The sequence below is a fragment of the Deltaproteobacteria bacterium genome (assembly GCA_016875395.1).
GTDB lineage: Bacteria > Myxococcota_A > UBA9160 > UBA9160 > UBA6930 > VGRF01.
In genome coordinates this window covers 55,058-163,270 of sequence record VGRF01000007.1, presented here as the reverse complement: position 1 = coordinate 163,270, position 108,213 = coordinate 55,058, and the positions used below count along the sequence as shown (strand labels likewise).

The following is a 108,213-nucleotide window of genomic DNA, read 5'->3' as shown; positions in this document are numbered from 1 at the left end:
TCCGCCTCGCGCAGAATCTTCACCATCTGCTCTTCCGTAAACCGACTCTTCTTCATGGGGGCTTCCTTTCCGTCGGAAGCCATTCTCTCTCAAGAATCAGTCGGTCCGAGAATCGGCCAGCAGGTCACGGTGTGCTCACCCGAAGCTCGAGCCGACGCCGAGTCCCTGCAGCACGCGTTCGACAGGCATCCCAGCATTTACATGAACATCGGGCCGGCTCTCTCGACCACCACAGACCGCACGGGCAAGAAGGCGATCCCAGATCGGGCGCTACTCAAGAAGTTAGGCCTACTCGGGGGTTGCATGCGGATCTATGTGTCGGTCCACGGACAGCCGTCGCACGCCGCCCAACAAGGCAATGACGCTGACCGGCCTCCGCTCACAGGTGCGCATCGAGCGGGGCCGTCGGCCTGCCGGTCCGGGGTCGCCGCGCGGCCGGCCTCCGGAGCACGCGTGGTAGGTTCACGGGCGGCCGGCAGCTTATTGCCGATCCGTTAGGCGGCCGCAGTAGAACGCCGCGCCCGGAGGTGTTCTCACTTGAGAAGGCTTTCGCGTGCAATCGCCGCCTTGGTCTTCTCGGGATGCCATCTGGGTGCAGCACCGGAGGCCGCGACCGTGAGCAATGAGGAGGCAGAGGCGACGCTCTCCGACTGGTTGGCTCATCCTATGGAGTTTGGGGTGAAGCCGAAGAGCGTCAGGTTCATCGAGACGATCCCCGCGACCATCGCAGGCGAGGCCGCGCCGATTCCAGTTCATGTCGTCGAGTACGAGATGCCCGACGGTTCGCGAGGCAAGGGCTTCGTGAATCCGATCACCTGGTCGTTCGCGGGCGACCTTCCATACGACAAGCTGACAAACCAGGACCTCGTGCTCGCGTACTCGGGGTTTGCGTTTCTCTTCAGTGCTCTTCACAACGGAACTGTGGAGAAAGATTTCGAGCCCGTTTCAGTCGGCGAGTTCCGCGCGTCGCTTGCAGAGAGGGGCCTTGGCTCAATCGAGATCTCCGAGCAGTATCGCGTCGGCGACTCGGAGTTCTTTTCTTTATCCGGACAGGACGCAAGCGGTGGCGTCGTCGGAGCAGGGTCTGTTGAGTCCTCGCTCGTTCTGAAGAAATCTGATCCGAAGGCAAGCTTGCCCGCGATCTACACATTCCTTGGCATGGTGATGCGCGACGAGTTGTAGGGCCCATGCTCTTGTCGGGCGCCGCGGCCTCGGGTTTTGTGATGGTGGGAGCATTGGTTCGGGCACCATGGAAGTGTGCTGCTACGTCGTCGACTTCGATGTCGCCAAGCGCGTGATCGAAGATGATCTCCAGGACAGCCAGTTCGCTGACTATTCGAGGATCTACGATGAAGGTGCGGCCTAACAAGGCGCTGCAGCTGAACGTCAAGGGCCGCGCTCCGATCCACCTCGGTAGAGTCTGGCGGCGCGCTCGGCGAGAGGGCGGCAGCCGACTTGATTCGGCTAGCGCAGCGGAGAAACCTGCACCGTCAACCCGACCGCCCGTGTCTCAGCAGCTTCCCCGGCGTCGCGCCCGTGCATACGCCGTCTTCGAACGTGATCTCGCCGTTCACGATCACGAAGCGGTAGCCGTCGGCTTTGCACGCGATGCGCCAGTCGCCGGCGGGGAAGTCGTGGAGGCGCCCGGTCGGCAGGATGCGTAGGCGCTCGAGGTCGTACACGAGCACGTCCGCAGGCGCGCCTTCGCGCAGGAAGCCGCGGTCCCGAATGCCGGCGGCGAGCGCGGGATATGCGGAGAGGCGCCAGTGCGCCTGCTCCAGATCCATGAGGCCGTTGTCGCGCACGAGCAGGCTCAGGAACTCGGTCGGGTAGCGGCCGAGCGTGAGGAACTTCATGTGCGCGCCGCCGTCGGACACGCCGGGGAGCGCGAAGCTCGAGTTCACGACTTCGCGCATCGCGGTCATGTCGATCTTCTGCGGCGGCGTCGCGAAGCGCGTGCGCAGGTCGTCTGCGAGCGCGAGGTCGAGCATCGCGTCGACCGGGTGCGCGCCGAGCTTCGCCGCGATCTCGCCGACCGAGAAGCCGACGTACTCGTCGAGCTCGCGCTTGCCGACCTCGCTCACGACGAGATCCGGAATCGCCGTGACGGTTGCGCCCACGAGCGTCTGCTTCGGGTCGAAGCTCGCGCGCAGCGCGTCGCGATGCGCGGCGTCGCGCATCTTCGCCGCGCGCTCGGCAGGCGTGCCCATCGTCACGGCGCGCCACGCGGGAATCGAGTCGAACAGGTTCCACTCGTCGAGGCTGAACTCGTAATTGTTCTGGCAGGTGAGCGCCTGCGCGAAGACGCGCAGCCCGCGCGCGTTGGCGTCGTCGATCCAGCGGATCACGTCGCGGTACTGGCCGTACGTGATGCCGTGCTGGTCCGCCGCGAGCACGAGCGCGTTCCATACGACGGGGCGCCCGCTCGCCTCGCACAATCTCTCGGTGAGCTTCGCGTCCGCGCCGATGACTTGGATGAAGCCGCGCCCCTTCTCGCGCAGCACGCCTGCGAAGAACACGAGGTCGTCGTGCGACATCGTGTCGGTGATCATGGGCGTGCCGTCGAAGTCGCGCTGCACCGAGTTCGGCCCTAACAGCTGCGCGGAGAAGCCGCAGCCGCCCGCGTCGAGCGCTTCGCCGAGCAGGCGCGCCATCTCGGCGCGCTCGCTCGCCGTCGCGCCGCGGCTCTTCGCGGCGTCGAGGCCCATCACGTAGGTCATCAGCGGGTTCAGCCCGACGTAGCTGAGCAGGTTCAGCCCCTTCGGCGTGCGATCGAGGCTGTCGAGAAACTCCGGGTACGTCTCCCAGTCCCACGGCATGCCCGCCGCCATCGTCGTCGCGCGCACCGCCTCGTTGCGCTCCATCGTGAGCATCGAGCGCGTGCGATCCGCGGGCTTCACGGGCGCGAAGCCGAAGCCGCAGTTTCCGATCACGACGGACGTGACGCCGTGCCAGCCCGAGATCGTGCAGTACGGATCCCAGAACACCTGCGAGTCGTAGTGGGTGTGCAGGTCGACGAAGCCGGGGCACACGATCTGCCCGCGCGCATCGATCACGCGCGCTGCGTCCGAGCGCGCGACCGAGCCGATCGCGGCGATGCGGCCGTCGCGGATCGCGACGTCCGCGGTGAAGCGCGGCGTGCGCAGCCCGTCGATCACGGTGCCGCCGGCGATGACGAGGTCGTAGCTGGGCATGCGCGCCTCCGAGCGAGCTCAGAGCCTACGCCGCGCTCAGCTCCCGCAACAACGCCGAGCGGAGCATCACAGGCCGGCAACTACACGGCGCGACAGCGGCCCCTCGCCTACGAAGACCTCGCGGCGGTTTGACGCCCTATGGGACGCACTCCATACTGTGTCGTGCTGTGGCGACTGTCATCGATGGCGACTTCGAGTGGGACGACAAGAAGGCCGAGTCGAATCTCGCGAAGCACGGCGTTTCCTTCCCCGAGGCGGCCACAGTCTTCGCAGGTCCAGCCGCTGTGTACCTCGACGACGGATCCAGCACGGATCGAGTCGTGATCCTCGGCCGATCGATCCGAGAGCGGTTGCTGTACGTCGTTCATGTCGAGCGTGGTGCGCGAGATCGAATCATCAGCGCGCGGCCAGCAACGCGCGCCGAGCGAGACGTCTATCAGACGGGAGGCAATCCATGAGTCAAGCAGCGAAGCGCCGGTCAGCGTCTGGAACCGAGCCTGTGCGCGTTCTCGGCCGTGGCCTTGGCGCTGCGCGCGGCGTCCATCTATCCCTGAAGACTTTGCGAGAGGCTGCCGGCAAGACGCAGGTGGATGTCGCCGAGCAATCCCTCATCGATCAAGCAGACATCTCGCGCCTGGAGGCGCGCTCGGATTTCGATGACTGCCTCGTCACGACGCTGCGGCGCTACGTCGAAGCGCTCGGCGGCACACTGGAGCTCGTCGCCCAGTTCGGGGACAAGCGCCTCGCCATCGCCGGTGCACAGAAGCCCGCGAACAAGGTGATGCGAGCGGCGGGCCGCAAGGCGAGCCGGCGCTGAGCGGCGAGCCGTGAATGGAGGAGACGCATGTCGACCCTCCACCTGATGGTTGGACTTCCATGCTCAGGGACTGCTCGGAAGAGCGCGAGGACCATCGCTCGGGGGCCCGGCAGCTCGGAGCGAGCAGCGAGATTCACTTCCAGGGCGTCGACCCCGAAGAGCTGATGCGGAGGTTGGCGCGAAGGAATGCGCAACTTTCGCCCGCAGCCTTCTACATCCCCGAACAGATGATGAAGGCTTGGGTTGCGTTCTTCCAAAGAACGACAGCTGACGAACTAGAACGCAGAGAGTGAATGCCGCGGCAGCTACGCCGCGCTCAGCTCCCGCAACAACGCATCCCGCAGCACCGCCAGCTCCCCATCGCGCTCCTGCGCGGCGTCGCCTTCGAGCATGCGCAGCGACGCGAGGCCCGCGAGCGCGGCGACGGTGAACTGCTGCAGCGCGATTGCGCGGCGGCGCGGCAGCTTCTCGCTCGCGAATACCTCGCGCCAAATGCGCGACCACGCCACTTCCATGCGCGCGCGCCAGTTCGAGCTGCGCGGCAGCGCGTCCGCGGCGTGAATGAGGATCTCGAACGTCGAGCGGTAGTGCGGGCTCGAGAAGTGCTCCCACGCGCGGTCCACGAACTGCGCGACGCGCTCCTCGAGCGGCGCCGAGTCGGGCACCTCGGCGAGCTTCGCGGCGAAACGCTCGAACGAGTCTTCGAGCACCGCGATCAGGATCCCGTCCTTGTCACCGAAGTGGTGCTGGGCCGCGCCCCACGTCACGCCAGCGCGCTTCGCGATCTGCGCCGCCGTCGTGCGCGCGAAGCCGAGATCGGAGATGCACGCATGCACCGCCGTGAGGATGCGCGCGCGCGTCTCGTTCGTGCGCTCGCTCTGGCTCCTGCGCTTGCGCTTCGCGCGGCTGCGGCTTGCACCACGTTTGCGCGCGTGCGAGCGCCGAGTTGTTACGGAGACGCCAGCCGCCACGCGCTACCTCTTCCCCGCGTCCTCGACGGCGTACACGCGCGCCATCAGCTGCGAAGCGAGCGCGGTGCCCGGCAGCGCAACGCCGCTATCGCGCGCGAGCTTCAGCGCCCAGGCGAGGTCCTTCTCCGCATTGAAGAGCTGCGTGCGCAGGAACTTCTTCATGCCGTCGCTGTTTCGCGCGGCCTCGGGCCCTTTGTGCAGCGCCATGAACTGGATCATCAGCTCGGTGATCTGGCCGTTGCCGCGCCCCGCGTCTTCGAGCACTTGTTGGGAGAGGCCGGCGGCTTTCGCGAGCGTGAGCGCCTCGAACGCGGCGATCCACTGCAAGTACGTGATCAGGTTGATGCACAGCTTCAGCTTCGCGCCGCTGCCGATCGCGCCGGCGTGCACGACGCGCTCGGCGCACACGTCGGAGTAGGGCTTCATGCGCGCGACGGCGTCCGCGTCGCCGCCCGCGAGGAGTACGAGCTTGCCCTGCACCGCGCGCGCGGCGCCGCCGGTCACGCACGCGTCGAGCAGGTCCACGCCCGCGGCGCTCGCCTCGCGCGCGAGTTCTTCAGCGGTCGCGGGCAGGATCGTGCTGTGCACCGCGATCACCGCGCCGCGCTTCGCGCCCGCGAGCACGCCGTTCGCGCCGCGCAGCACGGCGCGCACGTGATCGTCCTCGGGCACGCACACTCCGATCACGTCGCAGCCCGCTGCCGCAGCTGCGGGTGATGCCGCCGGCTTCGCGCCCTTCGCGACGCACGCCTCGAGCGCAGCGGGCGCGATGTCGTACACGGTAGTGTCGACGCCCTGCGCGGTGAGGCGCTGCATCATCGATGCGCCCATGTCTCCCAGTCCGATGTAGGCAACGCGCATCGCGCCCTCCTTCGCGCGGCACCGTATCACGGGGCGAGAGAAACATTGCACGCGAAATGTTTTGTCTGATAGCGTCGCTCGATCCCAGGAGCCCCCATGGCGCGAGCGATCCCCGAGCTCTCGGGCGGCGGAAGCCGCCTCGGCCATCTGCAGCAGCTTCGCCACGATCCGATCGGTTTGTTTCGCCGCCTGCGTGGCGAGTGCGGGGAGATCGGGAAGTTCCGTCTGCTGGATCGCGACGTGGTGTTCTTCACGGGCCCCGAAGCGCAGGAGGCGTTCTTCCGGCAGCCCGACGAGGTGCTCGATCCGCAGCCGACCTCGAACGAGCTGATGCGGCCGATCTTCGGCGAGGGCGTCGTCTACGACGCGCCGCCCGAGAAGCGGCGCGAGATGATTCGCTCGCCCGCGCTGCGCGACGCGAACCTGCGCGCCTCCGCCGAGGTGATCGCCGCCGAGACCGAGCGCATGTGCGACAAGCTCGGTGACGCGGGCGAGATCGATCTGCTCGATTTCGCCGCCGAGCTCACGATCTACACCTCGAGTTCGTGCCTGATCGGGAAGCCCTTCCGCGAGCAGCTCACGCCCGAGTTCGGTCGCCGCTACTTCGAGCTCGAGCTCGGGACCGACGGCATCGGCTACCTCAACTCGCGCGTCGACATCGAGAACTTTCGCAGCCGCGATCGCGCGAAGCGCCGCCTCGACGAGGTGATCGCTGGCATCATCGAGCAGCGCCTCGCGCAAGCGGACCCGCCGAAGGACCTGTTAGGGATCCTGCTCTCGCTGAAGCGCGACGACGGCTCGCTCAAGTACCCGCCCAAGATCATCAGCGGGATCTTGATCTCGACGCTCTTTGCCGGGCACCACACCAGCGCTGGCACGATGGCGTGGACGCTGGTCGAGCTGCTGCGCAAGCCCGACTACCTCGCGCGCGTGCAGCGCGAAGTCGAGCACATCTACGCCGACGGCCGCGACGTCTCGTATCAGGCGCTGCGCGAGATTCCACTCCTCGAGAACGCGGTGAAGGAAGCCTTGCGCCTGCATCCACCGCTGATTTGGCTCCCGCGCACCGCGCTCGTGGACTTCGCTTACAAAGACTGGGTCGTGCCGAAGGGCTCGATCGTCGCGATGTCGATCGCGCTCTCGAACCAAGACCCGACGTGCTTCGCCGACGCACTGCGCTTCGACCCGGACCGCTTCGCGCCGCCGCGCGAGGAAGACGTGAAGCATCCGTGGGCGTACGTGCCGTTCGGCGGCGGCCGCCACCGCTGCCTCGGCGCGAACTTCGCGACGATGCAGCAGAAGGCGATTTTCTCGGTGCTGCTGCGGCGCTTCGAGTTCGAGCTCAGCGCCGCACCCGGCAGCTACGTCGACAACTACTCGGCGATGGTCGTGCGCCCGCAGCAGCCGTTCTGCGTGCGCTACCGAAGCCGCAAGCTCGCTGCGGCGGCGTGAAGGAGATCGCGATGGAGCTTCCGGGACTGAGCGGCAAGGTCGCAGTTGTTACGGGCGCCGGTGGCGGCATCGGCGAGGCGTACGCGCGCGGGCTCGCGGCGCAGGGCACGCGCGTCGTGATCGCGGACATCAACAAGGACGGCGCCGAGCGCGTGGCGCGCGAGATCGGGGCGAACGCGCTCGCGATCGAGGTAGACGTCGCGTCGCCCGAGAGCACGCGCGCGATGGCGGAGCGCGCGGCCGCGCACTTCGGCGGCATCGACTTCCTCGTGAACAACGCCGCGCTCTTCGGCGGCATGAAAGTCGCGGCCTACATGGACGTCGACTGGGACTACTACACGCGCTTCATGAACATCAACGTCCACGGCGCGCTGCTCTGCGCGCGCGCGTGTGTGCCGCACATCAAAAAACGTGGCGGCGGCGCGATCGTGAACCAGAGCTCTACTGCGGCATGGATGGGCGCGGGCATGTACAGCCTCGCGAAGCTCGGCATCAACGGGCTCACGCAAGGCCTCGCGCGCGAGCTCGGGCCGCAGAAGATTCGCGTGAACGCGATCGCACCGGGGCCGACCGAGACGAGCGCGCTGCACTCGGTCGTGCCCGACGCGTTCATCAAGCCGATGGTCGCGGGCCTGCCGATCGCGCGGGTGGGCACGCCGCAGGATCACGTGCCGACGCTCTTGTTCCTGCTCTCGGACGCGGCGTCGTGGATCACCGGCCAAGTCGTCAACGTGGACGGCGGCCAGATCAGCCGCCCCTAACAATCGAGGTCATCTCGTGGCGCTCGCACCGCTCGCTCCCGGAACGCAAAATCTGATCGATGGCCGCCTCGTCGGCGCCAGCAACGGCGCGACGTTCGAGAACGTGAACCCCGCCACGGAAGAAGTGCTCGGCGTGACGGCGGACGGCACGAAGGAGGACATGGAGCGCGCGATCGCGGCGGCGCGGCGCGCGTTCGACGAGACCGCGTGGTCGCGCGACCCCGCCTTCCGCGCGAAGTGCGTTGGGCAGCTCTACGACGCGCTGAAGGCAGACAAGGAGCAGCTGCGCGCGATCGTCGTCGCGGAGGCCGGCGCGTGCGTGACGCTCACGGGCTTCATGCACGTCGACGAGCCGATCGAGATGATGAAGTACTGGGCGACGAAGGCGTCGTCCTACGAGTACGAGCGCACGATGAGCGACATCTCGTTCCTCGGTGCGCCGCAGCGCCGCTTGTTACGGCGCGAGGCAGCGGGCGTGGTGGGTGCGATCACGCCGTGGAACGTGCCGCTCTATCTCAACATCGCGAAGATCGGCCCCGCGCTCGCCGCGGGCTGCACGATCGTGCTGAAGCCCGCGCCCGACACGCCGTGGAGCGCGACGCACGTCGCGAAGCTCGCGGCGGAGCGCACCGACATTCCGCCGGGCGTGCTGAACATCGTCGCCTCATCGGACCATTTGTTAGGCGAGATGCTCTCGACCGATCCGCGTGTCGACGTCGTCACGTTCACCGGCTCCACCGCGACCGGCCGGCGCGTGATGGAGCGCGCCTCGGCGACGGTGAAGAAGGTGTTCCTCGAGCTGGGCGGCAAGAGCGCGAACGTGGTGCTCGACGACGCGAAGCTCGCGGCGGTGCTGCCCGGCGCGGCGATGACGTGCGTGCACGGCGGGCAGGGCTGCGCGATCACGACGCGCCTCCTGCTCCCGCGCTCGCGCTACGACGAAGGCGTCGCGCTCGTGAAGGCCGCGTTCGAGAGCTGGAAGTACGGCGACCCGACCAACCCCGCGCACCTGCAGGGCCCGCAGATCAGCAAGAAGCAGCAGGAGCGCGTACTCGCGTACATCGAGAAGGGCAAGCGCGAGGGCGCGAAGTGCCTGGTCGGCGGCGGAGTGCCGAAGCACTTGCCGAAGGGCTTCTACGTCGAGCCCACTTTGTTCGTAGACGTCGACCCGAAGATGACGATCGCGCAGGAAGAGATCTTCGGGCCGGTGCTCGCGGTGATTCCGTTCGCGGACGACGCGGACGCAGTGCGCATCGCGAACGACTCGATCTACGGCCTCTCGGGCGCCGTGCACAGCGCGAGCGAAGAGCGCGCGCTCGCGGTCGCGCGCGGGATTCGCACGGGCACGCTCAGCGTGAACGGCGGCGGTTGGTTCCATCCCGACACGCCGTTCGGCGGCTATCGCCAGAGCGGCCTCGGCCGCGAGAACGGCGAGCTCGGTTTCGAGGAGTACCTCGAGACGAAGGTGATCGGGCTGCCGGGGAAGAAAGCCTGATGCGCGTTCGCGTCGACGCGGACCTCTGCCAAGGCCACGGCGCCTGTAAGAGCGAGGCGCCCGAAGTGTTCGACGTGAACGAGCGGGACGGAGTCGTGATCGTGCTGCAAGTGAATCCGTCCGAAGCGCTGCGCGCGAAGGTGCAGGCCGCGGTGAGGTACTGCCCGACGCGCGCGCTCGCGCTCGAAGAGTGAAGCGACTCCCATAACAACTGGAGCCTCCATGCCCGCGTTCCCCCGTGCCGAGCTCGAAGACATGATCCGCCGCTTCGTCGCCGCGAACGACGAAGCGGGTCGCACGGGCGACTGGGCGCCGCTCGCGCAGTTCTACGCGCCGGATGCGGTCTACACCTGGAACAACGGCGCGAGCTGGGAGTTCGTAGCGCGCGGACGGCAGCAGATTCTCGACTGGGTGTTCGGCACCGAGATGGAGGGGCTCGAGAAGTGGACGTACCCGTACGTCCGCACGCTGATCGACGACCAGAAGGGCGAGGTGATCGGAATCTGGCGGCAGGTCGCGCCCGTCTCAGGTGACGACGGCAAGCCCTACGAGATCGGCGGCACCGGGGGCTCGTGGTTCCGCTACGGCGGGAATTCTCAATGGACCTGGCAGCGCGACTTCTTCGATCACACGAACGCGGGCAAGGTCTTCGCGCAGATGGCGAAGAACCAGCAGCTCACGCCGAAGATGATCGAGCGCCTGCAGAAGCGAACCAACATGCCCGGCTGGGTGCGCCGCGACACGTTCGACTGGTACGCCACGATCGAGGACCGCGAGGCGTAGCCCATGCAGCTCGTCGTGACGTACGACATGCGCGCTCCGAGCTTCGGCGCTCCGGCGCGCGAGCTCTATGCCGCTGCGCTCGATCAGGCGGCGTGGGCGGACGCGCTCGGCTTCGACGTGATCGGCCTCGGTGAGCACCACGCTTCGCCCGACGGCTACAACCCCTCGCCGCTCGTGCTCGCGGCGGCGATGGGCGCGCGCACGAAGCGCATCTTGCTCCGCACCTCGGTCGCGCTCGCGCCGCTCTACGACCCGGTGAAGCTCGTCGAGGACGCGGCCGTCACGCAGCTCGCGACGGGCGGTCGCTTGTTGTTGGGAATCGGCGGCGGCTACCGGCCCGCCGAGTTCGAGATGTTCGGGCGCAAGCTCGAAGATCGCTGGCGCGCGATCGGCGAGCTCATCGATCTGGCGCGCCTCGCGTGGCGCGGCGAGCCCTTCACGTGGCAGGGCCGGCGCATGCACATCACCCCAGTGCCCGATCCGCCGCCGCCGATCTTGTTAGGGGGCGAGTCGCCCGCCGCGGCGCGGCGCGCGGCGCGCATCGCGGACGGCTGGTTTCCGCCACTCGATCCGCGCCTGTGGAAGCCCTATCGCGAAGAGTGCTGCGCGCTCGGCAAGCCTGATCCCGGCGAGTACCCGAAGCAGGGCCCGATCTTCTTGTGGCTGTCGAAGGAGCCCGCGAAGGACTGGGAGCGCCTGCTGCCACACGCGCTGCACCAGCTACGGAGCTACAGCGACTGGACGATCGAGGCGCACGGCAAACCGAGCGGCCCCTATGCGAGCGGCATCACGCCGGACACGGTGAAGCAGAGCGGCGCTTATCAGGTGCTGACGCCCGACGAGACGCTCGCGCTCGCGGAGAAGCTCGGCGCGAACAGCGTGCTCTACCTGAGCCCGCTGCTCGCCGGCATCGCGCCGCACCTCGCGAACGAGATGCTCGCGCTCTGGGAGCGCGAGGTGCATCCGCACCTGAAGCGTGGGTGAGACCTGTCATGACGCACGTTCAGTTCGACCCCTTCGCCTACGACTTCCACGAAGACCCGTATCCCACCTACGCGGCGCTCCGCGCGCACGCGCCCGTGTATCGCCACCCCGAGTTCGGCTTCCTCGCCCTCTCGCGCCACGCCGACGTCGTCGCCGGCTTCAAGGATCACGAGCGGCTCGTGAACAGCGGCGGCATCTCGCTCGAGATGGGCGACTTCGGCACGGACATGTCGGCGACGCTCTCGTTCCTCGGCATGGATCCACCGAAGCACACGCGCATGCGCGGGCTCGTCTCGCGCGGCTTCACACCGCGCCGCGTCGCGGAGATCGAGCCTCGCATTCGCGCGATCGCAACCCGCTACATCGATCGCTTCATCGCCGCGGGCCGCTGTGACTTCGTCGCGGACTTCGCGGGCCGGCTGCCCATGGACGTCGTGAGCGAGATGCTCGGCGTGCCCGAGAGCGATCGCGACGAGCTGCGCGCGTGGTCCGACACCGTGCTGCATCGAGAAGAGGGCGTTCGCGGCGTTCCGCCCGAGGGCATCGCTGCGTCGATGAAGCTGCTGCAGTACTTCGTGCAGCTCGTCGCCGAGCGGAAGAAGAAGCCGGGCGCCGACCTCGCGAGCGCGCTCCTGCAAGTCGAGATCGACGGCGATCGCCTCGACGAGCGCGACATCATCGGCTTCTGCTTCTTGATGATCATCGCCGGCAACGAGACCACGACGAAGCTGCTCGCGAACGCGCTCTACTGGCTGGAGAAGAACCCTGCGGCGCGCGCGGAAGTGGCCGCGAACGCCGCGCTGACCTCAGACTGGATCGAGGAGACGCTTCGCTACGACAACTCGACGCAGCTGATGGCGCGCACCGCGAGCTGCGACCTCGAGCTGCACGGCGAGAAGGTCCGGCGCGGCGAGAAGGTGTTGTTACTGATCGGCTCCGCGAACCGAGACGAGCGCGTGTTCGCGAACCCCGAAGTGTTCGACCTGCACCGCGACACGAGCGAGAGCCTCGCGTTCGGGAAGGGCATCCACTTCTGCCTCGGCGCTGCGCTCGCGCGCCTCGAAGCGCGCGTGTCGCTCGAGGAGGTGATGCGCCGCTTGCCCGACTATCGCGTCGACGCGAGCGGCATCGTGCGCGTGCACAGCACGAACGTGCGCGGCTTCGCGGCGCTGCCGATCTCGTTCACCCCAGGCGTTTCGGGAGAGAGAAGCTGATGTTCGCGCTGCGTTTCGACATGCGGCTTCGCGATGGCGATGCGAGCGCCCCCGCGCTGTATCGCGCGGCGATCGAGATGGCCGAGTGGGGCGAGAAGAATGGCGCCGCGATCGCGATGGTGAGCGAGCACCACGCGTCGAGCGACGGCTACATCCCCGCGCCGCTCGTGCTCGCGAGCGCGCTGGCGGCGCGCACGACCAAGCTGCCGATCCAAATCGCGGCGCTGCTCGTGCCGCTGCACGACCCGATCGAGCTCGCCGAGCAGATGGCGGTGCTCGACATCGTCTCGAACGGGCGCGTCTCCTACGTGTGCGCGCTCGGCTATCGCCCCGAGGAGTACGCGATGTTCGGGCGCGACCTCCGCACGCGCGGGAAGCGCATGGAGGCGTGCCTCGCCGCGATGAAACGTGCGTGGGCGGGGGAGCCCTTCGAGTACGAAGGGCGCCGCGTGCACGTCACGCCGCGACCCCTGACACCCGGCGGCCCGCCGCTCTTCATGGGCGGCAACGCGCCCGAGGCGGTGCGTCGCGCCGCGCGCCTGGGCATGGGCATGATGACGATGGGCGGCAACCCGGGGCTCGACGCGATTTATCAGGCCGCTTGCAGGGAGTACGGCACGCAGCCGCAGCTGTTCGTGAATCCCGTCGGCGACTCGCCGAACACGTGCTTCATCGCGCGCGACGTCGACGCGGCGTGGCGCGAGATCGGTCCGTACATGCTGCACGACGCGGCGATGTACGCGAGCTGGTTCCAGCAGATGGACACGATCACGAAGTCGACGGCGCTCTCGGTCGTCTCGCTGCGCGCGGAGAACGGCAACTACCGCATCTTCACGCCGGACGAAGCCGCCGAGCGCATTCGCAAGCACGGCATGCTGATGCTCCAGCCACTGTGCGGCGGCCTCCCGCCGAAGCTCGCGTGGCAGAGCCTAGAGCTGCTCGCGAGCGAGGTGCTGCCGAGGGTGCGCCGATGACGGACCTCGACTTCGAGTACGACCAGTTCTCCTACGAACAGGACGAGGATCCGTATCCGGTCTACGCGCGCATGCGCGACGAGGCGCCCACTTACTACAACGCGCGTCAGAACTTCTTCGCGCTGACGCGCTTCGACGACGTGCTCGCGGCGCTCGTCGACAGCGAGACGTACAGCTCGCTGAACGGCACCAGCCTCGAGTTCATGGACACGCCCAAGCCCGACTCGGGGCTGATCATCTTCATGGATCCGCCGCGCCACTCGCGGTACCGCAACCTCGTCAGCAAGGCGTTCACGCCGCGCAGCATGGCCGAGATCGAGCCGGAGGTGCGCCGCATCGCGTGTGCGCACCTCGACGCGCTCGCGGGGCGAAGCGAGCTCGATCTCGTGGGCGACTTCACGTCGCGCCTGCCGATGGACGTGATCAGCGCGTTGTTAGGGATTCCCGAGAGCGATCGGCGCGAGGTGCAGCGCAAGTCGAACCTGATGCTGCACCGCGAACCGGGGAATCCGCTGCCGACGCAGGAGGCGATCGCCGCGTCGGGCGAGCTGCTCGCGTACATCTCGAAGCTGATCGCCGAGCGGCGCGCGCGCCCGCAGGACGACCTGCTCACGCGGCTCACGCAGGTCGAGGTCGCGGACGAGCGCGGCGAGCTCTCGCGGCTCGACGACTCGGACGTGCGCATGTTCTTCGTGCTGCTCGCGACCGCCGGCAACGAGACCGTGATGAAGCTGCTCGCGACTATGCTGCACGAGCTGTGGCGCCGCCCCGATCAGCGCGACGTGCTCGTGCGCGAGCCGCGCTGGATCGCGAACGCGGTGGAGGAAGCGCTGCGCTTCGATCCGCCGTCGCAGTACCAGGGCCGCGTCACGACACGTGACGTAGCGCTGCACGGCGTCACGATCCCGAAGGGCGCGAAGGTGGCGCTCGTGAACGGCGCGAGTGGCCGCGACCCGCGCAAGTACGCGGACCCCGACGCCTTCGACGTGCGCCGCGAGATCGATCTCCACCTCGGCTTCGGCTACGGCCGCCACGTCTGCCTCGGCGCGCACCTCGCGCGCATGGAGTCCCGCATCGGGATCGAGGAGTTCTTGCGCAGATTCCCGCGCTACGAGGTGACGAGCACCGCGCGTATGCATTCGAGTAACGTGCGCGGATTCAAGAGCGTGGGCGTGCGGGTGGGGTGAGCCGCTTCAGGCCGTTTCGAAGTATGTGCGCCCGGGCGCGCTCCAATACACGCCTTGGAAACCCTGGCTCCGAGCCTCGAGGCGCTCGCTCTCTGAGACGCGAAGCTCGGCTCGTTCGTCGAGCAGCCGCGCGACGAACGGGAGCGCCTCCTTCGCACTCGGTGCGACGGCGTGGAACCTCGCGAAGTAGCCCTCGGCGTGAGTGGCCTCAGGATGACCGGGGAGGAGCCGCGCTTGAACGAGCAAGTAGAAGTAGCCGCAGTGTTCGTTCGCCTCGACGCCGTCGAGCTCACGGAATGCCGCGAGCAGGTGCGCGCTGTCGATGTCGGGGGACCAATGACGACGAAGGAACGTGCGGATCTCTAAGCGGTTGTCTCCGAGCACCAAGCGCAGATGGACGACTCTCGACACGAGCATCCGCACGTCGTCGGGACTGATCCCGGCATCTGGGCGAGTCGCATCGACTCCGATCGCGAGCGCCTCGCGCGTCTTGCCCGACAGCTCGAGCGCGCGCATTCGAACCGAGATCGTCCGTGCCGCAAGGTCAGGGTGTCTGACCTCGCTCGCGAGCCGAAGCGCCCGCTCGGGATCGGCCTGACGCGTAGCGAGGATCGCGCGATTCAGAGTGATCGCGTCCTGGTCGGCGCCTGGGCAGCTGAGCGCCCGTGTGTAGGCGACCTCCGCACCGATGAAGTCACCGCGATCGGAGCGGTAGCTCCCGAGCAGCTGCCAGTTCGCCCACGCGTCCGGCGCGACTTCGACTCCGCTTTCGAGACACGCGGTCGCACGAGCGAGGTCTCCGAGCCCTGCGTGCGCACGAGCCTCGATCTCGAATCCGCCCGACCAGCGGAGCTCCTTAAGCTGCGTTGCGACGGTGAGGGCTTTCTTGAACTCGCCTTCTTCGAGCAGGGCGAAACCGCGGTCGGCGAGCGTTTCGACCTGCTGCTGGCGCGCCGCGCCCGGATCCTTCTTCTTCAACCTCGCCATCGCTCCACCAACTCCGCGCTCGTCGTGAAGTGCGCGAGCCGCGACAGCGTGTTCGCGAGCACCGCCTCGCCGTACTCGCGCGGGTAGCCCACCACGCAGTCGCGCGGGATCACGACGTGGTAGCCGTGGTTCACGGCCTCGATCGTGAGGCCGATGATGCCCACGTTCAGCGAGACGCCCGTCGCGATCACGGTCGTCGTGCTTTTGGCGCGCAGGAACGCGTCGAGCTCGGTCGCGGTGAAGGGCGACATGCCGTGGAAGCGCTGCGACACGAGGTCGCGCGGGTCGGGCCCGAGCTCCGGCACGCTCTCGACCGTCGGCTCACCCACCACCATGTGATCGGGGTTCCGTAACAACCCGTTTACGAGCGGCACGTTGCGCGGCGTGCCCGCGCGATCTCGGCGGAACGCGGCGTGGCAGTGGATCACGCGCACGCCGGCGGCGCGCGCAGCGTGGAGCACGCGCGCGGTTGCCGAGATCACGCCCGCTTCCTGCACGGTCTTCGCGAGAGCGGGCATCGAGGCGAGGTCGCCGACGACGCCGCGCTGCAGCTCCATCACGAGCACGGCGCAGCGGCCGGGCGCCGAGAGATCCTTCAGTGCGTCGTTCATCGCGTCCTCGCCTTGATCTCGCCGATGCGGTGCACCGCGCCGATCACCTCGTCGAGGTAGCCCGGCCCCTTCGCGGTGGGCACGAACCAGCCCGTCGGGCACATCGTGAGAATCTCGACGAGCGAGAAGCCCTCGCCCGCGAGCTGCGCCTCGAACGCGCGGCGCAGCATGTTCTTCGTGCGCACGATGTTCGGCGCGTCGTGCACCGAGCCGCGCGCGACGTAAGCAGCGCCGCCGAGCGGCGCAAGCATCTCGGCGAGCGAGATCGGGTGGCCGTGGCGCGCGGCGTCGCGGCCCTCGAGCGTGTTCTTCGTGCGCTGGCCCAGCACGCTGGTCGCGGTCATGTGGCCCCCCGTCTCGCCGAACACGCCGTTGTTCAGCAGCACGCACGTCACGTTCTCGCCACGCGCGGCGGTGTGAATCACCTCCTGGAGCCCCTCGTTCACCATGTCGCCGTCGCCTTGCAGCGTGAAGAGCAAGGTCGCGGGGCGCATGCGCTTCGCGCCGGTCGCGAGGCTCGGCGCGCGGCCGTGCAGCGCCTGGATCATGTCGACGCCGATCGACGAGCCGAGCGCCGTATAACACCCGATCCCGACCACGCAGATGGCGTTATGCGCATGGCCGAGCTCTTCGATCAGCTCGAGCACGAGGCGCAGCGCGAGCGGCTCGCCGCAGCCAGGGCAGAGGTCGTGGTCGACGCTCAGCTGCAGTGAAGGTGCGAACTCGCCCGTCTTCGTGGCTGCGACTCCGGGCGCTCGGTCGGTCGCGATGCGCGTGCTCATGCCACGTGCCTCTCAGGCAGCGCGCCCTCGATGCGCGCGCGCACCTGCTCGGGATCGAAGAAGCGCCCGATGCCGAAGCCGTGCGCGTCGGTGGAGATGCCGCCGATCGCGACGACCGGCGCGCGCCCGAGCACGGCGAGGCGCACGTCGTCGATCATCTGCCCCGCGTTCTGTTCGAGCACCGCGACGCGCTTCACGCCGCCCGCTGCGCGCGCGAGGGCTTCGCTCGGAAACGGCCACAGCGTGACGGGACGGAAGTAGCCCGCGCGCACGCCTTCGCGGCGCAGCTCGCGCACGGCGTGGCGGGCGAAGCGCGCGAGCGAGCCGAATGCGACGACGAGCAGCTCCGCATCGTCGCAGTGCTCCGCCTCGAAGCGCGCCTCGCTCGCGGCGATCTGCTCGTGCTTCGCGGCGAGGCGCTTCCAAAACACTTCCGCGTCGATGCCCTTAGCGCCCGGCTGCATGCCGATCGACGACACGTGCCGCGGCCCGCCGCGCGCGCGGCCGGTGCCGTCCGCGCGCCACTCGTTCGCGTGCGTCGTCAGGTCGAGCGCGCGCACGTCGACTGCCTCCGCGGTGTGCGCGAGCAGGTAGTCGCCGTAGATCAGCACGGGGTTGCGCCAGCGCTCGGCGATCTCGAAGGCGCGCTGCGTGAGATCGACTGCCTCGGCGACGTCGATCGGTGCGAGCACGACGAGGCGGTAGTCGCCGTGGCCGCCGCCGCGCGTGGCCTGGAAGTAGTCGAACTGGCCGCGCGCCATGTTGAACACGACGAGCGGCAGCTCCGCGCGCACCAGCTCCGAGAGCGACTCCTGCATCAGCGCGAGGCCTTGCCCCGTGGAGCCCGTCGCCGCGCGCGCGCCGGTCGCCGCGGCGCCCCACGCCATGCCGATCGCTTCGAGCTCGCTCTCGGCGTTCACGCACGCGCCGCCCGCGGTCGGCAGCTTCGCCGCGAAGTGCTCGAGCAGCTCCGTGAACGGCGTCATCGGGTAGCCCGCGAAGAACTTGCAGCCCGCGGCGATCGCGGCTTCGGCAATCGCTTCGCTGCCCTCCATCAAGCGCCGCTTCATCGCGCGTCTCCGTGCACGACGGCTTCGTCGTACTGGTAGACCTCGAAGCAGAAGTCGGGGCACACCAGCAGGCACGCGCCGCAGCCGGTGCAGCCAGGCATTAGGTCCGGAACTCGCGCGCCGATCGCGTTGCGGCGCTCGCTCATCGCGAGCACGCGCGGCGGGCAGGCGGGCACGCACAGCTCGCAGCCCTTGCAGCGCTCCTCGGCGATCACCACGGTGCCGCGCGTCACGACGCTCATGCCGCGCTCCACGCCCGCGCGAAGTCCCGCGGCGCCGAGTCGAAGCCCGCGCGCAGCGCCGCCGCGTTCTTCGCCGCGTGCTCGCGGCGATACGGCGGCAGCGCCTCCTCCATCGCTGCGATGAGAGAGTCGAGGCCCACGAGCGCCGTCGCGCCCGCGAGCGCGCCGACGAGCACGAGCGCTGCGCCCTGCGCTGCGCCGGCCTCGGTGGCGAGCGCGGTCGCGCGCACGGGAAGCGCGCGCGCTGCGCCGGCATCTGCGCTCGCCTCGAAGAGGTCTGCGTTCCACACCGCGACCCCGCCGGCGCGCAGCTTCGCGCGCACTGCCTCCCAGTAGCGCGGGTGCGCGCCGATCCCCGCCCAGCTCTTCGCGACGATCGGCGGCGACGAGATCGGCGCGGCGCCGAGAATCAGCGTCGAGTCGGTGTTGCCGCCGCGCATCGTGCCGCCGTAGGTGCCGAGCGACATCACGTGGCGCTCTTCGAGAACCGCGGCGCGCGCGATCACCTGCGCGGCGAGCTGCACGCCCTGGCCGCCAATGCCCGTGAGCAGAATCTCCCGCTCCACCCTCAAGAGCTCCGCTCGGCGATGCCTCGCTGCGCGCGCCCGGCAGCACTGCGTGCTGCTCGGTCGCTTGCAGGGCTTGGGTGCGGGCTCGCTCGCAGGCCCGCCATCGCGAACGCTTCGAGCCGCTTCGCCTGCATCTTCTCCGCCGGGTCGTCTTCGAGCAGCCGCGTCTCGAGCCAGCCCATCGCGAGGTGATAGAGCGCCTCGCTGTCGGCCTCGGGATCAGCGTGCGGCAACTCGCCCGAGCGCTTCGCGTCGGCGATCGCTTCGCGAACGAGAGCTGTTAGGCGCTGCTCGGAAGCCGCGACCTCCTCGGGGTAGTGCCGCGCAAGCTGGCTGCGCGCGAGCGCGAACGGGCGCGTCGCCTCGGCGCCGCGTGAGTTGAGCGCCTGCTCGAGCATGCCGCGCAGCCACGCGCGGATGCGCTCCGCCGCGTTCGGGGCCGCGGCCATGCGCTCGCGCAGGTACTCCTCGAGCAGCGCGATGCCGTGGTCGAGCACCGCCACGAGCAGCTCGTGCTTGCTGCGGAAGTGCCGGTAGAAGGCCTGATTCGAGAGCTTCGCGCGGCGCACGATGGCGGCGACGGGCGGCTCCAGATCGCCGCGCTCGCGGATCAGCGCGAGTGCGGCCTGCACGAGCTTCTCGGTCTCCGCCGCGTAAGTCGCGCGCTGCCGCTCGAGCGCACGGTCCACGGCGCGCGTCGCCGCGAGAGGGACGCCGAGAATGCGTTTCCGGGAATCGAGAATGGCATTCCGCATATCAGGAACACTATTCTGCGCCCGCGATGACGGCAACCACGAACCCGCCGAGGCCGCTGCTGATCGGAGACGTGTTCCGCAGCAACGCGTCCGTCGTGCCAGGGCGCGTCGCCGCCGCGCTCGGCGAGCGCACGCTCACGCACCGCGAGCTCGACCGCGCCGCCAACCGCACGGCGCGCGCGCTGCGAGCGCTCGGCGTGGCGCACGGCGACCGCGTCGTCACCTGGGCGGACACCTCGCTCGACCTCGTTCCGCTGTTCGCCGCGTGCGCGAAGCTCGGCGCCGTGTTCGCGCCGGTGAACGCGCGGCTCGGAGCGCGCGAGGCCGCCGAGGTCGCGCGCATCGCGAGGCCGCGCGTCGTGGTCGTCGATGCGGAGCGCGCGCAGGACTCGGCGCGGCTCGCGGACGGATGCGGCGCGAAGCTCGCGCAGCTTGGTCCGGGCCTGGGAGCGGACGTCTCGCACGCCGCGCTTCCCGAAGACGACAGCGACGTGAGCGAGCCCGCGCTCCGCGAAGACGAAGCGCACGTGATCTTCTTCACGAGCGGCAGTACGGGCCGGCCCAAGGGCGTCGTGCTCTCGCATCGCGTGAGCTGGCTGCGCAGCTTCCAGGGCGTGTTCCGCGACGAGCCGCGCCGCACGGTCTGCATGTTTCCCATGTTCCACATGGCACCTTGGACGCTCGCGCTCGCGGCGTGGCAGACGCGCGGCGAGATCGCGTTCGTCGCGTCGCCGACGCCGGACGCCCTGCTCGGCGCGATCGAGCGCCGCCGCGCGAATCACTTCTACGGCATCCCGCTGATCTGGACGCGCATCCTCGAGCGCGACCTCTCGCGCTTCGATCTCAGCTCGCTGCGCGAGCTCGACACCGGCACGAGCGCGGTGCCGATCGAGCTGGTGCGCGCGCTGCGCGCGCGCTTCCCCGCGTGCACGCTGCGCATTTATTACGGCGCCACCGAGACCGGCACCGCGAGCGCGCTCTCGCACGCGGACGTGCTGCGCAAGCCGGGCAGCGTCGGCGCCGCGCCGCCTGGCGGGGAGCTGCGCATCGCGGAGGACGGCGAGCTGCTCGTGCGCAGCGCGTTTCTGCTGAGCGAGTACTTCGAGGACGCCGAGGCGACGCGCGCGGCGCTGCGCGACGGCTGGTTCCACACCGGCGACCTCTGCGCGCTCGACACGGAGGGCTACTTGTCGATCGTCGGGCGCAAGAAGGACGTGATTCGCAGCGGCGGCGAGAGCGTGTCGCCCGCCGAGGTCGAGGCCGCACTGCGCGATGCGCCCGGCATCGAGGAGCTTGCGGTGGTGGGCATCCCCGACGCGCAGTGGGGCGAGGTGGTGTGCGCGGTGGTCGTGCCGAAGCCCGGCGCCGCACTCACGCTCGATGCACTGCGCGCGCATTGCGCGGGCACGCTCGCGGGCTACAAGCGCCCGCGGCGCCTCGAGCTCGTGCGGGAGCTGCCGCGCACCGAGGCGACGCGGCAAGTTCAGCGCGCGCTACTCGTGGAGCGCATCGCGAACGGAGTGCGCTCGTGACGCAGCCGACGGCGGTCCTCACACACGTGCCGATCACCTTGTTGGGCGAAGTGCTGAAGCGCTTCCCTGACGTGTCGGTGGTGCAAATCCCCGAGGAGGGGCCAATCGCAGCCGGGGTGCGCGGCGACGTGCTGCTCACGCAGGCTTGGGGAAGCCCGAACTTCGCGGACGCGATGGCGCGCGGCGTGCGCTGGGTGCACGCCTACGGAACCGGCGTGAATCGATTCCCGTTCGCGCACCTCGGCGATGCGCCGCTCACGTGCTCGCGCGGCGGCAGCGGCATCCCGATCGCGGAGTTCGTGCTCGCTGCGATGCTCGCCTTCGAGAAGCACATCCCCGACGTGTTCATTCGCGACGCGGAGAGCTGGAAGTACCGCGAGCTCGGCGGGCTTCACGGCCGCACGCTGGCGCTGGTCGGCTTCGGCGGCATCGGGCGCGAGGTCGCGAAGCGCGCGCTCGCGTTCGGCATGCGCGTGCGCGCGATGCGGCGCAGCGAAGGCGGCGCGATGGAGGGGGTCGAGGTCGTGCGCGACCTCGGCGAGTTGTTACGAGACGCAGACCACGCCGTGATCGCGGCACCCGCAACGGCGGAGACGCGGCACCTGATCGGTCGAGATGCGCTCGCGCGGGTCAAGCGCGGTGTGCACATCGTGAACATCGCGCGCGGCGCACTGATCGATCAGGACGCGCTCCGCGAGGCGCTCGACGACGGACGCGTCGCGTGCGCGTCGCTCGACGTGACGGAGCCCGAGCCGCCGCCGGCGGGACACTGGCTCTACGCGCATCCGCGCGTGCGACTCAGTCCGCACATCTCATGGAACATGCCGGGCGCGCTCGACCTCTTGCTCGAGCCGTTCCTCGACAATCTCGCGCGCTGGACCGCCGGCAAACCGCTGCTCGCGCGCGATCTCGTCGACCGCGAGCGTGGGTATTAGGGAGAACGCGATGGAACGGAAGCTCGGTGCAATCGCGACGCGCGTGCTGTTCGAGAACGAGCGCGTGCGCGTGTGGGAGATGCGGATGCCGCCGGGCGAGACGGGCCCGGTGCATCGGCACGAGCTCGATCATCTGCTGATTCAGATCTCGGGGGACCGCATGGCGGTGGTGCCTGAGGCGGACTCGGCGGGGCCGTATCGGGAGTACCTGGAGGCGGATGTGGCGCCGGGGCAGGTTTTCTATGTGGGGCGCGGCGGGGTGGAGGCGGCGCGGAATGTCGGGCGGAGCGAGTACCACGAGATTTTGATCGAGCTGAAAGACTGAGGTCGTGCGTGGAGCTCTCGCGCGGGCAGCGCAGCCGGCGCGGGCCTCCGCGGGGGTTCGCCTTCGCTCGACCGCGCGGGCGCGTCAAGCGAATCCGTGCGGCGATCGTGGGGTCTCGCGATGCGCCCGAGTGTGAGCGCGCCTCGCGCCTGGGCACTCGCTGCGGCGACCCCCGCTGCGGCCCCCGCCGGCTGCTGTTGCTGGATTCGCTCGGTCGTGCGCTTCTTTGGACGCGGGCGCGGATCGGCGCGGCTTTGAGCCGCGCCTCCCGCGGCGCTGTCGCGCGTTGTGTGAGGCTTCCGTGTGCGGTGTGTTGTGCCTTCGGCGTTGCGGCGTAACTAGACTGCGAGGCTTTCGCGCTTCGGAGAGTGTGGTGTGAACAAGCTCGAGCTTTCGGATTCGGCGGATCGGTTGTTGGGGCGCTGTCTGCGTCGGCAGGCGGAGAAGGTTCCTAATGACTTGTTCGTGCGCTGGGGTGATGAGCGGTGGTCGTATGGGCGCGTGAACGAGCTCGCGAATGCGTCGGCGCGGGGGTTCGTGGAGCTTGGCGTTGCGCGCGGGGACACGGTCGCGTTTCTGATGGACACGTGTCCGGATTGGATCTGGACGACGCTCGGGCTGAACAAGCTCGGCGCGATTTGGGTGCCGACGAACACGGACTACAAAGGCGCGTGGCTGCGGGAGTCGCTCGAAGATGCGCGGGCGCGCGTGCTCGTGGCGGATGGCGCGCTGCTCGCGCGGGCGCTCGAGGCGTGCGGCGGGAAGCTGCCGTTCGAGCGCGTGATCGTGCGCGGTGCGGTGCCGAGCGAGATACAGGCGCGCGCTTCGATCGTGCCGCTCGAGCAGCTGACGCAGGCGCCGGGCGCTGAGCCGGACGACGCGCAGCTCTATTACGGAGACACGGCCGCGATTCTCTGGACGTCGGGCACGACCGGGAAGTCGAAGGGCGTGATGCAGAGCCACAACGTGTGGATCCGCGCGGCGCTCGACGGCGCGGTGAACGCGGGCCTGCGCGAAGGCGAGGTCATCTACAGCTGCCTCCCGATGTATCAGTCGGCGGCGTGGGTGGCGAACGTGTACCGCGCGCTCGTGTGCGGCGTGCCCGTCGCGATGGACGCGCGCTTCTCGGTCACGGAGTTCTGGGATCGCACGCGTCATTACGGTGCGACGATGGTGTTCACGCTCGGGGCGATGCACATCTTCCTGTGGCAGCAGCCGCCGCGCGCCGACGATCGCGACAACCCGGTGCGCGTCGCCGGGATGGTGCCGATGCCGGACAAGCTGATCGGCCCGTTCAAGGAGCGCTTCGGCATCGAGGAGATTCATCAGGGCATGGGGCAGAGCGAGGTGATGGGCCTGCTCTCGCGCCGGCCCGGAGTCGCGTATCCGGAGAACGCCCTCGGCGATCCGGCGGAGGGCATCGACGTGAAGCTGTTCGACGAGCACGACCGCGAGGTCGCCGCGGGCGAGCCGGGCGAGATCTGCGTGCGCCCCACCGCGCCGTTTCAGATCTTCAATGGCTACTTCAACAACGCCGAGGCGACGGTCAGCGCGTGGCGTAACCTCTGGTACCACACGGGCGATCTCGCGCGGCGCGACGCGAACGGAAGTTATTACTTCGTCGACCGCAAGAAGGACTTCATCCGCTTCAAGGGCCGCAACATCTCCTCCTTCCAGGTAGAGGCCGCGTTCGCGGCGCATCCCGCCGTGCAGCAGTGCGCGGCGCACGCGGTCGTGAGCGAGCAGCTCGCGGCGGAGGCGGAGATGAAGCTGTGCGTCGTGCTGAAGGCCGGTGCGAGCGCGACGCCCGACGAGCTGTGCCGCTTCGTGAACGACACGGCGCCGTACTTCTTCGTGCCGCGCTATGTCGAGCTGATGAGCGAGCTGCCGCAGACGCCGACGGGGCGCGTGCAGAAGTACAAGCTGCGCGAGCGCGGCGTCACGCCCGAGACGTGGGATGCGCGCAAGGCGGGATTCGAGGTGAGGCGGTGACGGCAAGCGAACCTGGCGACGTGCTCGGTATCGATCACGTCTACTTCGCCGTGCGCGACCTCGCGCGCATCGAGCGCTTCTACGACGCATTGCTAGTGACCGCGCTCGGGCACGTGAAGGTGCATGCGCCGATCGGCGGCGAGCCGCACGTGCACTACGTGAATCGCCACTTCAGCGTCGCGCTGCGCCCCGCTCGCACGACGATGGCGCACGATGCCTACGCCGCGGGGCTGCACCACTTCTGCTTTCGCGTCGAGAACGCGGCTGCAGTGGATCGCGTCGCCACGTCCCTGACAGCTGCCGGCATCGCGGTCTCCGAGCCGCGCCTTTACCACGAGTACGCGACCGACTACTACGCCGCGTTCGTGAGCGACCCCGACGGCCTGCGCCTCGAAGTGACGAACTTCCGGGCGGAGCGCCGCGAGCGTGCCGCGAACTGGGACGCATGGGCGGCATCGCGACGATGAGCGCGCACGCACAGAGCTGGCTCGCGCTCGCGACGTCGCCGGGCGTCGTGCGCCGCGCGCTGCTCATGGCGGTGGTCGTCGGCGCGCTGCTCATCACGATCAACCACGGCGACGCGCTCGTGCGCGGTGAGGTCGACGCGACGCGCTTGTTCAAGATGGCGCTCACGCTGCTCGTGCCGTACTGCGTCTCGACCTACTCGAGCGTCGGCGCGCTGCGCAGCTTGCAGCATGGGGAGAAGTCGAAGTGAAGCGCATCTCACTGCTCTTGCTCGCGGCGCTCTGTTCGTGCGACATCGGACCCAACAAGCTGCCCGACATGGCGCTCTATGCGGACGGCCTCGACAGCGAGCGCAGCGTCGCGCCGCAGCGGGGCCTCACGTTCGATCCCGCGGTGTCGGTCGATGGGCGCGGCTCCTTCCGCATCGAGGCGAGTGGTGAGCGCACCGTGATTCATCTCGCCGACGTGCCGATCGAGGCGCCGAAGCTCCCCCGCGTCTCGTATCGAGCGAAGCTGCGCGGCGAGAACGTCGCGGGCCGCGCGTACCTCGAGATGTGGGTCACGGTGAAGAACCACGGAGAGTTCTTTTCGCGCGCGCTCCACTCGCAGATCTCGGGCACCAGCGACTGGAGCACGCACGAGGCGCCGTTCTTCCTCGAGGCAGATCAGGAGCCCACGCGCGCGAAGCTGAACGTCGTGGTGGAAGGCACGGGCACGGTGTGGGTCGACGGGATCCGGCTCAGTGCCGGGCGGGACTGAGCCGCTCGAACTCGCGCGCGCACTGCTCGGGCGCGGTGCATTCGCAGCTCTCGAGCGCCGCGAGGACGCGAAGCGTCCGATCCAGTTGAGCAGCGCGCTCCAGCATCGACACCTGCTTCCGGGCGACTGCTCGCTTCCAGAAGTCCCCGGCCCCGCGACGTCGCTTACTGCGCGACCGCAACAACTCCGCGATCTCCGCAAGCGTGAAGCCCGCGTGCTGCGCGAGCCGAATCAGGGCGAGGCGCTCGAGCACGGTCGTCGCGAAGACGCGCTTTCCGCCGACGCGATCGCTGGCCGCGATCAGCCCGAGGCTCTCGTAGTACCGCAGTGCCGCGGGGCTCAGCTTCGCGCGCCGCGAAACTTCTCCGATCAAGAGTGCGCGCATCGCCTTGACCTCCAGTGAGCTTCAAGTCGTACCGTTTCGCGCACGCGCTCGGAGGATGCGATGACCGATCTCGCGGCGAAAGCCAAGCCTCACGGACTCGTGCGCTTCGCGATCTGGCTGACCTTCTTCAACACCTGGGTGCTGTTCGAAGAGACGATCGTCGACCGCTACGGCCTCTGGCAGTACATGCCCTACTACCGCGTCGCGAAGCTGTGCGCGTGGGACATCGGCGCGATGGCGCTGATCGCTTACGGCGTGTGGTGGGCCTTTCGCGGGCGCCGCCGCGTCAGCTCCCCAGCTTGAGCACGCGCATCGCGTTCTCGCGTAGGAACTTCGGCCACACGTTGTCCTTGAACGCGACGCTCGGCATCTCGGTCATGATGCGTTCCAGCGAGAGGCCCATCGGGTGGTAGCCGGCGTACATGATCTTGTCGGCGCCGCGCGTGTTCGCGTACTTGATGATCGCCTGCGGGTAGTGCTTGGGCGCGAACGCGCTCGTGCAGTAGTGAAGCCCGGGCCACTTCAGCATCAGCTTCACGGCGAGATCTTCCCACGGCTCGCACCCGTGCATGGTGATGAGCCGCAGCTCGGGGAAGAACCAGCATACTTCGTCTAACAACTCGACGTGCTGGCACATCATCGGCACGCGCGGGCCGGGCACGCCGGCGTTCACGAAGTACGCGATGTCGAGCTCGCAGGCCGTCGCGTAGAGCGGGTAGAACTTCTTGTCGTTGATGGGCACCTGCGGCTGCAGGCCCGCCGGGAACGTCGAGAGCGCCTTGATGCCGAACTCGGCGTGGGCCTTCTTTGCGAGCCGCACGCCTTCCATGCCCGTGTTCGGATCGACCTGGCACGTTCCGAAGAAGCGATCGGGGTGCTTCGTCAGCGCCTTGCGTCCCGTCTCGTTCAGCACGCTCGCGGGCGCCCACTGGATGCCCCACTTGTCCATCTCTTCGATCGTCACTTCGATCGGATCGCGGCCCTTGCCCCAGTCGTACGGCACGCCCTTGAACATGTACTCGACGGGGAACGTGCTCTCCTTCGACCACGAGTCCTTCGCCTGCTGGCGCAGGAAGTCGTACATCTTCTCGTGGTCCGTGATCGGAAAGCCGAGCATCAGATCGACGATTCCGATCCCCTTCGGCATGGGCATGGCGCAGCTCCTTCGAGGGACGCGATGTTGCTGCGCGCGCGCGGGATATGCACGCCGTGAAGACCGAGCCGATCACGCTGGAAGGAACGCACGTTCGCCTCGAGACGATGCGCGCGGATCACGCGGACGCGCTCGTCGCGGCCGGCTGCGGATTCGGGCTGTTTCGCTGGTACCCGATGTCGATGGAGGCGCCCGACGAGATGCGCGCCTACGTCGCGCACAGCCTCGCGCGCATGCGCGAAGGCACGCTGCACGCCTGGGTGACGATCGAGAGCACGACCGGGCGAGTCGTCGGCTCGACTTGTTATTTGGCGATCGAGCCCGCGCACAGGCGCCTCGAGATCGGCGCGACGTGGATCACGCCCTCGCATCAGCGCAGCGCGGTGAACACCGAGGCGAAGCTGCTGCAGCTCACGCACTGCTTCGAGGTGCTTGGCTGCAACCGCGTCGAGTTCAAGACCGACGAGCGCAACGAGAAGTCGCGCGCGGCGCTCGCGCGCATCGGCGCGAAGGAAGAGGGCCGCTTCCGCGCGCACATGGTGATGCCGGACGGCTCGCTGCGGACTTCGGTGTGGTTCAGCGTGATCGCGAGCGAGTGGCCCGAGGTGAAGCGCGGCCTCGAGGCGAAGCTGCGCGCTTAGGCGCAGGCGCGAGCAGCGCGAACGCGAAGCCGCGGTCTGTTAGGGACGCGAGCGCGCGCCAGAGCGGCCGCAGAGTCGTCGCGAGTGCGCGCGGCCTGCGTGCGCTCGCGCCGGGGCGCAGCACGAACGCGCGCATGGGCTTTGCTCTCGCTGCGAGCCACACGCGCACGTCGCCGTTCGCCGCGAGGTTGCGCACCCAGAGCGAGCGCTCGCCGCGCACGGTGCCGATCAGCAGGTGCGAGCCGATGCGCAGCGCCGCGAGCGGAACGCGGCGCAGCTTCCCCGACTTTGCGCCGGTCATCTCGACCACTACGAAGCCCGCCGGCGAGAGAAGCGGCGCACCGAGCCCCGCGCGAATCGCCGGCTCGAGCACCGCGTTCACCGCGCGGTAGAGCTGCGCCTCGCTCGTCATCGGCCCGCGCCTTTCTGGGTGCTGCGCGAGCAGCTCCGAGATGGCTTGCTCCGGTAATCGGCGCGCGTGCGCACGGTCGCTTCGCGGCGGGCGGCGAGCTCTTTCATTCGAGTGAGTCTCTCGTGATTTCCTGCGAGCTCGCCGGCAGCGTGAAGAGCATGCCGTCGTCGGCGAGTACCCACTCGCCCTAGCGTGCGTCCTCGACGCCGCGCACGAACATGCGCTCCAGGAGCGCGTTCGGCGGCGGCGGCGTGAGATGGCTCAGCACGAGCAGCTTCGCGTTCGCCTCGTTCGCAACCTCCGCCGCCTCGACGGGGCTCGTGTGGTAGTCGGGGATGTCGCTCATGATCTTCGCCGCGCGCGGCCGGCTCTCTGTCGCAACTTCTTGCAGCAACTTCACGATGTGATTCGCCTGCGCCTCGTGCACGAGCACATCCACGTCCGTCGCCGCAGTGATGAGGTTCGAGCTCATGACGGTATCACCGCTCACGACGACGGAGCGCCCGAGGTAGTCGAAGCGGTAGCCGACCGCCGGTGCGATCGGCGCGTGATCGACGAGGAAGGCGGTGATGCGAAGCCCGTCGGCGTCGTGCACGACTTCGCTCGTCGCGCTCTCCGCGAACGCGATGGGCTGCGCGCTCATCACGCCGACTCCCGGAGGCATGAAGTCCGCGCCGTGATGCGCGGCGCGGTAGACGACATCGAGCGCGTACGCCTCGTTGAAGCCCGCGACGACGCGCTGCACGCCTTCAGGGCCGATCACGGTGAGCGGCGCCTCGCGTCCGTTCACCCAGCTCTGCAGGTTCCATTCACCGAGCTCGCCGATGTGGTCGCTGTGGAAGTGCGTGAGCAGCACGGCGCCGAGCTTCGGCGGCACTCGCCAACCGCCCATGCGATTCCAAGAGCCGGGGCCCACGTCCACGACCCACAGCCTGCCCGCCGCGAACACCGCCGTGCACGGGCGCGCGCGCGTCGGATGCGGCAGCGGCGAGGCGCTGCCGCAGATGAGAACGCGCAGCGCGTCGGTCGCGAACAGCGAGTCGTCCTGCGCAGCAGCGCGTGAGGCGACGCGGCGCACGAGCGCATCCTGCGCGCCTTCGCACGCAGCGAGAAGTGCGGTCATGGCGAGCAGCGCGCACGCGACGAAGGGGCGGTGAAAGCGCATCGAGGTCTCCGGGCGAGCGCCGAGATTGTGGCAGATCTGGTGCCACAAGAACGCGCGCGGTCGGCGTATCGTGCGCGATCCACAGGAGGCGATCGTGAAGCTCTACACCTACCCCGGCGCGCCCAACCCGCGCCGCGTGCACATCTACCTCGCGGAGAAAGGCATCTCGGTGCCGTTCGAGAAGGTGGACATCATGACGCGCGCGAACCGCACGCCGGAGTTCCTCGCGAACGTGAATCCGCTCGGCGGCCTGCCCGTGCTCGCCCTCGACGACGGCACGCACATCGCCGAGAGCGTCGCGATCTGCCGCTACTTCGAGGCGCTCCACCCCGAGCCGAGCCTGTTCGGCCGCACGCCCGAAGAGATCGGCCGGATCGACATGTGGAACCGCCGCGTCGAGATGACGTTCATGCAGGCCGTGGGGATGGTGTGGGTGCACGGCTCGCCCCTGACCAAGGCCGTCGTGAAGAACCAGATCGCCGAGATGGCCGATCAGGCGCGCGTGCTCGTGCGCAACGCGTTCGCGTTCTTCGACGCGCAGCTCGCGAGCCGCGCGTTCGTCGCCGGCGATCGCTACTCGATGGCCGACATCCTCGCGCTCACCACCTACGACTTCGCAGCCCAGCTCAATCAGCTGCACCCCGAGCCGTCGCAAAAGAACCTGCTGCGCTGGCACGCGGAGGTGAGCGCGCGGCCGAGCGCGAAGGCGTGAGGTGTTAGGGCGCCGCGGCTCCGGTGGGTGCGGATTGGTGTTGGAACTGAGAGTCGCTGCGGATCGGCTCGCCCTCGACGGTCTCGACGATCAGCTGGCAGATCGCCGAGCCGGGCCGGAGAACCAACGCGAACTCGCCGAGGTTGATGATCTCGAGCGCGATGGAGCCGGTGAAACCAGCGTGGATCGTCGGCGCAGTGAAGTGCACGAGCAGTCCTGCGCGCGCGAACGAGCTGCGGCCCTCGATGCGAGCGGCGAGGCCATTCCCGGAGAGGGGTAGATCGACGACCTCGATCGTTCTCCCAAGCAGAAAGCGCCCAGGTTCGAGGACCCAGCCCTCGTCAGCGATCTCGCGCCGTTCGTAGAGCGCGTCCAGCGTGGGCGTGAGCGCGCCGCGGATGTCGAGCGTGACCTGAAGACCCCTGCGCGGGATGAAGATCGTTCGCCCGAGGTGGAGGTCGACCGAGCAAGACCCGAACGGTGAGCCCCGAACCTCGGGCGTCGGCGCCGGCCGCGGATCAATTCGCAGGCGCCCCGCATCCATCGCCTCGATCAGGGCGCGATTGCTGAGCACCGTCATCGCTCACCTCGCGACCGGATCGAGCACGTCGTCCTGAGCCGCCAGTAACGAAGTGGGCACGCCGATGTTCATGCCGAACTCGACGCTCTGAACGGGCAGCGTGCAGGTCGCCTCCTCGCCGTCCTCCCGCGCGTACACGCGCACGTGCCCGATCACGGGCCTTCCGCGCTCGGGCTGCTCGCTCACGCGCACCAGGCTCTTGTCGACGAAGATCGCCGTGAGCTCGCCCTTGCCCGGCACCTCGATCCCCACCATGAACTCGCTGTCGAACATGCCCGGCCGCACCGTGCACTGAAGCCATCGCACCGCCATCGCGTTCCCCCCTCTTATGCCTCGCAGCGTAAGCTGCGCGTGTGACGGGTCCGGTCGCAGCGGGCACGATCCTACGCGACGCAGCGGTGCGATCGGTGCGCCAAAGATCGTCAAAGCGAGGTCCACGATGACGCGACGCACTTCCGCCGACGCCGCCCTTCGCGCACGCGCCGCCGCCGTGATTCCCGGCGGCATGTACGGCCACGAGTCGACCGCGCTGCTTCCCGCCGAGTTCCCACAGTTCTTCTCGCGCGCGAAGGGCGCGCGGCTGTGGGACGCCGACGGCAACGCGTACATCGACCTCATGTGCGCGTACGGCCCGAACTTGTTGGGGTACTGCGATCCCGAGATCGACGCCGCGTTCACGACGCAGCTCGCGCACGGCGATGCGATGACGGGGCCCTCGCCGCTGATCGTCGAGCTCGCAGAGGAGCTCACACAGCAAGTCGCGCACGCGCAGTGGGCGCTCTTCTGCAAGAACGGCACGGACGCGACCTCGATGGCGGTGACGGTCGCGCGCGCTCACACGAAGCGGCGCAAGATTCTCGTCGCGAAGGGCGCGTATCACGGCGCAGCCGCGTGGTGCACGCCGAACCCGATCGGCACGTTGCCCGACGACCGCGCGCACCTGATCCCGTTTGCGTACAACGACGTCGCGAGCCTCGAGCGCGCCGCGCGCGAAGCGGAGGGCGACCTCGCGGGCGTGCTCGTCTCGCCGTTCAAGCACGACGGCTTCGTCGATCAAGAGCTGCCGGCGCGCGCGTTCGCGCACGCGGTGCGCAGCGTGTGCGACCGCGCCAAGGCGCTGCTGATCATGGACGAAGTGCGCGGTGGCTTCCGTCTCTCGCGCAGCGGCTCGTGGACGCACCTCGGCGTCGAGCCCGACCTCAGCGCCTGGGGCAAGTGCCTCGCGAACGGGCATCCGCTCTCGGCGTTGTTAGGGAGCGAAGTCGCGCGCGCCGCGGCCTCGCGCATCTACACCACCGGCAGCTTCTGGTTCGCCGCCGCCCCGATGGCCGCCGCCCTCGCCACGCTGCGCCGCATCCGCGAGACGGACTACCTGGAGCGCATGCAGCGACTAGGCGCGCAACTCCGCGAAGGCCTCGCCAAAGCCGCCGCCGCGTCCGGCTACACGCTGCGCCAAACCGGCCCGCCGCAGATGCCGCAGATCTTGTTCGCGGACGACCCCGACTTCCGGCGCGGCTTCGCGTTCACTGGCGAGCTCGTGCAGCGCGGCGTGTACCTCCACCCGTGGCACAACAACTTCGTGTGCGCGGCGCTGAGCGAAGACGATGTGCGCGAGGTGTTAGGCGCAGCTGAGGAAGCCTTCGCGGTGGTGCGGCGAAGGGAGGGAACGCTGGTGCCGCATGCGCGGGTGAAGGCGATGGTTGGGGTATGAGTGTGAAATCGCTCGTGTTTATCGACACGAACATTTGGCTCGACTTTTATCGAGTGCGGACACGCGAGCGTGCGTTGTCGATCCTCGAGCACATAAATGCCGTCACCCATCATGGATTCATCTCAACGGCGCAGGTCGAGATGGAGTTCAAGAAAAACAGGCAAGCGGTGATTCTTAGTTCTTACGCGCTTGTCAAGTCACCTTCCTTTGAAGGGCTAAGCGAGTTGCCGGCGTTTCTCGCGGACTCAAAACAATCCTCGGGAGTCCGAACAACCGAGAAGAAGATTCGTCAGATGACGGCGACGATGAAGCAGAGAATCACCCGCGTGCTGCGTCAGCCCACGACACACGATGTCGTCTACCGAACGGCACAGCGACTCTTCCGCGCCGACAGCCCTTGGAATCTGAAGCGCGACAAGAAGGTGCGATTCGAGATTCGCCGACTTGCTCGGAAGCGCTTCATGCTTGGGTACCCGCCACGCAAGAGAGACGACACATCGATCGGAGATGCGGTCAACTGGGAGTGGATCGTTCGATCCGCGAGTGAGTCAGGTGATGATGTGGTCATAGTCTAGCGGGACAACGACTTCGGGGTGCAACTCGACGGAGGCATGATCATTAACGACTGGCTGCTTCAGGAGTTTCGCGAGCGAGTGAGCCGAAAGCGGAGACTGACGATGACGGATCGGCTCGCTGAGGGGTTGAGAGCGGCCGGCATCAAGGTCTCAAAGGACGAAGAGGCGGAGGAGCAACAGTTCTTGGATAACAGCAGGTCGATTGGTTCCCCCATCGGCGGCCCTTCCGTGAGGCCGGCTCAGCTGCCCTTGGGGTCGCTTGATCGAGGTGGTCTACCGGCCGGGGCACTTTGGGGCGACACACTCCGCGGGATCCAGCGCCAGATTTCTGATCCGCTCTGGCAGCAGATCTTGGAGTCTGTTCGCACTCCCACCGAGCGTGTACAAGAAGAATTGCGCCGAGCGGACATGTCGGGGCAGCTAAGGCAGATTCAAGAGACACTTAATCTCATCTCCCGTGGAGGAGTCCTCCGCGATCCGAGTGCGGCGCGCCCGCCCGCACCTACGCCCTCAGCTACCGGCGATCCAAGCGCTGCTCCTGAGTCGAGCGAAGATAGAGGGAGCGATGACAAGTAGATCCTTCCTCACTTCCCCTCGAACTTCGCCTTCTCCTTCCCCGCCATCGCCTTGTACCCAAGCTGCATGTCGTCGCTGACGAAGTTCACGCTTGCGCTCGCGGCCTCGAACTTCAGCGCTTCGGCGAGCCCACGCTCCGCCCAGTTGTTGATGGTGCGCTTGATCGTCTGCACCGCGAGCGGCGCGTTCTCGGCGATCTCGCCCGCGAGCGCGCGCACGTGGGCGAGCAGCTGATCGCGCGGCACCACTTCCTGCACGATGCCGATGCGCAGCGCGGTCTGCGCGTCGATGCGACGGCCGGTGAAGGCGAGCAGGCGCGTCCAGCCGGCGCCGAGCTCCGTAACGAGTCGCATGTCGCCGCCCGCGTCGATGCCCACGCCGACGCGCGGCTCCGGCAGTGCGAACTGCGCGTCGTCGGCGGCGATGCGGATGTCGCCCATCATCGTGAGCTCGAGGCCGGCGCCGAGGCAGTAGCCGTGCACGGCCATGATCACGGGCTGCGGCAGGTTCGCGAGCACGTGGAAGCGCTCGTGCACCCAGCGGAACTTCTCGTAGTAGTTACGGACCTTCTCCGCCGGCGAGCGGCCGGTGATGCGGTCCTCGGGCATGCCGAGGTCTACGCCGGCACAGAACGCGCGGCCCTCGGCGCGCACGATCACGACGCGCACCTCGTTGTCGAAGCGCAGCTCGTCGGCGCGCGCCGCGATCTGCCGCGCGCTCTCCCAGCTCCACGCGTTCAGCTTCTCGGCGCGATCGAGCACGAGCGTCGCGATCGGGCCCTCGCGCTCGAGTCGGATGTACGTCTCAGGCATTTGCGACTCTCCGTTCGCCTTCGGCTCACTGCGCGCGGCCTGCGCTGGCTTCGCCAGCACTGGGCCGCTTGCGCTTCCCGAGCCGCGATCTGTCGTTACATCTCTCGTGTGCTCTCGTTCCGCGCGAGTACCTAATCACTTCAGCTCGAACGCGCCTTTGCCCATCTGCGTGCGGATCGGCACGAAGTCCGGCTGGCGCATCGCGCGTCGCTGCCAGTTCGCGCCGTCGACGACCAGCGTGTGGCCGCTGATGTAGCTCGCGTACGGCGAGCCGAGGAACGTCGCGGCCCAGCCGAGCTCGCGCAGGCGGCCCGTGCGCAGCGCGGGGCAGCTCGCTTCCTCGCTCGCGCGGTCGCCGCGCCCGGGCGTCGCCTTGATCGCGGCGACTTCGTCTTCGTGCGGGAACAGGCCCGGCACGAGGCCGTTCACGCGAATGCCGTACGGGCCCCACTCGACCGCGAGCGTCTCGGTCATGTTCTTCACGCCTGCCTTCGCCGCGGCGGAGTGCGCGAAGCCGGGCCCACCGGTCCACGCATACGACGCGCCGACATTGATGATTGCGCCGCTCGTCCCCGCGGCGATGTGGCGGCGACCGAACTCGCGCGAGCAGAAGAAGGTGCCGTTCAGCACGATGTCGACGACGGTGCGCCAGCCGTTCGGCGAGAGATCTTCCGCCGGCACCGGGAAGTTCCCCGCCGCGTTGTTCACGAGCACGGCGGGGTGCGAGAACGCGAGCGCGATCTGGTCGAACGCGGTGGCGACCTGATCGGGCTGGCGGATGTCGCACGCGACGGCGATCGCCTTGCCGCCGATGCTCTCGATCGCGGCGACGCCCGCCGCGCGGTGCTCTTCGCCGCGCGAGAGGATCGCGACGTTCGCGCCGAGCCGCGCGAACTCGAGCGCGATCGCTTTGCCAAGTCCGGTGCCGCCACCTGTTATGGCGACGGTCTGCCCGGCGTAGGCGCCGGCCGGAAGTGCGTGCGCGCCGAGCGGCGGCGGTTCGGGAAGGCCCATGCGTGCTCCACTTGCGAGGGAAGGCGCAGTATCTCGCAGCGCGCGTAGACTGCGCCGCTCGCGAGGAGAAGTCGTGAGCGACACGCGCGCCATCGAGACCGGAACGCCCGAGGTCCTCTGCCGCATCGAGGCGCGCGTCGGCGTGATCACGCTCAATCGCCCCGACGCGAAGAACGCGCTCACGATGGAGATGAAGCGCGCGCTGCATCGCCTCGTTCCCGAGCTCGGCGCGAACCCCGACGTGGGCTGCGTGCTGCTCACGGGCGCGGGCGGCGCGTTCTGTGCGGGCGGCGACACGAAGCGCATGGCGAGCGAGGGCCGACCGCCGTCGCCCGAGGATCGCAAGCGCCAGCTGCGCTGGGAGCACGAGACGCCGCGCGCGCTGCATCGCCTCGCGAAGCCCACGATCGCAGCGCTGCCGGGCCCGGCAGCAGGCGCGGGCTTTGCGCTCGCGCTCGCGTGCGATCTGCGCGTGATGGCGGCGAGCGCGTTCGCGACCACGGCCTACGCGCGGCTCGGCCTCTCCGGCGATTACGGCGCGAGCTGGTTCCTGACGCGCTTGTTAGGTCCCGCGCGCGCGCGCGAAGTGATGTTCCTCGGCGAGCGCCTCTCCGCCGCCGACTGCGATCGCCTCGGCCTTGCGAACCGCGTGCTCGCCGACGCCGGCTTCGCCGAGGCCGCGCTCGACTACGCAAAGCGCATTGCCGCCGGCCCGCCGATCGCGCTGCGGTACATGAAGGACAACCTGAACCGCGCCCTAACAGACTCCCTGGAGTCGGTGCTCGACATCGAGGCGGAGCGCATGGTGCAGGGCGCTGGAACCGAGGACTACGAGGAAGCCGTGAAGGCGTTCGCGGAGAAGCGCGCGCCGGTGTTCAAGGGGCGGTAGCGATCGGCGCGCGGGAGCTTCGTCCCGCTGCGCGCCAGAAAGTCTCGAGGCGCTTGGCCGGGATAACCTGCGCAGTCTTCAGGAGTCTCCATGCCCGACGGCGCAGATGCAGTTCGCCTCTCCTACGACGGCCCGATCGCCGTCATCTCCTATGACCGCGCGGAGAAGCACAACGCGGCGAACGACGCGATGGATGCGCGGCTGTTCGCGATCCTCGGCGCGCTGCACGCGAAGCCCGGTTTGCGCGCAGTGATCTGGCGCGGCGAGGGCGCGTCGTTCTCTTCGGGGCGCGACACGACGCAGCTCGGCGTGCGCACGGAGGACATCAGCGACTTCGCGTTCATCGAGCGCGGGCACGCGGGCACACAGGCGTTCTTCACGCTGCCGGTGCCGATCATCGCGGCGCTGAAGGGCCACGTGATCGGCGGCAGCTTCGAGCGCGCGCTGCTCTGCGACCTGCGCATCGCGGGCGAGAGCGCGCGCATGCGGCTGCCAGAGATCATGCACGGCGTCGTGCCGGACTCGGGCGGAACGGCGCGGCTGTTCCAGATCGCGGGCCCCGGGCTCGTCGCCGATCTCGCCCTTACGGGCCGCGTGCTCGATGCGCAGGAGGCGCTGCGGCACGGCATCGTCTCGCGCGTCGTGCCCGATGCGGAGCTCGACGGCGCGGCCCTCGAGATGGCGCGCGCGATCGCGCGCGCGCCCGAGTTCACCGTGGCGATGTTCCTGCGCACGCTGCGCCGCATCGCGAACCCGCTGGTGCGCGAGTCGATGCAGGAAGAGTCGGTCGCGCAGGCGATGGTGTTCGCGTCGCAGGACTACGCGGAGTTCAAGCGCGCGCGCGCCGAGAAGCGCGAGCCGAAGTACCGCGGGCGCTGAGCGATGCGGGTCGCCGAGCGACTGGAACGCGCCGAGACCCTCGATCCCGCGTGTTACACGGACCCCGCGCACTACGCGCGCGATGTCGAGCGCGTCTTCCGGCGCGGCTGGATCTGCTTCGGGCGCGAGGATTGGCTGCCCGACGCGGGGGACTACTTCGCGTTCGAGCGTTTCGGCGAGCCGCTGGTCGCGGTGCGCGACGACGAGCGCCGCGTTCGCGTGCTCTCGAACGTCTGCCGCCACCGCTGGCACCGCGTCGCCGAGGGCCGCGGCAACGCGCGCGCGCTTCAGTGCAAGTACCACCTCTGGACGTTCGCGCTCGACGGCCGCTTGTTAGGGGCGCCGCAGATGGACCGCGCGGAGGGCTTCGATCGCGCGAGCTGCCGCCTCCCCGAGCTGCGCGTCGAGAGCTGGCTCGGCTGGCTCTACCTGAGCTTCGACGCGAGCGCGGCGCCGCTCGCGCCTCAGCTGTCGGGGATGGAGAAGCTCGTGGCGCCTTATCAGCCCGGGCGCATGCGCTCGCTACCGCCGCTCGAGCTCGACTCGCCGTGGAACTGGAAGTTGATGATCGAGAATTTCATGGAGAGCTATCACGTCACGAGCATCCACCCCGAGACGCTCGAGCCTGGTTTTCCGGGGGCGGTGACGTGGGGCGAGGAGAACGGCGGCGGCCCGTGGGCCGTGCTGCACAACCCGACGCGCACGGGCGAGCCGGGCGCCGCGTTCCTCCCGGTGACTCCCGGACTGAGCCACGCGCAGCTCGCCGACTTCCTCGTGTGCTGCGCGTTCCCGCTGCAGCTCTTCGCGGTAACGCCGGACTCGGCGGTTTGGTACGAGCTCCTTCCTCACAGCGCCGACCGCTTCACGCTGCGCATTCACCCGCTCGCGCCGCCGGAGGCGACGGAGGAGCAGCGCATGGGTCTCCGCAGCGCGCTCGAGGCGATTCATCGCGAAGACGTCCGCGCCTGCGAGAGCGTGCAGCAGGGGCTGCGCAGCACGCTCGCGACGCGCGGGCGTCTCTCGCACCTCGAGCGCTGCAACTGGCAGTTCCACCGCTGGCTCGAAGCTCGGATTACCTAACAATTCTGGGGGGCGCGATGCAGAAGCGAACCGCCGCGACGCTCGTGATGCATGGGCTCGTCGTGATCTTTCTCGGGCTGCTCGTCGGTTTCCCCTACGCGAGCGCGATCAACGAGAGCTGGGGCGCCGAGGCCGAGCGCGCGTGGCGCACGGCGCACCTCGAGGGCCTGTTGAACGGCATGCTCGTCGTGCTGCTCGGCGCCGCGACGCCGCTGCTGCGCTTCGCTGGCAGCGAGGAGCGCTGGTTCCGTCTCGGCGCGCTCGCGACGGGCTACGGGAACATCCTCGCCGCGACTCTCGCGGCGGCGGCGCAGGTGCGCGGTCTCGCGCCCGGCGGACCCGCGGCGAACTGGCTCGTCTACGCGCTCTTCACCATCGCGGTGGTCGGCGTGCTCGCGGCCGTGATCTTCGGCGCGCGAGCGGCGAGGCGAGCGCTCACTGCGAGTGATTAGGGCGCGGCGAAAGATGGCGCAGCATGAAAACCATGGCATGGCCGCGCGGGTAGTCGTTCACGCGGAACAGCTCGCTGAAGCCGAGCCGCGCATAGAAGGACGGTGCTTGGAAGGAGTGCGTCGAGAGCAGCAGCTGCGTGCACGCGTGCGCCTCGCCTTCGTCGATCACGCGCAGCACGAGCGCGCGGCCGAGGCCGCGGTGGCGCAGCGCTTGCTCCACCCACAGCGTCTTCAGCTCGCACATGCCGCCCCAAGTGTGGCCGAGCGCACAGCCGAGTAGACGACCTTCCTCGCCTCTTACCGTGAACGCGAACATTCCGCCGTCGGTGATGCCCGTCGCGGCCACGTTGAATTCGTAGATCAAGTCCTCGCCGCGTAGCGCGAGCTCCGGCGTCCAGGTTTCCACGCGGATCTCGTCGGCCATGCGCGCCTCCTCGCGGACCCGGCGCACGCTATCACCCGCGCCGCGATGGCTGACGAGACTTCGTACACGCTGAGGCTCATGCGCGCGGACGAGCTCGAGCTCGTGGTGGCGATGTGGACGCGCGGCAAGAAGCGCGCGCTCTGGTGGATCGCGGTCGAGCAGGCGCACACGCCCGAGGAAGACCTCGCGTTCTTCCGCGACGTGCTGTGCGCGCGCGGTGAGATCTGGCTGGCCGAGCGCGCGGGCAGAGTCGTCGGGCTCATGGCGCTTCAGGGCGATCACGTGGACCAGCTGTTCATCGACCCGGATGCGCAAGGCCGCGGCGCGGGCTCCGCGCTGCTCGATCACGCGAAGCGTCTTCACGCCGGCGGCGTTTGGCTCTTTACGCACCAACGCAACGAGCGCGCCCGCGCGTTCTACGAGGCGCGTGGCTTCCGCGCCGTCGCGTTCGGCGTGAGCCCGCCGCCCGAGAGCGAGCCCGACGTGCGCTACGAGTGGAGCCCGGGCTGAGCCTCGCTGGTTCCCCTGACAAGGCGCGTCGCGGCGACCGCGAGCGCGGCGCCGAGCAGCGGCGCGGCGACGTACAGCCAGAGGCTCGCGAGCGTTCCCGACACGAGCGCCGGCGCGAGCGAACGCGCGGGGTTCATCGACGCACCGCAGATCGGTCCCGCGAAGAGCGCGCACAGCCACACCGCGGCGCCGATCGCAACGCCCGCGAGCGGGTTCTCGCGCGGGCCCGCGGTGACTCCGAGGATCACGAACATCAGGACGAACGTGATCACCACTTCGAGCGCGAAGCTCTGCAGCTCGCTGCCCGCCGGCAACGTCGCGCCGAGCGTCTCGTGCGACGCGAACAGGAGGCGCAGCGCGAAGCTCGCGGTGAACGCGCCCACCAGCTGGCTCGCGACGTACGGCGCGACCTCGCGCGCGGGCAGCCTTCGCGCGAGCCAGAAGCCGAACGTCACGGCGGGGTTGAAGTGCGCGCCCGAGACGTCGCCGACGGCGTAGATCATGGCTGCGACCACGAGCCCGAACACGGCGGCGACACCGGGATGTGTCACCGCGCCGGTCACGTCATCGATCACGATCGCGCCGGTCCCCGCGAACACCAACGCGAAGGTGCCGACCGCTTCGGCCACGTACTTCTGCATCCCGCCTCCGCGCGTGCGATGCGGAAGCTTCCACGGCTTGCGGCGCGTCGCCGGTGAAGTTTGCGCGTCAGCGCTTCGGGACGAGCTCGATCGGAATCGCGTCGCTGCGCAGCAGCACGCCGTACCACCAATCGATCGCGCCGTTCTGCTCGCGGAACGCGTGGTCGACGGCCGCCCGTGTCGCGTCGTCGCGGTGCGGCACCGCGCGGAACGACGCGCGCACGCGGCTTCGCTCGAGGTCGACCTCGGGGTTCGCCTCGATGTGCTCGAACCAGCTGCGCCCGGGGCGGGCGGCGCGCACCCAGAGCGAGCCGCGGTGCTGTACGACCCAAAGCTCCGTCGCGTGCAGCTCGCCGGTGGCGTCGCGCGTGTAGAGCGTGCCGAGCGGGACGATCTCGCCGAGCACGTACGTCGCGAGCACGAGCGCCGGAAGAGCGAGCGCGAGGATCAGCAGCAAGCGGTGCAGACCCTTCATGCGCGCTACGCCACCGCGCACGAGGCGGGCCGGTGCTTCGCGTATTGCTGCTGCACCCACTGCACCGCGGCGTGCTTCTCGAAGCGAGCGAGGAGCTCCGCGACGCGCGCGGGGATCGGCTGCGGCTGCTTCATGTCGGGATGCTCGAGGCGCACGATCGGCGCGAGCAGCGCGGCGGTTGTTAGGTCCGCCACGCTGAACGCGTCGCCCACGATCTGCCCGCTCGGGCCCACGAGCCGCGCTACGTCGTCGAGCGCTCGCTGCGTGCGCTCGAATGCGCGCGGCACGTTCTCTGCCGTCACGCCGTTGGCTCTCGCGATCACGGGGCTCACGAGGGGAAGAAGTGCGCGGTAGACGCCGCGTTTCCAGCGCGGTTGCCCCTTGGTGAACATCGCGCACAAGTAGTCGAGCTCGGGGACGAGCGCCGAGAAGACGACCGTGCGCACCGCGGGGCCGACTTCCTCGTCGAGCTCGCGCTGCAGCTCGAGCGCGCGCTCGCGCTGCACGGGATCCGCGGGGTAGAGCGCGCGCTGCGGGAACTCGCGCTCGAGCGCATCGATGATCGCGGCAGAGCCGGGAATCACGCGCGCGCCCATCTGGAGCACCGGTGTCGCCTGCTGGCGCGAGAGTCGCTGAATCTGCGGCGCGTGCGGGCCGGGCAGGTACGGAATGCGCGTGTGCGCGAGCCCCTTCCAATCGAGCGCCCAGCGCGCCTTCTCGTTGTAGTGCGACGACGGAAACATGTGCAGAACGAGCGCGGGGGCGTTCGTCATCGAGACCTCGGCGGGCGCAAGCGGACGCATCATGCCACGAGCGGACGCGAGCGAACGCAAACGGCGGCCCCGAAACCGTCGCGATGGCACAAAGGGGTCAGACCCCAAGTGGCCGATCGCGGTGCAACGAAATGGGGTCAGACCCCGCGCGCGTCAGCGCGGGCTGGTTCCGAGCACGCCTGCGCTCACCGGCTGCGGCTCGCTCGCGAATCGGCCTTCGCGCAGGAACGCGATCACCTGCGCGTGCACATCGGGTTTGCGGCGGATCGAGGAATGGGTGGCGTCGAGCGCGATGAAGTCGGCCATGCCCGGCAGCTGCGTGCTCGCCACGGACACGGCGCCGTCGCTCTCGCCAGCCACGAGGCTCACGTCGAGCGGGTTGACGCTACGCGTGCCCGCGATCACGCCCACCTCGTAGTGCGGCGGCGGCAGGGTGCGTGCGAAGCCCTCGGGGTCGGTGCCGAGCGCCGCGATCGCAGGCACGAGCTCGGCGGCGCTCGCGCTCGCTTCGCGCGCGAGGTCGCCGTACTCGCTGCCGTTGTTGGGCGGCGCGAGCATCACCACGCGCCCGAGGTTCGGCAGCGCGCGCTCCGCGAGCAGCGCGCGCACGAGCAGGCCGCCGAGCGAGTGCGTCACGAAGTGCAGCTTCTCGGCGCGCGCGCAGCAGGCGTCCACCTGCGCCGCGATGTCCGTAACAAGCTCGGCCGGCGCCTTCGCGAGCGACGGGTACGCGAGGTTGTGCACGCGGTAGCCCGCGCCCGTGAGCGCGTCTTCGAGCGGACGCATCGCGCGATCCGTGCGGCCGAGGCCGTGCAGCAGCACCACGTCCTCGACGCCGCGCGCGCCCGGCGGCGGGGGCGCGGGAGGTTCCCTGAGGAGCGCGAGCAGACCGATGAGCGCTGCGAACGAGATGAACGCGGCGCCGAGCGTCTGCCTCACGGGCGATATCCGCAGTGCCCGCAGTGATCGGCCGCCGGCTCGACGCCCTGGCCGCACTGCGGACACGCGACCTGCAGCTCCGGGAACTCGAGCCCGCACGAGGCGCACGCCGCTGCGCCGACCGCGACCGGCTCGCTGCAGCCCGGACACGCCTCGATGATGCCGACCTCGCCGGCGCTGCCGGAGTCGGGAACCACGTCGGCGATCCACGCTTGATGCACCCGGACCGCAGCCTGCGCGTCGTTCGCATCGACGTAGAGCGCGAGGCGCGCGGGCGCGCCCACCGCGGCGCGTCGCGACGTCGCAGCGCCCAGGTTCTGGCCCGGCGGATCCGTGTCGATCGCGCACTCGATGCCCGCAGTCGTCAGGCGCTCGGCGAGCTCGCGCAGCTCGCTCACGTCGCCAGCGCGGAGCATCACGGCTTCGCGCAGCTCACCTGCGGGCGCAGCGCTCGCGGCCGGCGTGCTCTCGCCCGGCGCGCGCAGCGGCACGCGGCAATCGGGGCACAGCTCGACGTGCGGAACGAACTCGTCTCCGCAGCTCGGGCAGGTCTTGAACATCGCGGCTCCTTCCCGCGCAACCTAACGGGTCGCGCAGAGCCGCGCGCCGCTCAGGAGCCGCGCGTGCGCGACCAGCCGAGCGCGAAGAATCCGAGGTGCGCGAGGTTGGGAGCGGCCGGCAGCAGGAGCCACTTCCCGAGCTCAGTCGCACTGCCGAGCGCAGCGAGCGCGAGGCTCAGCGCGAGTGGCGTGGCGAGCGCCCACTTGTTATGGCCTCTGGCCGCGCAGAGCGTGATCGCTCCGCACGCCGCGAGGGCGCACAGGCCTGCCGCGCTCCAGAGCGCGACGAGCTCGGGCGAGAGCGCGACTGCATCGAGCGGCGCCATCGCGGGCGCTGCGCCCGGGCCGGCTTCGAGCTGCGCCTGGATCGCGAGCGCCGTGAGTCCGTGGATCACGGCGCCGAGCAGCGATGCCGCGATCCCAGCGATGCGCGTCACACGCGCTGCGATCGGCGCGCCCGCAAACACGCTGCGCGCCGCGGCGGCGTAGCCGAGCGTATGGAGCGGCAAGCAAATCACCCCGAGCGCGCCTCCGAGCCAGACGAGCGCCTCGGGCGCCTCCACGCTGCGGGCGAAGTGGCCAGCCGTCGAGACGAGCAGCATCGCGAAATCGCCGAGGGTCGCGGCGAGGCTCGCGGCGCACGCGATCGCGAAGCCGCGGCGTGCGCTCACTCCGCGGCTTTCACCGCGTGCGACGACCAGTGGATCGCGCGAATCCGCCAGCGCCCCTCGGTGTGCGACAGAACGATCAGCTCCGCACCCTCGCTCTTCACCGGCTTGCCGCGGAATTCGCCCTCGGCGCGCGAGGTCGAGCTCACCCACGCCACGTCACCTTCGCGGACGACGCGCACGTTGCTGCGCCGCTGCGCGATCGCGCGCGAGAACTCGATGTCGGCGGCGAGGTGGTGCGAGAGGTACTCGCTGCGCGTCTCCGCGTAGCCGCTCTCGAGCACGATCGCGTCGGGTGCGAGCAGCGCTTCCGCGGCGGCCGCGTCGCCGGCAGCGAGCGCGGCGTGATAGGCCTCGACGACGGCGCCAGGCGAGTCGCTCGACTCGGCGGCTGCGGCGAGCGTGATCAGCAGAGACAACGCGGCGGGGAGGAGGATGCGCATGCGCGCATCCTACGCCGCGGGGGCGCAGACGCGCAGCGCTACTTCCCGAGCGGCGCGCTCACTCCGGACCGCCGAAGAAACGCACCGCGACGAAGATGCCGATCATCACGCTGACCAGCGCAATTTTCGCAGCGCCGCCGAGCACGAGGCCGAGCGTGGCGCCGAAGCCCGCGCGCTGCGCCGTTTCCCAGTCGCGGTGCAGGCTGTACTCGGCGGCGAGCGCACCGGCGAACGGGCCTAACAAGAGGCCGCGGGGGGCGAAGAAGAGCCCTGCGAAGCCGCCGAGCACCGCGCCGACGACTGCGCGTGGCGAGGCGCCGAATTTTTTCGCGCCGAGCGCGCTGGCCGCGAAGTCGACGGCGTACGTGAGTGCCGCAAGCGCTGCGAGCAGCGCGAGCCACCAGAAGCCGACGTACGCGAAACCCTCCGCCCAAGCGGCGACGACGAGGCCCGCGAATACCAGCGGCGCACCGGGCAGTCCCGGCAGCAACAACCCCGCGACCCCGAGCGCGACGAGCAGCGCCGCGACCACGAACAGCGCGAGATCGGCGCTCAAAGCTTCTTCTCGAGAAACAGCGTGCGCGTGCGCTCGCCGCCAGGCGAGTAGTCGACGAAGCCGGTGTGCTCGTAGAGCCGCCGCGCGCGCGCATTGTCCTCGCGCACCTCGAGCGTGACCTTGCCGCAGCCGCGCGCGCGGGCCTGCGCGTCGACGGCGGTGAGCAGTGCCTGCCCCACACCGGCGCCGCGCGCTGCCGGCACGACCGCGAGATCGTGGAGATTCAGGAGCGGGCGCGCGGCGAAGGTCGAGTAGCCGGCGAAGCACACCGCCACGCCCACGGGCGCGCTTTCGCGGCGAGCGATCAGCACGACCGCGGCGCCGCGCGCGATGCGCTCGCGCAGGTCGGGCACGAGGCGTGCCTTCACTTCGTCGGGTAGCGGCTTCTCGCCGCCCATCGGGTCGCGCGCGTAGGCATCGAGCAGCATGAGCAGCGCCGCGACGTCGGAGCTGCTCGTCAGGTCGACCGCGGTGATCTCGAGCTTCATCGTGCGGCGGATCTCACCTCGCTCTTCGTGAGCCCGAGCGCTGCGAACCAGCGCTCGTCGTTTGCTCGCGGGAGACGCGCGGGGAACAAGGCGGGTTCGCCGGACAGGCCCTGCGGCAGCGGCGCGCTCGCGATCAGGCGCTCGCTCGCGACGTCGAGCGCGACGAGGCGCTCGCACGCGCCCGCGGACGCGACCAGCGCGTCGAGCTCCGCACTCGCGCGCGAGACCTGGCAGCTGCCGCGCGCGAGGTTGCGCAGGTAGAGCGCGACGTCGGCCTCGCGCAGCGCGGCCAGCGAGTAGACGCGCGCGGTGTACGCGGGCGGCGCCCAGTCGAGCATGCGCAGCAGCGCGTGGGCGCCGCACTCCGGGCAGCGCACGACCGCGTCGATCGCGCCGCTCTGGAACAAGAACGCGTGCGCGATCTCCGGCATCCCCGCGCCGGGCGCGAGCGACGCGAGGTGAGCGCACAGCGCGGCGTCAGCCATCGCGCGCTTCCTCGCGCTGACGTGCGGGCAGTAACAACAGCGCCGCACCCAGCATGATCGCGACGTCGGCGACGTTGAAGATGCCCGTGCGCAGCGCACCGACGCCGAGGCTGACGAAGTCCGTGACCGTGCCGGCGTGGATCAGCCGATCGGCCCAGTTCGCAAGCCCGCCGCCGGCGACGAGCGCGAGGCCCGCGAGCGCGAGGCGACTCGCGAGCGCCGCGCGGTACGACACCGCGAGGAAGAGCGCGATCAGCGCGGGCGCGCCGAACACGAAGATCGCGTGGCGCAGCTCGGGGTCGAGGCGCGCGCCGAGGCTGAGGAAGCCACCCGGGTTGTGCGCGAGCTGGAAGCGTGCGACGCCGCCGAGGAACTCGTGCACGGCGCCGTCACCGAGCGCCTCGCGCGCGATGTGCTTCGCCGCCTGATCGCAGCCCGCCGTGACGAGCGCCAACGCAAGGAACACGAGCGCGGCGGCGCGTCGGGAGCGGTCGTGCGTGGGCGTCGTCATCGCGCGAGCGTCGCGGCGCGCGCGTCAACGCGCCAGCGCGCGAGCGATCTCCGCGGGATGCGCGACGAGCGCGTGCGCGCCGGCGCCTTCGAGCTCCGTCCGCGAGCCGTAGCCCCAGAGCGCCCCGAGTGCGCGCACGCCGTTCTTGCGCGCACCGAGCACGTCGTGGGCGCGGTCGCCGATCATCGTCGCGCGCTCGGCTGCGATGCCTTCGCTGCGCAGCACGTGCGCCACCAGCACACCCTTGTCGTGGAGGACTCCGTCTTCGCTCGGCCCGTACACCGCTTCGAAGAACCCGCCGAGCGCGAAGTGCCGCACGATCTCCTTCGCGAAGCGCTCGGGCTTCGCGGTCACGACGAACAGCCGCAGCCCCTCGTCTCGCAGCGCCGCGAGGCATTCGGGAATGCCGTCGTACACCGCGTTCTCGTACATGCCGTGCGCGACGAAGCGCTCGCGATAGAGCGCGATCGCGCGCGCGATCTCCGCGTCGCCGAGCTCGGGCAGCAGCCGCCGAAACGTGTGATCGAGCGGCGGCCCGATGCAGCGGCGCAGCTCGGAGTCATCAGGGACGTGCGCACCCAGCTCCGCGAACGCATGCGCGAGGCAGCGCGTGATGCCCGGCGCGGAGTCGGTGAGCGTGCCGTCGAGGTCGAAGAAGAGCGCGCGCATCGCGGCGTTCTAGCGAGGCGAGGCAGCGCGCTCCATCAGAAAGTGCGTTTCGATCTCGCCAACGACCACGAAGCCGAGGCGCTCGCAGTCGAGGCAGCCGATGCGTTCGCCGGCGTGCTCGATGATCTGGTGATGCTCGAGCTTCAGCGTGGAGAAGAACCTCTGGCGCTGCGCCCCCTCGTCCCACGGACCGAACGTGGCGACCAGGTACGGCCCGAGTGCCGCCTTCATCAGCGCGAACAGAAACTTTGCGTCGCTCGCGAGCGCGGGGCGTAGCGAGACGCCGGTCACGGCGCGTGCGTTCGCGTGTTGCGCACGAAGTAGCCAGCGACGCGCCACGCGCCTTTCTCGAACATCAGCGTCACGCGCTCGCCGCAGGTCGCCTTCGGGAAGCGCGACTCGAACTCGACCACGAAGTACTTGCCCGGCGGCGCACCTTCGAGCGTCTCGGTGAAGAGCGCGCTCGCGAGGTCGCGCGTGCCGGCGTCGCCGAGCGGCGCGCGCATCGAGGCGATCTGCGCGGGCCACTGCGCCTCGGGCACGCTCGCGCGCAGCGGCGAGGCGAGCGCGCGCCACGTAGTCGCGGGCTCCGCGTCGAGCGCGCGCAAGAACTCGGTCGCGACGTCGGTCGCGGCATCGACGTCGCCCGCATCGCCGCTCGGCGCGCACGCGAGCGCAAGGGTGCAGAGCGCGAGGAGGAGCGTGCGCCGCGTCATCGCTGGCGCGACGCCAGCGCGAGCGTGTTTCCGTCGGGATCGCGAAAGAACGCCATCCACTCCGTCTCGCCCGCAGGCCCGAACGTGCCCGCGTCGTCAGGGAAGATCGCGTGCGGCGGCTGATCGAAGGCGACGCCGCGCGCCGCGAGCTCTGCGTGCGTTGCCGCGATGTTCGCGACGCGGAAGTACAGCACGCCGCCGCCAGGCTTTGCCTCGTCCGAGCGATCGAGCAGGAGCCGCACATCGCCGAGCGCGAAGAATGCGAGCCCGGGCGGGTCGTACTGCGCGATGAAGCGCAGACCCAACGAGTCTCGATAGAACGCGACCGCGCGAGCGAGGTCGGTGCAGGGCAGGGCGACTTGTTGGAGCGGGCCGAGCCCGAGCAGCGCCGTCATTGAGCGTCCCCGCGCGGTACGAGAAAGCCCACGAGTGCGACGAGAATCCCAACGAGTACGACGCCGACGATGTTGATCGTCGTCCAGCCCACGGTCGGTGCGGCATTCGGGGCGACTGCGAGGTTCACGCGCGCCGCGAGCGCGTTGGACGGGAGATGGGCAGCGCCCATGCCCATGATGAAAAGGATCGGCCAGAGGGTCCCAAATGGGGACTGTCCCACGGCGACGCTCATGACGAGGGAAGCGATCGCGAAGAGCTCGTGCGGGACGCGGGTGTGAGTCCCCTTGCTCGTGGCCCAGCGTTGAGTGCGCGAAAAGAGCGAGAAGTTCGTGAAGCCCGAGAAGATCGCGCGTGGGATCGGCATGAGTCGCTCGCCGTCTCGCCCGTCGAATGCGCGCCAGTTCTTGTACGACCACCACGTCGTGTAGAGGCCGAAGGTGAACAACGACAACAGGAGGAGCTTCGCCGCACTGACGGCGAACAGCGGCGGCGCCTCGGCCTGCGGTTCGTCGAGCGATGCGGTGGGCGGCGCGTACGGATTGGGCGCACTAGAGCCCATCTCGAGATTTCTCCCGTCGCCGGGCCGGGCTCGGTCCGGAATTCTTAGATGGGTTCTCGTCATCACGCGTGATTAGCGCGCGCACGCGATCGCTTGCCGCTCGGGCCTTCGCGCGAGGGAGCGAGCTACCTCTCTTGCCGATGAGCACGGCCTTCCCGCCCGGCTTCTTCGATCGCCTCGACGAGACGCCCGACGCGCAGTTCTACGCGTTTCCGCGCTTCGTCACGCACATCGACGACGCCACCATCGCGGCGCTCACGAGTCATTACGGCGAGATCCTGCGCCCCGGCGCGGACGTGCTCGATCTGATGTCGAGCTGGGTCTCGCACCTGCCGCCCGCGAGCGCGCTCCCGCTCGGGCGCGTCGTCGGAATCGGCATGAACGCCGACGAGCTCGCAAAGAACCCGCGGCTCTCGCAGTGTCACGTGCGCGACCTCAACGACGATCCGCGCCTTCCGCTCGAAGACGCCAGCTTCGACTTCGCGCTGTGCGCTGTCTCGATCCAGTACCTGACGCGCCCCATCGAAGTCTTCGCCGAGCTCGCCCGCGTGCTGCGCCCCGGCGGCCGCGCCGTGATCGCCACCTCGCATCGCTGCTTCCCGACCAAGGCGATCCGCGCCTGGCACGTCCTCGCACCGCGGCAGCGCCTCGACGCGATCGCTCGATACTTCGCCGAAGCCGGCGGCTTCGCTCCCGCGGAACAGCTCGATCGCTCGCCGGAAGGCGCCGACCCGCTCTGGATCGTGACGGCGGCGCGGCAGTAACAACTCGACCGCAGCGATCTCGGCAATTCAGGAGAGCGCGGCTCGGGCCGCTCGATGCGGCCCGAGCCGCGCCAACTCCTCCCAAACCGGCGCGAGCCGCGACGAATCCAGCACGAGAGCGCGCGCGGGCGCCGGGGGGCGGACGGGCGTCGCAGCGAAGGCCCGGTCCTTCGCAACCATGTCGGCGCGCCTCGCGTCATCTGCCAGCGGCGTGGGCGCTAAAGCGCGCCCAGGAGCAGCGCGTTCGCGACACCCAAAGGCGCACACCAACCAAGCGAAGGGCCGGAGTCGCGACCCTCCGCCCCCGGCGCCCGCGCGCGCTCGGAGTCACGAACGAGAACGAACCAAGGCCTCACGCCAAGTTCTTCGTCCAAGCCTCGTCGTTGAACCCGACGAGCACCGTCTTCCCCGATCGCACCACCGGCGCCCGCAGATTCCCAGTCGGCCCGAGCATCGCGTCGACGACCGCCTTCGCGGCGCGTCCGGCGGTCTCGAACTCCTCGACCTTCTTGCCATTCGCCACCACCACGCGGCTCGCGCTCTTTGCGATCTCCTCCGCGTCCTTGCGCGAGAGCTTCTTCGACGCGCTCACCGTCTCGGCGGGCTCGACCTTCTTGGCGTCCATGAACTTGGACGCTCGCGTGCAGCTCGTTCAACCGATGCGGTGGTAGTACCACTCGACCTTCTTCGGCATCGCGGTCTCCTCGACTTGTTAGGCGCGTTTGCGCGCGCGATTCACGGTAACGCGTGCGCGCCGCTTCACCGCAGCCCACGCGCAGATCGGGCACGCGCTCGCATCGTGGCGCAGCGCGGGGCAGTGCTCGCGGCCGAAGTAGATGATCTGGAGATGCACGCGGCCCCAGCTCTCTTCCGCGAACAGCCTCTTCAGGTCGCGCTCGGTCTCCGCCACGTTGCGCCCGCTCGTCAATCCCCAGCGCGTGGCGAGCCGGTGGATGTGCGTGTCGACCGCGAAGGCAGGAATCCCGAAGCCCTGGGAGAGCACGACGCTCGCGGTCTTGTGCCCGACGCCGGGCAGCGCCTCGAGCTCCGCGAACGTCTTCGGCACCGCGCCGCCGTGCTCGGCGACGAGTCGCTGCGCGAGCGCCTTCAGATTGCGCGCCTTCGTCGGCGCGAGGCCGCAGGTGCGAATCAGGCGCAGGATGCGCGGAGCCGGGAGCTGCGCGAGCGCCGGAGCATTCGGCGCCTCGGCGAAGAGCGCGGGCGTCACGAGGTTGACGCGCGCGTCGGTGCACTGCGCCGAGAGCACGACCGCGACGAGCAGCTGAAACGGATCCTCGTGCTCGAGCGGAATCGGCGCCGCGGGGTAGAGCGCATCGAGCACGTGCTGGATGCGGGCAGCTTTCTCGCGAAGCGCGGCGCGCGGCATGGCGCGCAAGTTCGCGCGCTCAGCTCGGATCAACCACCGATTGCGATCTCGGGCACCGTGAACTCGCCGCGCATCGCCTCGGCTTTGGCGTGCACCTTCTTCAGGTACGGGCCGTGGCGCAGCGGGCGCTTGTCGAGCAGCCGGCGCAGCGCGTTCGGGCCGATGTTGTAGGCGGCCATCGCGTGGTCGGTGCTGCCGAACTTCGCGCGCAGCTCTGCGAGGTAGGCGAGGCCGAGCCGCACGTTCTGCACGGGATCGTGGAGCGTGCGTTCGCTCTGCCAAGCGAGGCCGTGTTTGCGGGCGACCTCGCGCGCAGTCAGCGGCTGAAGCTGCATCAGCCCAATCGAGCCCGTCGGGCCCTTCGCGCGCGGATCGAAGCGGCTCTCTTGCTCGATCAGCGCGAGCGAGAACAGCACGGAGATCCCGTGCTCGGCCTCGGCCACGACCAGCTCGCGCGCCACGCCCTCGCGCTCCACGGCGCTCAGCTTCGCCGCCCTGCGATCGAGCACGTCGCGCGCGAAAAGGAGGCTCGGGCTCTCGGGCACCGCGCGGCCCAGCAGCGAAGCGGGGTCGGTGTTCTCCACCTCGTCGATCGCAACCGGCGGGTGCGCGCTGGGCGCTTCGGCCGCGCGCGGTACCGGCGCGAAAGGCGCGGGCTCGATTGGCGCTGTCGTCGCGCACGAGACGCTGAACCAAAGCACGAACGCGGTCAGCAGGCCGAGCAGCGGCGTCCGGCGACTCGTAGAGTGCGTGCGATGAGCACCGAGACGGGACTGCAGGGCTTCCAGCGCCGCCATCTGCGCGCGCTCGCCAATCCCCTGAACGCGCTGGTGCAGGTCGGCGACAGCGGCGCGACCGAAGCCGTGATTCGCGCCATCGACGCCGCGCTGCGCGACCACGAGCTGATCAAGGTGCGAATGCACCAGCCCGAGGACAAGCATGGGCTGGCCGAGGCTCTCGCCGAGCGCTCCGGGGCCGAGCTGTGTGGGGTCGTGGGCCATACCGTGATCCTGTTTCGTCGAAACCCGGAGCGGCCTCGCATCCGAATCCCTGAGCGATAGGGACGCTATCGAGCGCAGCCGGACGCTCGTGTGTCGGCCATCACGAACTCCGAGTGACGCCCAGTTTTCGGCGAACGCCGGGAAAACCTTTGCGATTCCGCGGAGTTCTCCGCTCGTTGCGTCTCGCTTGCCGACGCAGCGAGCGCGCTCCTCGCGCGTCTCCGACGTGTCCGGTGGCGTCTCGTGCATGTCCGGCGCATCGGGCCGTCCTTCCGAGCGCTTGGTGACGCGCGTCGCGCGGAGACTCGGCCGCGGCCGAGCGCGCTGCTGAAGTATCCTGCGCGGCCCTAACAGCCGACGCGCACGCGACGCGCACGCGACGCACAGGAGACACGCAGATGGCAGGACCGCTCTCAGGCATCAAGGTCGTCGAGATCACCGGCATCGGGCCGGGCCCGTTCTGCGCGATGATGCTCGCCGACCTCGGCGCCGACGTACTGCGCATCGACCGCTCCGTGACCGTGCGCTCGCCGCTCCCCGAGAAGCCCTCGAACGACGTGCTCGCGCGCGGCCGGCGCAGCGTCGGCGTCGATCTGAAGAATCCCGAGGGCGTCGAGCTAGTGCTGAAGCTGATCGATAAGGCCGACGTGCTCACCGAAGGCTTCCGGCCCGGCGTGATGGAGCGGCTTGGCCTCGGGCCCGAAGTCTGCTTGAAGCGCAATCCGAAGCTCGTGTACGGGCGCATGACGGGCTTCGGCCAAGAGGGCCCGATGGCTCAGGCCGCGGGCCACGACATCAACTACATCGCGCTCGCCGGCGCGCTCGCCCACATCGGCCGCGAGGGCGACAAGCCTCTGCCGCCGCTCAACCTCGTCGGCGACTTCGGCGGCGGCGGCATGCTGCTCGCCCTCGGCATCTGCGCGGCGCTGGTCGAGCGCGGCCGCTCGGGGAAGGGGCAGGTCGTCGACGCCGCGATGGTCGACGGCGCCGCCACGCTGATGGCGTTCATCCACGGCTTCTACGCCGCCGGCGGTTGGGGCGAGCGCGGCACGAACCTGCTCGATACCGGCGCCCACTTCTACGACACGTACGAGACGAAGGACGGGAAGTACGTCTCGCTCGGCTCGATCGAGCCGCAGTTCTATGCGGAGCTGCTCGAGAAGACGGGGCTCGACAAGGAGACGCTGCCGAATCAGATGGACCGCACGCAGTGGCGCGCGATGAAGCAGCGCCTGACCGCGCTCTTCAAGACCAAGACGCGCGACGAGTGGTGCGCGCTGATGGAAGGCAGCGACGTGTGCTTCGCGCCGGTGCTGACGATCCCCGAGGCGTACAAGCACCCGCACAACATCGCGCGCAAGACGTTCGTTGAGGTGGGCGGCGTGACGCAGCCCGGCCCCTCGCCGCGCTTCAGCCGCACGCCGGGCGAGATCAAGCGCCCGCCGCCGCACCCCGGGCAGCTCGGCGACGAAGCGCTGCGCGAGTGGGGCATCGCGAACGAGGACGTCGCGAAGCTGCGCAACGCGAAGGCGCTGGCGTAGGCGGACGGGAGCGGATGCAGCCGGAATCGGGGACGTTCCGCAAGTAAGTAAAGAAAGTCGTCCTTTACTTACTTGCGGAACGTCCCCGGTCTTCGCGTCCCCGGTCTTCGGGCAACGTGCACGCCGCGCCCGTCTCCCGCGCATCGTCGAGGTGCGCGACGCAGTCGATCAGCGTCGCGCGCCACCCGCTCGGCACGCGCTCCAGCACGCTGACCGAGGTGTTGCGGGGGAGCCGGCCGGCTGCGCGAGGCCGGGGGCGGGTGGCGCGTGGAAGGCGATCACGCCGCGGCGTACGAGGCCGCGCGGGGATTCTGGGACGTTCCGCAAGTAAGTAAAGAAAGTCGTCCTTTACCTACTTGCGGAACGTCCCCGGTTTTCGCGTCCCCCGGTCTTCGGGCAACCCGCTACGCCGCGCCCGTCTCCCGCGCATCGTCGAGGTGCGCGACGCAGTCGATCAGCGTCGCGCGCCATTCGCTCGGCGCGCGCTCCAGCACGCTGACCGAGGTGTTTCGGAAGCCGGCCGGCTGCGCGAGGCCGGGGGCGGGCGGCGCGTGGAAGGCGATCACGCCGCGGCACACGAGGCCGTGCGTGACGACCACGAGCGGCCCGTCGGTGCGCGCCGCGACGGAGAGCACGTTTCGCCACGCGCGCACGACGCGCTCGTGAAACACCTCCCAGGTCTCGCCGTTCGGCGGACTCATGCCCGGAGCGAACGGGTCGAAGCCGAGCTGTTCGTAGGGCGTGCCGCGCCAGTCGCCGAAGTTGCGCTCGTGCAGCTCCGCGTCGAGCTCGAGCGGCGCACCCGTCGTCTTGCGCACCGCCTCCGCCGTCATCGCCGCGCGCGCGAGATCACTCGCGAGAATGCGCGCGATGCCGAGCGGCGCCATGCGCGCTCCGAGTCGCTCCGCCTGCGCGAGGCCGCGTTCGGAGAGCGGCGTCGCGGGGGGCTGAAGCGTGCGGTTCGCGTTGAGCGCGGTTTCGCCGTGGCGGATGAGGTAGATCGGTGACACGAGCTTCTTTCGGGGATGGGGAGGCGCGCGCTTTCTCCACGTTTACTTCGCATCGGGCTCGAGGACTCGCCCGCTGCTGCGCGCTTCGCTTGCGGCCTCGGACGACACGCAGTGAGTAGCGTTCGTCAGCGAGGTCGTTCCAGCGCGCAGGCTGCGCGTCAGTCATCGAGCCGCGGCGCGCACGTGGGCTGGCGCGCGGCTGCGGGGATCCTCTGCCGCGGGGCTCGGCCGGATCAGAGCTCGTAGCAGTCGTCGATCCCGGCCAGCGCGAGGTTCACGGGCACCTCGCGGACTGCTTCGGTGCCGCGCAGTGGGCGGCGGCCGTTGTAGCAGTGCGGGCAGAGGCCCGACTCGTAGCGCACGAACATCTGCTCACCGCAGTTCGTGCACGCGAAGCGCCGACCTTGCGCGGTCAACGCACGCACGACGAACGAGCTGGGAATCAGGCTGCGACGCTTCGGGAGGATGTGGCTCATGATTCCGGTAGTACCTCGCAGCACGGAGCAGGTGTCGCTCCAAGCGCCTCGCGCGGCGGCAACCCACGCGCAGCTCTCGCCGCGAAGCGTCGGCATTGTCGTCGAATCCGAAATCGTGAAAGCCGTGGCCGCGTTGCTCATGGGGTGGCCCCCTTTCATCATGCGCGTGTGACGAGCGGTCTCGCGCATCTGTTCGCTGCCGGCCCTGAGCCCGAGCGCAGTGCTGCGCGTGCCGAGCGCGTGATCGAGTCGGCGCAGCGCGCGGATGCAGCGCGACTTGCGCGCCAACGCGCCGAGCGGCCCGAGGGGCTCGCGCGCGTTCTGCGCGCGCTCTGCGCGACCGCGCCGTTTTTCGCGGCGACGCTCGTGCGTGAGCCCGAGTTGTTATTCGCGCTGGCCGAGGGCGACCTCGCGCAGCCGCGCACGTTCGACGAGATGTGCGCTGCGCTCGACGCCGCGCTCGCGGGCGCAGCAAGCGCAGAGGTCGGCGCGATTCTGCGCCGCTTCAAGTACGCGGAGCTCGCGCGGATCACGGTGCGCGACGCCGAGCCCGCGCTCGTGCCCGAAGCGCGCGTGGAGGAGCCGCTGCGCGAGCTGTCGGCGCTCGCGGAGTCGGTGCTGTCGCGCGCGTTCGCGCGCGTCGCCGCAGACTTCGCGGCCGAGCTGGGCGCGCCGCGTTGGCGCACCGCTCAGGGCGGCGAGATCGCGCCGCGCTTCGTGGTGTTGGGGCTCGGCAAGCTCGGCGGCGAAGAGCTCAACTACTCGTCCGACGTGGATTTGATCTACGTGTACGAGAGCCCGCCTCCCGAGGCGGAGCCGCTCTCGGGCGGCCCGCGCGAGCTCGCTCCCGCCGACTACTACGCGCAGCTCGCGCGCCGCTTCGGGAAGCTGATGGCCGAGCGCGGACCCGAGGGCTTCCTCTATCGCGTCGACCTCGATCTGCGGCCCGAAGGCACGATGAGTCCGCTCGTGCCGTCCTCCGGTCGCCTGCTGCTCTACTACGACGGCTACGCGGCGACCTGGGAGCGCGCGGCGTTCATGAAGGCGCGGCCCGTCGCGGGGGATCTCGCGTTCGGCTGGAGCCTCGCCCGGCAGATCGATCCCATGATCTACCAGTCGAAGATCGACTTCGCGGGCGTCGACTCGATCCGCGAGATGAAGACGCGCATCGAGCGCGAGCACGCGAACGCCGAGGCCGACATCAAGCTCGGCGCGGGCGGCATTCGCGACGTCGAGTTCGTCGCGCAGGCGCTACAGCTGCTGCACGGCGCGCGCGCGCCGCAAGTTCGCGGCCGCTCCGCGCCGCGCGCGCTCGTCTCGCTCGCCGAGGCGAAGTGCATTCCGGAGGCGATGCGCGACGAGTTGCTCGACGCGTATCGCTTCCTGCGTCGCGTCGAGAATCGGCTGCAGATGGAGGACGAGCGCCAGACCCACACGCTGCCAGCGGGGAGCGCGGCGCGCGAGCGCCTCGCGCGCACGCTGTACAGCGGCGACGCGGCGCTCGCGCAGTTCGACGCGCGCCTCGACGCCGTGCGCAGCGCCGTGCGCGCGCGCTTCGAGGCGCTCGTGCAGCGGCCGGGCGGCGGCGCGCACCTGCTGGGTCACCTGCGCGAGAAGGCGCCGCGCTTGTTTGCCGCACCGCGCATGGCGGATCAGCTGAGCGCACTCGCCGATCGCGTTGCCGCGGAGATCGCGGCGTCGCCAGATCCTCCCCGCGCCACGAACAACTGGATGCGCTTCGTCGAAGGCATCGGCGGGCGCAGCTTCTACTTCGGGCTCTTGCTCGATCGGCCCGAGCTCGTGGCGCGGCTCGTCTCGATGTTCGCGATGTCGCGCTTCCTCTCCGACGTGATCGCGCGCGTGCCCGGCCTGATCGAGCCGATCTTCAGCGATCCGACGCGTTTCCTCTCGACGCGCGAGCAGCTCGCGGTCGAGCTCGCCGAGCTGCGCGAGCAGCAGTCGCGCGGAGATGCTGCGAACGAGGAAGCCGCGCTCGCGGCGATGCGCCTCTTCCAGCAGCGCCAGCTCGTGAACATCGGCTTGCTCGACTTATCAGGGAAAATCCCGCAGGCCGAAGTCGAGCGCGCCCTCACGGACGTCGCCGAGGTGTGCATCGGCGCCGCGCTCGAGGTGGCGCGCGCGCAGCTCGCGCGGGTGGCCCGCGCGCACGCCCAGATCGAACGCGGCGAGTTTCTCGTCGTGGGCATGGGCAAGCTCGGCAGCCGCGAGCTCGGCTACGGCAGCGATCTCGACGTGATCTTCCTGTTCGACTTGCCCGGCGCCCCCGACGACGAGGCGGTGCTCGCACAGGAAGCGTTCGTGCGCCTCGCGCAAAAGTTCAGCTGGGCGCTGCAGAAGCGCACCGGCGAGGGCATCTGTTACGAGGTCGACGCGCAGCTGCGCCCGTCCGGAAACCAAGGCGTGCTCGTCACCTCGCTCGCCGGCTTCGCGCGCCACCACGAGACGCAGGCGCAGCTGTGGGAGCGCCAGGCGCTGTTGCGCGCGCGGCCCGTCGGCGGCAGCACCGCGCTCGCCGCGCGCTTCGAGGCGCTGCGTGCGCGCCTGCTCGCGCGCGAGCTCCCCGCGAACGCGGCGAGCGAGATCGACCGCGTGCGCCGCCGCGTCGAGAGCGAGCTCGCGAACGAGAACGCACAGAAGCGCAACCTGAAGCTCGGCCGCGGCTCGATCTTCGACGTCGAGACGATCGTGCAGCTGCTCGCATTGCAGCACGGCGGCGACCTCCACGAAGTCGCGACCACCGCGGCAGTCATCGAGCGCTGCGCCGCGCGCAGCTTGCTCACCGCCGAGCAGGCGAAGTCGTTGCGGGACGGCTGGTCCTTCCTCGCGCGCCTCGCGAGCCGCCTGCGCATCGTCGAGAACCGCTCGATCGCCGACCTCGGCGCCGACCGCGCCGACCTCGACAGCGTCGCGCGCTCGCTCGGCTACGCGCCGAGCGCTCGAACCGGCACGTCGCGCGTGCCGCTACTCGACGACTACGCGCGGCACACGGAAGCGATTCGGCGCGTGTACGACGAGGTGGTGCGGGGCGCGTGAAGGCCGCCCCACGCGCGCGGGCGCGGCCAGCGGGACGAGGGCGAAGCAGGCTCTAGAACGACGCTCCGACGAACATCGACAGCGCGGCTACCGGCAGCAGCAGCACTTGAAGCACCGTTGCGGCGCGAACTCGGCGTGCGAGCGCATCGAGCTCCGAGTCGCCGAGCGCCGCCGCGCGTTCGGACCACAGGAAGCCCTGAAGCGCGACGACATTCTGCGGGCTGTTGTTCCAAAAGAGAGACGGCCTTCCAAGCTCGCTCCAGACGGGTTCATAGCGCTCTCGCAAGATCGCGAGCGCTTTCGAGATCCAGTGGAGGCTTGCGATGGTGTTGAGTGCGAGCAGACCGAACACGATCCAGAACGCCAGCATCGCCTCTCCTTTCTCAGCCTGGCCCGAGGACGTACCTGTCACGTCTCCCGCGGCCCCCAACCCGCCTCCGCCCAGAACGCGCGCGCTTTCTTCCAGCGCTCCTGCGCGCGCTCGTCGCGAGTGCCTAACACGTAGGGTGCGGTCGCGGCTGTGTGTGGGAGCCACTCGGGGTCGTCGGGCGAGCCGCCGTGCGCGAACGCGATCCAGTTGCGTTGCATCTCGCGCGAGAGCGCGCCGGCCGTGGCGTAGAGCAGGCGCATCGGCGGCTGGCGGTAGGTGCCGAACACGAGCGGGATCTCGATCGCGTGACAGGATCCGACCGCGGCAGGCGTCAGGGGCGGCGACCAGGTGAAGAGATACGCGTACGTCTCGGGGTTGTGCGCGGAGGCGACCGAGGCGAGGCGCTCGGCGGGCGCGCGGAAGACGCGGTGCGTCTGCAGGAGGCTCCAGCGCTCGATCGGGAGCGCGCGCGGCAGCAGCTCGCGGTAGAGCGCGTCGGCGTCGGCGGCGCGCGCGGAGCCGAGCACGCGCGCGATCACGCTGCGCAGTCGCACCTCGTCCATCGCGCGAACGGCGCCGCCCAACAGAAACAAGTTGTACTCGTCGCGGTTGGTGCCCAGCAGCAGCGAGATGTCGCGCGCGCTCCCGGCCGCGATCGCGTCGAGCGGCATGCGCGGCAGGACGTCGTCGTCCTGGCACGGCTGCCACGGGAGCAGACCCCACGGCGCGGGCAGGCTCGCCGTGGCGCGCAGCTGCGCGTCGACGAGCGCGCCGAGCGGCACGTCGCACAGCTTCTCGGCGTTCGCGCTCGTTAGGCCCAGCGCGCCGAGCAGCGCGTGCGCCATGCGCGCGGCGCCGTCGCGCGACGAGACGTGATGCGCAGCGCCGCTCTGACAGATCGCGCGCTGGAACAGCCCGCGCGCGAGGGGGCTTCCGAGCAGCGCGCCGATGCTCATCGCGCCGGCGCTCTCGCCGAACACCGTGACGTTCGCGGGGTCGCCGCCGAAAGCGGCGGCGTGCTCCTTCACCCACGCGAGCGCGGCGAGCTGATCGCGCAGGCCCACGTTCGAGGCGAAGGGGCCGCCGCGCGCGACGCTGTCGAGGTGCGCGAAGCCGAGCGCGCCGAGCCGGTAGTTCAGCGTGATCACCACGACGTCGTGCTCGCGCGCGAGCGCACTGCCGTCGTAGACGGGCGCGCTGCCCGAGCCGAACACGAAGCCGCCGCCGTGGATCCACACCAGCACGGGCCGCTTCGCGCCGTCGCACGCGGGCGTGAAGACGTGCACGCGCAGGCAGTCCTCGCCCGTGCCGCGCGGGTTCCCGGCGAGCCCCTGCAGCCACGTCGGAAGCGCGCTGCGCTGGGGCGCCCCTTGGCCGGCCTCGAAGCAGTCGCGCACGCCCGGCCACGCCTCGGGCAATTGCGGCGCGAGAAAGCGCAGCCGCCCCGCGGCCGCGCGCGCATACGGAACGCCGAGGAAGGCGAGCACGCCGCGGCGCGCGCGCCCGCGCACGCGACCGCTTCGAGTTTCGACGACTGCATCCATGTTTCGCGTCCGCTAAAGAGCCCGATCTTGTGCGAGCCGGGTTCGGCGTGCCCGGCCCAACTTAGAGAGGCTGCCGTGCCGAGCGAGCGCATCTTCAATTTTTCTGCGGGTCCTGCGGTGATGCCCCTCGAGGTGCTCGAGGAGGCGAAGGGCGCGCTCACCAACTTCGCGAACACGGGCATCGGCATCGCCGAGCACAGCCACCGCGGCGGTCCCTTCGAGCGCGTGATCCAACAGGCCGAGGCCGACTGTCGCGCGCTCGCGGGCATCCCCGACGACTACGCCGTGCTCTTCCTGCAGGGCGGCGCCTCGACGCAGTTCTTCCAGCTGCCGGCGAACTTGTTAGGCGCGGAGCAGACCGCGGACTACCTCCTCACCGGCGCGTGGAGCGAGAAGGCGCTGAAAGAGGCGAAGCTCTACGGCAAGACGCACGTCGCGGCGACGACGGCCGAGGGCAACTACCGCCGCATCCCGCGCGCGGAGGAAATTCGTTACAGCGCGTCGCCCGTCTACGCGCACTTCACTTCGAACAACACGATCTTCGGCACGCAGTGGGCGAGCGAGCCGCCGGCTCCACCCGCGGGAGCGTTCCTCGTTTGCGATGCGTCGAGCGACATCTTCTCGCGCCCGCTCGACGTGAAGCGCTACGGCGTGATCTACGCCGGCGCACAGAAGAACCTCGGGCCTTCGGGCGTGACGCTCGTTGCGATGCGCCGCGATCTCGTGGAGCGCCGCGCGCGCGAGCTGCCGACGATGCTGCGTTACGACACGCACGCGAAGGAGGGCTCGCTCTACAACACGCCGCCGACCTTCGCGATCTACCTGATGGGCCTCGTGTTGAAGTGGATCCAGCGCCAGGGCGGGCTCGCGGCGATGGAGAAGCACAATCGGCGCAAGGCCGAGGTGATCTATCAGGCGCTCGAAGCCGCGGGCGGTTTCTACGAGTGCCACGCCGGCGAGGGCTCGCGCTCGCTGATGAACATCACGTTCCGCACGCCGTCGCCGGAGCTGGACGCGAAGTTCGTGAAGGAGTCGGAAGCGGCGGCGATGTCCGGGCTCAAGGGCCACCGCTCCGTCGGGGGCATGCGCGCGAGCATCTACAACGCGTTCCCGCTGGCTGGTTGCGAGGCTCTCGCTGCGTTCCTTCGAGATTTCGCGAAGAAGAACGGGTGACGCGGGCGTAACAGCTTCGTCGTTGCGCCGCGTTCGGGCGGGGTGGGGGCCGCGGCGCCTCGTGCCTCGTCGGGGCCTTTGGTGGGGATCACCGTTCGGGCGGATGCGCGCATCTTCTGAAGGCGCGCATTCTCTGCGGCCCCGCCTGCGGTTTACCTCGGCGGCGCGGTCCCCACCCCGCCCGGCCGCTCCTCGCCGCGCTCGAGAGGAGCCGGGAGGCGGCACTGAGTGGGCGCTTCGAGGACTCGCGCCGCGGGATTTGGGAGTTGGCTGCGGATCGCGCGGGGTTGACCCGCGCTCTCCGCACTCTTCGGAGCGGCGCATCGCTTCGCTCGCGCCTCTTGCAGCGGGCTTCGAGGTCGTTTGCGCCTAAGGTGCGGTCGTGGTGGATGAAGCTCGCAGCGGGAATTCGCGCCTGATCGATCGCGTGCCGCTCGGCGCATCGATCACGGACGCGGGCGCGATCCTCGATCGCTTCGTGCGCTGGGTCGCGGACACGGGCCTAACACCTTATGCGCACCAGGAGGAGGCGCTGCTCGAGCTCGCGGCGGGTCGGCACGTGGTGCTCGCGACGCCGACGGGGTCGGGGAAGTCGCTCGTCGCGCTCGGCCTTCACTTCAAGGCGCTGTGCGAGGGCAAGCGCTCGTTCTACACCGCGCCGATCAAGGCGCTCGTGAACGAGAAGTTCTTCGCGCTGTGCGAGACGCTCGGGCGCGAGAACGTGGGGATGATGACGGGCGACGCGTCGATCAACTGGGCGGCGCCGGTGATCTGCTGCACGCAGGAAGTGCTCGCGAACATGGCGCTGCGGCAGGGCGAGCGGCTCGACGCGCCCTACGTCGTGGTGGACGAGTTCCACTTCTACGGCGACCGCGACCGCGGTTGGGCGTGGCAACTGCCCCTAATCACTCTGAAGAACAGCACGTTCCTCTTGATGTCGGCGACGCTCGGCAACACCGCGCCGATCGAGGAGCGGCTCGAGGCGTTCACCGGCCGCAAGGTCTCGCACGTGTGGAGCGAGGACCGGCCCGTGCCGCTCGACTTCGCTTATCACGAGACTCCGCTGCACGAGACGGTGGAGGACCTGCTCGACGAGAAGCGCGCGCCGATCTACGTCGTGAACTTCACGCAACGCGAAGCGGTGGAGGTCGCCTCGGCGCTCACCAGCGCGAAGATCGCGACGCGCGAGATGCGACAGCGCATCGCGGAGCTGACGAGCCTCGTGCGCTTCGACACGCCGTTCGGGAAGGAGATGAAGCGCATCGTCTCGCACGGCATCGGGCTGCACCATGCGGGCCTCCTGCCGAAGTACAGGCTGCTCGTGGAGCAGCTCGCGCAGGAGGGGTTGTTACGGGTGATCTCGGGGACCGATACGCTCGGCGTGGGCGTGAACATCCCCATCCGCACCGTGCTGTTCACGAAGCTCAGCAAGTACGACGGCGAGAAGGTGCGCATCCTCAGCGCGCGCGACTTCAAGCAGATCGCGGGGCGCGCGGGCCGGCGCGGCTTCGATACTCGGGGCAGCGTGGTGTGCCAGGCGCCGGAGCACTTGATCCTCGCGAAGCGCGCACAAAAGCACGGCAGGCGCGAGAAGTCGGCGCCGCACAAGCGCCGGCCCCCGCCGGGCTTCGTGAGCTGGACGAAGGACACGTTCGATCAGCTCGTGAAGCGGCAGCCGGAAGCGCTGAGCTCGGAGTTCCGCGTCTCGCACGGCATGATGGTCTCGCTGCTGCAGCGCACGCGCGCCGAGACCGGGAGGCGCGGCGGCTACGGCGCACTGATCGAGCTGATCGCGCGCTCGCACGAGGGCGCGTCGCGCCGGCGCCGCCTCACCCGCGATGCCGCGGTGCTGTTCCGCGCGCTGCGCCGTGCCGGCATCGTGCAGATCGCGAATCACGAAGCGCGCGTCGATCCGAACCTGCAGGCCGACTTCTCGCTGCACCAGTCGCTCTCGCTCTACTTCGTCGATGCGATCACGGCGCTCGATCGCGAGGCCGCGGATTACCACCTGCAGGTGATCGGCGTCGCCGAGGCGGTGATCGAGAACCCGAACGCGATCCTCCAGCAGCAGCTCAAGGTGGTGAGGAACGAGCTGATGGATCAGCTCAAGGCGGACCGCGTTCCGTTCGAGGAGCGCATCGCGAAGCTCGACGAGGTGACGCTGCCAGCGCCCGAGGCCGACTTCATCTACGCCACGTTCCGCGTGTTCGCGGAGCATCACCCGTGGGTCGCAGAGGAGGGCGTGCACCCGAAGTCGATCGCGCGCGAGATCGTGGAGCACGACGCGACGTTCGACGGGGTCGTCAGGCGCTACGGGCTCCAGCGCAGCGAGGGCGTCTTGCTGCGCTACCTCTCGCAAGTGCACGCGACGCTCGATCAGTCCGTGCCGGACGCCGCCAAGACCGAGGCGCTCGAAGACGCGATCGCGTATCTGCGCGAGATCGTGCGCGGCACCGACTCGAGCCTGCTCGCCGCGTGGGAGGGCCTCGGAACGCCGACGGCGGCGAGCGCGCCAGCGGCGCCCGCGCCTGCCAGCGCGGCCGCGCCCGGGCGCGAGCGCAGGAGGCCGCGGCGCGATCTCGCGCACGATGCCAAGGCGCTGCGCGCGCGGGTGCACGCCGAGCTGCGCGCGTTCGTACGCGCGCTCGCGGAGGGCGATTACGACGAGGCGGCGAAGCACATCCGCCAGGACGAGGCGGACCCTTGGGACGGAGTCCGCCTCGCTGCGGAGCTGCGCCCATACCTCGAGGCGCACGGCGAGCTGCGCTTCGACCCGGCGGCCGGACGCGGCCATCACACGAGCGTGAAGCAGTTCGCGCCCCGCCTGTATCGCGCCCAGCACACCCTGCTCGGCGAGCACGGGGTGGCGCAGGGCTGGATCGATGGGGAGGTCGACCTGCGCGAGGGCGCCATTCCCGAGGGGCCGTTGGTTCGCGTCGTCGCGATTCAGCCCTGATCAGCGTCTCAGTCTGCAAGGCGTCCTGCCGATGCAACTCGCGTGCGGAATGAGCGCAGCCAGATTCTGCTGTTCGGATTCGGACGGGCACACGACGAGCTCGCGGGCCGGGTCGTCGTGCTCGGCTACCGCACGCTGCGCGCGGCCGAGGTCGAGGACGCGCTCGAGCTGATCGGTCGCCAACTGCAGCCGGTGCGCGTGCTGATGTTCGCCACGAACGCTCCGTTCAAGAGCCGCGCGCAGGATCTGCGCACGATGTCGGAGCGCGCAGGCGCGCTCGGACTGCGCGCGATCGTGTCGGGCGCGCAGCCCGAGCCCGCAGAGATCGCCGCACTGAAGCGCGACGGCGTGAAGTACTGCTTGTGGAAGGGCTTCAACGACGCGGAGCTGGGCTTCGTGCTCAACGCCGCGCTGTATGACGAGACGCGCGGCCAGCACCGCCCTGCGACGCGCGTGCCCGCAAACGTGGTGGTGCGCGTGAAGTCGGGCGCCGGCGAGAAGGCCGGGATGATCTCCAACCTCTCCGCGACCGGCGCGTTCATCGAGACACAGCGCGCGGGCATGCCCGGCGGGCGCATCACGCTCTCGATCGAGTTCGTCGACGGAGCGATCGCGATTCCGGCGAGCGTCGTGTTCGCAAACGTACCGGGCAACCTACAGCGCCCGAATGCGCCGCTCGGCATGGGCGTGAAGTTCGCGCCGGGCGCACCCGAGGCCGCAGCGCGCATCGCCAAGTTCGTGCGCGAGCGAAGTCGCGCCTATGAGCTGTAGCCCCGGCGCGCTTCACGCGCGGCGAGTTGTTACTGCGGCTCGGGCTGCCACTCGCGCGGGCCGATCCTCGCGGGCGGTCGCTCCGCGTCCGAGCCGGCCGGGCGCCAGAACTCGCCGTGCAGCTCGCGCTCGCGGCGCCCGCTCGGCAGCGCGATCGCCTGCGCGTCGCTCTCGCCGGCAGCGAGCGAGCTCACGCCGTCCGCGCCGATCGCGACGCTCGCGCCGTGCAGCGCTCCGAGCGCGCCGAGCAGCACGAACGCGATCGCCCACACGATGCGGCGAAGGATTCGCTTCGCGCGCTCGCTGAGCCGGAAGCGCTCAGGCGGCGCCGGCAGCGGGGCTCCGCTCGCGGGCGCGAGCCCGAGCCAGCTTCGGAGTCCGAGGACGAGCTGCATGACGCATCTCCTTCCCGCGTACCCCTAAGTGCTCGGTCGAACGCGCAAGGAACTTTCGCGGCGATGTGATCGCGCGGCCTAAGTGCTCGCCGGAGAAGAGATTTCTTCGCAGTCGGCGGATAGCCTCGGAGCGTGGCGAACGGCTGGCTGCGCAGGCCCGACATCTCCGCGTTCTCGCTCGCGAGCTACCGCCGCGAGCTCGGCGCGGAGGCGCTGCTGCCCGCTTGTTATGCGCTGCTCGAAGGCGGCTTCGTCGGCGTCGTCGCGGACAAGGTCTTTCACCTCGGCCCGTTCGGCATCGCGCTGATCAGCGCGTCGCAGCTGTTCGGGAATCTCGCGAGCGCGGGCTGGGCGTGGCTCGGCGAGCGCACGCGCAAAGTGCCGCTCATCAACGCGCTCCAGTTCGCCGTGGCGGCGCTGTGCGCGGCGATCGCGCTGATTCCGGCGACGAGCGCCGGCGGGCAGCTGTTCATCGCGGCGCTGATCGCCACGCACATCGTGCGCGGCGGCATCGTCACGCTGCGCAGCGTGATTTGGACGCAGAACTACGACGGTGGCGTGCGCGCGCGCGTCACCGCACGGCTCACCTTCCTCGGGCAAGGCGTGCTCGCGCTCGCGGCGCTCGCCGCCGGCGAGTGGCTCGACCGCAGCGGGCTCTCGTTCCGCGAGCCGTACTTGTTGGGCGCGCTGCTCGGCGGCGCCGGCGCGCTCGCGTTCTCCGGCATCGCGATGCGCGGCGAGGAAGTGCGCAGCGCGCCGCCGCTCGGCTCGCATCGCGAGCGCGGCCCGCGCGGCTCCGTGTTCGCGGTGCTGCGCGAGGACCCGCACTACGCGCGCTACCTCGTGTGGCAGTCGATCCTCGGCGCTTCGAACATGATGATCGAGCCTGCGGTCGTGGTGCTCGTCTCGCGCGAGCTCGCCGCGAGCACCGCCACGAGCGTCGCGCTGGTCACCGCGATTCCCGTCGGCCTCGGGGTGTTGTTACTGCCGCTTTGGGCCGCGCTCGTGGACCGCATGCACGTCGCGGAGTTCCGTGCGAAGCACAGCTGGCTGTGGGGGGCCTCGCAGGCCGCGACGGGCATCGGCGCGCTGCTCGGCTCGCTCGCGTGGGTCGCCGTGGGTCGCATCATCCTCGGCATCGCGCGGGGCGGCGGCACGCTCGCGTGGAACATCGGCCACAACGACTTCGCGAAGCCGGAGCGCGCCGGCGCGTACATGGGCCTCCACGCCACGCTCACCGGCCTGCGCGGGGCGATCGCGCCGTTCGTCGGCATCGCGCTCTACGCGGGCGTGAGCGCGAGCGAGCTGCCTGGCGGCATCTCGCTGCCCGCGCTGCCGGCGATCGGCGGCTGGATGATGATCCTCGCCGCAGCGCTCAGCGCGACCGCGACGCTCGGTTTCGCCGCGCTGCATCGCCAGATCGTGGCCGACCGCAACGAGAGGACCGAATCGAATGGATGACGCGAGCAGAGCCGCAGTCGATCTCGCGCTCTCCACCACGCGCTCGATCCGGCGAAAGATCGACTGGCAGCGCCCGGTCGAGCCCGAAGTGCTCGAAGCCGCGATCGACGTCGCGGTGCAGGCGCCCACGGGCGCGAACGCCGAGGCGTGGCGCTTTCTCGTGATGACCGACCCCGCGCCGAAGCTCGCCGTCGCCGAGCTCTATCGCCGCGCGCTCGCGCGCTTCCGCACCACGCGCAGTGAGGCCGCGCAAAAGCCCAGCGTGAACGAGCTCGCCGAGCGCCTGCACGAGATGCCCGCGCTCATCCTCGTGTGCAGCGAGGGCGTGCCGGACCCTGACAACCGCGCCATGCAGGTCGCGTTCTTCGCGTCCGTCCTTCCCGCGGCGTGGTCGCTGATGGTCGCGCTGCGCGCCCGCGGCCTCGGCGCGACCTGGACGACGCTGCTCACGGCGCACGAAGAAGAAGCCGCCGCTGCGCTCGGCATTCCGAGCGGCGTCACGCAGACCGTGCTTTTGCCCGTCGGCTACATGCAGGGCGCGGTGCTGAAGCCGGCGGCGAGGAAGCCGGCGCGCGAGGTGACGTACTGGAATCGCTGGGGGGAGCGGCGCGAGTGAGTGCGTAGGCTGATGCCAGCGCTCACTCCACTTCGATCAGCTTCTCCAGCACCGCGCGATTCCGGATCGTGACCGTGCGCTCGTGCATGTCGAGCGCGCCGGCGTTCCTCCAGTCGCGGATCGCCTTGTTCACGCTCTCGCGCGTGGCGCCGACGAGGTCTCCGAGCTCGCTTTGGGAGAGGCGCAGGTCGATCTCGACGCCGCCCGGAACGGGCTTGCCCCAGCGGTCGGCGTAGAGGAGCAGGCACTTCGCGAGGCGCTGGTTCACGGAGCGGAAGTTGTTGTCCTCGAGCGCCTCGGAGAGCTTGATCATGCGCGTCGCGAGCGCCGCCACGAGGCGGACCGCGATGTCCGGCATGCGGCGCAGCAGCGGCACGAGCTCTCGGCGGTGAATCATCAGCAGCTCGCAGTCACCGACCGCCATGTTGCTGGCGGTGCGCTTGCCTTCCGCGAACGCGCCGAGGTCACCGGTGACTTCGCCGGGGCCCATGAAGCGGAAGAGGATCTCGTCGCCGCCGGGGCCCGTCGCGAACGCTTTCAGGCGCCAGCTGACGATGACGTACAGATCGCCGCCTTCGTCGCCCTTGTGGAATAACAAGTCGCCGTCGTGCAGCGACTTCCTGCGCGTGATCAGCGCGACCTCGGAGAGCTCGCGATCGCTGAGCCCCGCGAACAGGTCGAGCTTGGACAGCACCCGCTTACGATCTTCCATCGCGTGGCCTCTGCGTTCGTGGTCAACGCACCGCGAATCGCACTCACGTTAGGGGTGATCGTCTACGTATTTCACGGGCAAGCACGGTTGCGCCCCCCGAAGTGGGGTCTTCCGGCAGCTCGGGCATCGGCTCAGCGCTTCGTGCGCAGCGCCGTTCCCACCGCCATCAGCTCGACGCCCGCGGTGCCTTTGCCGTTGCTCCCCATGTTCGCGAGCTCGGCAGATTCGAGGCGCACGCCCACGAGCGCGTCGCAGCCCTTCGCCGCGGCGGCTTCCTTGAGGCGCAGCATCGCTTCGCGCCGCGAGCGCTCGAAGAGCGTTTCGTAGGAGCGCACGTTGCCGCCGAAGAACTGGCGGAAGCCGGCGGCGAAGCGCTTCCAGTAGTCGAGTGAGATGACGACCGTGCCCGTGAGCAGCATCGCGTCTTCGACCCGCCAGTCGGCGGGGATGCGGCTCGTCGTGAGCGCGGGGACGCGCCGCAGCCGCCGCTCGCGCTTCGCGAGGTCCTCGTAGTGCAGGTGCTCGATGATCTTGCCCGAGGTGAAGCCCACCACGAGCAGCACGAGCATGATGATCAGCTCCATGCGGCGAGCGCGTCAGTCGACGCGCACGGCGGTGCCGTACGCGAAGATTTCGGCCGCGCCCTGCGCCACCGAGCTCGTCGCGAAGCGCACGTTCACGACGGCGTTCGCACCGAGGCCGCGCGCCTCCTCGACCATGCGCGACATGGCTTCCTTGCGCGCCTCGTTCAGCAGCTCGGTGTAACCCGTGAGCTCGCCGCCCACGATGTTCTTCAGGCCCGCGAGAAAGTCCTTGCCGAAGTGCTTGGCGCGCACGGTGCTGCCGCTCACGACGCCGTAGAACTCTCGGATCTGCTTGCCGGGGACTTCTTCGGTGTTGGTGAGAATCACGGCCGCGCCCTCCGCTGAGCGAATCGACCGCGCGAAGCAGGCGCTTGAGGCTTCAGCCCGCCGCGCTGGCATCCGCGAACGCGCGGAGCTCGCGAATCTGGCCGCGCAGCTTCAGCACCACGCGCGGGCGGCTGATGCCGATCACGCCGGTGAGGCGGCCTTTGCTTCCGAAAGCCATCACGAACTTGCGCTCGCTGAGCGAGCCGTCGACGAGCCTCGCTTCGTCGCCAGGCGCGATGCGGCCCGCGATCTGGATCTTGCAGTCGAACTGGTCGGACCACACGAACGGCACTGGCGCGAACGGCGCGACTTCCGCGTCGCCCGCGAGCAGCGCGGCGGCGGCGTGGTCGGCCTGCTCGGTCGCGTTGGTCCAGTGCTCAATGCGCATGCTCTCGCCGCCGAACAGCGCGTTGGGCCAGCGCGCGACGTCGCCCACCGCGACGACGTTCTTCGCGCGCGTCGTGCGACACGCGGCGTCGCACACAACGCCATCCGCGAGCTCGAGGCCCGAGCTCGCGAGCCACGAGGTGTTGGGGACCGAGCCGATGCCGACGAGCACGACGTCCGCCGCCACGCGCGAGCCGTCCGCGAGCTCGAGGCCCGCGACGCGCTCGCTGCCGAGGAAACGCGCGACGCCGATGCCGCAGCGCAGGTCGACGCCGTTCGCGCGGTGCACCTCGCCCACGTACGCGCCGAGCTCGCGGCCGAGCCCGCGCTCGAGCGGTGCGGGCAGCGCTTCGATCACCGACACCTCGAGCCCGCGCGCGCGGCAGGTCGCGGCGACTTCCATGCCGATGAAGCCCGCGCCGATCACCGCGACGCGCGGCGCGCGCTCCAGCTCGGCGCGCAGCGCGAGCGCGTGGTCGAGCGTGCGCAGCACGTGAATGCCCGCGAGCGCGGGCGTGTTCGGGATGCGCCGCGCCCCGGAGCCCGTCGCGATCACGAGCGCGTCGTACGCGACGCGCTCGCCCGAGGCGAGCACGACCTCGCGCGCGGCGAGATCGAGTGCGCTCGCCGCGTGGCCGAGCTTCCACTCCACCCCGAGCGCGTCGTCCTCCGGCCGTAACAAGTGCGTGCGCGGCGCGTCCCACTTCCCCGCGAGCAGCTCCTTCGACAGCGGCGGGCGGTCGTAGGGCAGGTGCCGCTCGTCGCCGAGCGCGACGAGCCGCCCGTCGTAGCCGAGCCGCCGCAGCGCCTGCGCCGCGCGCAGGCCGCCGAGCGAAGCGCCGACGATCACGATGTTGCGCAGCGAGCTCATGGGGCGAAGCACAGTACGAGCGCGGCCCGAGTTTCGCGAGAACCTGGGCGCAGGGTCCGAGCGAAGCAGTGCGCGCCGCGCGAACCTGCGCGCATGGCGAAGCAATTCCTCGATGCGACGCGCAGCGAGTGGCACCTCGAACGCGACGGCGATGCGCTCGTGCTGCACCTCGCGCGGCCTGTCGCTGCGCCGCTCACGGTGCGCGCCGGCGAGCGCACGGTCGCGGTGATTCGCGAAGGTGCGCACGCCGTGCTCGGTCCGTTCGACGCGCGCTTCCGCCACGTGCTCGCGCTCGAAGACGAGGCGGGGCGCCGCATCGAGATTTCCGAGCGCAAGCTGCCGCTCGCGGGCCCGCGCAACTTCCGCGACCTCGGCGGCTACCCCACGCGCGATGGCCGCCGTGTGCGATGGGGTCAAGTCTTCCGCGCGGACTCGCTCGCGGACCTCACCGACGCCGATATCGCGTACCTCGAGCGCCTCGGCCTCTCCCGCGTGATCGATCTGCGCGGCGACGAAGAAGTGCGCGAGTACCCGAATCGCCTCGCCGGCCGCGCCGGCTTCACGTACCTGCGCCGGCCCACGGGGGACGAGGGCCTCACGCCGCGCGAGTGGGCGCGCCGCTTCGAGGCCGGCGAGTTCGGCGAGATCGACGCGAGCTGGCTCGTGCGCGGCTACCTGCGCACGCTCGACGAACGCCCGCACAAAGTCGGCGCGGTGTTGAAGGAGCTCGCGGCCGCGCCGGCGCCGGCCGTCTTCCACTGCACCGCGGGCAAGGACCGCACGGGCGTGATCTCCGCGCTGCTGCTGCTCTTGTTAGGCGTTCCGCGCGACGTGGTGGTCGGCGACTACTCCCTCACCGCCCTCTACACCGGCAACCGCATCCCCGCCGCGGACCAATGGTTCGCCGAACGCGGCATCGATCCCGAACGCGCCGCGCACGTTCTCTCCTCGCGCCGCGAAGCGATGGAGGAAGCGCTCGATCACCTCGAAGCCAACCACGGCGGAGCCGCAGCCTTCGCCCGCGAGAGAGCAAACCTGTCGGAACGAGAAATCAGCACCCTGCGCGATTGGCTGCTCGAGTAGGCAAGGCAACCAAGGCTGACGCGCCGAGAGAACGCCCGAACATCCTCGAAGACGAACGCCGCTCCCAAGCATGTCGGCCGAGGCCGCAAGCGAAGCGCGCAGCATTCGCCGGAGTCCTCGGAGGCGAATGCGAAGTAAACAAGGAAAAACGCGCCCCTCGGTGCCGAGCGCGCCTAACACCTCAGCGCCCCGCACCCCCCCCCCCGCGCCCCTAACTCCTCGAAATCGACGCGCCAAGCCGCTGCAAGCGCTCGTCGACCCTCTCATACCCCCGATCCACCTGATGCGCGTTCATGATCACGCTGCGGCCTTCGGCGCAGATTGCGGCGGCGATCAGCGCCATGCCGGCGCGGATGTCGGGCGACGTGATCGTCTCGCCGTACAGGCGCGCGGGGCCCGTCACGAGTGCGCGGTGCGGGTCGCACAGCACGATGCGCGCGCCCATCGCGATCAGGCGGTCCACGAAGAAGAGGCGGTTCTCGAACATCTTCTCGTGGATCAGCACCGTGCCGCGCGACTGCGTCGCGAGTACGAGCGCGATCGAGGTGAGATCGCTCGGAAAGCCCGGCCACGGCGCGTCGTCGACCTTCGGGATCGCGCCGTCGAGGTCGTCCTGGACGACGAGCTCTTGCTTCGCGGGCACGAACAGCGCGCCGTTCCCGAGGCGCGTCTCGACGCCGAGGCGGCGGAACACCATGCGGATCATGCGCAGGTCGTCCGCGACGACGCCGTTCACGGTGAGCTCGCCGCCGGTCATCGCGGCGATCGCGACGAACGAGCCGAGCTCGATGTGGTCGGGGCCGACGCGGTGGCGCGCGGGCCGCAGCTCCGGCACGCCCTCGATCTCGAGCACGTTGGTACCGATGCCGCGGATCTGCGCGCCCATCGCGACGAGGTAGTTGCAGAGCCCGCGCACGTGAGGCTCGCAGGCGGCGTTCGCGATGCGCGTCGCGCCTTCGGCGACGCTCGCGGCCATCACGGCGTTCTCGGTCGCCATCACGCTGGCTTCGTCGAGGAAGATGTCCGCGCCGCGGAAGCGGCCTGCGAGCGAGAGGTGGTAGTGGCGCTCGCGCGTCTCGATCTCGGCGCCGAGCATGCGCAGCGCCGTCAGGTGCGTGTCGACGCGGCGGCGGCCGATGCGGTCGCCACCGGGGCGCGGCAGCACGGCGCGGCGCGTGCGGTGCAGGAGGCCCGGCGCGAGCAGGAAGGAGCCGCGGATCGTGCGCGCGAGCTCGGTGCTCGCGTCGCGCGCGCCGAGGTCGCTCGTGTCAAGCACGGTCTCGTACGTTTCGGGATCGCGCACGGCGCGCACGCCGAGCTCGCCGAGAATCTCCAGCTGCGTCGAGACGTCGCGGATGCGCGGGAGGTTGCCGATGCGCGACGTGCCCGGGGCGAGCAGCGCCGCCGCGAGCACGGGCAGCGCTTCGTTCTTGTTGCCCGCGGGTGTGATCACGCCGCCGACGCTGCGGCCGCCTTCGACGACGAAGCGGTCCCCGGCCCCGATCTGCAAAGCGATTCCTCTCGAGGGGAAGCGCGGCGCAACGTAGCCGCGCGGAATTGTTAGGCGACTACTCGAGCAGCGCGGCCATCTCGTGCGGGTTGTATCCGCGAATCATCGTGCCATCGATCTCGACGAGCGGGATCGAGCGACCGCCGGTCTTCTCCTGCAGCTCCGCGGCGTAGTCCGCGTCCGCGTCGATGTCCTTGTTCGTGTAGTCGATGTCGCGCTCGTCGAGCCACGCGAGCGTCTTGCGGCACCAGCCGCACCAGGGCGCGGTGTAGACCGTGACGTCCGCGAAGCGCGAGCCCCTCTCCGCGCCCGAGATCGCGGCAGGCGGCGCGCTGCGCCCGCGTGCCGGAGCGCGCGTGGGCTGCGGGAGGTATGCGCCCGCGTCGACCTCGATCTTGCCCGCGCGCTCGCGCCACTGAGCGGGCACGGCGTCGAGCGACTGCGCGAAGCGCACGACGCCGCGCTCGTCGGTCCATTGGTAGTAGGTGCGCGCCGCAGCGCTCGGCTTCGCGGCGTCACTTCGCGACGGAGCCTCGTCCGCCGCGGCGAGCAGGCTCGGATCCGGCAGCGGCGCGTCGGCGTCGGGAACGCGCGCGTCGAAATCGGCGGCGGGCACCGAGGCTGCGCGCGGCGCCGGCGCGAGCAGATAGCCCGCACCTGCCACGAGTCCCGTCATCACCACCGCGATCGCGAACGAACGCATCCGAAGCTCCTGAGCCCTTCCTGGGTCAGACCCTGCACTCTGCGGGGCCGTTCCAACCCGAGCATTTCGGCCCGGCCAGAATGATCGCCCGCCGCTCCTGGGAATCGTCCCCCCCCCAGCCCCGCGGGCTTGAGAGCTACGTCACGCGACGACCGCGCGTTACGCCTTCTTGCCCCACACCGGCTTGCGCTTCTCGAGGAATGCGCGGATGCCCTCGCGGAAGTCGCTGCTCTGGGCGCACAGGATCTGGTTGCGGTCCTCCATCGAGACGACGGACTCGATGCTGTTCATGTCGAGGCTCGCGTTGAGGGCCTCCTTGCTGAGGCGCAGGCCGAGCGGAGAGGTGAGCAGCAGGTCCTCGATCAGGAGCCGCCCCGTCGATTCGAGCTGGTCGTCGGGGACCACCTGCGAGACGAGGCCGAGCTCGCGCGCGCGATCGGCTTGGATGAAGCGGCCGGTGAGGATCAGCTCGGAAGCGACCGAAGCGTTGGTGAGGCGCGGCAGCAGGTAGGAGACGCCGACGTCGCAGCCCGAGAGACCGAGCTTGATGAAGGCTGCGTTCATGCGCGTCGACTCGCCGGCGATTCGGATGTCCGAGGCGAGCGCGAGCATGAAGCCGCCGCCGCAGGCGGGGCCGTGCACCAGCGCGATGAACACCTGCGCGAGCCGGCGCATCTTGATCGAGAGCTCCGCGATGCGGTGCTGGCCGCGCAGCTGCGCGCCGATGTCGCCGCGCTCGCCCGGCTGGCCGCTCTCCTTCAGGTCGAGCCCGGCGCAGAACGCGCGCCCAGCGCCGCGCAGCACGACGACGCGCGTCTCGGTGTCGCGCGCGAGCTCGTCGTAGAAGCCGTGCAGGTCCTCGACGAGCTGGCGCGAGAGCGCGTTCAGCGAGTCGGGACGGTTCAGCGTGCACCAGGTGACGGGACCGTCGCGCTTGATGTCGAGCGTCGTGAAGGCCATGGCCGCGTTCTCCTTTGCGAGGCGTGCGAGTGTGCCACGGCAAGCGAAGCGCGCAGCGAGGCGGAGCCCTCGGAGCCGAGCGGAGATCTTGCGGTGGCCTCGGAGGTGGGTCTGCCTTCGAGTCTCTCGTTTGGGCATCCTTGCCACGATGGAGATCACCCGAGTTCGCAGCACCGCGCGCGCGCTGCTGGTGACGCCCGAGCGCGAGATCCTGCTCGTGCGTTACTTCGCGCACGCGATCGGGCGCGCGTACTGGATCACCCCCGGCGGCGGGATCGAGGCGGGCGAGAGCGAGCGCGAGGCAGCGGTGCGTGAGGTGGCGGAGGAGACCGGGCTCGCGAGCGCGACGATCGGGCCCGCGGTGTGGACGCGCTCGGTGCCCATCCCGTGGGCGGAGCCGCCCTTCGTGCAGCGCGAGACCTACTTCTGGACGCCGACGCCGCGCTTCGAGCCGAGCGCCGCCGCGATTCCCACCGAGGCGGAACGGCGCGAGATCGAGGCGTACCGCTGGTGGCGGCTCGAAGAGATCGAGGCGTCGAGCGAGCGTTTCGCGCCGCGGAAGATCGGCGCGCTGCTCCGGACGCTGTTCGAGCAGGGCCTGCCATCGTCGCCCGTGGTCGCGGAGTAGGCGATGCCGAAGCCGTCCGTTCAGCGGGCCGCCGCCGCGGTCGCCGCCATGCCCGGCGCGGTCTACACGCCCTTCGATCTCACGAAGACGGCGCGGCCCGTGATCGCGCTGCACGTCGGCGACACCTGGATGGAGCCGTTCGCCGGCGCGCGCATGGAGGATCTCTCCGAGCGCGACCACCCAGGCATGCACCGCTATGTCGAGACGCGCGGCATCCCGGCGCTGCTCGATGCGATCGCCCTGAAAGTACGCGAACGCAATCGCCTTTCGTGCGAGCGCTCGAACGTGCTGGTGACAGCGGGCGCGACCTCGGGCCTCTCCTGCGCCATCTCCGCGCTCGCGGATCCGGGCGAGGAGGTGCTGATCCTCGCTCCGTTCTGGCCGCTGATTCGCGGCATCACGCGCTCGCTCAGGGCGGTCCCGGTGGAGGTGCCGTTCTTCGATCGCGTGCACTCGATCGCGGACGCCATCGCCGCGCTCGAAGCGAAGCTCACCCCGCGCACGGTGGCCCTCTACTTCGCGACGCCCTCGAACCCGACCGGCCGCGTGCTCCCGGGCGAATGGCTCGAGGCGATCGCGGCCTGGGCGCGCCGGCGCGACTTGTGGCTGCTCTCGGACGAGGTCTACGAGGACTACGTCTACCAGGGGGAGCACGTCTCGACTGCGCGCTTCGCACCGGAGCGGACGATCACCGCGTTCTCGTTCTCGAAGGCGTACGGGATGGCGGGAAACCGCGCCGGCTATCTGGTCGGCCCGGCCGAGTCGATCGCCGAGGCGCACAAGGTCTCGGTGCACAGCGCCTACCACGCCCCGACCGCGGCGCAGCTCGCCGGCCTGCGCGCGCTCGAGGGCGGCGCCGCCTGGGTCGCGAACGCGCGTGCCCAGTACGAACGCGCGGGCGCGGCCGTTGCCGCGGAGCTCGGGGTGCCTGCGCCGGCGGGCGGCTGCTTCCTCTTCGCCAACGCCGCGCATCGCCTGGACGCGCGAGGACTGCACGGCTTCCTCGAAGACGCGTTCGGCGCGGGCGTCGTCGTGGCGCCAGGCAGCAGCGCGGGCGAGGCCTACGGCACGTGGATTCGCCTGTGCTTCACGGTGGTGCCGCCCGACCAAGCCATCGAGGCGGCCCGGCGGCTCGCGAAGCTGCTCCGGGGCTGAGCCGCGGGGTCAGACCGTGCAAAGTTGCGCTGCGAGCGATTTTTCTCTCTCGCTGCGCTTGACCTCTCCCCGCCTCGTCCCCAAGGTGCCGCCGCCGTTTTGGCACTCGCGCCCCTCGACTGCCAAGTCCGAGTGGACTTCTCGGTTTCGGGCGGCGCGCTCAGCTCAACGCAACCACCGCAGGAGGCTCCATGAAGGTTCGTCCCCTCCACGACCGCATTCTGATCAAGCGGGTCGACGAGGAACAGAAGACGTCGGGCGGAATCATCATCCCCGACACCGCCAAGGAGAAGCCCCAAGAGGGGCGCGTGATCGCCGTCGGGAACGGCAAGGTCACGGACGAGGGCAAGCTGATCCCGCTCGAGGTCGCCGTCGGCGATCGCATCCTGTTCGGCAAGTACTCGGGCAGCGAGATCACCCTCGACGGCGAAGAGCACCTGATCATCCGCGAGGAAGACGTCCTCGCGGTGCTCGGCAAGTAATTCCGGAACCAGGAGAGAACGAACATGGCAGGCAAGGAAATTCGCTACGAGCAGGCCGCGCGCGACAAGATTCTCGCGGGCGTGAACGGGCTCGCGAACGCAGTGCGCGTGACGCTCGGCCCGAAGGGCCGCAACGTCGTGATCGAGAAGAGCTGGGGCTCGCCGACGGTCACGAAGGACGGCGTCACGGTCGCGAAGGAAATCTCCTTCGAGGACAAGTTCGAGAACATGGGCGCGCAGATGGTGAAGGAGGTCGCCTCGAAGACCTCCGACATCGCGGGCGACGGCACCACCACCGCCACCGTGCTCGCGCAGGCGATCTTCCGCGAGGGCAGCAAGCTCGTCGCGGCGGGCGTCAACCCGATGGACCTGAAGCGCGGGATCGACAAGGCCGTCGAGACCATCGCCGAGGAGCTGAAGAAGCTCAGCAAGCCCACGCGCGACAGCGGGGAGATCGAGAAGGTCGGCACCGTCTCCGCGAACGGCGACGAGGCGATCGGCAAGATGCTCGCCGAGGCGATGGAGAAGGTCGGCAAGGAAGGCGTGATCACCGTCGAAGAGGCGAAGTCGATGGACTCGACCCTCGACGTGGTCGAGGGCATGCAGTTCGACCGCGGCTACATCTCGCCGTACTTCGTGACGAACCCCGACTCGATGGAGGCTTCGCTCGAAGACGCGCTCCTTCTCCTCAGCGAGAAGAAGATCAGCGCGATGAAGGACCTGCTCCCGGTGCTCGAGCAGGTCGCGCGCGGCGGCAAGCCGCTCGTGATCGTTGCGGAAGAGGTCGAGGGCGAAGCGCTCGCGACGCTCGTCGTGAACAAGATCCGCGGCACGCTGAACGTGTGCGCGGTGAAGGCGCCCGGCTTCGGCGATCGCCGCAAGGCCATGCTGCAGGACATGGCGATCCTCACCGGCGGCCAGGTAATCAGCGAAGAGCTCGGGCTCAAGCTCGAGAACGTCACGATGAAGGACCTCGGCCGCGCCAAGAAGGTGGTGGTCGACAAGGACAACACCACGATCGTCGACGGCGCGGGCGCGAAGAAGGCGATCGAGGGCCGCATCGCCGAGATCCGCAGCCAGATCGACAAGACCACGAGCGACTACGACCGCGAGAAGCTGCAAGAGCGGCTCGCGAAGCTCGCGGGTGGCGTAGCGGTGGTGAAGGTCGGCGCCGCGACCGAGACCGAGATGAAGGAGAAGAAGGCGCGCGTCGAGGACGCACTCCACGCGACCCGCGCTGCGGTGGAAGAAGGCATCGTGCCCGGCGGCGGCGTCGCGCTGCTGCGCGCGCAGGCTGCGCTCGAGGGACTCGAGAAGGATCTCGCCGAGGATCAGAAGGCGGGCGTCTCGATCATCCGCCGCGCCGTCGAAGAGCCGCTGCGCCGCATCGCGGAGAACGCGGGCGTCGAGGGCTCGATCGTGGTCGACCGCGTGAAGAACGGGAAGGGCAACTTCGGCTTCAACGCGCGCACCGAGACCTACGAAGATCTCGTGAAGGCCGGCGTGATCGACCCGACCAAGGTCGTGCGCTCCGCGCTGCAGAACGCCGCGAGCGTCAGCGGCCTCTTGCTGACGACCGAGGCGATGATCGCCGAGAAGCCCGAGAAGAAGGCCCCGGCGGGCGGCGGTGGCGGCATGCCGGGCGGCATGCCGGGCATGGGCGACATGGACATGTAATGCGCGTCCGCTGAGACGCCGCGCGCGAGCGCGCGCATCTCCGCAAACACGAACGCCCCGGAGCTGCGAGGCTCCGGGGCGTTCTCGTTTCAGCTCGCTGTCGCGCTCGGGGTCTGACCCCGAGCGACGACGTCGCGCCTCACTTCTTCCTGCGCGCGCTCACGATCGCGACCGTCTGCGTGGGCACGTCGCTCATGCCCGCCTTCACGCCGGTCTGCACGGCGGCGATCTTGTCGACCACCTCGATGCCCTTCGTCACGCGGCCGAACACCGCGTAGCCCCAGCCGTCTTGGCCCGGGTAATCGAGGAACGCGTTGTCTTTGTGGTTGATGAAGAACTGCGACGACGCGCTGTGCGGCGCGCTGGTGCGGGCCATCGCGAGCGAGCCCTTCACGTTCTTGAGGCCGTTCGCCGCCTCGTTCTGGATGTTCGCCTTCGTCTTCTTCTGCGACATCTGCGGCGTGAAGCCGCCGCCTTGGATCATGAAGTCGCGGATCACGCGGTGGAAAATCGTCCCGTCGTAGAAGCCCTCGTCCACGTAGGCGAGGAAGTTCTTTACGGTGATGGGGGCTTTCGCCTCGTCGAGCTCGATCTCGATCTCGCCGAGCGTCGTCGTCAGTACGACCACGGGTTTGGCTCCTGCGCTCTGGGCGCGTGCGTCGCTCGGGGCGAGGCAGAGCAGCGGCAACGCGAGAGCAAGCACCAACACCGACCTGCGCGAATTCGTCACTCCGACTCTCCTGGCGACATTTCTTGGCAGCGCGCGTGATTGCGCGAAGCGCGCGGCATCGTAAGCTCCCCCTTTTCCGGCGCCACGGACACTCACGCGCAGTTCGAGCGCCCGATGCGGACGGATATTCGCCCGGCTAAAACGCCGCCCGTCCGATGAGGGTGGGCGTCAATTTCGACGGAGGTTCGGTCGGTCATGAGCAAGCGCGTCAAAGAGATCTTGTCTTGGTACTCGAGCGACTCGCCCGGCACGCTGGCGAACATCGCGCGCATGCTGAACCACGGGCGGCTCGGCGGAACGGGCAAGCTCGTGATCCTGCCCGTCGACCAAGGCTTCGAGCACGGGCCCGCGCGCTCGTTCGCGAAGAACCCCGCCGGCTACGACCCCCGCTACCACTTCGAGCTCGCGATCGCGGCGGGCTGCAACGCCTACGCCGCGCCGCTCGGCTTCCTCGAGGCCGGGGCCGCCGAGTTCGCGGGCGACATCCCCACCATCCTGAAGCTCAACAACTCGGACTCGCTCTACGGCGGGAGCGATCCGTGCCCCGCGATCACGGGCAGCGTCGACGACGCGCTGCGCCTCGGCTGCTCCGCGATCGGCTTCACGATCTACCCCGCCTCGGCTGCGCGCGACACGATGTACGCGCAGATTCGCGCGCTCTCGGAAGAGGCGAAGCGCAAGGGCCTCGCGGTCGTGGTGTGGTCGTACCCGCGCGGCTCGGGCATCTCGAAGAAGGGCGAGACGGCGATCGACGTCGTCGCTTACGCCGCGCAGATCGCGGCGCAGCTCGGCGCGCACTTCATCAAGGTGAAGCCGCCGACCGAGCACATCGAGCAGGACGCCGCGCGCAAGGTGTACGAGAGCGAGAAGATTCCGGTGGCGACGCTCGCGGATCGCATCCGCCACGTCGTGCAGAGCGCGTTCAACGGCCGCCGCATCGTGATCTTCTCCGGCGGTGAAGCGAAGGGCCGCGACGAAGTGCTGAACGAGATCCGCGGCATCGCGGACGGCGGCGGCTTCGGCTCGATCGTGGGCCGCAACTCGTTCCAGCGCGCGAAGGCCGACGGAATCGCGCTGCTTCACGACATCATGGACATCTACAAGAGCGCGTAGCGCTCGAGAGTTCCTAACAACGAGCCCGCGCCACGCGCGCGTGGTTCTTGCTTCCGCCGGCCGGGCCGAGCGTGCTTGCTATCTCCCGCCCGCGTCGGGAGGCCGGACATGAGCAGCGCGCGCGTTCGAGACATCCTTGGCGACGGGGCAGTGGGCTCGCGCGTGCGTGTGCAGGGCTGGCTCCGATCCGCGCGCCACTCGAAGGGCGTCTCGTTCTTCGACCTCTCGGACGGCTCGTGCATGGCGGGCCTGCAGGTCGTCGTGGCGCCCGAGCTCGCGAACTACGAGCGCGAGCTGAAGGCGCTCGGCACCGGCGCCGCGATCAGCGCGGAGGGCGAGCTCGTCGCCTCGCCCGCGCAGGGTCAGCGCGTGGAGCTGCGCGCGACCGCGATCGAGGTGGTCGGCGACGCGCCGGCCGACTACCCGCTGCAGAAGAAGCGGCACTCGTTCGAGTACCTGCGCACGATCGCGCACCTGCGCCCGCGCACGAACACGCTCGGCGCGGTGCTGCGCGTGCGCAACGAGGCCTCGCGCGCGATCCACGACTTCTTTCAAGAGCGCGGCTTCGTGTGGCTGCACACGCCGATTCTCACGGCCGCCGACGCCGAGGGCGCGGGCGAGATGTTCGAGATCGCGGGCTCGCAGGAGTTTTTCGGCCGCACCGCGCGCCTGACTGTCTCGGGCCAGCTCGAAGGCGAGATCGGCGCGCTCGCGCTGCGCGACATCTACACGTTTGGGCCGACCTTCCGCGCCGAGAACTCGAACACGAGCCGCCATCTCGCGGAGTTCTGGATGGTCGAGCCCGAGATGGCCTTTTGCGACCTCGACGGGAACGCGGCGCTCGCCGAGGAATTCCTGAAGTTCGTGCTGAAGCGCGTGCTCGAGCGCGGCGCCGAAGACATGCGCTTCTTCGACGAGCGCATCCAGAAGGGCGTGGTGCAGAACCTCGAGCACGTCGTCAGCAAGCCGTTCGCTCGCATGACGTACACGGAGGCGATCCTCGCGCTGGAGCGCAGCGGGCGCGCGTTCGAGTTCCCCGTGCGCTGGGGCATCGACTTGCAGAGCGAGCACGAGCGCTGGCTGTGCGAGGAGCACGTGAAGCGGCCGCTTGTCGTTACGGACTACCCCGCTGCGATCAAGGCGTTCTACATGTTCCAGAACGACGACGGGAAGACCGTGCGCGCGATGGACGTGCTCGCGCCCGGCATCGGCGAGATCGTGGGCGGCTCGCAGCGCGAGCATCGCGAGGACCGCCTGCGCGCGCGCATTGCCGCGATGGGCGTCAGCAGCGAAGAGCTGTGGTGGTATCTCGAGCTGCGGCGCTTCGGCTCGGTCCCGCACGCCGGCTTCGGCCTCGGCTTCGAGCGGCTCGTCCAATACGCCACCGGCATGGCCAACATCCGCGACGTGATCCCGTTCCCGCGCGTACCGGGTTACTGCGAGTTCTGAGCCGCCGCTGGCGTTGGCCATCGGTGCCAGGCACGGATGGCCATCCCGCGCCCGGACTGAAGCAACCGTGGCCATCCGTGCCTGGGACGGATGGCCACCCCTCAGTCTCAGCCCGCGGCTTGCCGTTGTAACGGCGTTAACTAACCTGAACGCCGTTCATCCTCCTACACGGCGTTAGCGAGACGCCGCGAGAACCCTCCCCGATGTCTTCCGAGACCCACGAGCAGCGCCGCGAGGCGCAGCGCGACTCCGCGCGCCGCACGATTCTGGACGCGACCGCCAAGCTGTTGCTCGAAGAGGGCTTCGACGCGTTCTCGATCCGGCGCCTGGTCGAGCGCTGCGGCTACGCGGCCCCTTCCATCTACCACTACTTCGGCGACAAGGACGGCCTGCTCGACGCGCTGATCGACGAGCGCTTCGCGAAGCTGATGGCGCAGCTGCGCCGCGTGCCGCGTGGCGACGACCCCGTCGCGAACATCCGCGGCCTCGCGATCGCGTTCGTGAAGTTCGGCCTGAAGAATCCCGAGCACTTCCGGGTACTGTTCACGCCGCGCGCCGGAGATCAGAAGCCACCGACCTCGAGCGAAGAAGCCCGCAAGTTCCTCGAGGAGACGTTCCGCGCGCTCTGGGAAACGGGTCGCCTGCGCACCGGCGAAATGCAGACCGCCGGCCAGGCGCTCTCGGTGCTCTGTCAGGGCCTCGTGTGGAGCCGCATTTCGCGCCCCGACTACGCGTGGGGCAAGACGCTGAACGAAGACGCGATCGACGCGCTGCTGCGCGGACTCGTCTCGCCCGACGACGCCGCGACCTGCACCGCAGGAGAGAAGCCATGACCCGCCGCACACTGCTCGCCCTCACCAGCTTGCTCGCGCTCGCCGCCTGCGGTGGCGAGGAGCAGGCCGTGGCCACGCTCGCGACGCCGGTGATCGTCGAGCCCGCGCAGGTCGGCGATCTCGTCGAGCAGATCGAGGGCACCGGCGAGCTCGCCGCGCCCGATCGCGCGCTGATCGCCGCCGAGGTGGACGGCCGCGTGACCGACGTGCTCGTGGACGAAGGCGCGCGCGTGCAGTCCGGCAGCGTGCTCCTCACGATCGACCCCGAGAAGCGCAAGCTCGATGCCGACTCGGCGCGCGCGCAGTCGCGCGACGCGGACGCCGCCTACGAGGTGGCGCAGCGCGAGTACGAGCGCGCGAAGGCGCTGCACGACCAGGGCATCGCGTCGGACTCGGTGCTCGACCTGCGCGGCACCGAGCTCTCGCGCGCGCAGGCGCGGCGCGACAGCGCGGCCGCGGCGCGCGGCGTGGCCGAGAAGTTGTTACGGGACGCGAGCGTCCGCGCGCCGTTCGCGGGCCTCGTCGCGAAGCGCGAGATCTCGCGCGGCGACTACGTGCGCCCCGGCCAGCAACTGCTCGAGGTCGTCGCGCTCGATCCGATCGAGGTGGAGTTCGCCGTCGCCGAGCGCGACACCGCGCGCGTCGCCGTCGGTCAGCCCGTGAGCGTGTCCGTCGAGCCGTATCCGGGCGAACGCTTCGCGGGCGAGGTGCACGCGATCTCGCCGGTGATCGATCCGCGCACGCGCACGATGCGCGTGAAGGCGCGCATCCCGAACGCGGACGGCCGCCTGCGCCCGGGCCTCTTCGCGCGCACGGACCTCGGCGTCGCGAAACGCAGCAACGTCGTGCTCGTGCCCGCGGAGGCGGTGCTGCAGCGCGCCGACGGCGAGGTGCTGTTCATCGTGGGCCCCGACGACCGCGCTAAGCGCGTCGTAGTGAAGACGGGCGTGCAGCGCGAGGGCCGCATCGAAATCGTCGAAGGAGTCTCCGGCGAGGACCAGGTGGTGATCGCCGGCCAGGCCGGCCTCGTGGACGGTGCGGCGGTCACGCGCAGGCAGCAGGCGCCGGCCCCTAACAATCCGCCCGGCGCGAGCATCGCGCGCGACGCCGCGGCTGCCGGGAGCGCACGCTGATGAATTGGATCGACACGTTCATCCAGCGTCCCGTGCTCACGTGGATGCTGACACTATCTCTCGTCGTCTTCGGCGTGCTCGGCTTCGGCCGCCTCGGCGTCGACCAGTACCCGAAGATGGAGATCCCGCGCATCAACGTGCTCGCGATCATGGAGGGCGCGAGCCCCGAGGTGATGGAAGAGGACGTGACGGAGCTGCTCGAGGAGCAGCTCAACACGATCGAGGGCGTGAAGAAGCTCACGTCGAAGTCGAAGCAGGGGCAGACCTCGATCTCGATCGAGTTCGAGATCGGCGAGGATCTCGATCGCGCGGCGCAGGACGTGCGCGATCGCGTGGATCGCGCGCGCTTCGATCTGCCGAAGGAAGTCGAGCCGCCGATCGTCCAGAAGCTCGACGTGTCGGGCTTCCCCGTGATGTGGGCGCCGATCATGACGGAGCGCCCCGCCGTCGAGGCCAGCGAGTACGTCAAGGACTTCATCAAGCCGCGCGTCGAGACGGTGAGCGGAGTCGCCGGCATCGAGATCTTCGGGCGAGAAGAGCGCCAGATGCGCATCTGGGTGGACGGCGAAGCGCTGCGCGCGCGCGGCCTCGCTGCGGTGGACGTGATCAGCGCGATTCGCCGCGAGCACGTCGAGCGCCCAGGCGGCATCGTCGAAGGCAAGAACATCGAGTTCACGGTGAAGACCGACGCCGAGTACGCGTCGGTCGGCGAGCTCGCGCAGATGGTGATCGCGTACGTGGACGGCGCGCCCGTGCGCCTCGGCGACGTCGCGCGCGTGGAGGACGGCTCCGAAGATCAGCGCTCGTTCGCGCGCTACGACGGCAAGCCCGCGGTCGGCATCGGCGTGATCAAGCAGTCCGACGGCAACACCGTCGCGATCGTCGAAGAGATCCTGCGCCGCATGCGCGAGATGGAACCGCTCATGCCCGGGGACATGAAGTTCAAGTTCGGCGACGGAGTCGCGGACTTCTCGCGCTCGATCAAGGAGTCGGTCGAAGAGGCGATCTTCTCGCTCTGGTTCGGCGCGCTGCTCGCGACGCTCACCGTGCTCGTCTTCCTGCGCCGCTTCCGGCCGACGCTCGTCGTCGGCCTCGCGATCCCGATCTCGCTCATCACCACGTTCGGCTTCATGTGGATGTTCGACTACACGCTGAACACCATGACGCTGCTCGGGCTCACGCTCGCGGTCGGCGTCGTGATCGACGACGCGATCGTCGTGCTCGAAAACATCGAGCGGCACCGCGAGAACGGTGAAGCCCCGCGCGAGGCGGCCTCGAAGGGCGCGCGCGAGATCGCGTTCGCGGCGACCGCCGCGACGATCTCGGTGGCCGCAGTGTTCATCCCCGTCGTGTTCGTCGACGGCATGATCGGGAACTTCCTCGGCGAGTTCGGCGCGACCGTCGCGATCGCCGTGCTGCTCTCGCTCGTGGTGGCGCTCACGCTCACGCCGATGCTCGCGGCGCGCATTCCCGCACCGAAGGAGCGCGAGCACGGCAGCATCTACAACGTGTTCGAGCGCTGGTTCGTCGCGCTCGAGGCGCGCTACAAGCGCGTGCTCGAGTGGACGCTCCAGCACCGCGTCAAGACGGTGGTGGTTGCTCTCCTGAGTCTGCCGCTCTCTTGCGTGATGGCTAACAACCTCGGCGGCGAGATGTTCCCGCCGGAGGATGTCGGGCGCATGTTCGTCTCGATGGAGACGCCGCCCGGCACGTCGCCGCAGGCCGCGCTCGAGCTGATGAAGCAGAACGAGGAGATCATCCTCAGCCTGCCCGAAGTCGCAGGCGTGTTCGCGGGCGTCGGCTTCTCAGGTCCCGACGGCGGCGCCGACCCCACGCGCGGGATCATGTTCGTGATGCTCAAGAACCTGAAGGAGCGCGACCGCCGCGTGAGCGACATCGTGCCCGAGGCGCGCGAAAAGCTCGGCAAGATTCCCGGCGAGGTCGTCCGCATCAGCGACATGTCGGGCATGATGATGTCGTCGGATCGCGGCGAGTTCGAAGTCGAGCTGCAGGGCAACCTCGGCATTCACGAGCTCGCGGCGCTCGGCGATCGCTTCGTCGAGGGGCTGCGCGCGAAAGGCGGCTTCGTCGACCTCGATCAGAGCCTCAAGCTCGGGCGCCCCGAGGTGCGCGTGATTCCCGATCGCGAGAAGGCTGCGGCGCTCGGCGTCGACGCGGATCAGCTCGCGACCACGGTGAACGCGATGATCGGCGGCATGGACGTCGCCACGTTCAACGAGGGCGGCAACCGCTACGACGTGCGCGTGCGCCTCGAAGCCGAGGACCGCATGGACCCCGAGGCGATTCTCGGCCTCTACGTGCGCACGCGGCAAGGCGACACGGTCGAGCTGCGCAACCTCGTGCGCGTCGAGCGCGGCGCCGCGCCGAGCGCGATCTCGCGCGTGAATCAGCAACGCGCGGTGACGATCTCGGCGAACCTCGATGGCAAGGACTTGCAGCAAGCCATCGCCGACGCGAACGCGCTCGCGGCGGAGATCCTCCCCGAGAGCGTGAAGATGCTCCCGGCCGGTGGCACCGAGGAGATGGTGAAGAGCATGAGCCAGCTCGGCTTCGCGCTCGGCCTCGGCATCCTCGTGATCTACATGGTGCTCGCGGCGCAGTTCGAGAGCCTCGTGCATCCGCTCACGGTGATGCTCGCGCTGCCGCTCGCGATGGTCGGCGCGCTCGGCGGCCTCGAGTTCTTCGACACGCTCCACGAGCTCGGCGTCATGCACAAGCCAGGCATGACGCTCAACTTGTTCAGCTTGATCGGCATCATCTTGTTGATGGGGCTCGTCACCAAGAACTCGATCCTGCTGGTCGACTACGCCAATCAGTTGCGCGGGCGCGGCATGGACAAGCTCACCGCGATCCGCACCGCGGCGCCGGTGCGCATGCGCCCCGTGCTGATGACCGCGATCGCGATGATCTTCGGCGCGCTGCCCGCCGCGCTCGGGATCGGGCCCGGCGCAGAGGCGCGCGCGCCGATGGCCGTCGCCGCGGTTGCGGGAATGATCTCGTCGACGGTGCTCACGCTCGTGGTCGTGCCGGTCTTCTACCTCGGCCTCGACGACGCGGCCGCGTGGCTGCGCAGGAAGCTCTGGGACCGTGAGAAGGCGTCGGCGGAAGAGATCGCGCCGCCGCGCCGCGATCCTGCGACGGCGTAGCCCGGCGGAATCACTCGCCTAATCTGCACCGCTCCAACGCGACGCAAGCGAAGCGCGCAGCGAGGCGGAGTCTTCGGAGCCGAGCGAAGTTCAATCCGGTAGGAGTCCCCATGCGCAATCCCCGAAGCATCACGAAGCCGCTCGCGATCGGAGCGCCGAAGCCGCTGCTCGAGATTCCGGTACGCCCGTCGCGCATGATCCACTTCTTCGACCCGAGCAATCCGCGCATGGCGTCGAAGGTTCCGGACATCGCTAAGAAGGTCGACATCCTGCTCGCGAACCTCGAAGACGCGATCGAGACCAAGAACAAGCTCGCCGCGCGCGAGGGCCTCGTGAAGATCGCGCAAGCGACGGACTTCGGTGACACGCAGTTCTGGTCGCGCGTGAACAGCCTCGACTCGCCGTGGTTCCTCGACGACATGCTCACGATCGTCGGCGAAGCCGGGCACAAGCTCGACGTGGTGATGATCCCGAAGGTCGAGGGACCGTGGGACATCCACTTCGTCGATCAGCTGCTCGCGCAGCTCGAGGCGAAGCATCAGCTGAAGCGGCCGATTCTCATCCACGCGATTCTCGAGACCGCGCTCGGCGTCGCCAACGTCGAGGAGATCGCGCTCGCGTCGCCGCGCATGCAGGGCATGAGTCTCGGCCCCGCGGACCTCGCGGCCTCCCGGCGCATGAAGACGACGCGCGTCGGCGGCGGCCATCCCGGCTACCTCGTGCGCGAGGATCCGAACCCTAACAACCCCGAGGCGCCGCGCGCGAAGGCGCAGCAGGATCTCTGGCACTACACGATGGCGCGCATGGTCGATGCGTGCGTCGCGACGGGCATCCTGCCGTTCTACGGCCCCTTCGGCGACATCGCCGACTCCGTCGCGTGCGAGGACCAATTCCGCAACGCGTTCCTGATGGGCTGCGTCGGCGCGTGGTCGCTGCACCCCGGCCAGATCGAGATCGCGCGCCGCGTGTTCAGCCCGCCGCCGGACGAGGTGCTGTGGGCGAAGAAGGTGATCGCCGCGATGGGCGACGGCTCCGGCACCGTGATGATCGAAGGCAAGATGCAGGACGACGCGACGGTGAAGCAGTGCAAGGTAATGGTGGGGCTCGGGAAGCTGATCGCGCGGCGTGACGGCGAGATGGCGGCGGCGTACGGGTTTAGTGCGGCGGAGCTTTCGGAGTAAGAGATCGGATCGCGCGGCGTCGCGGACTCGCCGCGCGAGGACTCAGAGTATCGAGGCGGCGCGAGTGGCGGGCGGGGCGGAGGGTCGGGACTCCGCCCCTTTGCTTGGTTGGTTCGCCGGGTTGAGTGTCGCGAACGCGCTGCACCTGGGCGTGCTTTCGCGCTCACGCCACTGGCAGTGAGTTCGAGGCGCGCCGGTTTGGACGCTAAGGCCCGGGGCTCCGCTCCGACGCCCGTCCGCCCCGCCCGCCACTCGCGCCGGCGGGCATCGTGGACGCCCGGGCGCGACAGCTTTGCTTTGCGTGGGAATGGCGAAGCTCGGGGGCCATCGAGGCCCCCGAGCTTCGCGGCGGGCATCCTGCGCACCGCGCGCACCTGGGACGTACGTGCACGAAAACGCGCACATGGGACGTACGTGCACGAAATCGCGCACCTGGGACGTACGTGCACCGTGTGAATCGCTGCCTTGCGCCGTCGGAGCGGGTGTAGGGTGGTCGCGGATACTTGGGCGGGCGCGACGCGGTCGCCCGATTTCGTAACAACTCGAGTGGAGGCCTCATGGCGAATCTTCCCCCGAACACGCAGCGGATCGTTCCGTATCTCTCGTACAAGAAGGGCAAGAGCGCGATCGACTTTCTTGCGAAGGCGTTCGGGTTCGAGGTCCGCAGCGTCTTGCCTGGTCCAGGCGAGGCCGTGATGCACGCGGAGCTCGCGCTGGGCGACGCGGTGATTTACCTCGGCACGCCCGAGGGGTACGAGCCGAGGCGCGCGCTGAAGGATCGGCACGGCTCGGTGCTCGTGTACGTCGACGACGTGGACGCGCACTGCGCTCGCGCGCGCGAGGCGGGCGCCAAGGTCACGAGCGAGCCGGCGGACATGTTCTATGGCGATCGCGTCTACAACGCGACCGACCTCGAGGGGCAGCAGTGGTTCTTCCACACGCGCATTCGCGACGTCTCGTTCGAGGAGATGAACGCGGCGATGGCGAGCATGACGGCGCGGCCCGAGACGTCGGCGCCGCCGAAGCCGCGCGCGAAGAAGGCGCGTGTCGTGAAGGCGAAGGCGGGCGCAAAGAAGAAAGCGGCGGGGAAGAAGTAGTTAGGCGCGGCGCCGATACCAGTAGCGATGCGACTCGGTGAAACCGGCGCGCGCGTAGAGCGTCAGCGCGCCGGCGTTCTGCATCTCGACCTGCAGGTAGAGGCGCGTGGCACCGCGGGCGAGCGCGAAGCGCGCGATCTCGCCTAACAACGCGGCGGCGAGCCCGCGCCGGCGCTGCTCGGGCAGCGTGAGCATCGAGAACACGCCCGCGTACGGAGGCGCCACGATCGTGAGGCCCACCGCTGCGGCGGCGCCGCGCTCGTCGCGCGCGAGCGCGAAGCCGGCGCGCGGCGCGATGCGCTCGAGGAACGCGCGGTACACGTGAATCTCGGCGCCGTGAAAGCGCCCGCGCGTTCCGGAGAGCTCGAACCACGCGTCGTCGAGCGCGCTCTCGCAGCGGACTCCGTCGCGCCCAGCGAGTAGCTCTCCGACGCGCGCCGCGTCTGCGACTTGCACGCTCACAGGATCCAGCCGCGCGTAGTCGCGCGCTTCGAGCAGCGCGTCGAGGCGCGCGTCGCTGATCGGCGAGAGCTGGAACGTGGGCGCGAGACCGCGCGCCGCGTACCACGCCTCGACCTCGTCGGTCGCGCGCGCGAAGCCCTGCGGCGGCTCGCCTGACGCCGCCCACACCGAGTTCGCGCGGCCCGTGACGCCGTGCATGAAGCGCAGCCGCCACGGCCCGAGCGCGGCGACTTCTTCCGCCTGCCACGCCTCGAACGCCGCGCGCTCGAGCGCGAGCACCTCGGATTCCGCCGACATCTCGCGCAGCGTGCCACGCGCAACCGCGCTCGACACGGCGCCACACAGAGCGGATCAGCTGCGGCGCGCAGCGCCAGCCAGCTGCATCCGCTGCGCTTCCCGCTCGCGACGACCGGGCTCCAGCCGCACCCCTCGCTCGCAGTCCCCGCCCGCGCGCCCGCACACCGAGCCGCGGTACTTTGGCCCGCGAGGAGCACCCCCCATGCGTTTCGGCTTGTTCGGCATCAACACCGGCCCGTGTGCGCAGCCGGAGACTTCGGCGAAGGTGGCGCGCGCCGCAGAGGCCGCCGGCTTCGAGTCATTATGGACGGGCGAGCACGTCGTGCTGCCGGATCCGCAGGCGCTGCCGTCGCCCGCGCCGCCGCAGCATCCGATGCTCGATCCCGCGGCGTCGCTCTCGTTCCTCGCCGCGCACACGCAGCGCGTGAAGCTCGGCACCGGGATCATCATCCTCCCGCAGCGCAATCCGCTCGTGCTCGCGAAGGAGCTCGCGAGCGTCGACGTGCTCTCGAACGGGCGGCTGATCTTCGGGCTGGGCGCGGGCTACCTGAAGCCCGAGTTCGACGCGCTCGGCGCGCGCTTCGAAGACCGCGGCGCGCGCGCCGACGAGTACATCGACGCGATGCGCGCGATCTGGACGCTGGAGAAGCCCGCGTTCGCGGGGCGCACCGTGAAGTTCAGCGGCGTCGACGCGCAGCCGCGGCCGGTGCAGAAGCCGCATCCGCCGATCGTCGTGGGCGGCATGAGCGCGAGCGCGTTCAAGCGCGCGCTCCTGCGCGGCAACGGCTGGTACGGCTTCGCGCGCGATCTCGCGGCGACGAAGGGTGACCTCGCGGGCATCGCCGCAGCGCGCGCGGAAGTGCAGCGGCCCGCGGCGCTCGGCGCGCTCGAGATCAGCATCACGCCGCCGCGCCCCGTCGACGAGGCGGGCGCGCGCGCGTTCGCCGACCTCGGCGTCGACCGCCTGATCCTGATGCTGCCCGGTCGCGGCGAGGCGGAGGCGCTGCGCTTCATCGAGCAGTGCGAGCCGCTGGTGCGCAAGCTGGCGTAATCGCGCGGGTTTAGCTCAGCTTCGCGAGCAGCTCGCGCGCGCCGCGGATGCGCCGCGTGTTCGCGCCCTCGTCGAGGGTCGCGAGCAGCGCGGCGAGGCGCTCGCGTGCGGGCGCGCGGTCGCCCGTGCGCAGCGCGATCTCTCCGAGCAGGCACGCGGAGCGTACCTCCATCCATGGGCATGTGATGTCGCGCCAGCCCGCGATCGCTTCGAGCAGCAGGCGCTGCGCTTCAGCGAGGTCGCCGTCCGTCTGCAAGAGCATCTCCGCGCGCAGCGAGGGGATTCTCGGCCCATTCGTTCTGCCCTCCACGCGGCGGCTCAACGCGTACGCCCGATCGAGTTGCTCAGTCACACGTTCGTAGCGTCCGAGCTCGAGCGAGATCTCCGCACCCACGATCAGCAGGTGTTCGATGCCGGCGATGCTGCTGCCACCGCCGTGGAGCGCGAGGCCTCGTTCGCCCTCGTCCGCGCCGTCCGCGTCGCCGAGCTTGACGCGCGCCCACCCGCAGATCGTGTGGGAGGTAGCGTCGAGGATCGCGAAGCCGCGGCCGCGGGAGGCTCCGAGACCCTCACGCCCGACTTCGAGCGCACGCTCGGGGTCGTCGAGGAAATAGTGTGTGCCGGCACCCATCACACAGGCGTACGCGTGCGAGAAGGCGTGCCCGAGCTTGCGCGTGCGCTCGATCGCACCTGCGAGCACGGCCAGCGCGCGATCGGGCTTGCCGAAGAGTACGAGGCTCATCGCGTACGCGCCGCCGAACGCCCCCATGACGTCGAGGTCGAACGCGGCGGATGGCGCCGGCATCTCCGTTTCCGCTGCGAGCCGCGTCATTTCTTCGAAGTGCCGACACGACTCGGCCCAGCCGACTAGCGTGGAAGCGGAGGTCCCGAGCATCGCGTGGCTCGCGACCCGCAGCGGAACGATGCCGAGCGCCTCGGCGACCCCTAACAGCTCCTGCGCCCAGCGCGCCGAGCGCTGAGAGTCGGCGCGCGTTTGGTGAAGCACCGCGAGGCCGAGCAGCGCGGGCAGCCGCGCTGGGCCGGGGCTCTGCGCTTCGCACAGTGCCTCGATGCGCGTGAAGTTCGCGACCGTCTCCGGCGCATAGGCGTGCGGCGAGAGCGGCCCCGCGAGCGCGATTCGCAGCGCGATCTCCTGTTGGTCGCGCGCTGCGCTTTCGGGCACCGTCGCGAGCAGATCGAGCGCGCGGCCGAAGTAGTCGATCGCCTCCGGGTTTGCGAGGCGGGAGATCGCCTGGCGCGCCGCCTGCGCGTAGTGGCCGATCGCGCGCTCGACGAGGCCGCCCTCTGCGCAGTGATGCGCCGCGAGTTGCGGCTCCGCCGTGACGCGCGCGGCGAAATGCTGGTCGAGCGCGTCAGCGATGCGAGCGTGCAACTCGCGCCGACGGCTCCTCAGCTGTGACTCGTACGCCGTGTCCTGCAGCAGGGCGTGCTTGAAGCTGTACGTGGCGTCGGGCGGGTCGCCGCGGCGAAAGAGAATCTCGGAGTTCACGAGCTGTTCGAGTCCGCTGCGAAGCTCGACCGGCGAGACCTCGCCGACGGCTTCGATCAGCGCGTAGGAGAATTCGCGCCCGAGCGTCGCCGCGAGCTGCGCAACAGGCTTGCCGGCGGCGAGGCGATCGAGGCGCGCCATCAGCAAGCCTTGCAGCGTGGTCGGGATCGAGAGCTCCGCGAGCCGGCCGCGCAGCTCGAAGCGGCCCTCGCTCGCGACGCCCACGCCCGACTCGACGAGCGTGCGCGCAAGCTCTTCGGCGAACAGCGGCACGCCGTCCGTGCGCTCCGCGAGATCCTCGAGCACGCGCTCGGGCAGCTTCAGCCCCGCGGCGGCTTCGATCATCGCGAGCGTCGCGCGATGGTTGAGGCGCGACAGCGCGAGCGGCGTCACGTACGAGCGCGCGAGCGACCAAGGCGGCTCGAAGCTCGGCCGGTAGGTGAGCACGAGCATGAGGCGCTGTGCGGGGGTCTGCTCGATCAGCCGCCCTAACAGATCGAGCGTCGATGAATCGCTCCAGTGCAGATCCTCGACGAACATCACGAGCGGCTGCATGCGCAGCATCGCGAGCGCTGGCGCCGAGAGCGCCTGCAACGTCTTCTCGCGCTGCAGCTCCGGGCTCATGTGCTCGAGCGGGAAACGCGCTGAAGGCGGTAGCCCGAGCAGCGCTGCGAGATACGGCACCGCATCTTTCGGCTCGACGCCCGGGATCTGCATGAGCGCGGCTTCGAGCTTCGCGAGCCGCTCCGCCGGCGCGTCGGTCTCGGCGAAGCCGAAGCCGCGCTCGAACAGCTCGATCGCGGGCTGGAAGGCGCTGCCCGTCGCGAACGGCGAGCACGCGAGATCGAGCGCGGTGTGCGCGTCGGCGGCGATGCGCTCGCTGAACTCGCGCACGAGCCGCGACTTGCCGATGCCCGGCTCGCCCGTGATCGCGACGACCTGCCCGAAGCCCTCGCGCGTTCGTTCCCAGCGATCGAGCAGCAGGTCGACCTCGCGGTCGCGGCCGAGCAGGGGCAAGTCGCTCCGCGCAGTGGCATCGCGCGCACGCACGCCTGCCACGCGCAGCACGGCGTGCACGCGAATCGGCTGCGCGATGTCCTTCAAGCCGGGCGCGCCGAGATCGCGCGTCACGAACAGACCGGCCACGAGGCGCAGCGCGGCGTCGCTGATGACGACTGAACCCGGCTCGGCGATTGCCTGGAGCCGCGCCGCGACGTTCACCGTGTCGCCGAGCGCGAGGGTCTCTTGGTGCGCTTCGCCGCCGAGCCGGCTGACGACCACCGGGCCGGTGTGAATGCCGATGCGCGCGCGCAGCTCCGGCTCGCCGCGCTGCTTGTGCTCGGCGCTGCGCGCTTCGAGCTCACGCTGAATCTCGAGCGCGGCGCGGACGGCGCGCTGCGCGTCGTCTTCATGCGCCTGCGGGTAGCCGAAGTAAACCAGCACGCCGTCGCCGAGCAGCTGCGCGACGTGGCCCTCGAAGCGCCTGACGGCCTCGAAGCAAACGCCCTGATAGGCCGAGATGACCCGGCCCAGCTCCTCGGGATCGAGCCGTTGACCGAGCGAGGTCGAGCCGACCATGTCGCAGAACATCGCGGTGAGCTGCCGGCGCTCGCCGGTGGTCCCTTGTGCGAGGGCGGGCTCCGCGCGCGGAGCGGGTGCTGCAACGGGCGCACCCTGGACGTTCGACTCGTCGGGCAGCCCGCACTGCGAGCAGAAACGCGCGGCCCCCGACAGCGCCGCGCCACAGCCTGCGCAGCTGCGCGGCATGCGCGCTCCGCAGATCTCGCAGAAGCGAGCGCCCCGAGAGTTCTGGTGTTCGCAGCTCGTGCAGTTCACGCTTTCGCTTCCGTCGTGACGACATCGCAGCAGCGAGCTCAGGTTACTCCGAATGGCTCCGAGTCGACGCGGTTCAACGCGAACGCAGCGCCGCTCGCGAACACGCTGGATCCTTCCTCCAGCAGCGCGAACGCGGCCACACGCGCGGCGAAGCAGGCTCGTTCGTGGTAAACGCGCGGAAACAGCGCGACCACGAGCCCGACTCGCGTCGCCCACCCGATCCGGAAGTGAACCATGCCGATCGATCTCAAAGCCGCAGACGAGCTTCTCACCACGACGCGCTCCGTGCGCAAGCGCCTCGATCTCGCGCGCCCGGTGCCGGCGGAGCTGCTGGAGGAGTGCATCGAGATCGCGCTGCAGGCGCCGACGGGCTCGAACTCGCAGGGCTGGCAGTTCCTGTTCGTGACCGACGCGGCGAAGCGGAAAGCGCTCGCCGATCTCTACAAGAAGGCGTTCCTCCCGTACGTGAACCGGAAGGAGCAGCCGCAGTACGGCGAGGGCGATCCGCGCGCCGCGCAGCGGCCGCGCGTGCTCGACTCCGCGCACTATCTCGTGGAGCACCTGCACGAGGTGCCCGTGCACTTCATCCCGCTGATCGAGGGGCGTGTCGAGAATGCGCCCGCGTTCGCGCAGGCCTCGGTGTACGGCTCGATCCTGCCTGCGGTGTGGTCGTTCATGCTCGCGGCCCGCGCGCGCGGGCTCGGCTCTGCCTGGACGACGCTGCACCTCCCGTTCGAGAAGGAGGCGGCGGAGCTGTTAGGGATTCCGTTCGAGCGCTTCACGCAGGTCGCGCTGCTGCCCGTCGCGTGGTTCAAGGGCGAGACGTTCCAGCGCGCCCAGCGCATTCCCGGCAAGCGCCTCACACACTGGGATCGCTGGGCCAACCACCGGAGCTAGCAAGAGAAGCGCGCAGCGAGGCGGAGCCGAGCGGAGTCGACCGGGCAAGCGGAGCGCGCAGCCCGCGCATCCGACTCGATCGTCAGCGACTCGAGGAGCTCGGCGCGTCGCCGCCGAAGAGATCGCGCAGCGCGTCGAGCACGCGGTCCATGCCGCTGCGCGCGCCGTAGTCGGGCGGCGTCAGGAACCAGATGCCGAGGTAGAGCGCGATCACGAGCCCGTTGATCGAGGGCAGCAGCGCGCCAATCAGGAACGCGGCGCGCAGGACCGCGAGCGGCAGCTCGAGGTGATCGGCAAGCGCGGCGCACACGCCGGCGATGCGCCGCTCCGGGCGGTTGCGGTGCAGGTTGCGCAGCGTTTCGCGCGCTTCGTCGGTTCCGTGCGTCATCGATGCCTCCACGTCGGGACGGGCGAGCCCGAACGAAGCGGCTACGACGCACTTTCCCGGCGGGTTCGCACTTCGCGCGATCCGAGGCGGAAAACTCCGCACGCGGCAATGAGGCGCGCATCCGCCTCCGCGAGCACGGTTCGGGCGCGCCGGTCCTGCCCGAGGATCCGTCCACGCGTTCGCATCGCTGCGATCGCGAGCACTTTCGCCTCGCTCGACCCGCCGGTTGCCGGGGCCCGCAGGCCCGCTCCGTCGCGCGACTCATTCCCTGTAGGCGGCCGCGCGGCTCGATGGTTTCGCAAGGGCTCGCACTCTCGTGTGGAATGGATCGACCCGTCCGCCGGGATTCGCCTACGCCAATACGAGCCCAGACTCGGCTCGACCGCTCATATACTGCGCGCTTCCGTTCGTTCGCGTCTTGGAGGTGCCCCTGTGCGTTCGCTGCGTTCGCTGTTGCTGGCGGTCCTGTTCGGTCTCAGCTCCCTCAGCGGGGGCTGCGGGCTCTTCGGGATCGTGAGTGTGTCTCCCGCGAAGAACGCCACGGTCACGACGCCGAGCTTCACGGTGCAGATCGTGACCGACGCCGGATTGGTGCCGGGCACGCTCGCCGCCACGCTGAACGGCGTGCCAGTCGCGCTGAGTGGCGGCCTCGGTGCGAGCGGCAATCAGTTCGGTGGGAATTTCCTGCGAACGATTCCTGCGAACACGATCACCCTCACGCTGAACAACCTTCCCCAGCACGACTCGCTCTCGCTCGCGTTCCTGTTCGCCGCGATCGACTCGCTGGACGGCACCGGCTCCTTCCCGTCCGGTGACTTTTTCGTCGTGAGCGTCGACGGCGTCGAGATCTTCAACGAGTCCTTCGCGAACGCGCTGCCGACCCAAGTCCAGAGCTACGTGCCGCCGCCGGGCGTCACGCTCGCGCGCCACGTCGACCTCGGCTGCAGCGGTCCCGGCGGCTTCTTCACCGACTCCGCGTACGACATGGGGGCCGACCCGGTGTTCTCGAACATTCCCCACACCGCATCGAGCGTGACGATCACGTTCCTGATGCAAGGCCCGGGGAACCAGAGCCTCGACGACGAGTCGTGGGCGATCGACAACCTGCGCGTCAGCGTGAACAGCGTGCCCGAGCCGGCGGCGCTCGCCATGCTGGGCGCTGCCGCCGCCGCGCTGTTCGTGCGGCGCCGCGCCTGAGGGCTCAGCGCGGCACGCGCACCAAGCCTTCTTGCACCACCGACGCGACGCGCGCGCCGCTCGCGTCGTACATCGCGCCGTAGACGAGGCCGCGCGCGTCGTGGGCGACGGGGCTGTGCGAGGCGTAGAGGATCCAGCCGTCGAAGCGCGCGCGGCGGTGCAGCCACACCGCGTGGTCGAGGCTCGCGACGCTGCGCTTGCCCCAGGGCAGGCCGTGCGGTCGCGAGGCGGTCGAGAGCAGCGTGCGGTCGCTCGCGTACACGAACATCGCTTCGTGGATGCGCGGGTCGTCGGGCAGAGCCTCGATCGTGCGCAGCCAGACGCGCTTGTTAGGCGGCTGCTTCGCGCCGCTCGGGTCGTCGGGGTCGCACACGCGCACCTCGACCGCCTGGCGCCGCTTCGCGCGCGTGTCGTGCAGCATCTCCGCGCGTAGATCCTCCCAATCGGGCAGGCCCTCGGGCGGCGGCGCAGCCGGCTTCGGATCTTGGTGCGAGACGCCCGGCTCGTGCACGCAGAAGCTCGCGTCGAGGTTGAAGATTGCCTCGCCCGCTTGATGCGCGACCACGCGGCGCGTCGTGAACGAGCGCCCGTCGCGGATGCGGTCGACGAGCAGGCGAATCGGCGCGTCGTGCCGCCCTGGGCGCAGGAAGTACGCGTGCAGCGAGTGCAGCGCGCGATCCGCCGGCACCGTCGCGCTCGCCGCGAGCGCCGACTGCGCGGCGACGAGCCCGCCGAACAGGCGCCCCTCGCCCTTCGGCGTCTCGGCGAGAAAGAGATCGCGGTCGAGCGGGTCGAGCGTGAAGAGCCTCAGCAGCTTGTCGAGTGGGGAGCGGCGCGGCTTGGTGTTAGGCACGGCGCCGGAACTTCGGCGAAGCCCGCAGCGAGTTCAACCCGCCGGCTCGACGATCACCGTCAGCCCCTCGATCTCCACCACGCGCACCGCTGCGCCCGCTTCGATGCGATCTACGCCGAGCGCGCACGTCGCGCGCCAGCGCTCCGCACGAATGCGCACCGTCCCGTGCGGCCCGAGCTCCGTCTCCGCCACCCCGCGCTTCCCCACAAGATCGTGCGGCCCGCCGCGCGCGCTCGGCTCGTACGCATGCGCCACGAACCGCGCGAGCACGGCGTCCTTCGCCACCCACAGCGCGAACGCCGCGCTCACCGCCCACGCCGGCACCGCGAACCACTCCCAAGCCGCGAACGAGAGCGCACCCGCCAGTGCAATGCCCGGCAGCTGAAACGCCGCGTACCGAAGAAGCGCCTCGCGCGAAGGAACCCGCTGCATGCACCCACTCTCTAGCGCGCGCGAGCGAGGCGCGTGCGTCCCAAGCGCGCGGTGCCGAGGAAGTGCGCACATGCACGAACCGCCTCGAGGCGAAGCCGAGCGAAGGACGCGGGGGCTCGCTCGCGCTCAGGCCGGCATTCGCGCCCGTGCATCGCGCTTCGCCCAATAGCGCTGCACGAAGCCCGGCCGCGCGTCGCGAGGCGCGGTGGCCGCCGCGTCGAGCACGCGCGCCGTCCAGGCCGCGAGGTGCCGTTCGCCCTCCGCGAACGCCGCGCTCGGCTCGATCTTCGCGCCGCTCGCGAACCATCCCGCTTCGAGCTCGTCGCGTTCGTCTGCGAATAGCGGCAGCAGGCGCGTCGGATCGCGCGACACGGCGCGATGCAGGCGCTCGTGCCGCCACCAGAGCGTGCTCGCATCGAAGCGATCCTCGGGCGCCGCGCCGAGATCGAGCGGCTCGCTCACGCGCACGGGCTTGAACAGCGAGGTGCAGGGCGCGGCGGTCGCAGTCGCGAAGTGCCTAACCCCTCGAGGCGAGAGCTCCGCGATCCACGAGGCCGTGGTCTGCGACGCGGCGAGCCGCCCGCCCGCGTGGACGCACGGCGCGTTCAGGCCGCCGTTGTGCCAGCGGTAGCGAGGAGAGTCGCCGGCATCGGGCCCGTGCGAGCGCAGCGCGGCGGCGAGATCGGCGAGCGACTCCGCGCGCTGCGCCGCGGCGAGCGTGCACGCGCGGCGTGTATCGGCAGCGGTGAGGCGGCCGCGCACGGGATCGGCGTGCTCGCGCGCAAGCTCGGGCAGCGTGAGCGCGTTCGAGATCGCGTACGCGCCGCCGATGCGCACCGCGCGCCAATTCTTGTCCGCGGTTTCGAGCACGAACGCGCCGCGAGTGTCCGCGACGAGGTAGCTGTTGTGGTAGGTGAAGGCGCGATTCTCGTGCCCGCAGCCGCCGCCTTGGCCGTGCGTCTCGAGCAGCTCGCCGATCACGGCGACGGCGCGCTCGGCAGACTCCGCGCGCTCGAGCGCGAGCCGTAACAAGTCCATGCCCGTGAGGCCGCTCGGCGCGTACGGCTGGTCCGTGAACACGGCCTCGTTGCCGATCGTGACGCCGTGCTCGTTCGCGCCGATCTCGGCGCCCCACATCCAGAACGGGCGCGAGAGCACCACCGCGTGCGTCTCGCGCGCCTCGTCGATCTCGATCCACGTGCAGCGCACGCGCGCGCCGCTCTCGTGCGTGCGGCGCGCGTGCCACTCGAGCAGCTGCGCCTCGTTCGGATCGCGGTCGCTGTTCTTCGCGAACAGCACGCGATCGGGAAGCACGCGCACGAACGTGTCGCACATGTTGCTGTCTTGGCTCGCCTACGGCTCGCGGCGCGCGGCCTGCAGCGCTTCGCGCTGGTGGAGGCGCCGCGATTTCGAGGGCCGAGTCGCGCGGACGCGGAGAGGAGAGAGCTCGCCGTGCACGGGGTCACCCCGCTCGCTTCAGCGCCGCCTCGACGAGCGGCAGCCGGTCGTTGCCGAAGAACATGTCGGACTCGTTCACGTACATCGTGGGCGAGCCGAAGCCACCGCGCGCGATCAGCTCGTCGGTGTTCTTGCGCAGCTGCTCCTTGATTTCGGGCGCTGCGATGCGCGCGAACAGCCAGCTCGCGTCGAGGCCCTGCTGCTTCGCGATCGCTTCGAGCACCGCGTCCTGCGAGAGGTCTTCGCCGCGCCCCCAATAACTCTCGAAGCAGGCGCGCGACCATGCCGGCAGCTTGCCGCGCTCCTCCAGCGCGATCGCCGCGCGCATCGCCTTCACGCTGTTCACCGGGAACACCTTGGGCCAAGCGATCGTCAGGCCGTAGAGGCGCGCCCAGTCTTGGAGGTCCTTCGAGCTGTACTTCGCCTTGCGCGGGTTCGGCTTCTCGCGCGCGGCGTAGACCGTGTCGTTCACCGTGTTGAAGACGCCGCCCACGAGGATCGGCCGCCACACGAGCTGCGCTGCGTGCGCGCGTGCGACGCCCTCGATCTTGTGGAACGCGAGGTACGTCCACGGGCTGCTGCAGTCGAAAAAGAACTCGAGCTTCGCCATCGCGGCCTCGCTTGTTGGGAGACCGACTCGAGATGCGCGGAGACCCGACGACGAGACTCCACGCACCGCGAGCCACTGTTCGATCTTCGCTCGGCTCCCGTCGGGATGCCTCCGCTCGGCTTTGCTTCGCTGCGCGCTCCGCTTGCGGGATCATCGCTTCGTGGGCTTGATCTCGAAGAGTGCGCGGCGCTTCGCGCGCGTGCTGCCGTCGCCCTCGCGCGCTTCGAGATGAAGCGTGGCGCTGCCCGGCGCCGCGGCACCGCTCGCTTCCGAGCGCGCTGCGCTCCAGCGCGTCACGAGCTCCTCGACGTCGAGCGGCGCTTGCGTCGTCATCGGCCCGTCGGTCGCGGTGCGGTTCACGCGGCGAATGTCGGCGTTCAGCGCGTCCACCGCCTCGCGCACGGCGCGCTCGCTCGGGAAGCCCGCGAGCACCTCGCGCAGTTTCTGCGCGCGCACCTTCACCTCGATCGCCGGCGGTAGATACGACACCTCTTTGCGACGCAAGAACTGCTTCGCCCACCACATCGGGTCTTCGGCGTCGCGCAGATTCGTCTGCGGCTTGCCCGCGCCCGATAACTCGTCGAACAGCCCGCGCGACTTCGCCTCGCGGATCTGCGCGTCGATCCACGAGTCGAACGAGAGATCCCAGGACTTGCGCTGCGTCATCGCGACCTCGGGGCGGAGCACAGCTTCCAACGCAACCGATCCGTAAGCCAGCGTTCGACTCTGCGCCTGCGCGTCACGCGCGATCCGCGGCTCGCGCTTCGAGAATCCGCCGCGCGCGCTCCCAGTCGTCGCGCGTGTCGACGTCGAGCGCGCCGTCCGGGAACGGCACGAGCGCGCGGTGGGCGCGTTCGCGCACGAGCAGCGCCTTTGCCCCGCGGTCGCCCTCGAGCGCGAGCAGCTTGCGCGCATAGGGCGGCGAGAACAGCGCGGGCACGCCGGGCTCACCGCCGTACTCGCACGCCGCGATCTCGGCGCCCGCGGCGTGCTGCGCAATCAACGCGTCGAGCAGCGCAGCATCGACTGCGGGCTGATCCGCGAGCATCACGAGCACGCTCTCGTCGCCGCGTGCGAGCGCGGCCTCGACGCCCGTGCGCAGCGAAGCGGCGAGCCCCGCCTCCCAGCGCTCGCAGCCCACGCACTCCACCGCGAGCCCGGTGAGCGCCGCTTCCACCTCGGCGGCGCGCGCACCAGTCACGACGAGCACGCGCCCTACGCGCGAGCCCAGCGCCGCAAGCGCTGCGCGTCGAATGAGCGTCTGGCCCGCGAGCCGCAGCAGCTGCTTGGGCTCGCCGAGGCGCCGCGAGCCGCCGGCAGCGAGAAGCACCGCGGTTACGGGCATCCCGCCGCTCGGAAGGGGTCAGACCCTGCGTAGTTGCGTCGCGCGGGGATTCGGGCGGGCACTACCGCTACGCCGCGGGCTCGTGGATCGGGCCTTTGCGCTCGCGCAGGGCGCCGCCGCTGCGGCCGCTCGCGAAGGCCTGCACTTCGGCGCAGATCGAGAGCGCGATCTCCTCGGGCGCGTCGGCGCCGATGTCGAGGCCGGCGGGGCCGAACACGCGCGCGCGCTCGTCGTCGCCCACGCGCGGGCCGGTCGCGGCGATCTCGGCGAGCAGGTCGTGCGTGCGCTGCTTCGGGCCGAGCACCGCGATGTACGGCGCGGGCGTCGCGAGCAGCGCGGCGAGGATCGCGCGGTCGTGCAGGTAGTGGTGCGTCATCACGATCGCGTGCGTGCGCGCATCGACAGCGGCGCGCACGACCGACTGCGCCACCTCGACGTGGCGCACGTCGGCGCCGGGGAAGCGCTCGGCGACCGCGTAGGCCGCACGGTGGTCGCTCACCACCACGTCCCAGCCGAGCTCGCGCGCGATGCGCGACAGCGGAATCGCATCGGGGCCGGCGCCGAACAGCGCGAGGCGCACCGGGGCGCGCGCCATCTCGAGCCAGATCGACTCACCGCTCGCGCTCGTGAAGCGCCGCCCGTGGCCGCTCGCGAGCGCGTTTTCGAGCGCGGCGTCGACCTCGGCGACCGCGAGCGTCCCTAACAAGCCTGCCTGCGCGTCGAGCGTGCGGCGCTGGCCCGCGCGCGCGCCATCGAGAGCCGTCGCGATCGCGCCGCTGGTGCGCGCCTCGCTCCACGCGCCGAGCTGTGCGAGCGGGCCTGGCTGCGTGGCGTCGACGCGCTCGAGCCACACGTCCACGGCGCCGGCGCAGCCGAGCCCGAGGCCCCACACGATGTCGTCCTGCCCGCGGTGGTCGTACTGCACGAGCTTCGGCGTACCGGTCTCGCGCACCGCGCGCGCGTGCTCGAGCAGATCGCCCTCGAGGCAGCCGCCGCTGATCAGGCCGACCATCGTGTCGTCCGCGAGCACGAGCATGCGCGCGCCCGCGCGCCGGTAGGTCGAGCCCGCAACGCCCGCGACGCTCGCGAGCACGCCGCGTTCGCCGCGCGCCGCGAGCTGCTCGTAGGCCGCCAAGATGTCGCGCAGCTCTCTCACGCACGGCTCCTGAAGCAGCGCCGAGTTTCGCGCGTGCGCCTCAATCGCGCCGCAGTCGCTGCAGCGCGAGCGCGGCGAGCGGCGGCACGACGAGCAGCGCGAGAAACACGGCCACGATCGTGTCGAGCGGCACGTGGAAGAACTCGTTCGCGAGGCGCGAGAAGTCCATCCAGTGCCCGCCGCCCTTGGCCTCTTCGTAGAGCTCGCGGTGGATGGCGCTCGTGCGCAGCTGCCAGGCGAAGCGCACGTCGGAGAGCACGATGAACCAGCCGATCAGGCCGTAGAGCGGGCGCTCCGCTTCGAGCTTGCAGCCGCGGCCCGAGAGCGCGCGGTGCAGCGCGAGCGTCGCAAAGCACAGCTCGCCCCCGTGGCCCATCGCGAGGATTGCGGCCTCGTGCCCGCGCGTGAGCGCGAGCGGCACGTAGAGCGCCAGCGCCGCGAGCAGGGCGTTTCGCAGCGGCGCGCGCTCGCGCATTGCGTACGCGGCGTACGCGAGCGCGGCGGCGACCCCCACGCCGAGCAGCGCGATGCGGTCTTGCTGCAGCGTGACGCCGCCGCCGTAGCTGAAGTCGAACGCGGGAATCGACGGGTACCCGAACAGCCAGCCGAACGCGGCGTGCCCCATCTCGTGAACGAGCGTGGTCATCGCGCCGAGCGCGGCCTGCGTCGGCCAGAACTGAAGCGCGAGGAACGCGGCGACGAGCCCTCCGCCGAAGCACGCCCAGCCGAGCGAATCGACGTGCGGCCCGCGCGCAGGCTCGGGCTCCGCGACTGCTTCGAGCGAAGGCTCCGGAGTCGCTTCGGGTGTCGCGACCGCCGGCGCCCGCCAGCGCGAGAACACGACGCCGCAGCGCGCGCACTCGCTCTCGAAGCCGGTCTCGAAGCCGCACTTGGGGCACTCGGTCATGGCGCACGCATCGGCCGCGCTCGCGCCGAAGCTGATTGCGCCGGCCGCGGCTCCGGCGCGCGGATCCGTGCACGTCGCGCTGCACGCGGCTCGGCTCGTGCGCCCGCGCTGCGCATACTCTCCGCGCATGAGCACGGACCTCGCAGTCGAGATTCGCCGCGCGGAGCGCCGAGACCTCGCGCGCATCGTCGAGATCTACAACCACTACGTCGAGACGACGGCGATCACCTTCGACGTGAAGCCGTACACGGAAGCCGAGCGTGAGCCCTGGCTCGCGCAGTTCGCGGCGAGCGGGCGGCACCAGTTGTTCGTCGCCGAGCGTGCGGGCCGCGTGATCGGCTACGCGAGCTCGATGCAGTACCGCCCGAAGGCCGCATACGAGACGAGCGTCGAGGTCACGATCTACGTCGACGCTGCCGAACGCGCGCGCGGCATCGGCCCGCGCATGTACGCCGCGCTCTTCGACGCGCTGCGCGGCGAAGACGTGCACCGCCTGCTCGCAGGCATCACGCTGCCCAACGACGCCTCGGTGCGCATGCACGAGCGCCTCGGCTTCGCGCTGGTCGCCCGCTACAGCGAGGTAGGCCGCAAGCACGGGCGCTACTGGGACGTCGGGTGGTGGCAGCGGGCGCTCTGAGGTTTCGCGGCTAAGGACTCACTCGCGCATTGCGCAGCGGAGGCCTGCGATGGACGAACTCGGCTGGCGAGTCGTGTTGTTAGGCGCCGGGCTGATCCTCGCGCTCGCCTGGTTCGCCAGCGCTCTGCGCCGCGCACCGAAACGCAGGAGCCGCTGGCAGCGGCTGCGAGACGAACTGCGTCCGGACGGCTTCCAGCGGTTCCTCAGCGGGCGAGGCGACACTCCGCAAGGCGACTCCCCAAATCCGGGGGAGCCCCGCGGCGTGGACTTCGGCGAGCGCGACTCGAGAGGGCGCGGCGGACCTGAATAGGCGGAGCCGAGCTCTCCATCAACGGGCCACCGTCGTCGCGATGGCGCTCGCTTTCTGCCGGGTGGGCGTCGTGCTCGCGCGCGGCGCTGCGCGAGCTCGCACGCCCGGCGATCGCCTAAGCGCTCTCTACGCCGCCCACCGCGCACGCGCGCTCGGCTTCCTCGATCACGCGGCTCGGCTCGCCCACGCACGTGACCCACAGTTGGTGCACGGCGCGCGTGGCGCCGACGTGAAGGACGCGGCGCGACTTGGCGTCGGGCGGGAAGTGCGCGGCGTCGCAGCCGGCGAGCACGACGTAGTCGTACTCGAGGCCCTTCACTTGCTCGACATCGGTGACCTCGACGCCGGGCGTGAACGCGAAGTCCTGCTGCTGCACCCAGCGCAGGCGCGGCACGTCGCTCTGCTGGAGGCCGCGGAAGTAGATCTCGCTCAGCTCGCGCGACGGCGTGAGCACGGCCACCGACGCGAGCGGCTCGGCGCTCGCGAGCGCGTGCAGCGCATCGGCGAGCGAGGCGATGCAGGCGCCGTGCTCGGTGTAGTGGAAGATCTCGACGGGCGGGCCCGAGCGCGTCGTCATCAGGGCGAGGTCCTTCTCGCGCAGCTGACCTAATAGCTCCATCGCGAAGCGCGTGATCTCGGCGGAGGAGCGGTAGCTGATCTGCAGCGTGTCGACGTGCGCCGCTTCGAGGCCGAGGTGGCGGAAGAACTGCGACCAATCGGTGAAGCCCGCGGCCTGCATCACGTGCTGCTGCGTGTCGCCCGCGAGCGTCACGCTGCGGCGCTCGCCCGCGCACTCGATCAGCACGCGCACTTCGAGCGGCGAGAAGTCCTGCACCTCGTCGATCGCGATGTGGCGCAGCTCGAGCGGCGCGCCGTTCTGCGCGAGCAGCGGCCCCATCCGCAGCTGCCACGCCCGTAACAACAGCGCGTCGTCCTCGGGATCGAGCTCGGCCTCGGCGTCGTGGTCGCCCGAGATGTAGGCCTGCACCGCCTCGAGCTGGCGCCGGCAATGCGCCACGGCCTCTTCGAGGTGGCCCGCGCGGAACGCGTCCGGCGCGACCTCCGCGAAGACGCTCTGCAGGAACGGCAGATCGCTCAGCACCGTGATCCAGTCGTCGACGACGCGGCCGCGCGTGGCTTGGGCGGGCGCGCGCGCGACCTGGCGTTCGAGCGCCGTCTCCATCGCGGGATGCAGTTTGAGGCGCGTCACGAGCGCGGGCGTGTCGTCGCGCACGTTCTCGGCGAGCCCCGGGAAGTGGCGGCGGCGCACTTCGCTCGACCACTGGTGGAAGGTGCGCACGGCGACCCGCGCGACGCCGAGCGCGGGCAGCACGTGGCTCACGTAGTCGCGCAGGCCCTGCGAGAACACGACGAAGAGCGTCTCGTTCGAGTCGATGCGCGCGTCGTCGTAGGCGAGGTACGCGATGCGGTGGAGCGCAACGGTCGTCTTGCCCGAGCCCGCAGCGCCGCGGATCACGACGAGGCCCGCGCTCGGGCGCGTGATCAGGTCGAACTGCGCGGGATCGATCAGGCCCGCGATGTCCGGCAGGCGCTTGTCCGCTCGCAGCGCGCGCCCGCTCGGGTCGGTGCCGAGCCGCCGCGCGCCGCCTTCGCCTTCCTGCACGCGCAGCGCCGCGCCTTCGCCGCCCGCGAGGCGCGGCAGCGTCTTCGCCGACACGCGCCAGCCCTCGTCCACGCTCGCGTCCTGCACGAACACGCCCTCGGGCGACTCGACGCGCTCGAGCGCACCCGCGCGAATCGTCACCGTGCGCCGCGCCTCGACGTGGCCGGCCTGCACGCGCCCGCTGATCTCCTCCTCGTACTCGTCGCCCTGCTGGTAGCGGTAGAAGAGCTGCGCGATCGGCGCGTTGCGCCAGTCGACGATGCGGAGGCCGTGGTCGAGGCGCGTCGCCTTACCGATGCAGAGATCGCGCACGCGCCCGCCTTCGCGGAGGCGCAGGTGCGCGAAGTACGGCGACGCGCCGTCGACGCGCGGCGCGCCGCGCGACTTGCGGATTTGATCGAGCACCGAGCTCTGCACGTGGAAGCGCTGCGTCAGCTGCGTCTGGTCGTAGAGGTCGGGCGCACCTTCGAGCAGCTGATCGCGGATGCCGTGCAGGTCCTGCACGAGCCCGGACTCGTTGGGCGGCGGCGGCTCGGCGTTCGCGCCGAGCGTCTCGCGAACCCGCGCGAGCAGCTCCAGCTCCTCCTGCACGATGCGATCGGGCACGTCAGCTCCGCGTCAGAAGAACGGAGTTGGGTAGTTCAGCCGCGCGCGAAAACCAAGGCGGGGCCGAATCGCGAGTCCCTCGCGACACGATTTGGGTTGCCGCCGCCGCCACGCGCGCGATGTAATCCCGCGATGCTGCGCGCAGACGACTACGAGAAGCTCGGCTCCTTCTACCTCGGCCGCGTGATCGGTGCGGACGGTGCGCCCAGCGACGCGCCGCTGCTCTACGACGCGAAGGACCTCACTACGCACGGCGTGTGCGTGGGCATGACGGGCAGCGGCAAGACCGGCCTCTGCCTCGCGCTGCTCGAAGAGGCCGCGATCGACGGCATCCCCGCGCTCGCGATCGACCCGAAGGGCGATCTCGGGAACCTGCTGCTCACGTTCCCGCAGCTGCGCGCGGAGGACTTCGCGCCGTGGATCGACCCCGCCGAGGCTGCGCGCGCGGGTGCGACGCCGGCGGACTACGCGAAGACCGTCGCCGATCGCTGGCGCAAAGGGCTCGCGGATTGGGGGCAGGCGCCCGAGCGCATCGGCGCGTTCCGCAGCGCCGCCGACGTCGCGATCTACACGCCCGGTTCCACCGCGGGCCGCCCGCTGCGCCTGCTCCGCTCGTTCGACGCGCCGCCGCCCGCGCTCGCGAGCGACGCCGAGGCCGTGCGCGAGCGCCTTCAGGCCGCGGTGGCGAGCTTGCTCGCGTTGCTCGGGGTCGACGCGGATCCGATTCAGAGCCGCGAGTCGATCCTGCTGCAGAACGTGGTGAACGCCGCGTGGTCGAAGGGCGAGAACCTCGACCTCGCGAGCCTGATTCGCGCGATTCAGCAGCCGCCGTTCGAGCGCGTCGGCGTGTTCGACCTCGAGTCGTTCTATCCCGCCAAAGAGCGCATGGCGCTCGCGATGAACCTCAACAACCTGCTCGCCTCGCCGAGCTTCGGCGCGTGGCTCGAGGGCGAGCCGCTCGACATCGCGCGCCTGCTCTACACGCCCGAGGGCAAGCCCCGCCTCAGCGTGCTCTCGATCGCGCACCTCAGCGACGGGGAGCGCATGTTCTTCGTCACGCTGCTGCTCTCCGAGCTGATCGCGTGGATGCGCGCACAGCCGGGCACGCAGTCGCTGCGCGCGCTGCTCTACATGGACGAGATCTTCGGCTACTTCCCGCCCACGGCGAATCCGCCGTCGAAGCAGCCGATGCTCACGCTGCTGAAGCAGGCGCGCGCCTACGGCGTGGGCGTGATGCTCGCGACGCAGAACCCCGTCGACCTCGACTACAAGGGCCTCGCCAACACCGGCACGTGGTTCCTCGGCCGCCTGCAGACGGAGCGCGACAAGCTGCGCGTGCTCGAAGGCCTCGAAGGCGCGAGCACCGCGACCGGCAAGGCGTTCGATCGCGGTGCGATGGAGCGAGTGCTCGCCGGCCTCGGCAATCGCAAGTTCCTGATGCACAACGTGCACGACGACGCGCCGACGCTGTTCGAGTCGCGCTGGGCGCTCTCGTACCTGCGCGGGCCGCTCACGCGCGAGCAGATCCGCAAGCTCACGGCGCCCAGCACACCCGCGCCGAGCGCCGCGCCCGGAGTTGTTACGGCCGCGCCGAGCGCGCCTCCGGCTCCTGCCGCGGAGGCGCCCGCAGCGCGCCCCACGTTGCCCACGGGCATCGAGGAGCGCTTCGCCGCAGCGCCGGCCACGGGCACGGGCGGCGCGCTCGCGTACGAGCCGCACCTGTTCGCCACCGCTAGCGCGCACTACGTGAACGCCGCCGCAAAGCTCGAT

Annotated in this window: 118 protein-coding genes (1 of these 118 running past the window's edge); 55 read left to right on the top strand and 63 right to left on the bottom strand. The window is 69.9% G+C overall.

The window, feature by feature from the left end; genetic code table 11:
• The first annotated feature begins 615 nt into the window (after nt 1–615).
• Nucleotides 616–1,182 carry a hypothetical protein gene (locus tag FJ091_08260; protein MBM4383353.1) on the top strand — a complete coding sequence of 189 codons (567 nt, stop codon included), beginning with the start codon at nt 616–618 and terminating at the stop codon, nt 1,180–1,182.
• Between the two features lie 308 nt (nt 1,183–1,490).
• Here the strand turns inward: FJ091_08260 and FJ091_08255 are convergent, their stop codons facing one another.
• Complete coding sequence (locus tag FJ091_08255) at nt 1,491–3,194, bottom strand: amidohydrolase family protein (protein ID MBM4383352.1); 1,704 nt, start codon at nt 3,192–3,194, stop codon at nt 1,491–1,493.
• 179 nt (nt 3,195–3,373) lie between these two features.
• Here FJ091_08255 and FJ091_08250 point away from each other — a divergent pair, with 179 nt between their 5' ends.
• Both FJ091_08250 and FJ091_08245 read left to right on the top strand, forming a co-directional pair.
• On the top strand, nt 3,374–3,652 hold the full coding sequence (locus FJ091_08250; protein ID MBM4383351.1) for a BrnT family toxin: 279 nt from the start codon (nt 3,374–3,376) through the stop codon (nt 3,650–3,652).
• Nucleotides 3,649–4,011 (top strand): XRE family transcriptional regulator, encoded by a 363-nt coding sequence (locus FJ091_08245; GenBank protein MBM4383350.1) that lies wholly within the window; start codon nt 3,649–3,651, stop codon nt 4,009–4,011. The genes FJ091_08250 and FJ091_08245 overlap by 4 nt, the downstream gene beginning before the upstream one ends.
• A gap of 305 nt (nt 4,012–4,316) precedes the next feature.
• Here the strand turns inward: FJ091_08245 and FJ091_08240 are convergent, their stop codons facing one another.
• Nucleotides 4,317–4,982, bottom strand: coding sequence for a TetR/AcrR family transcriptional regulator (locus tag FJ091_08240; GenBank protein ID MBM4383349.1), 666 nt, complete (start codon nt 4,980–4,982; stop codon nt 4,317–4,319).
• Nucleotides 4,983–4,985: 3 nt separating this feature from the next.
• The gene (locus tag FJ091_08235; protein ID MBM4383348.1) at nt 4,986–5,843 is read right to left on the bottom strand and encodes an NAD(P)-dependent oxidoreductase; all 858 of its coding nucleotides are present in this window, start codon (nt 5,841–5,843) and stop codon (nt 4,986–4,988) included.
• Between the two features lie 96 nt (nt 5,844–5,939).
• On the opposite strand from FJ091_08235, the gene FJ091_08230 reads away from it, so the two are divergent.
• From FJ091_08230 to FJ091_08190, 9 genes are read left to right on the top strand one after another with little or no spacing between them, the layout of a single operon-like run.
• A complete protein-coding gene (locus FJ091_08230; GenBank protein ID MBM4383347.1) occupies nt 5,940–7,295 on the top strand; it encodes a cytochrome P450 in 1,356 nt (451 codons plus the stop codon).
• 11 nt (nt 7,296–7,306) lie between these two features.
• Entirely contained in the window at nt 7,307–8,056 is a 750-nt protein-coding gene (locus FJ091_08225) for an SDR family oxidoreductase (GenBank protein MBM4383346.1), read from the top strand.
• Nucleotides 8,057–8,072: 16 nt separating this feature from the next.
• Complete coding sequence (locus FJ091_08220) at nt 8,073–9,551, top strand: aldehyde dehydrogenase family protein (protein MBM4383345.1); 1,479 nt, start codon at nt 8,073–8,075, stop codon at nt 9,549–9,551.
• Nucleotides 9,551–9,745 carry a ferredoxin gene (locus tag FJ091_08215; GenBank protein MBM4383344.1) on the top strand — a complete coding sequence of 65 codons (195 nt, stop codon included), beginning with the start codon at nt 9,551–9,553 and terminating at the stop codon, nt 9,743–9,745. Before FJ091_08220 ends, FJ091_08215 begins: the two co-directional genes overlap by 1 nt.
• Nucleotides 9,746–9,773: 28 nt before the next feature.
• Nucleotides 9,774–10,334: a nuclear transport factor 2 family protein gene (locus tag FJ091_08210; GenBank protein ID MBM4383343.1), complete on the top strand. Its 561-nt coding sequence runs from the start codon at nt 9,774–9,776 to the stop codon at nt 10,332–10,334.
• Between the two features lie 3 nt (nt 10,335–10,337).
• Nucleotides 10,338–11,318 carry an LLM class flavin-dependent oxidoreductase gene (locus tag FJ091_08205; protein ID MBM4383342.1) on the top strand — a complete coding sequence of 327 codons (981 nt, stop codon included), beginning with the start codon at nt 10,338–10,340 and terminating at the stop codon, nt 11,316–11,318.
• An 8-nt stretch (nt 11,319–11,326) separates the two neighbouring features.
• Nucleotides 11,327–12,532: a cytochrome P450 gene (locus FJ091_08200; GenBank protein MBM4383341.1), complete on the top strand. Its 1,206-nt coding sequence runs from the start codon at nt 11,327–11,329 to the stop codon at nt 12,530–12,532.
• On the top strand, nt 12,532–13,506 hold the full coding sequence (locus tag FJ091_08195; GenBank protein ID MBM4383340.1) for an LLM class flavin-dependent oxidoreductase: 975 nt from the start codon (nt 12,532–12,534) through the stop codon (nt 13,504–13,506). The genes FJ091_08200 and FJ091_08195 overlap by 1 nt, the downstream gene beginning before the upstream one ends.
• Nucleotides 13,503–14,693 (top strand): cytochrome P450, encoded by a 1,191-nt coding sequence (locus FJ091_08190; protein ID MBM4383339.1) that lies wholly within the window; start codon nt 13,503–13,505, stop codon nt 14,691–14,693. The genes FJ091_08195 and FJ091_08190 overlap by 4 nt, the downstream gene beginning before the upstream one ends.
• Before the next feature lie 6 nt (nt 14,694–14,699).
• Here FJ091_08190 and FJ091_08185 read toward each other — a convergent pair whose 3' ends face one another.
• The 7 genes from FJ091_08185 to FJ091_08155 are packed head-to-tail and all read right to left on the bottom strand — an operon-like array spanning nt 14,700 to nt 19,709.
• Entirely contained in the window at nt 14,700–15,680 is a 981-nt protein-coding gene (locus tag FJ091_08185) for a hypothetical protein (GenBank protein MBM4383338.1), read from the bottom strand.
• Entirely contained in the window at nt 15,668–16,291 is a 624-nt protein-coding gene (locus FJ091_08180) for a cysteine hydrolase (GenBank protein MBM4383337.1), read from the bottom strand. Before FJ091_08180 ends, FJ091_08185 begins: the two co-directional genes overlap by 13 nt.
• On the bottom strand, nt 16,288–17,073 hold the full coding sequence (locus FJ091_08175) for a hypothetical protein (protein MBM4383336.1): 786 nt from the start codon (nt 17,071–17,073) through the stop codon (nt 16,288–16,290). The genes FJ091_08180 and FJ091_08175 overlap by 4 nt, the downstream gene beginning before the upstream one ends.
• Entirely contained in the window at nt 17,070–18,143 is a 1,074-nt protein-coding gene (locus FJ091_08170) for a hypothetical protein (GenBank protein ID MBM4383335.1), read from the bottom strand. The genes FJ091_08175 and FJ091_08170 overlap by 4 nt, the downstream gene beginning before the upstream one ends.
• On the bottom strand, nt 18,140–18,385 hold the full coding sequence (locus FJ091_08165; protein MBM4383334.1) for a 4Fe-4S dicluster domain-containing protein: 246 nt from the start codon (nt 18,383–18,385) through the stop codon (nt 18,140–18,142). The genes FJ091_08170 and FJ091_08165 overlap by 4 nt, the downstream gene beginning before the upstream one ends.
• The gene (locus FJ091_08160) at nt 18,382–18,951 is read right to left on the bottom strand and encodes a 2-oxoacid:acceptor oxidoreductase family protein (GenBank protein MBM4383333.1); all 570 of its coding nucleotides are present in this window, start codon (nt 18,949–18,951) and stop codon (nt 18,382–18,384) included. The genes FJ091_08165 and FJ091_08160 overlap by 4 nt, the downstream gene beginning before the upstream one ends.
• 2 nt (nt 18,952–18,953) lie before the next feature.
• Nucleotides 18,954–19,709 (bottom strand): TetR/AcrR family transcriptional regulator, encoded by a 756-nt coding sequence (locus FJ091_08155; GenBank protein MBM4383332.1) that lies wholly within the window; start codon nt 19,707–19,709, stop codon nt 18,954–18,956.
• A 26-nt stretch (nt 19,710–19,735) separates the two neighbouring features.
• Here FJ091_08155 and FJ091_08150 point away from each other — a divergent pair, with 26 nt between their 5' ends.
• From FJ091_08150 to FJ091_08120, 7 genes are all read left to right on the top strand, one after another.
• On the top strand, nt 19,736–21,241 hold the full coding sequence (locus FJ091_08150) for an acyl--CoA ligase (GenBank protein ID MBM4383331.1): 1,506 nt from the start codon (nt 19,736–19,738) through the stop codon (nt 21,239–21,241).
• Complete coding sequence (locus tag FJ091_08145) at nt 21,238–22,176, top strand: hypothetical protein (GenBank protein ID MBM4383330.1); 939 nt, start codon at nt 21,238–21,240, stop codon at nt 22,174–22,176. Before FJ091_08150 ends, FJ091_08145 begins: the two co-directional genes overlap by 4 nt.
• Nucleotides 22,177–22,186: 10 nt before the next feature.
• Nucleotides 22,187–22,501 (top strand): hypothetical protein, encoded by a 315-nt coding sequence (locus tag FJ091_08140; protein ID MBM4383329.1) that lies wholly within the window; start codon nt 22,187–22,189, stop codon nt 22,499–22,501.
• Nucleotides 22,502–22,876: 375 nt separating this feature from the next.
• Complete coding sequence (locus FJ091_08135) at nt 22,877–24,493, top strand: AMP-binding protein (GenBank protein MBM4383328.1); 1,617 nt, start codon at nt 22,877–22,879, stop codon at nt 24,491–24,493.
• Entirely contained in the window at nt 24,490–24,960 is a 471-nt protein-coding gene (locus tag FJ091_08130; GenBank protein ID MBM4383327.1) for a VOC family protein, read from the top strand. Before FJ091_08135 ends, FJ091_08130 begins: the two co-directional genes overlap by 4 nt.
• Nucleotides 24,939–25,208: a nitrate/nitrite transporter NrtS gene (gene nrtS / locus FJ091_08125; protein MBM4383326.1), complete on the top strand. Its 270-nt coding sequence runs from the start codon at nt 24,939–24,941 to the stop codon at nt 25,206–25,208. The genes FJ091_08130 and nrtS overlap by 22 nt, the downstream gene beginning before the upstream one ends.
• The gene (locus tag FJ091_08120) at nt 25,205–25,717 is read left to right on the top strand and encodes a hypothetical protein (protein ID MBM4383325.1); all 513 of its coding nucleotides are present in this window, start codon (nt 25,205–25,207) and stop codon (nt 25,715–25,717) included. The genes nrtS and FJ091_08120 overlap by 4 nt, the downstream gene beginning before the upstream one ends.
• Here FJ091_08120 and FJ091_08115 read toward each other — a convergent pair.
• Nucleotides 25,698–26,102, bottom strand: coding sequence for a MerR family transcriptional regulator (locus FJ091_08115; protein MBM4383324.1), 405 nt, complete (start codon nt 26,100–26,102; stop codon nt 25,698–25,700). The genes FJ091_08120 and FJ091_08115 overlap by 20 nt on opposite strands.
• Before the next feature lie 60 nt (nt 26,103–26,162).
• Between FJ091_08115 and FJ091_08110 the strand changes: the two genes are divergently transcribed.
• Nucleotides 26,163–26,405 carry a hypothetical protein gene (locus tag FJ091_08110; GenBank protein ID MBM4383323.1) on the top strand — a complete coding sequence of 81 codons (243 nt, stop codon included), beginning with the start codon at nt 26,163–26,165 and terminating at the stop codon, nt 26,403–26,405.
• Here the strand turns inward: FJ091_08110 and FJ091_08105 are convergent.
• Nucleotides 26,389–27,255, bottom strand: coding sequence for an amidohydrolase family protein (locus FJ091_08105; GenBank protein MBM4383322.1), 867 nt, complete (start codon nt 27,253–27,255; stop codon nt 26,389–26,391). The genes FJ091_08110 and FJ091_08105 overlap by 17 nt on opposite strands.
• A gap of 47 nt (nt 27,256–27,302) precedes the next feature.
• On the opposite strand from FJ091_08105, the gene FJ091_08100 reads away from it, so the two are divergent.
• Complete coding sequence (locus tag FJ091_08100) at nt 27,303–27,896, top strand: GNAT family N-acetyltransferase (protein MBM4383321.1); 594 nt, start codon at nt 27,303–27,305, stop codon at nt 27,894–27,896.
• On the opposite strand, the gene FJ091_08095 is transcribed toward FJ091_08100, so the two are convergent.
• Nucleotides 27,832–28,308 (bottom strand): nitroreductase family deazaflavin-dependent oxidoreductase, encoded by a 477-nt coding sequence (locus tag FJ091_08095; protein ID MBM4383320.1) that lies wholly within the window; start codon nt 28,306–28,308, stop codon nt 27,832–27,834. The genes FJ091_08100 and FJ091_08095 overlap by 65 nt on opposite strands.
• A gap of 187 nt (nt 28,309–28,495) precedes the next feature.
• The gene (locus FJ091_08090; GenBank protein ID MBM4383319.1) at nt 28,496–29,473 is read right to left on the bottom strand and encodes an MBL fold metallo-hydrolase; all 978 of its coding nucleotides are present in this window, start codon (nt 29,471–29,473) and stop codon (nt 28,496–28,498) included.
• A 94-nt stretch (nt 29,474–29,567) separates the two neighbouring features.
• On the opposite strand from FJ091_08090, the gene FJ091_08085 reads away from it, so the two are divergent.
• Nucleotides 29,568–30,185: a glutathione S-transferase family protein gene (locus tag FJ091_08085; protein ID MBM4383318.1), complete on the top strand. Its 618-nt coding sequence runs from the start codon at nt 29,568–29,570 to the stop codon at nt 30,183–30,185.
• Between the two features lie 4 nt (nt 30,186–30,189).
• Here the strand turns inward: FJ091_08085 and dcd are convergent, their stop codons facing one another.
• Nucleotides 30,190–30,765: a dCTP deaminase gene (gene dcd, locus FJ091_08080; GenBank protein ID MBM4383317.1), complete on the bottom strand. Its 576-nt coding sequence runs from the start codon at nt 30,763–30,765 to the stop codon at nt 30,190–30,192.
• Between the two features lie 3 nt (nt 30,766–30,768).
• Nucleotides 30,769–31,077 carry a hypothetical protein gene (locus tag FJ091_08075; GenBank protein MBM4383316.1) on the bottom strand — a complete coding sequence of 103 codons (309 nt, stop codon included), beginning with the start codon at nt 31,075–31,077 and terminating at the stop codon, nt 30,769–30,771.
• A gap of 127 nt (nt 31,078–31,204) precedes the next feature.
• Here FJ091_08075 and FJ091_08070 point away from each other — a divergent pair, with 127 nt between their 5' ends.
• Both FJ091_08070 and FJ091_08065 read left to right on the top strand, forming a co-directional pair.
• On the top strand, nt 31,205–32,476 hold the full coding sequence (locus FJ091_08070) for an aminotransferase class III-fold pyridoxal phosphate-dependent enzyme (protein ID MBM4383315.1): 1,272 nt from the start codon (nt 31,205–31,207) through the stop codon (nt 32,474–32,476).
• 14 nt (nt 32,477–32,490) lie between these two features.
• Nucleotides 32,491–33,051: a DUF4935 domain-containing protein gene (locus tag FJ091_08065; GenBank protein ID MBM4383314.1), complete on the top strand. Its 561-nt coding sequence runs from the start codon at nt 32,491–32,493 to the stop codon at nt 33,049–33,051.
• A gap of 584 nt (nt 33,052–33,635) precedes the next feature.
• Here the strand turns inward: FJ091_08065 and FJ091_08060 are convergent.
• Together FJ091_08060 and FJ091_08055 are read right to left on the bottom strand one after the other, a co-directional pair.
• Nucleotides 33,636–34,439 carry an enoyl-CoA hydratase/isomerase family protein gene (locus FJ091_08060; protein ID MBM4383313.1) on the bottom strand — a complete coding sequence of 268 codons (804 nt, stop codon included), beginning with the start codon at nt 34,437–34,439 and terminating at the stop codon, nt 33,636–33,638.
• 135 nt (nt 34,440–34,574) lie between these two features.
• The gene (locus FJ091_08055) at nt 34,575–35,453 is read right to left on the bottom strand and encodes an SDR family oxidoreductase (protein ID MBM4383312.1); all 879 of its coding nucleotides are present in this window, start codon (nt 35,451–35,453) and stop codon (nt 34,575–34,577) included.
• Between FJ091_08055 and FJ091_08050 the strand changes: the two genes are divergently transcribed.
• From FJ091_08050 to FJ091_08035, 4 genes are all read left to right on the top strand, one after another.
• Nucleotides 35,452–36,342 carry an enoyl-CoA hydratase/isomerase family protein gene (locus tag FJ091_08050; protein MBM4383311.1) on the top strand — a complete coding sequence of 297 codons (891 nt, stop codon included), beginning with the start codon at nt 35,452–35,454 and terminating at the stop codon, nt 36,340–36,342. The two genes, FJ091_08055 and FJ091_08050, sit on opposite strands and share 2 nt — an antisense overlap.
• Nucleotides 36,343–36,432: 90 nt before the next feature.
• Nucleotides 36,433–37,221 carry an enoyl-CoA hydratase/isomerase family protein gene (locus FJ091_08045; protein ID MBM4383310.1) on the top strand — a complete coding sequence of 263 codons (789 nt, stop codon included), beginning with the start codon at nt 36,433–36,435 and terminating at the stop codon, nt 37,219–37,221.
• Between the two features lie 3 nt (nt 37,222–37,224).
• A complete protein-coding gene (locus FJ091_08040) occupies nt 37,225–38,301 on the top strand; it encodes an aromatic ring-hydroxylating dioxygenase subunit alpha (GenBank protein MBM4383309.1) in 1,077 nt (358 codons plus the stop codon).
• A gap of 17 nt (nt 38,302–38,318) precedes the next feature.
• Entirely contained in the window at nt 38,319–38,753 is a 435-nt protein-coding gene (locus tag FJ091_08035; protein MBM4383308.1) for a hypothetical protein, read from the top strand.
• Here the strand turns inward: FJ091_08035 and FJ091_08030 are convergent.
• Complete coding sequence (locus tag FJ091_08030; protein MBM4383307.1) at nt 38,737–39,177, bottom strand: GNAT family N-acetyltransferase; 441 nt, start codon at nt 39,175–39,177, stop codon at nt 38,737–38,739. The two genes, FJ091_08035 and FJ091_08030, sit on opposite strands and share 17 nt — an antisense overlap.
• A gap of 45 nt (nt 39,178–39,222) precedes the next feature.
• Here FJ091_08030 and FJ091_08025 point away from each other — a divergent pair, with 45 nt between their 5' ends.
• A complete protein-coding gene (locus FJ091_08025; GenBank protein ID MBM4383306.1) occupies nt 39,223–39,687 on the top strand; it encodes a GNAT family N-acetyltransferase in 465 nt (154 codons plus the stop codon).
• Here the strand turns inward: FJ091_08025 and FJ091_08020 are convergent.
• The 16 genes from FJ091_08020 to FJ091_07945 all read right to left on the bottom strand — a co-directional run bounded on the left by FJ091_08020 (nt 39,666) and on the right by FJ091_07945 (nt 48,566).
• Nucleotides 39,666–40,328 (bottom strand): aquaporin, encoded by a 663-nt coding sequence (locus FJ091_08020; protein ID MBM4383305.1) that lies wholly within the window; start codon nt 40,326–40,328, stop codon nt 39,666–39,668. The genes FJ091_08025 and FJ091_08020 overlap by 22 nt on opposite strands.
• Nucleotides 40,329–40,395: 67 nt before the next feature.
• Nucleotides 40,396–40,803 (bottom strand): hypothetical protein, encoded by a 408-nt coding sequence (locus tag FJ091_08015; GenBank protein MBM4383304.1) that lies wholly within the window; start codon nt 40,801–40,803, stop codon nt 40,396–40,398.
• Between the two features lie 5 nt (nt 40,804–40,808).
• On the bottom strand, nt 40,809–41,576 hold the full coding sequence (locus FJ091_08010; protein MBM4383303.1) for a glutathione S-transferase: 768 nt from the start codon (nt 41,574–41,576) through the stop codon (nt 40,809–40,811).
• A gap of 153 nt (nt 41,577–41,729) precedes the next feature.
• Nucleotides 41,730–42,515, bottom strand: coding sequence for an alpha/beta fold hydrolase (locus FJ091_08005; GenBank protein ID MBM4383302.1), 786 nt, complete (start codon nt 42,513–42,515; stop codon nt 41,730–41,732).
• Complete coding sequence (locus FJ091_08000) at nt 42,512–43,075, bottom strand: zinc ribbon domain-containing protein (GenBank protein MBM4383301.1); 564 nt, start codon at nt 43,073–43,075, stop codon at nt 42,512–42,514. Before FJ091_08000 ends, FJ091_08005 begins: the two co-directional genes overlap by 4 nt.
• A 50-nt stretch (nt 43,076–43,125) precedes the next feature.
• Nucleotides 43,126–43,746 (bottom strand): hypothetical protein, encoded by a 621-nt coding sequence (locus FJ091_07995; GenBank protein ID MBM4383300.1) that lies wholly within the window; start codon nt 43,744–43,746, stop codon nt 43,126–43,128.
• Complete coding sequence (locus tag FJ091_07990) at nt 43,743–44,186, bottom strand: nuclear transport factor 2 family protein (GenBank protein MBM4383299.1); 444 nt, start codon at nt 44,184–44,186, stop codon at nt 43,743–43,745. The genes FJ091_07995 and FJ091_07990 overlap by 4 nt, the downstream gene beginning before the upstream one ends.
• A gap of 58 nt (nt 44,187–44,244) precedes the next feature.
• Entirely contained in the window at nt 44,245–44,742 is a 498-nt protein-coding gene (locus FJ091_07985; protein MBM4383298.1) for a DUF456 domain-containing protein, read from the bottom strand.
• Nucleotides 44,739–45,230, bottom strand: a complete 492-nt coding sequence (locus FJ091_07980) for a GNAT family N-acetyltransferase (protein MBM4383297.1) — start codon at nt 45,228–45,230, stop codon at nt 44,739–44,741. The genes FJ091_07985 and FJ091_07980 overlap by 4 nt, the downstream gene beginning before the upstream one ends.
• On the bottom strand, nt 45,227–45,715 hold the full coding sequence (locus tag FJ091_07975; GenBank protein ID MBM4383296.1) for a hypothetical protein: 489 nt from the start codon (nt 45,713–45,715) through the stop codon (nt 45,227–45,229). Before FJ091_07975 ends, FJ091_07980 begins: the two co-directional genes overlap by 4 nt.
• Complete coding sequence (locus FJ091_07970; GenBank protein MBM4383295.1) at nt 45,708–46,226, bottom strand: signal peptidase II; 519 nt, start codon at nt 46,224–46,226, stop codon at nt 45,708–45,710. The genes FJ091_07975 and FJ091_07970 overlap by 8 nt, the downstream gene beginning before the upstream one ends.
• Before the next feature lie 24 nt (nt 46,227–46,250).
• Complete coding sequence (locus FJ091_07965) at nt 46,251–46,895, bottom strand: HAD family hydrolase (GenBank protein ID MBM4383294.1); 645 nt, start codon at nt 46,893–46,895, stop codon at nt 46,251–46,253.
• A gap of 9 nt (nt 46,896–46,904) precedes the next feature.
• Nucleotides 46,905–47,186 carry a hypothetical protein gene (locus tag FJ091_07960; protein ID MBM4383293.1) on the bottom strand — a complete coding sequence of 94 codons (282 nt, stop codon included), beginning with the start codon at nt 47,184–47,186 and terminating at the stop codon, nt 46,905–46,907.
• Nucleotides 47,183–47,611, bottom strand: a complete 429-nt coding sequence (locus FJ091_07955) for a DUF4019 domain-containing protein (GenBank protein MBM4383292.1) — start codon at nt 47,609–47,611, stop codon at nt 47,183–47,185. The genes FJ091_07960 and FJ091_07955 overlap by 4 nt, the downstream gene beginning before the upstream one ends.
• Nucleotides 47,608–48,006 carry a VOC family protein gene (locus FJ091_07950; GenBank protein MBM4383291.1) on the bottom strand — a complete coding sequence of 133 codons (399 nt, stop codon included), beginning with the start codon at nt 48,004–48,006 and terminating at the stop codon, nt 47,608–47,610. The genes FJ091_07955 and FJ091_07950 overlap by 4 nt, the downstream gene beginning before the upstream one ends.
• Complete coding sequence (locus tag FJ091_07945) at nt 48,003–48,566, bottom strand: hypothetical protein (GenBank protein MBM4383290.1); 564 nt, start codon at nt 48,564–48,566, stop codon at nt 48,003–48,005. Before FJ091_07945 ends, FJ091_07950 begins: the two co-directional genes overlap by 4 nt.
• Before the next feature lie 140 nt (nt 48,567–48,706).
• Here FJ091_07945 and FJ091_07940 point away from each other — a divergent pair, with 140 nt between their 5' ends.
• Nucleotides 48,707–49,330: a class I SAM-dependent methyltransferase gene (locus FJ091_07940; protein MBM4383289.1), complete on the top strand. Its 624-nt coding sequence runs from the start codon at nt 48,707–48,709 to the stop codon at nt 49,328–49,330.
• A gap of 352 nt (nt 49,331–49,682) precedes the next feature.
• Here the strand turns inward: FJ091_07940 and FJ091_07935 are convergent, their stop codons facing one another.
• The 3 genes from FJ091_07935 to FJ091_07925 all read right to left on the bottom strand — a co-directional run bounded on the left by FJ091_07935 (nt 49,683) and on the right by FJ091_07925 (nt 51,301).
• Nucleotides 49,683–49,955, bottom strand: coding sequence for a hypothetical protein (locus FJ091_07935; GenBank protein ID MBM4383288.1), 273 nt, complete (start codon nt 49,953–49,955; stop codon nt 49,683–49,685).
• 87 nt (nt 49,956–50,042) lie between these two features.
• On the bottom strand, nt 50,043–50,717 hold the full coding sequence (gene nth, locus FJ091_07930) for an endonuclease III (GenBank protein MBM4383287.1): 675 nt from the start codon (nt 50,715–50,717) through the stop codon (nt 50,043–50,045).
• 29 nt (nt 50,718–50,746) lie between these two features.
• Nucleotides 50,747–51,301, bottom strand: a complete 555-nt coding sequence (locus FJ091_07925) for a transglycosylase SLT domain-containing protein (protein ID MBM4383286.1) — start codon at nt 51,299–51,301, stop codon at nt 50,747–50,749.
• Nucleotides 51,302–51,472: 171 nt separating this feature from the next.
• Between FJ091_07925 and yhbY the strand changes: the two genes are divergently transcribed.
• Entirely contained in the window at nt 51,473–51,778 is a 306-nt protein-coding gene (yhbY, locus tag FJ091_07920; GenBank protein ID MBM4383285.1) for a ribosome assembly RNA-binding protein YhbY, read from the top strand.
• Between the two features lie 338 nt (nt 51,779–52,116).
• The gene (locus FJ091_07915) at nt 52,117–53,259 is read left to right on the top strand and encodes a CoA transferase (GenBank protein ID MBM4383284.1); all 1,143 of its coding nucleotides are present in this window, start codon (nt 52,117–52,119) and stop codon (nt 53,257–53,259) included.
• A gap of 404 nt (nt 53,260–53,663) precedes the next feature.
• Here the strand turns inward: FJ091_07915 and FJ091_07910 are convergent, their stop codons facing one another.
• Nucleotides 53,664–54,269: a histidine phosphatase family protein gene (locus FJ091_07910; protein MBM4383283.1), complete on the bottom strand. Its 606-nt coding sequence runs from the start codon at nt 54,267–54,269 to the stop codon at nt 53,664–53,666.
• A gap of 233 nt (nt 54,270–54,502) precedes the next feature.
• The gene (locus FJ091_07905) at nt 54,503–54,745 is read right to left on the bottom strand and encodes a hypothetical protein (protein ID MBM4383282.1); all 243 of its coding nucleotides are present in this window, start codon (nt 54,743–54,745) and stop codon (nt 54,503–54,505) included.
• A gap of 168 nt (nt 54,746–54,913) precedes the next feature.
• Between FJ091_07905 and FJ091_07900 the strand changes: the two genes are divergently transcribed.
• Entirely contained in the window at nt 54,914–57,799 is a 2,886-nt protein-coding gene (locus FJ091_07900; GenBank protein MBM4383281.1) for a hypothetical protein, read from the top strand.
• 52 nt (nt 57,800–57,851) lie between these two features.
• On the opposite strand, the gene FJ091_07895 is transcribed toward FJ091_07900, so the two are convergent.
• Nucleotides 57,852–58,229, bottom strand: coding sequence for a hypothetical protein (locus tag FJ091_07895; protein ID MBM4383280.1), 378 nt, complete (start codon nt 58,227–58,229; stop codon nt 57,852–57,854).
• On the bottom strand, nt 58,208–59,713 hold the full coding sequence (locus tag FJ091_07890; protein MBM4383279.1) for a carboxylesterase/lipase family protein: 1,506 nt from the start codon (nt 59,711–59,713) through the stop codon (nt 58,208–58,210). The genes FJ091_07895 and FJ091_07890 overlap by 22 nt, the downstream gene beginning before the upstream one ends.
• Nucleotides 59,714–59,833: 120 nt before the next feature.
• Here FJ091_07890 and serC point away from each other — a divergent pair, with 120 nt between their 5' ends.
• From serC to FJ091_07875, 3 genes are all read left to right on the top strand, one after another.
• Nucleotides 59,834–60,886 (top strand): 3-phosphoserine/phosphohydroxythreonine transaminase, encoded by a 1,053-nt coding sequence (gene serC, locus FJ091_07885; GenBank protein ID MBM4383278.1) that lies wholly within the window; start codon nt 59,834–59,836, stop codon nt 60,884–60,886.
• A 385-nt stretch (nt 60,887–61,271) separates the two neighbouring features.
• Nucleotides 61,272–63,842, top strand: a complete 2,571-nt coding sequence (locus FJ091_07880) for a DUF3516 domain-containing protein (GenBank protein ID MBM4383277.1) — start codon at nt 61,272–61,274, stop codon at nt 63,840–63,842.
• A 42-nt stretch (nt 63,843–63,884) separates the two neighbouring features.
• Nucleotides 63,885–64,613, top strand: a complete 729-nt coding sequence (locus FJ091_07875) for a PilZ domain-containing protein (protein ID MBM4383276.1) — start codon at nt 63,885–63,887, stop codon at nt 64,611–64,613.
• Nucleotides 64,614–64,642: 29 nt separating this feature from the next.
• Here the strand turns inward: FJ091_07875 and FJ091_07870 are convergent, their stop codons facing one another.
• The gene (locus FJ091_07870) at nt 64,643–65,008 is read right to left on the bottom strand and encodes a hypothetical protein (GenBank protein MBM4383275.1); all 366 of its coding nucleotides are present in this window, start codon (nt 65,006–65,008) and stop codon (nt 64,643–64,645) included.
• A gap of 132 nt (nt 65,009–65,140) precedes the next feature.
• Between FJ091_07870 and FJ091_07865 the strand changes: the two genes are divergently transcribed.
• Both FJ091_07865 and FJ091_07860 read left to right on the top strand, forming a co-directional pair.
• Nucleotides 65,141–66,469 (top strand): MFS transporter, encoded by a 1,329-nt coding sequence (locus tag FJ091_07865; protein MBM4383274.1) that lies wholly within the window; start codon nt 65,141–65,143, stop codon nt 66,467–66,469.
• On the top strand, nt 66,462–67,085 hold the full coding sequence (locus FJ091_07860; protein MBM4383273.1) for a nitroreductase family protein: 624 nt from the start codon (nt 66,462–66,464) through the stop codon (nt 67,083–67,085). The genes FJ091_07865 and FJ091_07860 overlap by 8 nt, the downstream gene beginning before the upstream one ends.
• 22 nt (nt 67,086–67,107) lie before the next feature.
• Here the strand turns inward: FJ091_07860 and FJ091_07855 are convergent, their stop codons facing one another.
• The 4 genes from FJ091_07855 to FJ091_07840 all read right to left on the bottom strand — a co-directional run bounded on the left by FJ091_07855 (nt 67,108) and on the right by FJ091_07840 (nt 69,957).
• The gene (locus tag FJ091_07855; GenBank protein MBM4383272.1) at nt 67,108–67,797 is read right to left on the bottom strand and encodes a Crp/Fnr family transcriptional regulator; all 690 of its coding nucleotides are present in this window, start codon (nt 67,795–67,797) and stop codon (nt 67,108–67,110) included.
• 131 nt (nt 67,798–67,928) lie between these two features.
• Nucleotides 67,929–68,381, bottom strand: coding sequence for a heavy metal-binding domain-containing protein (locus FJ091_07850; protein ID MBM4383271.1), 453 nt, complete (start codon nt 68,379–68,381; stop codon nt 67,929–67,931).
• A 12-nt stretch (nt 68,382–68,393) separates the two neighbouring features.
• The gene (locus FJ091_07845) at nt 68,394–68,708 is read right to left on the bottom strand and encodes a YbjQ family protein (protein ID MBM4383270.1); all 315 of its coding nucleotides are present in this window, start codon (nt 68,706–68,708) and stop codon (nt 68,394–68,396) included.
• Between the two features lie 52 nt (nt 68,709–68,760).
• Nucleotides 68,761–69,957, bottom strand: coding sequence for an FAD-dependent oxidoreductase (locus FJ091_07840; GenBank protein MBM4383269.1), 1,197 nt, complete (start codon nt 69,955–69,957; stop codon nt 68,761–68,763).
• Nucleotides 69,958–70,059: 102 nt separating this feature from the next.
• Here FJ091_07840 and FJ091_07835 point away from each other — a divergent pair, with 102 nt between their 5' ends.
• Nucleotides 70,060–71,049 (top strand): tyrosine-protein phosphatase, encoded by a 990-nt coding sequence (locus FJ091_07835; GenBank protein ID MBM4383268.1) that lies wholly within the window; start codon nt 70,060–70,062, stop codon nt 71,047–71,049.
• Between the two features lie 211 nt (nt 71,050–71,260).
• Here the strand turns inward: FJ091_07835 and murA are convergent, their stop codons facing one another.
• The 3 genes from murA to FJ091_07820 all read right to left on the bottom strand — a co-directional run bounded on the left by murA (nt 71,261) and on the right by FJ091_07820 (nt 74,222).
• Nucleotides 71,261–72,553 carry a UDP-N-acetylglucosamine 1-carboxyvinyltransferase gene (murA, locus tag FJ091_07830; GenBank protein MBM4383267.1) on the bottom strand — a complete coding sequence of 431 codons (1,293 nt, stop codon included), beginning with the start codon at nt 72,551–72,553 and terminating at the stop codon, nt 71,261–71,263.
• A gap of 64 nt (nt 72,554–72,617) precedes the next feature.
• Entirely contained in the window at nt 72,618–73,262 is a 645-nt protein-coding gene (locus tag FJ091_07825) for a DUF4124 domain-containing protein (GenBank protein MBM4383266.1), read from the bottom strand.
• A gap of 159 nt (nt 73,263–73,421) precedes the next feature.
• Nucleotides 73,422–74,222, bottom strand: coding sequence for an enoyl-CoA hydratase/isomerase family protein (locus tag FJ091_07820; GenBank protein ID MBM4383265.1), 801 nt, complete (start codon nt 74,220–74,222; stop codon nt 73,422–73,424).
• A 148-nt stretch (nt 74,223–74,370) separates the two neighbouring features.
• Here FJ091_07820 and FJ091_07815 point away from each other — a divergent pair, with 148 nt between their 5' ends.
• From FJ091_07815 to groL, 4 genes are all read left to right on the top strand, one after another.
• Nucleotides 74,371–74,850, top strand: coding sequence for an NUDIX domain-containing protein (locus FJ091_07815; protein ID MBM4383264.1), 480 nt, complete (start codon nt 74,371–74,373; stop codon nt 74,848–74,850).
• Between the two features lie 3 nt (nt 74,851–74,853).
• The gene (locus tag FJ091_07810; GenBank protein ID MBM4383263.1) at nt 74,854–76,005 is read left to right on the top strand and encodes a pyridoxal phosphate-dependent aminotransferase; all 1,152 of its coding nucleotides are present in this window, start codon (nt 74,854–74,856) and stop codon (nt 76,003–76,005) included.
• 191 nt (nt 76,006–76,196) lie between these two features.
• Nucleotides 76,197–76,487, top strand: a complete 291-nt coding sequence (gene groES, locus FJ091_07805; GenBank protein MBM4383262.1) for a co-chaperone GroES — start codon at nt 76,197–76,199, stop codon at nt 76,485–76,487.
• A 24-nt stretch (nt 76,488–76,511) separates the two neighbouring features.
• Entirely contained in the window at nt 76,512–78,164 is a 1,653-nt protein-coding gene (gene groL, locus FJ091_07800; protein ID MBM4383261.1) for a chaperonin GroEL, read from the top strand.
• Nucleotides 78,165–78,303: 139 nt separating this feature from the next.
• On the opposite strand, the gene FJ091_07795 is transcribed toward groL, so the two are convergent.
• Nucleotides 78,304–78,792: a peptidyl-prolyl cis-trans isomerase gene (locus FJ091_07795; GenBank protein ID MBM4383260.1), complete on the bottom strand. Its 489-nt coding sequence runs from the start codon at nt 78,790–78,792 to the stop codon at nt 78,304–78,306.
• A 297-nt stretch (nt 78,793–79,089) separates the two neighbouring features.
• Between FJ091_07795 and FJ091_07790 the strand changes: the two genes are divergently transcribed.
• From FJ091_07790 to FJ091_07760, 7 genes are all read left to right on the top strand, one after another.
• Nucleotides 79,090–80,007, top strand: coding sequence for a class I fructose-bisphosphate aldolase (locus FJ091_07790; GenBank protein ID MBM4383259.1), 918 nt, complete (start codon nt 79,090–79,092; stop codon nt 80,005–80,007).
• A gap of 108 nt (nt 80,008–80,115) precedes the next feature.
• Nucleotides 80,116–81,456, top strand: a complete 1,341-nt coding sequence (gene asnS, locus FJ091_07785; protein MBM4383258.1) for an asparagine--tRNA ligase — start codon at nt 80,116–80,118, stop codon at nt 81,454–81,456.
• Nucleotides 81,457–81,659: 203 nt separating this feature from the next.
• The gene (locus FJ091_07780; GenBank protein ID MBM4383257.1) at nt 81,660–82,289 is read left to right on the top strand and encodes a TetR/AcrR family transcriptional regulator; all 630 of its coding nucleotides are present in this window, start codon (nt 81,660–81,662) and stop codon (nt 82,287–82,289) included.
• Entirely contained in the window at nt 82,286–83,422 is a 1,137-nt protein-coding gene (locus tag FJ091_07775) for an efflux RND transporter periplasmic adaptor subunit (GenBank protein MBM4383256.1), read from the top strand. Before FJ091_07780 ends, FJ091_07775 begins: the two co-directional genes overlap by 4 nt.
• The gene (locus FJ091_07770) at nt 83,422–86,589 is read left to right on the top strand and encodes an efflux RND transporter permease subunit (protein ID MBM4383255.1); all 3,168 of its coding nucleotides are present in this window, start codon (nt 83,422–83,424) and stop codon (nt 86,587–86,589) included. The genes FJ091_07775 and FJ091_07770 overlap by 1 nt, the downstream gene beginning before the upstream one ends.
• Nucleotides 86,590–86,699: 110 nt before the next feature.
• Nucleotides 86,700–87,770: a CoA ester lyase gene (locus FJ091_07765; GenBank protein ID MBM4383254.1), complete on the top strand. Its 1,071-nt coding sequence runs from the start codon at nt 86,700–86,702 to the stop codon at nt 87,768–87,770.
• A 557-nt stretch (nt 87,771–88,327) separates the two neighbouring features.
• The gene (locus FJ091_07760; GenBank protein ID MBM4383253.1) at nt 88,328–88,867 is read left to right on the top strand and encodes a VOC family protein; all 540 of its coding nucleotides are present in this window, start codon (nt 88,328–88,330) and stop codon (nt 88,865–88,867) included.
• Here the strand turns inward: FJ091_07760 and FJ091_07755 are convergent, their stop codons facing one another.
• Nucleotides 88,868–89,662 (bottom strand): GNAT family N-acetyltransferase, encoded by a 795-nt coding sequence (locus tag FJ091_07755; GenBank protein MBM4383252.1) that lies wholly within the window; start codon nt 89,660–89,662, stop codon nt 88,868–88,870. It abuts the gene before it with no gap.
• 166 nt (nt 89,663–89,828) lie between these two features.
• On the opposite strand from FJ091_07755, the gene FJ091_07750 reads away from it, so the two are divergent.
• Complete coding sequence (locus FJ091_07750) at nt 89,829–90,677, top strand: LLM class F420-dependent oxidoreductase (GenBank protein MBM4383251.1); 849 nt, start codon at nt 89,829–89,831, stop codon at nt 90,675–90,677.
• 10 nt (nt 90,678–90,687) lie between these two features.
• Here FJ091_07750 and FJ091_07745 read toward each other — a convergent pair whose 3' ends face one another.
• Complete coding sequence (locus FJ091_07745; protein MBM4383250.1) at nt 90,688–94,023, bottom strand: AAA family ATPase; 3,336 nt, start codon at nt 94,021–94,023, stop codon at nt 90,688–90,690.
• A gap of 234 nt (nt 94,024–94,257) precedes the next feature.
• Here FJ091_07745 and FJ091_07740 point away from each other — a divergent pair, with 234 nt between their 5' ends.
• Entirely contained in the window at nt 94,258–94,920 is a 663-nt protein-coding gene (locus tag FJ091_07740; protein ID MBM4383249.1) for a nitroreductase family protein, read from the top strand.
• A gap of 82 nt (nt 94,921–95,002) precedes the next feature.
• On the opposite strand, the gene FJ091_07735 is transcribed toward FJ091_07740, so the two are convergent.
• Nucleotides 95,003–95,308, bottom strand: coding sequence for a PspC domain-containing protein (locus tag FJ091_07735; GenBank protein ID MBM4383248.1), 306 nt, complete (start codon nt 95,306–95,308; stop codon nt 95,003–95,005).
• 108 nt (nt 95,309–95,416) lie between these two features.
• Here FJ091_07735 and FJ091_07730 point away from each other — a divergent pair, with 108 nt between their 5' ends.
• Nucleotides 95,417–96,505, top strand: coding sequence for a PEP-CTERM sorting domain-containing protein (locus FJ091_07730; protein ID MBM4383247.1), 1,089 nt, complete (start codon nt 95,417–95,419; stop codon nt 96,503–96,505).
• A gap of 4 nt (nt 96,506–96,509) precedes the next feature.
• Here the strand turns inward: FJ091_07730 and FJ091_07725 are convergent, their stop codons facing one another.
• The 8 genes from FJ091_07725 to FJ091_07690 form a co-directional block, all read right to left on the bottom strand.
• Nucleotides 96,510–97,358: an acyl-CoA thioesterase II gene (locus FJ091_07725; protein MBM4383246.1), complete on the bottom strand. Its 849-nt coding sequence runs from the start codon at nt 97,356–97,358 to the stop codon at nt 96,510–96,512.
• A 33-nt stretch (nt 97,359–97,391) separates the two neighbouring features.
• Nucleotides 97,392–97,790, bottom strand: a complete 399-nt coding sequence (locus tag FJ091_07720; GenBank protein ID MBM4383245.1) for an NfeD family protein — start codon at nt 97,788–97,790, stop codon at nt 97,392–97,394.
• Nucleotides 97,791–97,916: 126 nt separating this feature from the next.
• Nucleotides 97,917–99,125, bottom strand: a complete 1,209-nt coding sequence (locus FJ091_07715; GenBank protein ID MBM4383244.1) for a C69 family dipeptidase — start codon at nt 99,123–99,125, stop codon at nt 97,917–97,919.
• Between the two features lie 127 nt (nt 99,126–99,252).
• On the bottom strand, nt 99,253–99,858 hold the full coding sequence (locus FJ091_07710) for a 2-hydroxychromene-2-carboxylate isomerase (GenBank protein ID MBM4383243.1): 606 nt from the start codon (nt 99,856–99,858) through the stop codon (nt 99,253–99,255).
• Between the two features lie 150 nt (nt 99,859–100,008).
• The gene (locus tag FJ091_07705; protein ID MBM4383242.1) at nt 100,009–100,524 is read right to left on the bottom strand and encodes a DUF1992 domain-containing protein; all 516 of its coding nucleotides are present in this window, start codon (nt 100,522–100,524) and stop codon (nt 100,009–100,011) included.
• Nucleotides 100,525–100,597: 73 nt separating this feature from the next.
• Nucleotides 100,598–101,203, bottom strand: coding sequence for a nucleotidyltransferase family protein (locus tag FJ091_07700; GenBank protein MBM4383241.1), 606 nt, complete (start codon nt 101,201–101,203; stop codon nt 100,598–100,600).
• 67 nt (nt 101,204–101,270) lie between these two features.
• Nucleotides 101,271–102,359, bottom strand: a complete 1,089-nt coding sequence (locus FJ091_07695; GenBank protein MBM4383240.1) for an XdhC family protein — start codon at nt 102,357–102,359, stop codon at nt 101,271–101,273.
• 40 nt (nt 102,360–102,399) lie between these two features.
• Complete coding sequence (locus tag FJ091_07690; GenBank protein MBM4383239.1) at nt 102,400–103,266, bottom strand: hypothetical protein; 867 nt, start codon at nt 103,264–103,266, stop codon at nt 102,400–102,402.
• A gap of 127 nt (nt 103,267–103,393) precedes the next feature.
• Here FJ091_07690 and FJ091_07685 point away from each other — a divergent pair, with 127 nt between their 5' ends.
• Nucleotides 103,394–103,903: an N-acetyltransferase gene (locus FJ091_07685; protein MBM4383238.1), complete on the top strand. Its 510-nt coding sequence runs from the start codon at nt 103,394–103,396 to the stop codon at nt 103,901–103,903.
• A gap of 425 nt (nt 103,904–104,328) precedes the next feature.
• Here FJ091_07685 and FJ091_07680 read toward each other — a convergent pair whose 3' ends face one another.
• Nucleotides 104,329–106,443, bottom strand: a complete 2,115-nt coding sequence (locus FJ091_07680; protein MBM4383237.1) for an AAA family ATPase — start codon at nt 106,441–106,443, stop codon at nt 104,329–104,331.
• A gap of 132 nt (nt 106,444–106,575) precedes the next feature.
• On the opposite strand from FJ091_07680, the gene FJ091_07675 reads away from it, so the two are divergent.
• A protein-coding gene (locus FJ091_07675; GenBank protein MBM4383236.1) for an ATP-binding protein crosses the window boundary here: on the top strand, nt 106,576–108,213 show its 5' portion. It continues 768 nt past the right edge of the window; the window shows 1,638 of its 2,406 coding nt (coding positions 1–1,638); the start codon lies at nt 106,576–106,578; its stop codon lies off the right edge, out of view.

Bases quoted from the DNA above. Each gene is read 5' to 3' on its own strand.
- FJ091_08255 (MBM4383352.1), bottom strand. From the start codon at position 3,194: ATGCCCAGCTACGACCTCGTCATCGCCGGCGGCACCGTGATCGACGGG.
- asnS (MBM4383258.1), top strand. From the start codon at position 80,116: ATGAGCAGCGCGCGCGTTCGAGACATCCTTGGCGACGGGGCAGTGGGC.
- FJ091_07815 (MBM4383264.1), top strand. From the start codon at position 74,371: ATGGAGATCACCCGAGTTCGCAGCACCGCGCGCGCGCTGCTGGTGACG.
- FJ091_07825 (MBM4383266.1), bottom strand. From the start codon at position 73,262: ATGCGTTCGTTCGCGATCGCGGTGGTGATGACGGGACTCGTGGCAGGT.
- FJ091_07790 (MBM4383259.1), top strand. From the start codon at position 79,090: ATGAGCAAGCGCGTCAAAGAGATCTTGTCTTGGTACTCGAGCGACTCG.
- FJ091_07720 (MBM4383245.1), bottom strand. From the start codon at position 97,790: ATGCAGCGGGTTCCTTCGCGCGAGGCGCTTCTTCGGTACGCGGCGTTT.
- serC (MBM4383278.1), top strand. From the start codon at position 59,834: ATGCCCCTCGAGGTGCTCGAGGAGGCGAAGGGCGCGCTCACCAACTTC.
- FJ091_08040 (MBM4383309.1), top strand. From the start codon at position 37,225: ATGCGGGTCGCCGAGCGACTGGAACGCGCCGAGACCCTCGATCCCGCG.
- FJ091_07870 (MBM4383275.1), bottom strand. From the start codon at position 65,008: ATGCAGCTCGTCCTCGGACTCCGAAGCTGGCTCGGGCTCGCGCCCGCG.
- groL (MBM4383261.1), top strand. From the start codon at position 76,512: ATGGCAGGCAAGGAAATTCGCTACGAGCAGGCCGCGCGCGACAAGATT.
- FJ091_08025 (MBM4383306.1), top strand. From the start codon at position 39,223: ATGGCTGACGAGACTTCGTACACGCTGAGGCTCATGCGCGCGGACGAG.
- FJ091_08205 (MBM4383342.1), top strand. From the start codon at position 10,338: ATGCAGCTCGTCGTGACGTACGACATGCGCGCTCCGAGCTTCGGCGCT.
- FJ091_07980 (MBM4383297.1), bottom strand. From the start codon at position 45,230: ATGAAGCTCGAGATCACCGCGGTCGACCTGACGAGCAGCTCCGACGTC.
- FJ091_07760 (MBM4383253.1), top strand. From the start codon at position 88,328: ATGGCGAATCTTCCCCCGAACACGCAGCGGATCGTTCCGTATCTCTCG.
- FJ091_08190 (MBM4383339.1), top strand. From the start codon at position 13,503: ATGACGGACCTCGACTTCGAGTACGACCAGTTCTCCTACGAACAGGAC.
- FJ091_08045 (MBM4383310.1), top strand. From the start codon at position 36,433: ATGCCCGACGGCGCAGATGCAGTTCGCCTCTCCTACGACGGCCCGATC.
- FJ091_07705 (MBM4383242.1), bottom strand. From the start codon at position 100,524: ATGACGCAGCGCAAGTCCTGGGATCTCTCGTTCGACTCGTGGATCGAC.
- FJ091_08170 (MBM4383335.1), bottom strand. From the start codon at position 18,143: ATGAAGCGGCGCTTGATGGAGGGCAGCGAAGCGATTGCCGAAGCCGCG.
- FJ091_08140 (MBM4383329.1), top strand. From the start codon at position 22,187: ATGGAACGGAAGCTCGGTGCAATCGCGACGCGCGTGCTGTTCGAGAAC.
- FJ091_07940 (MBM4383289.1), top strand. From the start codon at position 48,707: ATGAGCACGGCCTTCCCGCCCGGCTTCTTCGATCGCCTCGACGAGACG.
- FJ091_08060 (MBM4383313.1), bottom strand. From the start codon at position 34,439: ATGCCTGAGACGTACATCCGACTCGAGCGCGAGGGCCCGATCGCGACG.
- FJ091_08245 (MBM4383350.1), top strand. From the start codon at position 3,649: ATGAGTCAAGCAGCGAAGCGCCGGTCAGCGTCTGGAACCGAGCCTGTG.
- FJ091_08075 (MBM4383316.1), bottom strand. From the start codon at position 31,077: ATGGCGGTGCGATGGCTTCAGTGCACGGTGCGGCCGGGCATGTTCGAC.
- FJ091_07950 (MBM4383291.1), bottom strand. From the start codon at position 48,006: ATGACGGCGCTGCTCGGGCTCGGCCCGCTCCAACAAGTCGCCCTGCCC.
- FJ091_07905 (MBM4383282.1), bottom strand. From the start codon at position 54,745: ATGAGCCACATCCTCCCGAAGCGTCGCAGCCTGATTCCCAGCTCGTTC.
- FJ091_08200 (MBM4383341.1), top strand. From the start codon at position 11,327: ATGACGCACGTTCAGTTCGACCCCTTCGCCTACGACTTCCACGAAGAC.
- FJ091_07775 (MBM4383256.1), top strand. From the start codon at position 82,286: ATGACCCGCCGCACACTGCTCGCCCTCACCAGCTTGCTCGCGCTCGCC.
- FJ091_08015 (MBM4383304.1), bottom strand. From the start codon at position 40,803: ATGAAGGGTCTGCACCGCTTGCTGCTGATCCTCGCGCTCGCTCTTCCG.
- FJ091_08180 (MBM4383337.1), bottom strand. From the start codon at position 16,291: ATGAACGACGCACTGAAGGATCTCTCGGCGCCCGGCCGCTGCGCCGTG.
- FJ091_07710 (MBM4383243.1), bottom strand. From the start codon at position 99,858: ATGGCGAAGCTCGAGTTCTTTTTCGACTGCAGCAGCCCGTGGACGTAC.
- FJ091_08165 (MBM4383334.1), bottom strand. From the start codon at position 18,385: ATGAGCGTCGTGACGCGCGGCACCGTGGTGATCGCCGAGGAGCGCTGC.
- FJ091_07765 (MBM4383254.1), top strand. From the start codon at position 86,700: ATGCGCAATCCCCGAAGCATCACGAAGCCGCTCGCGATCGGAGCGCCG.
- FJ091_07935 (MBM4383288.1), bottom strand. From the start codon at position 49,955: ATGGACGCCAAGAAGGTCGAGCCCGCCGAGACGGTGAGCGCGTCGAAG.
- FJ091_08195 (MBM4383340.1), top strand. From the start codon at position 12,532: ATGTTCGCGCTGCGTTTCGACATGCGGCTTCGCGATGGCGATGCGAGC.
- FJ091_07730 (MBM4383247.1), top strand. From the start codon at position 95,417: ATGAGGCGCGCATCCGCCTCCGCGAGCACGGTTCGGGCGCGCCGGTCC.
- FJ091_08050 (MBM4383311.1), top strand. From the start codon at position 35,452: ATGCGTGCTCCACTTGCGAGGGAAGGCGCAGTATCTCGCAGCGCGCGT.
- FJ091_07855 (MBM4383272.1), bottom strand. From the start codon at position 67,797: ATGGAAGATCGTAAGCGGGTGCTGTCCAAGCTCGACCTGTTCGCGGGG.
- FJ091_07685 (MBM4383238.1), top strand. From the start codon at position 103,394: ATGAGCACGGACCTCGCAGTCGAGATTCGCCGCGCGGAGCGCCGAGAC.
- FJ091_07955 (MBM4383292.1), bottom strand. From the start codon at position 47,611: ATGACGCGGCGCACGCTCCTCCTCGCGCTCTGCACCCTTGCGCTCGCG.
- FJ091_08155 (MBM4383332.1), bottom strand. From the start codon at position 19,709: ATGCGGAATGCCATTCTCGATTCCCGGAAACGCATTCTCGGCGTCCCT.
- FJ091_08210 (MBM4383343.1), top strand. From the start codon at position 9,774: ATGCCCGCGTTCCCCCGTGCCGAGCTCGAAGACATGATCCGCCGCTTC.
- FJ091_08105 (MBM4383322.1), bottom strand. From the start codon at position 27,255: ATGCCCATGCCGAAGGGGATCGGAATCGTCGATCTGATGCTCGGCTTT.
- FJ091_08150 (MBM4383331.1), top strand. From the start codon at position 19,736: ATGACGGCAACCACGAACCCGCCGAGGCCGCTGCTGATCGGAGACGTG.
- FJ091_07770 (MBM4383255.1), top strand. From the start codon at position 83,422: ATGAATTGGATCGACACGTTCATCCAGCGTCCCGTGCTCACGTGGATG.
- groES (MBM4383262.1), top strand. From the start codon at position 76,197: ATGAAGGTTCGTCCCCTCCACGACCGCATTCTGATCAAGCGGGTCGAC.
- FJ091_08000 (MBM4383301.1), bottom strand. From the start codon at position 43,075: ATGTTCAAGACCTGCCCGAGCTGCGGAGACGAGTTCGTTCCGCACGTC.
- FJ091_08175 (MBM4383336.1), bottom strand. From the start codon at position 17,073: ATGAGCACGCGCATCGCGACCGACCGAGCGCCCGGAGTCGCAGCCACG.
- FJ091_07990 (MBM4383299.1), bottom strand. From the start codon at position 44,186: ATGCGCATCCTCCTCCCCGCCGCGTTGTCTCTGCTGATCACGCTCGCC.
- FJ091_08010 (MBM4383303.1), bottom strand. From the start codon at position 41,576: ATGACGAACGCCCCCGCGCTCGTTCTGCACATGTTTCCGTCGTCGCAC.
- nth (MBM4383287.1), bottom strand. From the start codon at position 50,717: ATGCCGCGCGCCGCGCTTCGCGAGAAAGCTGCCCGCATCCAGCACGTG.
- FJ091_07700 (MBM4383241.1), bottom strand. From the start codon at position 101,203: ATGCCCGTAACCGCGGTGCTTCTCGCTGCCGGCGGCTCGCGGCGCCTC.
- FJ091_08095 (MBM4383320.1), bottom strand. From the start codon at position 28,308: ATGACGAGCGAGGCGCAGCTCTACCGCGCGGTGAACGCGGTGCTCGAG.
- FJ091_08035 (MBM4383308.1), top strand. From the start codon at position 38,319: ATGCAGAAGCGAACCGCCGCGACGCTCGTGATGCATGGGCTCGTCGTG.
- FJ091_07690 (MBM4383239.1), bottom strand. From the start codon at position 103,266: ATGACCGAGTGCCCCAAGTGCGGCTTCGAGACCGGCTTCGAGAGCGAG.
- FJ091_08110 (MBM4383323.1), top strand. From the start codon at position 26,163: ATGACCGATCTCGCGGCGAAAGCCAAGCCTCACGGACTCGTGCGCTTC.
- FJ091_07810 (MBM4383263.1), top strand. From the start codon at position 74,854: ATGCCGAAGCCGTCCGTTCAGCGGGCCGCCGCCGCGGTCGCCGCCATG.
- FJ091_07945 (MBM4383290.1), bottom strand. From the start codon at position 48,566: ATGGGCTCTAGTGCGCCCAATCCGTACGCGCCGCCCACCGCATCGCTC.
- FJ091_08070 (MBM4383315.1), top strand. From the start codon at position 31,205: ATGACGCGACGCACTTCCGCCGACGCCGCCCTTCGCGCACGCGCCGCC.
- FJ091_08225 (MBM4383346.1), top strand. From the start codon at position 7,307: ATGGAGCTTCCGGGACTGAGCGGCAAGGTCGCAGTTGTTACGGGCGCC.
- FJ091_08020 (MBM4383305.1), bottom strand. From the start codon at position 40,328: ATGCAGAAGTACGTGGCCGAAGCGGTCGGCACCTTCGCGTTGGTGTTC.
- FJ091_07750 (MBM4383251.1), top strand. From the start codon at position 89,829: ATGCGTTTCGGCTTGTTCGGCATCAACACCGGCCCGTGTGCGCAGCCG.
- FJ091_07735 (MBM4383248.1), bottom strand. From the start codon at position 95,308: ATGACGCACGGAACCGACGAAGCGCGCGAAACGCTGCGCAACCTGCAC.
- FJ091_08090 (MBM4383319.1), bottom strand. From the start codon at position 29,473: ATGCGCTTTCACCGCCCCTTCGTCGCGTGCGCGCTGCTCGCCATGACC.
- FJ091_07965 (MBM4383294.1), bottom strand. From the start codon at position 46,895: ATGCGCGCGCTCTTCTTCGACCTCGACGGCACGCTCACCGACTCCGCG.
- FJ091_07835 (MBM4383268.1), top strand. From the start codon at position 70,060: ATGGCGAAGCAATTCCTCGATGCGACGCGCAGCGAGTGGCACCTCGAA.
- FJ091_08115 (MBM4383324.1), bottom strand. From the start codon at position 26,102: ATGCGCGCACTCTTGATCGGAGAAGTTTCGCGGCGCGCGAAGCTGAGC.
- nrtS (MBM4383326.1), top strand. From the start codon at position 24,939: ATGGGCGGCATCGCGACGATGAGCGCGCACGCACAGAGCTGGCTCGCG.
- FJ091_08230 (MBM4383347.1), top strand. From the start codon at position 5,940: ATGGCGCGAGCGATCCCCGAGCTCTCGGGCGGCGGAAGCCGCCTCGGC.
- yhbY (MBM4383285.1), top strand. From the start codon at position 51,473: ATGAGCACCGAGACGGGACTGCAGGGCTTCCAGCGCCGCCATCTGCGC.
- FJ091_08185 (MBM4383338.1), bottom strand. From the start codon at position 15,680: ATGGCGAGGTTGAAGAAGAAGGATCCGGGCGCGGCGCGCCAGCAGCAG.
- FJ091_07970 (MBM4383295.1), bottom strand. From the start codon at position 46,226: ATGACGACGCCCACGCACGACCGCTCCCGACGCGCCGCCGCGCTCGTG.
- FJ091_07715 (MBM4383244.1), bottom strand. From the start codon at position 99,125: ATGTGCGACACGTTCGTGCGCGTGCTTCCCGATCGCGTGCTGTTCGCG.
- dcd (MBM4383317.1), bottom strand. From the start codon at position 30,765: ATGACGGTGCTCAGCAATCGCGCCCTGATCGAGGCGATGGATGCGGGG.
- FJ091_07850 (MBM4383271.1), bottom strand. From the start codon at position 68,381: ATGGAGCTGATCATCATGCTCGTGCTGCTCGTGGTGGGCTTCACCTCG.
- FJ091_07890 (MBM4383279.1), bottom strand. From the start codon at position 59,713: ATGGATGCAGTCGTCGAAACTCGAAGCGGTCGCGTGCGCGGGCGCGCG.
- FJ091_07860 (MBM4383273.1), top strand. From the start codon at position 66,462: ATGGATGACGCGAGCAGAGCCGCAGTCGATCTCGCGCTCTCCACCACG.
- FJ091_08100 (MBM4383321.1), top strand. From the start codon at position 27,303: ATGCACGCCGTGAAGACCGAGCCGATCACGCTGGAAGGAACGCACGTT.
- FJ091_08235 (MBM4383348.1), bottom strand. From the start codon at position 5,843: ATGCGCGTTGCCTACATCGGACTGGGAGACATGGGCGCATCGATGATG.
- FJ091_07915 (MBM4383284.1), top strand. From the start codon at position 52,117: ATGGCAGGACCGCTCTCAGGCATCAAGGTCGTCGAGATCACCGGCATC.
- FJ091_07740 (MBM4383249.1), top strand. From the start codon at position 94,258: ATGCCGATCGATCTCAAAGCCGCAGACGAGCTTCTCACCACGACGCGC.
- FJ091_08055 (MBM4383312.1), bottom strand. From the start codon at position 35,453: ATGGGCCTTCCCGAACCGCCGCCGCTCGGCGCGCACGCACTTCCGGCC.
- FJ091_07780 (MBM4383257.1), top strand. From the start codon at position 81,660: ATGTCTTCCGAGACCCACGAGCAGCGCCGCGAGGCGCAGCGCGACTCC.
- FJ091_07820 (MBM4383265.1), bottom strand. From the start codon at position 74,222: ATGGCCTTCACGACGCTCGACATCAAGCGCGACGGTCCCGTCACCTGG.
- FJ091_07975 (MBM4383296.1), bottom strand. From the start codon at position 45,715: ATGGCTGACGCCGCGCTGTGCGCTCACCTCGCGTCGCTCGCGCCCGGC.
- FJ091_08030 (MBM4383307.1), bottom strand. From the start codon at position 39,177: ATGGCCGACGAGATCCGCGTGGAAACCTGGACGCCGGAGCTCGCGCTA.
- FJ091_08215 (MBM4383344.1), top strand. From the start codon at position 9,551: ATGCGCGTTCGCGTCGACGCGGACCTCTGCCAAGGCCACGGCGCCTGT.